We start from the raw sequence: 115,343 nt of genomic DNA, 5'->3' as shown, positions 1-115,343 counted from the left end.
CGTCCCAGATGTTATAAGTGACAGAAGTACCGAAACCGTCGCCGTTTTGTTTGCTCCAGCCACGGCCGTTGTTGGTCGCGCCTTCGCCGCTGACGCTGCCGTTTTTACCCTGGTACTGCAGAGCAAAGTTCAGGCCGTCAACCAGACCGAAGAAGTCAGAGTTACGGTAGGTTGCAACACCGTTAGCACGGGACTGCAGGAAGTTGTCGGAACCGTAGGTGTCGCCGCCGAATTCCGGCAGAACGTCGGTCCAGGAAGTGACGTCGTAAACAACGCCGTAGTTACGACCGTAGTCGAAAGAGCCCGCGTCGCCGAATTTCAGACCTGCGAATGCCAGACGAGTCCATGCCTGATTGCTGGAGCTTTCAGTGTTGTTCGCCTGAACGTTGTATTCCCACTGGCCGTAGCCGGTCAGCTGGTTATTGATCTGAGTTTCGCCTTTAACGCCTAAACGCATGTAGGTCTGGTCGCCGTCAACGCTCTTGTCGTCAGAGAAATAGTGCAGACCGTCGATTTTGCCGTACAGATCTAATTTGTTGCCATCTTTGTTATAAATTTCAGCCGCATTTGCTGCGCCTGCTACCAGCAGAGCCGGTACCAGGAGGGACAGTACTTTAACTTTCATGTTATTAACCCTCTGTTTGTTATATGCCTTTTATTATTGCCACTGCTTACTGATTACCCTTCTAATCAGTCGGCTATATTCATTGTGCTGTAAAATGCAGAATAATCCAACAAGAATATGATACGAAAACTTCTAAGGTGTTTCAAAATGCGCACAAGATGTTTCAAATTGTAAACAGGCGGGAACTTTTCTTCATCCCTAAAAAGCAAAAAAATAAGCACTAATAATCAAGAAAATAAATTTTATTTATTAAGTTCATGCAGTTACACGTTGACTCATGTATAGCACTGAATGACAAAACAAAATCACCCCCGGCGACTAGAATAACTTACGCTATCATCATTAACTTTATTTATTACCGTCATTCAGTTCTGAATGTCTGTTTACCCCTATTTCAACCGGATGCCTCGCATTCGGTTTTTTTTTACCCTTCTTTACATAACCTTAATTATCCTGTGATATTCACGAAAAAAAATAACGTTTATTAATCAATCACCTTACGGGTGAGTAAAGTCTTATCCAGATAATTTCTTGTTATTTAGTGCTATTTATTGCCCACGACAGGTAAGTAATTGTACAAATCTCGCCGGGCTGTACATCTTCTGGCGTCAGATCTTTTTGAGATAATTCTTACGCTTAAAAAAAACTGGCGAGCCGCAATCTGTAGTATGGATTTGATAAATTAGCCTTTATACTGAGTAGCGTATTCACTCTGCTAGCAGCTACCTGGGGCGATGCCCTGCTTACAAACCTTGATGAGTCGCTCTCTCACACGATGACCCAGAAAAAATTCTCTCTGATGCCAGGCAGCATCACCCGCTTCTTCATTTTAATGGTCATCGTCCTGCTGGCGACGATGGGGGTTATGATCCAAAGCGCGGTCAATACCTGGCTAAAAGATAAAAGCTATCAGGTCATTGATGTCAGCCACGCGCTGCATAAACGCATCGATACCTGGCGCTACGCAACCTGGCAGATTTACGACAATATCGCCGCCACCCCTTCCAGCAACGCCGGCGATGGCCTGCAAGAAACGCGTTTGAAGCAGGATGTTTACTACCTGGAAAAACCGCGGCGGAAAACCGAAGCGCTGATCTTTGGTTCGCACGACAGCGCGACCCTCGAGATGACGCAGAAAATGTCCAGCTACCTCGACATCTTGTGGGGGGCGGAAACCATCCCCTGGTCGATGTACTATCTGAATGGTCTGGATAACAGCCTGATCCTGGTGTCGACGCTGCCGCTGAAAGACCTGTCATCCAGCTTTAAAGAGTCAACGATTACCAGCGTGGTCGAATCCCGCCGCGCGGAGATGCTGCTGCAGGCCAACACCCTGGACGAGCGGGAAACCTTTTCCTCTCTGCGCCGCCTCTCCTGGCAGAATGGCCACTATTTCACCCTGCGCACCACCTTTAACCAGCCGGGCCATCTGGCGACCGTTGTTGCCTTTGACCTGCCGATAAATGACCTGATTCCGCCCGGCATGCCGCTGGATAATTTCCGTATTGAACCCGACCCGGCGCAAAACACGGTCACTAACCCGGAAAAAGAGACCGCCGATAGCGTCAATATCGACTTTAACGGGGCACGGATTGAGATCATCACCAGCATCAGCACCACTGGGATGCGTCTGATCTGGGTGGTTCCCTTCGGTTCTATGCTGCTGGAATCCCTGCAGAATGTTCTCCTGCCGCTGCTGCTGATCATCGGTCTGCTGGCTTTAACGCTGTTCGGCTTCACGACGTTTCGCCATTACAATGGCCGCAGCCGTCAGAGCGGCACCGCCGTCTCTTCCGCGGCCAATAGCGAATTGCGCACCCTGCGCGCCATTAACGAAGAGATAGTCTCGCTGCTGCCGCTGGGGCTGCTGGTCCACGATCAGGAAGCCAACCGCACGATTATCAGCAACCCGATTGCCGATCATCTCCTGCCGCATCTGAATCTGCAAAACATCACCAACATGGCCGATCAGCATCAGGGAGTGATTCAGGCGACTATCAACAACGAACTGTATGAAATCCGTCAGTATCGCAGCCAGGTTGCGCCGCGCACGCAGATCTTCATTATTCGCGATCAGGACCGGGAAGTGCTGGTCAATAAAAAACTGAAACAGGCCCAGCGTCTGTATGAGAAAAACCAGCAGGGGCGCATGGCATTTATGCAGCATATCGGCAGCGCCTTAAAACAGCCGGCGCAGAGCCTGGCCGAAGAAGCGGCAGCCATGGGTATTGCCCAAAGCCTCCAGCTTGCGCAGCATGCGGACCAGCTGGTACAGCTGATTGATGAAATTCAGCTGGCGAACCTGCTGGAGAGCGATAGCTGGAAAAGCAATCCAGTGCGGTTCTCCATTCAGGAGCTGATCGATGAAGTGGTGCCTGAAGTATTGCCGAGCATTAAACGTAAAGGTCTGCAGCTGCTGATGAACAATGCGCTGCCGGCCAATGAACAGCGCTATGGCGATCGCGATGCGCTGCGCCGTACGCTGCTGTTGCTCATTCAATACTCGGTGACCACGACGCAAATGGGCAAAATCACGCTCGAAGTGAGTAAAGACGAGCCCGCAGACGACCGGCTGACTTTCCGTATTCTCGATACCGGCAACGGCGTTTCCGGCAACGAAATCGACAATATGCACTTCCCGTTCCTTAACGAGACCCAGTCCGATCGGTATGGGAAAGCCAACGCCCTCACCTTCTGGCTCTGCGATCGCCTGACGCGCAGGCTTGGCGGTCAGATGAATATCAAGGCGCGCGAGTCGCTGGGAACCCGCTATTCGCTGCATCTCAAAATGCCGGCCAGCGAAGAAGAGAGCAACTCCGGCGAACATCTGCTGGATGATGTCGTGGTGATGCTGGATATTACCGCCAATGAGGTCCGGCGGATTGTGGTGCGCCAGCTCGAAAGCTGGGGAGCAACCTGCATCACGCCGGATGAAAGGCTGACAAGTCAACAATACGATCTCTTTTTAACGGATAATCCGTCTAATCTTACTGCTTCGGGCTTGCTTTTAAGCGATGATGAGGTCGGGATACGCAAAATTGGCCCAGGCCAGCTGCGTGTCAATTTTAATATCAGCACAGCGATGCAGGAAGCGATTCTGCAACTGATTGAACAGCAACTGGCGCAGGAAGAGGGGCAAGCCACCTCTGCGGGAAGCGAAAGTAACGCCGAACTCCATGCCAACGGCTATTACGCACTGTTTGCCGACACAGTTCCGGATGATGTTAAGAGGCTGTATACTGAACTGGCAACGAGCGACTTAGCTGCGCTGGCCCAGACAGCGCACCGCCTCAAAGGGGCGTTTGCTATGCTTAATCTGATACCCGGCAAACAGTTATGTGAAACGCTTGAGCATCTGATTCGCGAGAAAGATGCGCAAGGCATAGAAAAATATATCAGCGACATTGACGTTTACGTCAAGAGCTTGCTGTAGCAAGGTAGCCTAATACATGAACACTATGAACGTAATTATTGCCGATGACCACCCGATCGTACTGTTCGGTATTCGTAAATCCCTTGAGCAAATCGAATGGGTCAACGTGGTCGGCGAATTTGAAGATTCAACGGCACTTATCAATAATCTTCCTAAGTTAGACGCACACGTTTTGATTACCGACCTGTCGATGCCGGGCGATAAATACGGCGACGGGATCACGTTGATCAAATACATCAAACGCCATTTCCCGGATCTGTCTATCATCGTTCTGACGATGAACAACAATCCGGCTATCCTGAGCGCAGTGCTGGATCTGGATATCGAAGGGATCGTGCTGAAACAAGGCGCCCCGACCGATCTGCCCAAAGCGCTGGCGGCACTGCAGAAAGGCAAAAAATTCACTCCGGAAAGCGTTTCGCGCCTGCTGGAAAAAATCAGCGCCAGCGGTTACGGCGACAAGCGCCTGTCGCCGAAAGAGAGCGAAGTGCTGCGCCTGTTCGCCGAAGGTTTTCTCGTGACCGAGATTGCCAAAAAACTGAACCGCAGCATTAAAACCATCAGTAGCCAGAAGAAATCGGCGATGATGAAACTGGGCGTGGAAAACGATATCGCGCTGCTGAACTACCTGTCTTCCGTTTCTCTGAGCGCCACTGACAAAGAGTAACGCTTCCAGCCCGGATAACGGCGCCGCGCCTTATCCGGGCAAGTCCACAGCGGTTTCCTGCCCTATTCCTGTTCCTGACGTTCTTTACGCACCCGCGCGGCGTAGATTGCCAGCGTCTGCTTGATAATATCGAGCGTTACCGGTTTAGACAGACAGTTATCCATCCCCGACTCCAGACAGCGCTGTTTCTCCTCAGCCAGCGCGTTGGCGGTCACCCCGATGACCGGCAGGGTCATTCCCAGCTCGCGGATACGTTGCGTCAGGCGATAGCCATCCATATTCGGCATGTTGACATCGCTCAGCACAATGTCGATATGCTGTTTACTCAGCACGCCCAGCGCATCGACCCCATCGTTCGCCGTCACGCACTGATATCCGAGCGAGCCAAGCTGGTCGGCCAGTAGCCGGCGATTAATCGGGTGGTCGTCCACCACCAGGATCATCATATCGTCATTGCTGGCGACCTGGGTTTCCGGCGCGCTGAGCGCCGGGCCGTGTTCGGTGGTCGTCACCGCAATGCGCAAGATACGTCCCAGTAGCGGCAGCAGTTCGTGCGGTGTCGTCACGCTGTGTACCCACTCGCCAGGCGCGCGTTCCAGCGGAATACCGATATGGCGGCGACAGAAAATCACCGCCGCACTCCCCTGCCAGCGCATGTCCTGCTGATCCTCATCATCGGTCAGCAAAATATCATCAGCCCCTGGCTGTTGCCCGTCATAGATTTGGCTCTGCAGACCGTGATGCTTGAGCAGCGACTCGACAAACAGTGCCAAGGAGGTATTGCGGATAGCCAGCCAGCAGCATTTACCCGCCAGACCTTCAATCACCAGCGGCGGGCGGTTTTGCACACCGTACAGCGGAATACGAATGGTAAAGCGGCTGCCCATTCCCGGTTCGGTTTCAACGGCAATATCGCCGTCCATCATGCTGATCAGCTTTTCACAGATCGCCAGCCCCAGTCCGGTGCCCTGGAAGTTGCGCTGTACGCCGGTCCCCACCTGGAAGAACGGATCAAACAGGCGCACCACCTCTTTTGCCGGGATCCCCTCGCCTGTATCGCGCACGCTAATTTGCAGGTAATCCCCGGCGCACTGCACGTGCAGGACGATACAGCCGGTATCGGTAAACTTAATGGCGTTGCTCAGCAGGTTAGAAATGACCTGCTGCAAACGCATCGGATCGCCGGACATCAGCTGCGGAACGTCAGGCTCGATAAAGCAGTACAGCCCCAGCTGTTTACGCACCACCAGCGGTAAATAGTTAGCGGAGATATGGTTCATCACCTCACGCGGCGAAAACTCACCGGGTTCGATTTTCAGCTGCTCGGATTCGATTTTTGAGAAATCGAGGATATCGCTGATAATTTTCAGCAGCAGGCTCGAAGAGTTATTCATCGCCGTGACCAGCCTGTCTACCCCTTTAGGCAGCTCTTTGGTTTGCAGCAGGTCGAGGTTACCGATAATCCCGTACAGCGGCGTTCGCAGCTCATGGCTGACGGTGGCGAGGAACATGGATTTCGACTGGCTGGCCTGCTCCGCGGCCTGCGCCATCTCCTGCAACGACTCTTCCATCTTGACGCGGGCGCTGACGTCGACCAGCACGCAAATCGCGACGTTTTCATTGCGATAGCGCGAATGCACGAAGCTAATCTGCAGGTTGGTGTTGTTGCTGGTCAGCACATCCACGAAGTTGACCTGCTGGCCGCAAATAATCTGCGTTAACCGCTGTCGGTCCTCATGGGTCAGCATATTGAGGTAGTTGTGCGCCAGTTCGTTGCTCAGAATATTGGTGCCATCGAGGGTGCGCAGGATACAAATCCCCACCGGCGCCGAGGCGACGATTTTACGGTTGAACTGCTCATGCTCTTCCAGACGCTGGGCATCATTTTCCGCCGGGATAAAGATTCGCCGCTCATACATCCGCGCCAGGGCAAACAGGATAACCCCGGTCAGGATATTCAGGATAATCGCGTTGATAATCAGCATCCGGATACGTTCGAGCACCTGATCGACCGACACGGAATAGACAATGCTTAACGACGACGGCGGCAGGCTCTTCTTCAGCGCCAGCTCGCGGAAACCCGCGGTGTAGCCAAACCAGATCCGCTCCTGCATCCAGCGGGCGTCGCCCTTGATTTTGTTCTCCTGCCCGGCAAGAGAAATAAGCGGCTGTCCGTTGTCATCAAGAATCGTGACGCTCATTGGCAGGCTGCCCGGCGTAAAGAAGCTCTCCATACGAATGGTCTGCTCAACGCCCAGCAGCGCCTGCAGGCGGTTTGCCATATACACCGGCGTCAGCGCGTAAAAATAGCCCACGCCCGGACGCATGCCCTGACTTATCCAGAACAGGTTGTTGCCGCGCTCGTTTTGCGGCGCATCGCGGTACTGCTCAATCCGCTGGTGCAGCACTTTCAGCGCCTGATCGCGCTCCAGCGGCATTTCCCGCAGGCCAAAGTTGGCCATACACAAATTATCGCTGCCAATGAGGAAGATGCGGTTGAGATCATAGGTCGCGGAAAAGTTATCGCGCCAGTAGCGCATAAACCACGCCAGCGACTGCAGGGAGTTACGCCAGGTGGCCCCCATCGCCCCGCAATCAGAATCGGCGTACAGCGGCTCGAAATCTGGAACGGCGATGTTGCCGTTCGGAACCGCAGTGGCCCCTCCCTCGCCGCCGCTCGGACGGTTGCCCGCCACGTATTTCAGCTCTTTAATCACATCCGCGGTCCGCTGGATATAACGCTGCGCCTGATCGGCATTGAGGTTAAATTCCTGGCGGATTTCCGACTCCCGGTCATGCAGGGCGTTGACGATATAGAACACGGAAACGAAAGCGATCAGCATCCAGAGCAGTACCGCCAGCGCCCTGAACAGGTAGCGTGAAACCTTTAGCGTGGTATGAAAAGAGGCAAGATATTTCAATGTGGCGATACTCGGCCGTCAAGGACTCAACAGAATGGGGTTAAGGTAGCGGTAAACACGTTTCGTCGCAACGTTATACTCTCTGGATTTCGCCTCGGATAAAGCACTGCGTAGCAATAAAAAGGGCCGGGGTATCTCCCGGCCCTTTTCGCACCACTAGCGCAGATTATTCTTCATCTTCGCCAGCGTCATCATCCGCGTCAGCGTCAGTTTCCGGCGCGATCTCGTCGTCGCCTTCCGCTACGCTGCCGTCGATGGCATCCAGCTCTTCATCATCAACCGGTTCGGCTACGCGCTGCAGGCCCACGACGTTTTCATCTTCCGCGGTACGGATCAGAATAACGCCCTGCGTGTTACGACCGACGATGCTGACTTCCGAAACGCGCGTACGCACCAGCGTGCCCGCATCGGTGATCATCATTATCTGATCGCAATCATCAACCTGCACGGCGCCGACCACGGAACCGTTACGCTCGGTGACCTTAATCGAGATAACGCCCTGCGTGGCACGGGACTTCGTCGGATACTCTGCCGCCGCGGTACGTTTACCGTAACCATTCTGCGTGACGGTCAGGATAGCGCCTTCGCCGCGTGGGATGATAAGCGAAACCACTTTATCGTCACCCGCCAGCTTGATGCCGCGAACGCCGGTTGCGGTACGGCCCATGGCACGGACCGCGCTCTCTTTAAAGCGCACCACTTTACCGGCGGCTGAGAACAGCATCGCTTCATCATTCCCGTTCGTCAGGTCAACGCCAATCAGCTCGTCGCCTTCGTTCAGGTTCACCGCGATGATCCCGGCAGAACGCGGACGGCTGAACTCGGTCAGCGCGGTTTTCTTCACGGTACCGCTGGCGGTCGCCATAAAGACGTTCACGCCTTCTTCGTATTCGCGTACCGGCAGAATGGCGGTGATACGTTCGTTGGCTTCCAGCGGCAGCAGGTTGACGATTGGACGCCCGCGCGCGCCACGGCTGGCTTCCGGCAGCTGATAGACCTTCATCCAGTACAGACGACCACGGCTGGAGAAGCAGAGGATCGTGTCATGGGTATTAGCCACCAGCAGGCGGTCGATAAAGTCTTCTTCTTTAATACGTGCAGCCGATTTACCTTTGCCGCCGCGACGCTGCGCCTCATAGTCGGTCAGCGGCTGATACTTCACATAGCCCTGGTGAGACAGGGTGACCACCACATCTTCCTGGTTGATCAGATCTTCGATGTTGATATCCGCGGTGTTGGTGGTGATTTCGGTACGACGCGGGTCGCCGAACTGTTCGCGCATGGCTTCCAGCTCTTCACGAATCACTTCCATCAGACGATCGGCGCTGCCCAGAATATGCAGCAGTTCAGCGATCTGTTCCAGCAGCTCTTTGTATTCATCAAGCAGTTTTTCATGCTCAAGGCCGGTCAGTTTCTGCAGACGCAGATCCAGGATAGCCTGTGCCTGCTGTTCGGTCAGATAGTATTGACCGTCGCGCACGCCGAACTCTGGCTCCAGCCACTCCGGACGCGCGGCATCATCACCGGCACGTTCCAGCATCGCCGCCACGTTGCCCAGATCCCAGGATCGCGCAATCAGACCCGCTTTCGCTTCCGCAGGCGTTGGCGCGCGGCGGATAAGCTCGATGATCGGGTCGATGTTGGCCAGCGCAATCGCCAGCGCTTCGAGGATATGCGCACGATCGCGGGCTTTACGCAGTTCGAAAATGGTACGACGCGTCACCACTTCACGGCGGTGGCGCACGAACGCAGAAAGAATATCTTTCAGGTTCATGATCTTCGGCTGACCATGGTGCAGCGCAACCATGTTGATACCGAAGGAGACCTGCAGTTGCGTCTGGGAGTAGAGGTTGTTGAGAACCACTTCGCCCACCGCATCGCGTTTCACTTCAATCACGATGCGCATCCCGTCTTTATCAGACTCGTCACGCAGCGCGCTGATGCCTTCAACGCGTTTGTCTTTCACCAGCTCGGCAATTTTCTCGATCAGACGCGCTTTGTTCACCTGATACGGAATTTCGTGCACGATGATGGTTTCACGACCCGTTTTCGCATCGGTTTCCACCTCTGCGCGGGCGCGAATATAAATTTTGCCACGACCGGTGCGGTACGCTTCCTCAATACCACGACGACCATTAATAATGGCGGCGGTCGGGAAGTCCGGCCCCGGGATATGCTCCATCAGCCCTTCAACGGAGATATTTTCATCGTCGATATAAGCCAGGCAGCCGTTGATCACTTCCGTCAGGTTGTGCGGCGGAATGTTGGTTGCCATCCCGACGGCGATACCGGACGAACCGTTCACCAGCAGGTTAGGGATTTTCGTCGGCATGACGTCAGGGATACGTTCCGTGCCGTCATAGTTGTCGACAAAATCAACCGTCTCTTTTTCCAGGTCGGCCATCAGCTCGTGGGCGATTTTCGACATACGGATTTCCGTATAACGCATCGCTGCGGCGGAGTCGCCATCGACAGAACCGAAGTTACCCTGGCCATCGACCAGCATATAACGCAAGGAGAATGGCTGCGCCATACGTACAATGGTGTCATAAACGGCGGTATCACCATGAGGGTGGTATTTACCGATTACGTCACCCACGACACGGGCGGATTTTTTATAGGCTTTGTTCCAGTCATTGCCCAATACGTTCATGGCGTAAAGTACGCGACGGTGTACCGGTTTCAGGCCATCTCGGACATCCGGCAGCGCACGGCCAACAATGACCGACATCGCATAATCCAGATACGAGCTCTTAAGCTCTTCCTCAATGTTGACCGGTGTAATTTCTCTCGCAAGGTCGCTCATCTAACCGCTATCCCTCTACTGTATCCCGGATTCAAAGGTCGCAAATTATAACACAGCCGCGGTGATACGGGTAAATCTATACCCAATGAATTTCGCGCCGCCTCGTGGCGGCAAACACAGGCGCTCCGATTCGCGTCATCCGGTCGCGGCAAAAGGCGATGGGGATAGACGTTTATTCACGCCAGTCACCTGATATACTCGCCGGTCTGAACAGAAAAGGAGTCGAAGCGCCCATGAATGCCGAAAAACAGCCGGTGGCCCACAACGTTGATCATCATGAAATTGCTAAATTCGAAGCCGTCGCCTCGCGCTGGTGGGACTTAGAGGGCGAGTTCAAGCCCTTACATCGCATCAACCCGCTGCGCCTTGGCTATATTGCGGAGCGCTCTGGCGGCCTGTTTGGCAAAAAGGTCCTTGATGTTGGCTGCGGCGGCGGCATCCTTGCCGAGAGCATGGCGCGTGAAGGCGCAACGGTAACCGGGCTCGACATGGGTTTTGAACCGCTACAGGTGGCGAAGCTGCACGCGCTGGAAAGCGGCGTTCAGGTCGACTATGTCCAGGAGACGGTAGAAGAGCACGCGGCGAAGCACGCCGGCCAGTACGATGTGGTGACCTGCATGGAGATGCTGGAGCACGTTCCGGACCCGCAATCGGTGGTTCACGCCTGCGCACGGCTGGTGAAGCCCGGCGGCCAGGTCTTCTTCTCGACCATTAACCGCAACGGTAAAGCGTGGCTGATGGCGGTGGTCGGCGCGGAGTACGTGATGAAAATGGTGCCTAAAGGCACTCATGACGTGAAAAAATTCATTAAGCCGGCGGAGCTGATCGGCTGGGTGGATCAGACTACTCTGAAAGAGCAGCATATTATCGGCCTGCACTACAATCCGCTGACCAACACCTTCAAGCTGGCGCCGGGCGTAGATGTTAACTATATGTTGCATACAACCGCGAAAAGCGCATAACCAGCGCAGTTTTTCATATAATGATGATCTGATGATTGCGCGGCATCAAGCCGCGTAATTTTTATATCCGTCGAAGAAATCAGCACTCGATCAAATTTTCATTTTTATTTTCCAGTTTATTGACATCTCCGCCAGGCCTTATACGACGTGGACTTCACGATTATTACGCTTACGCAACCTCAAATTAACGTCAAAATCAACCCTTGTACTCAAAAGAATCCTTACTAAAATACTCACCATATAGCGTTTCTTTTATCTACAACCCCCTACATATAGTATTTATCCACAGAGTTAGTCACAACGGCGTTCTGTGGATAAGCGGGGGATATTTTCTCTCACGGACAGGTATAATCCACATGAATCAGAGTCTGCTGGTGACAAAGCGTGACGGTAGCACCGAGCGCATTAATCTCGATAAAATCCATCGTGTACTGGATTGGGCGGCAGAAGGACTGAATAACGTTTCGATTTCTCAGGTAGAACTGCGCTCTCACATTCAGTTTTACGACGGCATCAAAACCGCCGATATCCACGAAACCATCATTAAGGCAGCCGCGGACCTGATCTCCCGCGATGCGCCGGATTATCAGTATCTCGCCGCGCGCCTGGCTATCTTCCATCTGCGTAAAAAAGCCTACGGTCAGTTTGAGCCGCCTGCGCTGTACGACCACGTCACGAAGATGGTGAAAAAAGGCAAATACGATACTCATCTGCTGGAAGACTACACGGAAGAAGAGTTCAAGCAGATGGATTCGTTCATTGTTCACGATCGCGATATGAGCTTCTCCTACGCTGCCGTTAAGCAGCTGGAAGGCAAATATCTGGTGCAGAACCGTGTGACCGGTGAAATTTATGAGAGCGCTCAGTTCCTCTACATTCTGGTTGCTGCCTGTCTGTTCTCCAACTATCCGCGCGAGACGCGTCTGGACTACATCAAGCGTTTCTATGACGCGGTGTCGACGTTCAAAATCTCGCTGCCGACGCCGATTATGTCCGGCGTGCGTACCCCGACCCGTCAGTTCAGCTCCTGCGTGCTGATCGAGTGCGGCGACAGCCTGGATTCTATTAACGCCACCTCCAGCGCCATTGTGAAATACGTCTCTCAGCGCGCCGGTATCGGCATCAACGCCGGCCGCATTCGTGCGCTGGGCAGCCCGATCCGCGGCGGCGAAGCGTTCCACACCGGCTGTATCCCGTTCTATAAGCACTTCCAGACGGCGGTGAAATCCTGCTCCCAGGGCGGCGTCCGCGGCGGTGCGGCGACCCTCTTCTACCCGATGTGGCATCTGGAAGTCGAAAGCCTGCTGGTGCTGAAAAACAACCGTGGTACCGACGCCAACCGCGTTCGCCACATGGACTACGGCGTACAGATCAACAAACTGATGTACACCCGTCTGCTGAAAGGTGAAGACATAACCCTGTTCAGCCCGTCCGACGTCCCGGGCCTGTACGATGCCTTCTTCGCCGATCAGGACGAATTCGAACGTCTGTACACCCTGTACGAAAAAGACGACAGCATTCGCAAGCAGCGCATCAAAGCGGTTGAGCTGTTCTCACTGATGATGCAGGAGCGTGCTTCCACCGGCCGTATCTACATCCAGAACGTTGACCACTGCAACACCCACAGCCCGTTTGACCCGGTTGTCGCGCCGGTTCGCCAGTCCAACCTGTGTCTGGAAATCGCGCTGCCGACCAAACCGCTGGATGACGTTAACGACGAAAACGGTGAAATCGCGCTGTGTACGCTGTCGGCCTTTAACCTGGGCGCCATTGAGAGCCTCGACGAGCTGGAAGAGCTGGCGGTACTGGCGGTACGTGCGCTGGATGCGCTGCTGGATTATCAGGACTACCCGATTCTGGCGGCGAAACGCGGCGCAATGGGCCGCCGTACCCTGGGTATCGGCGTGATCAACTTCGCCTACTACCTGGCGAAGCACGGTAAACGCTACTCCGACGGCAGCGCCAACAACCTGACGCATAAAACCTTTGAAGCGATTCAGTATTACCTGCTGAAAGCCTCAAATGAGCTGGCCATTGAACAGGGCGCGTGCCCGTGGTTCAACGAGACCACCTATGCTCAGGGCGTGCTGCCGATCGATACCTATAAAAAGGATCTCGATGCGATTGTTAGCGAGTCGCTGCATTACGACTGGGAAGCGCTGCGCGAATCCATTAAAGAGCACGGCCTGCGTAACTCCACGCTCTCCGCGCTGATGCCGTCTGAGACCTCTTCGCAGATCTCCAACGCCACCAATGGCATTGAGCCGCCGCGGGGACATGTCAGCATTAAAGCCTCGAAAGACGGCATTCTGCGTCAGGTGGTGCCGGACTACGAAAAACTGCAGGGCAGCTACGAGCTGCTGTGGGAAATGCCGAACAATGACGGCTACCTGCAGCTGGTGGGCATCATGCAGAAGTTTATCGACCAGTCGATTTCGGCCAACACCAACTATGACCCGACGCGTTTCCAGTCTGGAAAAGTGCCGATGCAGCAGTTGCTGAAAGACTTGCTCAATGCCTATAAATTCGGCGTAAAAACTCTGTACTATCACAACACCCGTGATGGCGCGGAAGATGCCCAGGACGATCTGGCGCCGTCCATCCAGGACGATGGCTGCGAAAGCGGCGCATGTAAGATTTGATAATATTGCCCGGCGGCGCGTTGCTCGCCGGGCCTACGGTCTATTGTAGGCCGGGTTAGCGAAGCGCCACCCGGCATATAATTCCAGGACAGGATCCCCACTCATGGCATACACCACTTTTTCACAGACGAAAAACGATCAACTGCTTGAGCCGATGTTTTTTGGCCAGCCGGTTAACGTCGCCCGTTACGATCAGCAAAAATATGACATCTTCGAAAAGCTGATCGAAAAACAGCTCTCCTTCTTCTGGCGCCCGGAAGAAGTTGACGTCTCCCGCGATCGTATCGACTACCAGGCGCTGCCGGACCACGAAAAACATATCTTCATCAGCAACCTGAAGTATCAGACGCTGCTGGACTCTATTCAGGGCCGTAGCCCGAACGTCGCCCTGCTGCCGCTGATTTCGATTCCGGAACTGGAAACCTGGGTGGAAACCTGGGCATTCTCCGAGACGATTCACTCGCGCTCCTATACCCATATCATCCGGAATATCGTGAACGACCCGGCGATGGTCTTCGACGATATCGTCACCAACGAGCAAATCCAGAAACGTGCGGAAGGTATCTCCCACTACTACGACACGCTGATCGAGCTGACCAGCTACTGGCACCTGCTGGGTGAAGGCACGCACACCGTCAACGGGAAAACCATCACCGTTAACCTGCGCGAGCTGAAAAAGAAACTCTACCTGTGCCTGATGAGCGTCAACGCGCTGGAAGCGATTCGCTTCTACGTGAGCTTCGCCTGCTCCTTTGCTTTCGCCGAGCGTAAGCTGATGGAAGGCAACGCCAAAATCATCCGCCTGATCGCCCGCGACGAAGCGCTGCACCTGACCGGCACCCAGCACATGCTGAATCTGCTGCGCTCCGGCGTCGACGACCCGGAAATGGCGGAAATTGCCGAAGAGTGTAAGCAGGAGTGCTACGATCTGTTCGTGCTGGCGGCACAGCAGGAAAAAGAGTGGGCGGATTACCTGTTCCGTGACGGTTCGATGATCGGCCTGAACAAAGATATTCTCTGCCAGTACGTGGAATACATCACCAATATCCGCATGCAGGCGGTGGGTCTCGATCTGCCCTTCCAGACCCGCTCCAACCCGATTCCGTGGATCAACACCTGGCTGGTGTCCGATAACGTGCAGGTTGCGCCGCAGGAAGTGGAAGTCAGCTCCTACCTGGTTGGCCAGATCGACGCCGAAGTCGATGCCGACGATCTGAGCAACTTCCAGCTCTGATGAAACGCATTTTTCTGAAGATTTCTGACACTCGCCTTGAGTGTCAGGATGAACACCCTTCCCTGCTGGCTGCCCTGGAATCACATAATATCGACGTGGAGTATCAGTGCCGCGCCGGCTATTGTGGTTCCTGTCGCACGCGGCTGGTTTCCGGCCAGGTTGACTGGCTGACCGAGCCGCTGGCATTCATCCAGCCGGGAGAGATTTTGCCCTGCTGCTGCCGGGCGAAAGGCGATATAGAAATCGAGATGTAGTTTTGTCGGGTGGCGCTTCGCTTACCCGACCTACCAAACCGCAGTTCGTAGTTTGTAGGCCAGGTAAGCCACAGTAGCTTATAGGCCGGGTAAGTCACACTAGTTCGTCGGCCGGGTAGTCGCAGTCGGCTGTAGGCCGGGTAAGGCGTAGCCGCCACCCGGCGATTTCAACGTTTATCCTGCAAAAAACTCACCGCTTTATCCGGGATATACGGGTACACCACCAGTTCGTCGGCCGGGTAGTCGCAGTCGCCTGTAGGCCAGGTAAGGCGTAGCCGCCACCCGGCGATTTCAGCGTTTATCCTGCAAAAAACTCACCGCTTTATCCGGGAAATCGGTAAACAGCCCATCGACGTTGGCCTTGTTGTACAGCAGGTCAAACAGCTGATTCACATCGGTGACATAATCAGGCAGCTTGTCTGCACGCACGGTATACGGGTGCACCACCAGACGCTGGCGATGCGCCTCCTTTACCATCGCCGTTAACGTCACGTGGCCCTGCGTTGAACCTCCCGCCACCAGCATAGGGTAGTCCGGACCAATCCCGTCGGCATATTGCGCAATCTGCTTCATCGCGCCGGGCTTAAACATCCAGTCATAGCTGTAGTTAACCCATTGACCGTCCGCCTGGCGTTGCCGGGTTTCGTGCCAGTCGGTGTAAGCGATCAGCTGCACCAGCTTCAGGTCCATCCCCATCTTCGGCTCCAGCTCATACTTAATCCGCTTGAGCTCGTTAGCATCAAAGCACTGCAGATAGACCTTATCCTGCTTGCGGGTGTACCCGTATTTCTTCAGCACCTGCAGGACGCTGACGGCGATGTCCTTGCCTTCCTGATGGTGGAACCACGGCGCCTTAATTTCCGGGTAGATACCGATATTTTTCCCCGTTGAGTGGTTCAGCCCCTGAACGAACTCGATCTCCTCTTCAAAAGTATGAATACGGAAGTCCGATTTCCCCATCGGGAAGCGACCGGGGAAGGTCTGTATATTCTTGCCGTCCTTCGGCTCGAAGCCTTCGCTGAACCGCAGCGATTTTATCTCCGCCAGCGTAAAATCGATGGCGTAGAAGCGGCCATCCGGCCGCGCGCGCTGCGGGAAACGTTCCGCGACGTCGGTCACCCGATCGAGATAGTGGTCATGGAGCACCACCAGCCGATCGTCTTTAGTCATCACCAGATCCTGCTCAAGATAGTCGGCGCCCTGCGCGTAGGCCATCGCCTTTGCCGGCAGCGTATGCTCCGGCAGATAGCCGCTGGCGCCGCGGTGGGCGATGACCAGTTTATCCGCGGCGGAGGCGGAAAAGCTCAGAGTCGAACCGGCCAGTAAAATCCCCGTCATTAGCGTCGTGACTACCGTTTTCATGCGCATTCCTTAAGACCGTTTCAGTTGTTGGTGATGGCGTCGCTCACCCAGCATCACGATAACCAGCAACACAACCGCCAGCACGCTGCCGCCGATCATCACCATGAAGCCGCCGTCCCAGCCGAAAAAGTCAACGGTATAGCCGACGATCGCGCTGGCGGCAACGGAACCGCCGAGATAGCCAAACAGACCGGTAAAGCCCGCGGCGGTGCCCGCCGCTTTTTTCGGTGCCAGCTCCAGGGCATGCAGACCAATCAGCATCACCGGGCCATAGATCAGAAAGCCAATCACAATCATGCAGGCCATATCGATCCCCGGGTTACCCGGCGGGTTAAGCCAGTAGACCACGGTTGCCACCGTCACCAGCGTCATAAAGAAGACGCCGGTGGCCCCGCGATTGCCCTTAAACACCTTGTCGGACATCCAGCCGCAAATCAGCGTGCCAGGAATCCCCGCATACTCATATAAGAAGTAGGCCCAGGAGGATTTATCCAGCGCAAAGTGCTTCACTTCTTTCAGGTAGGTTGGCGACCAGTCGAGAATGCCGTAGCGCAGCAGATAGACAAAAACGTTCGCCACGGCGATATACCACAGCAGCTTATTCGGCAGGATATACTGCTTAAAGATCTGGCTGGCGGTCAGCTCCTGTTCATGCTTTTCGCTGTAATCATCAGGATAGTCATTTTTGTACTCTTCGATCGGCGGCAGGCCGCAGGACTGTGGCGTATCGCGCATCATCGCGAAGGCGAACACCGCCAGCAGAATCGCGCCGAACGCCGGCATATACAGCGCCGCGTGCCAGTCGTTAAACCACGCCATCCCCAGCAGGAACAGCAGCGGAGGGATCCCGCCCCCGACGTTATGCGCGCAGTTCCATACCGAGACAATGCCGCCGCGTTCTTTCTGCGACCACCAGTGCACCATCGTCCGCCCGCACGGCGGCCAGCCCATCCCCTGGAACCAGCCGCAGAGGAACAGCAGCACGAACATCACCATAATGCTGGAGGTCGCCCAGGGGACAAACCCCATCACCAGCATCACCAGCGCGGCCAGGATCAACCCCGCGGGCAGAAAAATGCGCGGATTCGAGCGATCCGAAACTGACCCCATGATGAATTTCGAAAACCCATAGGCAATCGAAATACCGGAGAGGGCAAAACCCAGATCGCCGCGGGAAAATCCTTGCTCCACCAGATAGGGCATAGCCAGAGCAAAGTTCTTACGCACCAGATAGTAAGCGGCGTATCCAAAGAAAATACCGATAAAAATTTGCCAGCGCAGTCGACGATACAGCGGATCGATTTCCGCCGCGGGCAAACGCGCTTTGTGCGGCGCAGGTTTAAAAATAGTTAACATAGCAGCCTCCGTGGCCATCTCTTCTCTACTGACAGCGATAAGAAAAATCTAATCTAATCACCCACTTCTGATGAAACGGGATGGTAGGCAAAGCTGGCCCTGGATACTGTGAAACATCGCACGCTTTGTTACAAAAATATGACAAAACATTCCATTATGAGCATGAAATCACATAACCCGCTCGAATAACGCGCGAATATGCTCGAAATCAAACAATACGTACTATTTGTATGGCTAAATGGCGTAAAACGAAAGCAGAAGGACAGGAAGATGGCCGAAACCCGTGAATGCGATGTGATTATCATCGGCGGCGGCGCGACCGGCGCAGGGATCGCGCGAGACTGCGCGCTCCGCGGACTGCAGGTAACGCTGCTGGAGCGTCACGATATTGCGACCGGAGCAACCGGGCGTAATCACGGTCTGCTGCACAGCGGCGCCCGCTATGCCGTCACCGACGGCGAATCGGCCCGCGAGTGCATCAATGAGAACCGGATTCTGCGCCGCATCGCCCGTCACTGCGTTGAAGCGACCAACGGACTCTTTATTACCCTTCCCGAGGACGATCTGGCCTGGCAACGGACCTTCATCAACGCCTGTCAACAGGCGGGGATCGAAACTCAGTCGCTGTCGCCGGCAGAGGCACTGCGTATTGAACCCACCGTCAATCCGGCCCTGCTTGGCGCCGTACAGGTCCCCGATGGCACCATCGATCCGTTTCGCCTCACGGCAGCCAACATGCTCGATGCCCGGGAGCATGGTGCGACCATTCTGACCGGTTGCGAAATTACCGGTCTCATCCGCCGGGGAGATCGCGTTTGTGGGGTCGAATTTTATGATCATCAACATCGCGAGAAAGGTACGCTGTACGCCGGTGTGGTGGTGAATGCCGCCGGGATCTGGGGGCAGCGGATCGCAGAATATGCCGATCTGCGCATCGCCATGTTCCCGGCTAAGGGATCGCTGCTGATCCTCGACCATCGTATCAACCGGCAGGTCATCAACCGCTGCCGCAAACCCGCCGATGCCGATATTCTGGTGCCCGGTGATACCATTTCGCTGATTGGCACGACGTCGGAACATATCCCTTACGCCGAAATTGATGACAACCGGGTCACAACAGCCGAAGTCGACACGCTGCTGCGGGAAGGAGAAAAACTGGCTCCGGTACTTGGGCGCACTCGCGTGCTGCGCGCCTATTCCGGCGTGCGTCCGCTGGTGGCCAGCGATGATGACCCCAGCGGACGCAGCGTCAGCCGCGGTATCGTTCTGCTCGACCACGCCGAGCGTGATGGCATGGAGGGGTTTATCACCATTACCGGCGGCAAGCTGATGACCTATCGCCTGATGGCGGAGTGGGCCACGGATGCAGTGTGCCGTAAGCTCGACAACCGCGTCCCCTGCTCTACCGCCGATATCCCGCTGCCGGGCTCTACGGAGCCCCCCGAAGCCACGGTAAAAAAAATCATCTCGCTACCCGCGCCGCTGCGCGGTTCCGCCCTCTATCGTCACGGCGACCGCACGCCAGCCTGGCTGGGCAATACCCGCCAGCATCGCAGCTTAATCTGCGAATGCGAGATGGTGACCGCCGGAGAGGTACAGTACGCGGTGGAAAACTTAGCGGTTAACAGCCTGCTCGATCTACGCCGCCGCACGCGCATCGGCATGGGCACCTGCCAGGGAGAGCTGTGCGCCTGCCGGGCGGCCGGGCTCCTGCAACGGTTTAACATCACCACTCCCGCCCAGTCGCTGGCCCAGCTTTCTGATTTTTTAAACGAGCGCTGGAAAGGCGTGCAGCCCATTGCCTGGGGCGATGCGCTCAGGGAAAGTGAATTCACCCGCTGGGTCTACCTCGGACTGTGCGGCCTGCAACAGGAGTCTCAGGATGAAATTTGATAGCGTGATTATCGGCGGTGGCCTCGCGGGCCTGCTCTGCGGGCTAACGCTTAATCAGCTGGGCCTGCACTGCGTCATCGTCAGTCGGGGTCAAAGCGCGCTGCACTTTTCCTCCGCTTCGCTGGATCTGCTCTGCGCCCTTCCCGATGGCGAGCGAGTCAGCGATGTGGCCCACGGAATCGCCCGCCTGGCGCAACAGCTTCCCGCGCATCCCTACGCGCTGCTGGGCGCCGATCGGGTGATGGCGTACGCCGTGCAAACCGAGGCGCTGCTGGCCGCCAGCGGAATCGCGATGCGCGGCGAGGCCCGCCAGCCGCATGAACGCGTTACGCCGCTGGGCACCCTGCGCCCGACATGGCTTTCGCCGCCGGAGGTTCCCGTGGCGCCACTGTCCGCACGCAGCGTTGGCGTGGTGGGTATCGGCGGCTTCGCCGACTTCCAGCCGCATCTGGCCGCCGCCTCGCTCACCCGGCAGGGGGTGAAGGCGACGGCAACAGAGATAGACTTACCGATACTGGACGTTCTGCGGGATAATCCGAGCGAATTTCGCGCGGTGAATATCGCCAGAATGCTCGACGAAGAGTGCCATTGGCCCGCGCTCCTCGCCGCGTTGCGTCCGCTGGCACAGGCGCACGATCTGCTGATCATGCCCGCCTGTTTCGGTCTGAATGACGCCGGGCTGTATAGCTGGCTACAGGAACAGCTGCCCTGCCCACTACGCCTGCTGCCGACGCTGCCGCCTTCGGTTCCCGGCATGCGCCTGCATAACCAGCTTCAGCGTCGTTTTATCCGGACCGGCGGCACCTGGCTGGCTGGCGATGAAGTCACGCGGATCGACCATCAGGAGGGCAACGTCAGCGCAGTCTGGACCCGGCAGCACGGCGATGTTGCGCTACGCCCCCGGTTTACGGTCCTGGCCAGCGGCAGTTTCTTCAGCAATGGATTGATCGCCGATAAAGCGCGCGTTCGGGAGCCGATTCTCGGCCTCGACCTGCAGCAGACCATCCCGCGCGAGAACTGGTATCAGCGCGATTTCTTTGCTTCGCAACCCTGGCAGCGCTTCGGCCTGAAAACCGATGCGATGCTGCGCCCGCTGCTCGACGGCCAGCCGCTGGGCAACCTGTTCGCCATCGGTTCGCTACTGGGCGGTTTTGACGCCATCCAGCTTGGATGCGGCGGAGGCGTTTGCGCGGTCACCGCACTGCACGTCGCGAAACAGATTCATGACCTTGCCGGAGGCACGCGATGAACGATACCCGCTTTGAGAGCTGCATTAAATGTACCGTGTGTACCACCAGCTGCCCGGTCAGCCGGGTGAATCCGCGCTATCCGGGCCCGAAACAAGCGGGTCCCGACGGTGAGCGCCTGCGTCTGAAGGACGGGGCGCTGTACGACGAAGCCTTAAAATATTGTATTAACTGCAAGCGCTGTGAAGTCGCCTGTCCCTCTGATGTAAAAATTGGCGATATTATCCAAAGGGCACGGGCGCAGTACAGCCAGCAAAAACCAACGCTACGCGATGCTATCCTCAGCCATACCGACCTGATGGGCACCCTCTCCACGCCGTTTGCCCCGTTGGTCAACGCCGCGACGGGGCTCAAACCGGTACGCCGGCTGCTCGATGCGACGCTAAAAATTGACCACCGCCGAACGCTGCCGAAATACGGTTTCGGCACTTTTCGCCGGGCGTACCGTCAGCAGGCGGCCCGCCAGGCGCAGTTCAGCGAGCAGGTGGCGTTCTTTCACGGCTGTTACGTCAACTACAACCATCCGCAGCTCGGCCACGACCTCATCCGCGTGCTGAATGCGATGGGCACCGGCGTCCAGCTGTTAAGCAAAGAAAAATGCTGCGGCGTGTCGCTTATCGCCAACGGCTTTTTTGCCAAAGCCCGCCGCCAGGCGCAGAGCAACGTCGCTGCCATGCGGGAAACCCCGCTGCCGGTGATTGCCACCTCATCAACCTGCACGTTTACCCTGCGCGACGAATACCCGCATCTGCTGGATGTCGATAATCAGGACCTTCGCGACCGGATTGAACTGGCCACCCGCTGGATCTGGCGCCAGCTTGATGCCGGGCGTACCCTGCCGTTACGGCCGCTGCCGCTGAAGGTGGTCTATCACACGCCGTGTCATATGGAGAAGATGGGCTGGTCGCTGTATACCCTTGAACTGCTGCGGCTGATCCCGGGGTTACAGCTGGAGGTGCTGGATTCGCAGTGCTGCGGCATCGCCGGTACCTACGGGTTTAAATCGGAAAACTACCCCGCTTCTCAGGCCATCGGCGCTCCGCTGTTCCGGCAAATTGAGGAGAGCGGCGCCGACCTGGTTATCACTGATTGCGAAACCTGCAAATGGCAAATCGAGATGTCCACCAGCAAACGCTGTGAACATCCCATCACTCTACTGGCGCAGGCGCTGGGCGCGCCTGACTGAGGAACATCACTCGATGAACACGCTGTCCACGACGTTAATCCAGCCATGCTCCCCGGCGACCGGCTGACCGTTCAACCAGCGACGCAGCATATTCAGCGCCATCATGGCACAGACTTGCTGGCGAACCGTCAGGCTGTAGCGAGTGGCGCTAAATTTGACCCGCAGCGCATGGGTGCCTTCCGGCGTCGAGAGGACAAAATTCAGGTGATCGGCCTCCTGGCCGCTCACCGCCAGCGCCAGACCCGCGAAATGATTGACCCGCCGTTCTGCGGCCCAGCGGGCGGACTGCGCCAGCGACTCTTCCTGGCAAGGGACCACTTCGCTTGCCAGCAGCGGCACGCTTGCCCGCGAAAGCTGAAGCGCCAGCAAACCGCCGGTAAACTGCTCACTCAGCGTCAGACTCAGCTGGCGCGCCTGTAAACAACGCGCGATCTGCGCGGGCAGCCCCTCGGTGCCCTCGAAAATCATGCTCTCCCCCGCTACTTTTTTCACTTCCGGCCATATCGCCAGCATCGCTTCGCGCTGCTCTGCCGGACCGGTGAGCTTCAGCTCAATAATCGGCATTGAAGAGCGGTAGCCCATGACCACGCCCGGCGGCAGCGCCAGCGGATCGAGGCTTTGCGCCAGATCGCTTTCCGAGCGGCCAAAAGTCGTCAGACGCAGGCACAGCGGCGGGGCTGGCAGCGGGAAACGCTCACGCAGGCGGGGTAAAATCTCCTGCTCGACCATCACTTTGAATTCCGACGGAACGCCGGGGGTGAAAAACATCAGACAGCGGTTGAGCTGAACGGCAAAACCGCAGGCCGTCCCCACCGGATTGTTGATCATCTCCGCGCTGGCGGGGATCTCCGCCTGCTTACGGTTACTTGCGGCCATCGGGCGACCGCGCTCGGCAAAGAAGCGAGTCATCGTTTCCAGCCACGCTTCGTGCAGAATCAGTCCTTCGCCCTTGGCGGTCGCAGCGGCCAGCGCACTCAGATCGTCACTGGTCGGCCCCAGGCCGCCGTTGACGATCAGCACATCCGCCTGTTCACTGCGTTCGCGTAACACCGCGACCAGGGAATCAAGGTCGTCGCCCACGGTGTTGCGGCGCGTTAACGGTAATCCCTGATTGAAAAAGAAATCGGCCAGCCACGCGGCATTGGTATCGACGATTTGCCCGTGCAACACTTCATCGCCGGTGGACAGCATTTCCACATTTATCATTATTCACTTCACTCCTTGCCTGCCAGATGGCAATACTATAACGCAAGGCGCAGGCGGAGTAGACAGGAATACGGCGCGGGAGACGTTCGCGCCGTGGGGGATTAGAAGCTGGCGCTGACGCCGACGTACGGGCCATCGGCAATCGTGCTGTCTTTGTTGCCGTCTTTCCCTTCGAGGTTCAGATAGCGATAGCCGGCTTCAATGCTCAGAGGCCGCATAATCGTCCAGCTCGCGCCGGCGTTAGCTTCCTGATAGCTCTGAATGCCGCTGGAGAGTGAATCCGGGGAATAGTAGTATTCGCCGAACAGACGGAAGCTGTCGCCGATTTTCCACTGCAGGCCGCCGCCGACGGCCGCCGCGTAGCCTTCATTGCCGCTCTTCGGATTGGTGTACACGCCCTTACCGCCAACCGTCGCGAGGAATGGCCCCAGCGGAAGATTCAGCCCAAGACCCAAACCCGCCGCGTCGCCGTCATTGTCGCTGTGCATCCAGTTGCCGGTTACTGCCAGACCGGATGACTCAGTCCCGAGACCGACGCCAAGATTGGTGTAGTGCTCGCCAACCTGGCCGGTCACGCTGATGGCATTTGCCGCCGTAGAGACCAACATCATGCCGGCAAGGCCGAATAAAATGCGCTTTTTCATTTTTACTCTATCCACAAAACAAGAATCAAAAAAGTCCCAAAAACCGCAGAATTGTACTGCCGAATGTTGAGGAATCAATGTATTAAAACGACCTTTACTTTGGTGATTGTAACCAGTTGCTACCGGTAGTATGGTGAAAACAGAGACAATGCAGCTTGCGGTTTAGCGAGACGGCTCGCAAACTTCTCCTCCACACCTTTTTCCTACCGTTTAGTCAAGGAGATCACCATGCGTCAAAGGACCATCGTCTGCCCGCTGATTCAGAATGAAGGGCACTATCTGCTCTGCAAAATGGCTGACGATCGCGGCGTTTTTCCCGGGCAGTGGGCACTTTCCGGCGGCGGCGTAGAACCGGGCGAACGGATTGAAGAGGCGCTACGTCGGGAGATTGGTGAGGAGCTCGGCGAGGCATTGCGGCTGACGCAGATTACGCCGTGGACCTTCCGCGATGATATTCGGGTCAAAACCTATGCCGACGGCCGTCAGGAAGAAATTTATATGATTTACCTGATTTTTGATTGCTTCAGCGCCAACCGCGAAGTCACCCTTAACGATGAATTTCAGGAGTATGCCTGGGTGAAACCGCAGGATTTGCACCGCTACGACCTGAATGTGGCGACCCGCAAAACGTTAACTCAGAAGGGCCTGCTCTGAACGCCGCGTCGAAGCCAACCCCGGTTAACAGGTCTGGCGGCCTGGCGCCGCATTAACCCAGTCACGTAATGCCCGGCGGGAGATTTTAATCCCGCCGGTTTTCAACGAATCAGGTAACGCCAGCCAGCGTACCGGCTGCTGAAAACGGGCCAGCTTATCCTGGGCCCAGACCGCCAGCGCGGTGACATCGCACTGCGCATCGCACTCCACCACCGCCACCGGACGCTGACCAAACTCCGCATCGTCTAACGGCACGATAAACGCCTGCTGAATCTGCGGATGCGCCAGCAGCACCCGCTCCACCTCTTCAGGCTGGATACTTTCCCCACCGCTGAAAAAGAGGTTATCCATCCGCCCAAGCAGCGTCAGTTTGCCCTCCCTGAGCTCGCCGCGATCGCGAGTGGCAAACCAGCCCTGTTCGTTGACCAGCGGCAGCACCCCGCCATCGCGCCAGTAGCCAGCGGCCATGCTGTCGGCACGTAGCCAGACCTCGCCCTCAACGATTTTCAGCGCGCGCCCCGGCAGCGGCTGGCCGACATCCGGCGCGCCATCCGCCTCTTTACCGCATACCGTCGAGGCGAACTCCGTCAGACCATAGCCACACCAGCAGCGAATGCCCCGGGCGCGCGCCTGTTCGGTCAGCGCGACGGGAATCGCCGCACCGCCCAGCAACACCGCCTTCAACGACACATCGGCCTCGCTATTGAGCAACCGCCAGAGCTGAGTGGGCACCAGCGAAGCATGCGTACAGCCTTGCAATGCCTGTTCCAGCGGTTGCCTTTCCCCTACCGTCAGGCGAGCGCCCGCCAGCAGCCAGCGCCAGAGAATACCCTGGCCGGAAACATGAAACAGCGGCAGCGACAGCAGCCAGTCATCATCCGACGCCAGCGGGATCATCGCCAGCACACCTTCGGCGCTGGCAAGATGCGCCCGACAGCTGTGTACAGCGGCCTTCGGCAACCCCGTAGAACCGGAGGTGAGCGTCATTGACGCCAGACGTTCTTCGCGCCAGAGCAGCGGCGAATCACCCGCCGTCCGTTGCAGCGCCAGCGGTACAAAGTCGAGGGCGAGCGGATCGCCGTTCAGCACCAGCGCATAACGCAGATCGAGGGAGGGTAACAATGCCGCCAGCAGCGAAGGCGGTAGCTGCGGATTGAGGGGAAGCACCCGGGCGCCGCACTGCAGCAGCGCCAGCCATGCCAGCAATGCCGACGGCTGGTTATAGGCTCGCAGCAGCACGCCCTCTCCTTCATTAACCCCCTGGGCGCGGAATCCGCCGGCCAGCGCGTCAACCTCGGCGCACAGCTGCCGCCAGTTCAGGACAACGTCGTTCAGGCGTACCGCCGGGGCCTCGCCACGCAGCTGACGCCAGTGGCGCCATGGCCAGTCGCTAAAGGTCACAGCAGCGGCTCCAGCTCATCACTGTTCAGACAGGGTAACGGGCTGTCAGGCCAGGGGCGAACCAGCTGCGCGCGCATCAATGCCAGCGTATCCAGGCCGGGAAGGGTCTGCGGCGTCAGCCAGGCGGCAATCCGCGCCAGCTGCGTCAGTCCAAGGCTTGATTCGATCGATGAGCTGATCACCGCCGTCAGCCCCAGCGCATGAGCCGTGGCAACCTGCTCCCGCACTTTACGCAGGCTACCGGTGAGCGTCGGCTTGATCACCAGCGCACGCAAACCCGGCTCTGCCTGAAAACGAAAATCCGCCTCACGCAGGCTTTCATCCCAGGCAATCGCGATGCCGGTTTCCCGGGCAAAAGCCCGCGAGTCGTCGCGGGTTTTGCACGGTTCTTCAAGGAAGGCGATACGGTGGCGGTACTGCGGATGGACATATTTCGCAAACTGCTGCGCTTTGAGCGGCGTCCAGGCGCGGTTGGCGTCCAGACGTAGCTGCAGGTCGGGAATCGCTTCCAGCAGCAGGTTAACCACCATGCCGTCACGCACCGCTTCATACAGGCCGATCTTGACCTTCGCGACCTTTTCACCGGGCAGTGCCGCCAGCCGGGCAAACAGTTCGTCCGGGTCGCCGGTGCACAGCGGCACCGCGCGATACTCCGCCTCCTGCGGCAGGTCATCGTTCAGCTCCGCCAGCGCACAGCTGACGCCGAAGGCCACGGAAGGCAGAGACGGCTCGGGCAGGTTCTCGCCCTGCCGCCAGGCTCTCGCCCATGCCACCAGCGCGGACTGCGCCTCCTCCAGCGTTTCCGCGCTAAAGCCCGGCAGAGGCGCAATTTCGCCCCATCCCTGGCGTTCCCCCTCCTGCAGGTGAATGAACAGTCCATCGCGAGTTTTTAACCGCCGTTCGCGCAGCACCACGCCCGCGTCCATCGGTACCTGCCAGCGGTAAACCTGCGCCTGACGCATTATGGATTCCGTTTAAATTTGCTGAAGTCCGGCTGACGTTTCTGGTTGAAGGCGTTGCGCCCTTCCTGCCCCTCTTCAGTCATGTAGAACAGCATGGTGGCGTTCCCCGCCAGCTCCTGCAGCCCCGCCTGACCATCGCAATCGGCATTCAGCGCCGCCTTCAGGCAGCGCAGCGCCATCGGGCTGTTTTGCAGCATTTCGCGACACCAGCGGACGGTCTCTTTTTCCAGATCCGCCAGCGGGACCACGGTGTTGACCAGCCCCATGTCCAGCGCCTGCTGCGCATCGTACTGGCGGCACAGGAACCAGATTTCGCGCGCCTTTTTCTGTCCGACGATCCGCGCCATGTAGGATGCGCCCCAGCCGCCGTCAAATGAGCCGACTTTCGGGCCGGTCTGGCCGAAGATGGCATTTTCCGCGGCAATCGTCAGATCGCACATCATATGCAGAACGTGACCGCCGCCGATGGAATACCCCGCCACCATCGCCACAATCGGTTTCGGGCAGGTGCGGATCTGGCGCTGGAAATCCAGCACGTTCAGGTGGTGGACGCCGGAATCATCCTGGTAGCCGCCGTAATCGCCGCGTACCTTCTGGTCGCCGCCGGCGCAGAATGCTTTGTCGCCTTCGCCGGTGAGGATAATGACGCCGATATTGTCGTCATATCGGGCATCGGACAGCGCCTGAATCATCTCTTTCACGGTCAGCGGGCGGAACGCATTGCGCACCTGCGGGCGGTTAATGGTGATTTTAGCCATCCCGTCCGTCGACTTCTGATAACGAATGTCGGTGTAGCCTTCGGAGCAATCGTGCCATTCCACAGGGGCGTAGAGCATTGCTTCATCAAGAGAGATCATAGAATGTCCTTTGGTTAACTCGCTAAAAACTGGGCCAGACATGACACCACCGCCGCAGGATTTTCCCGATGCGCGTTATGCCCGGCATGATGAATAATATGTGTCGTGGCGGCGACGTCGCGCGCAATGGCGCGAAACTTCGCATCGCGCTCGCCGCAAAGATAATGAACAGGGTAGCGCCGGGCGCGGAGTTGCGCGCGCAGGTCGGGCTGTACGGCAAGGGAGGTCGCCTCCAGCATCGCGGCAAGACTGGCGCCGCTGTTGTGGCTGCGCAGCGCCACAAGCGCTTCCCGCTGTGGCGTACTTAAGCTGGCGAAAACCGGCTGCTGGTACCAGTCGGCAAAAACCTGCGCCAGCGGCTCGCGGCGAAAACGCTCCGCCCAGGCGGCGTCGCGACAAGCACGCTGGCGGCGTTGGCGCGCATCCTGCAGGCCGGGATGCCCCCCCTCGACAACCAGCCCACACAGCCCGCGCCGCGGCTGACCGGCAAAAAACAGCGCAATACGCCCGCCCAGCGAGTAGCCAATCAACCAGTAGTCCCGGACATGATAGTGCGCCAGCGTTTCCGCCAGCCGCAGGCTGACCTCAGCAAAACCGCTGACCCTGACCTCGCGCGAACCACCGTGACCCGGCAGATCAATATACAACCGCGGATAAGCGCTGAACGCGGCGCCCACCGTTTGCCACTCCCGGCTGTCGCCGGAAAAACCGTGTAAAAACACCAGCCAGGGATAGCCCGACTGCCCCTTTTCGCACCGGGCGTGCAGACTCATAGCCGACTGACCTGCGCCAGCAGCTGTTGCAAAGTATGGGTGCCTTCCGTCTCATTCACCACCAGCTCAATCAGCGTGGCGCCAGGAAGCTGCCAGGCGCCAGCCAGCGCCGCTTCCAGAGCCTCCCAGCTGTCCGGACGGTGATAATGAAGGCCAAACATCGCCGCCGCATGGCCGAAATTAACATCCTGCGGCATCAGATAAAACTGCCGCCGTTGATCCTGCGGCGTCGGCAGTAAAGAGAAGATCTGTCCGCCGTTGTTGTTTACCACCATCAGCACCAGCGGCGCAGAGGCCTGACGCAGCAACGCCAGCGAGTTCAGATCGTAGAGCGCGGAAAGATCGCCGACGATCGCCAGGGTCGGGCGGGCGCTGGCTCGCTGGACCCCTGCCGCCGTCGCCAGCAGGCCATCAATACCGCTGGCGCCGCGGTTGCTGTAAACCGGGTATCCCGCCGGCAACTGCGCCAGGGCATCAATTAACCGAACCACCAGGCTGTTACCGACAAACAGCTGCCCCTGATCCGGAAGATAGCGGCGAATCCGGTGAGCCAGCTGGGCTTCGCCAAACGCCTCACTGCGCTCGGCCGCCGCCTGCCAGGCCTGTCGCGACAGCACAGGGATCGTCGTCGCCCACGGCTGGCGGCTTTCCGCCGGATGCAGATCCAGCCACTGTTCCACCGGGCAAATCAGCCGACGACCGCGGTGATGGGCCGGGTCGAGGCGACCGGGGAGATCGTCCACGACCCAGTATTCTTCCGGTTCACAGGTGGCCTGCCACTGCAGCACGCGTTTACCGGTGAGGCTGCTGCCCAGCTGCACAACGATTTGCGCCTGCTGCAGTTCGCTCACCGCTTTGCCGTTCGCCAGCCACAGGTCGGCGCACGGCAGCGGCTGCCCGGTCTGGGAAAGGACATCGCCAATCAGCGGCCAGCCGAGCGTTTTTGCCCACCCGGCAACTTTTTTACCTTCAGCGGCGCTCATGCGGCCCGCGACGACAACGCCCCGCTTTTGCCGCCAGAAAAACCAGTCGCGCTGCTTTTCGCTTTCCAGCTGCAGGGAGTGCCGCAGCCAGGGTTTATCGCTTTGCCACCACGCGCCGAGCTGCTGCTGCCACTCCACGCCGGTATCATCCATCTCGCCATACAGCGGTTCGGCGAACGGACAGTTGATATGGATACCGCCGGAATGCAGGGCGCCCAGCGCCTGATCAATCGTCGACACCAGCCAGCGCGCGGGCACATCCTGCGACGGGCGCGGCAACGACAGCGTCTGCGAGGGATGAGAGGCAAACATCCCCGGCTGGCGGATAGCCTGATTCGCGCCGCAGTCAATCAGCTCCGGGGGACGATCGGCGGTAAGCAGGATCAGCTTTTCACCGGTCAGGCCCGCCTCAATTAAGGCCGGATAGAGGTTAGCCGTCGCCGTTCCGGACGTGACAATCACCGCCACCGGCTGCCGGCTGGCTTTTGCCAGCCCCAGCGCCAGATGGCCAAGACCGCGCTCATCGAAATGAGTGTGGGGAATAAACGCGCGGTTTTCCGCCGCAGCCAGGGTAAGAGGTGTCGAGCGCGAGCCCGGCGCAATACAAATATGCTGCACGCCGTGGCGAGTCAATGCTTCGAGGATCACCGCCGCCCAGCGTCGGTTAAATGCGCTTACTGACATGAAATTGTCCGGTATCAAATATTGAGGCTAAGTATAGGTAATACAAAGTAATGGAGTATTGATATGAGTCGTTTATCTACGCTTTTGTCAGTAATAATGAACGCAGCCCCGCCGCCTTATTTTCTATCTCCTGCCACTCCTGCTCAGGATCGGAACCGCTGACAATCCCGGCGCCGGCATACAGCCTGAGCGTGGCATTTTCGACGAGCGCCGAACGCAGGGCCACGCAAAATTCGCTTTGCGCCAGCGCCAGGTAGCCAGCGGAACCGGCGTACCATTCCCGGATGAAAGGTTCATGGCGGGTAATAAAGGCCAGCGCCGCCCGACGCGGTAATCCTGCGACCGCGGCGGTCGGCTGCAGCTGATGCAGGCAGCGGGTATCGTCAGGCCGGTAGAGTTCAGCCCAGATGCAACGGCGCAGATGCTGTACTTTACGCAGCCGCACCACCTGCGGCGGCAGGACGTCCAGCGAACGGACGTCATCCTGCAGACGCTGGCAGATATCCTCCACCACCAGCATATTCTCGCGCTGGTTTTTATCATCTTTCATCAGCCAGTCGGCCAACAACTGCGCCTGGCGATCGTCGGGATGGCTGGCAACGGTCCCGGCCAGCGCTTCGGTGCGCAGCAGCGTCCCGCGCCGACGCCACAGCCGCTCCGGCGTTGAACCAAAGAATGTCCGCTGCGCGTTAAAGGCCATCATGAAATGAAAACAGCGGTGATTGCTACGTCGGCTGGCGGCCACGATCGCCAGCGGATCCGGCGGCAGAGCAAACCGGACATCGGTGGCCCGCGCGAGCACCACTTTATCCATCTCCCCTGCGGCAATCGCCTGAGTTGCCTGCTCAATCAACGCATACCATTGCGGATAGTCCGGGGAGTGCTGCTCGCTGAGCACCGGCGGCAGAGCGGCGGGCTGCGCCTGCTCAGGGGTGAGCGCCTGGAGAAATTCCCGGGCCGCGCTGGCCTCTTCGCGCAGTGACGTCTCGCTACTCAGCAGCAGACGCAGGGTGGCTTTTCCCCCGACCCGACGCCACTCCAGCCGCGGCAAAAATAGCGTCCCTTCCTGCGGGTTAAACGCGTTCAGGCCGCAAATACGTAAATCCGCCAGCCCCTGACGCTGCAAGAAGCCATGAGCCTCGGCCAAAGAGGGGAAGATTTTGACCGCGCCAAGCGCGGCAAGCTCTTCATCGCCATTGCGCTGCTGCCAGTAAAACTGCGGCCACTGCGCTTGATGACCGCACCACAGAAGGGGGTCAAAAGCGTCATGAAGCGGGAAAGGGATATCGAAAATTCGCGTACCGGACGACGGCGGAAAATCGTCAGACAGGCAGTCACGTAAGCGTTCCAGCGCAGTGGAAACAGACAGCACGCAAACCTCCACAGAATAAAAACCACAGATTATACGGGGTACTGGCGTGAAATTGCAGTACCCATAATGAGGGAGCGGACTTTCCGCATACGGCGGCGGCCAGACCGGACAGGCTGAAGGGAAAAAAGTATAGATTCTTTAGTCGGTTACGTTAACGACGCTTAACCGGCGACCGCTTCGCAGGCCATGCCGATATGCGCAATACCGTCCTCATCATAAATGTCGGTCACCGGCTGAAAACCGAAGCTGGCGTAAAAACGTTGCAGGTGCGCCTGGGCGCCGAGATAGATAGCCTTGTGCGGCCAATGACGACGACAGCTGGCCAGCGCCTGCTCCATCAGCTGATACCCCAGTTTCTCGCCGCGCACCGCCGGGCTGACAATGACCCGACCAATCACCACCGGTTCAATATCCTCGTCGCTTTTCAAAATGCGCGCGCAGGCGACCAGCTCATCGCCTCGCCAGCCGAGCAGATGGCGGTTATCACCAATCAGGTCGTCGCCGTCAATATCCTGATAAGGGCAGTTTTGTTCGACGATAAATACCGCGCAACGTAGTTGCAGCAAAGCGTACAGCTGCGGAACGGTCAGCTCTGCGTGGTGAAGATCCTGCCATGTAATCATTGACTGCTCCTGTATACTTGAGTTTTTTCACCCACGCCCTGAGGACACTGGACGATGGAATTGACATTTTTGGGGACATCCGCAGGCGTGCCGACCCGTGCACGTAATATGACGTCTATCGTGCTGAATTTGCAACAGCCGACGGCAGCGGAGATGTGGTTGTTCGACTGCGGAGAAGGGACCCAGCATCAGTTTCTGCATACCCCGTACCACCCAGGAAAGCTGAATAAGATATTTATTACTCACCTCCACGGCGATCATCTGTTCGGCCTCCCCGGACTGCTGTGCAGTCGCTCGATGCAGGGTAACTCTCTGCCGCTGACGCTGTACGGTCCGACGGGGCTCAGGGAGTTTGTTGAGACCGCGCTGCGCTTAAGCGGTTCCTGGACCGATTATCCGCTCACCATTATCGAAGTGGGCCCCGGTCTGGTCTTTGATGAAAGGGGCTATCGGGTCAGCGCATATCCGCTGAATCATCCGGTTGAATGCTACGGCTATCGTATCGAAGAGCACCCTCGCCCCGGCACCCTCGATGCCGCGCGGCTGATTGCCGACGGCGTCAGCCCGGGCCCGCTGTTTCAGCGCCTGAAACAGGGAGAAATGGTGGAGCTGGAGGACGGGCGGCGGATCGATGGTCGGCACTATCTCGGTCCGGCGACACCGGGTAAAACGCTGGCGATTTTTGGCGATACGGCCCCCTGCGAGGCGGCGCTTGAGCTGGCGCGCGGCGTTGATCTGATGGTTCATGAAACGACGCTGGAGCAGGCGATGGCGGAAAAAGCCAACAGCCGCGGTCATTCGTCGAGCCAGCAAGCAGCGGCGCTGGCCCGCGATGCCGGCGTCAGGATGTTTATCGCTACCCACTTTAGTTCGCGCTATGACGCCGAAGGCTGTCTGCGCCTGCTGACGGAGTGTCGGGAGGTTTTTCCCCGCACGCTGCTGGCCGAAGACTTTATGGTCTACAGCCTGAGCTAGCCGGGGCGGAAGGCATAAAACAGCACAGCGAGGCAAAAAAATGCCTGCCCGTATCGCTACGGGCAGGCAGGATTGCAGGACCGGCGGTGTGACCCCCGGACCTGGCGATTACATCAGCGGTTTTGCCAGTTGCACAATGCTAATCAGCGGCTGCGGCCAGACGCCGAGCACGAGAACCAGCAGCGCGGAGATCAGCACCACGATACCGCCCGCGCTATACTGCCAGTTCGACGGCGCATCGCGATTCAGTTTATCCGGCGCGCTCAGGTACAGACTCACCGCCACGCGCAGGTAGTAGTACAGACCAATCGCCGAACCGATCACCACGGCAGCAACCAGCCACCACAGGTGCGCATGCACACCGACGGCCAGCACGTAGAATTTACCGATAAAGCCCAGCGTCATCGGGATACCCGCCAGCGACAGCATCATCACCGTCATCACCGCTGACAGAATCGGACGGTGCCAGAACAGGCCGCGATAGGAGTACAGCGAGTCGGCATCCGGACCACGGTATGGGCTGGACATCAGGCTGACTACGCCGAACGCGCCGAGGCTGCTGAACAGATAGCCAGCCAGATAGACACCCACGGCTTCCATCGACATGTCACCGCTCTGCAGGGCAATCAGCGCTACCAGCAGATAGCCAAGGTGCGAGATGGAGGAGTAGCCGAGCAGACGCTTGATATTGGTCTGGCTCAGCGCCATCAGGTTACCGAAGATGATAGAGGCGAAGGCAATCAGGCCCAGCACCACGCGTACCGCTTCGCTGTTGCCCACCGGCATGTACAGGAACAGACGCATCACCACGCCGAAGATAGCAATCTTGCTGGCGGTTGCCAGGAAGGTTGATACCGGCGCCGGCGCGCCCTGATAAACGTCCGGCGTCCACAGGTGAAACGGAACCAGAGACAGCTTAAAGCCCAGGCCGACAATCATCAGGCCCAGACCCGCCAGCAGCAGCGGTTCGTGCAGCGCGCTGTCTGCCAGGCTTTTACCCAGCGCCAGGAAGGACAGGTTGCCCGAGTTCGCATACACCAGCGCCATACCGAACAGCAGGAATGAAGAGGCTGCGGCGGACAAAATGGTGTATTTGATACTCGCTTCCAGCGAACGCTTCTGGCGGAAGGCATAACCAACGAGACCGAACAGCGGCAGCGAAATCAATTCGATACCGAGGAACAGCGCCGCCAGATGGTTCGCACCCGCCAGCAGAATGCCACCCAGCGCGGCGATAAGCACCAGCAGGTAGAACTCTTCTTTATTGTCCTTGTATCCCTCAAGCCACGGGTACGCAAAGGTACAGGTGGCCAGGCTCGCCAGCAGCACCAGCCCGGTGTAGAGCATCGCGTAGCCGTCAACGCGAATCAGCGGCGTGACGTCCATCGCCCCGTTCTGACCCACGAACCAGAGTGAGACCAGCGCGGCATTAAGCCCGAGAACCGACAGCGTGGCATTAAGGAAATGATTGCGTCGCCACGCAATGGAGAGCATCACAACCACCACCGTCAAGCCGACGATCAGCAGCGGTAGCAGTGCGATCAGTTGTTGTGGAGTTATTGTCATGGCGAATTACGGCCTTGTAGTAGAAACAGAATTAACAAACCACTGCTGAATGTTGCTCATCGCAGCATGCGAGGTGTCGAGAATCGGCTGCGGGAAGAAGCCCAACAGCACCAGCAGCACCACCAGCAGCAGGATGATAGACAGTTCACGCAGGGACATCCCCGGCAGATCTTTCGCCGCGACTTCGCTTTTCGCTTTACCGAAGTAGGCGCGATGCAGCATCGACAGCGAGTAAACGGAAGCGAATACCAGACCAAAGGTCGAGATCACGGTAATCAGCGGCACCACTTTATAGCTGCCGAACAGAATCATAAATTCGCCGACGAAGTTACCGGTGCCCGGCATCCCCAGGGTTGCCACGGCGAAGAACATCGACATCGCCGGCAGCCATTTAATTTTGCTCCACAGACCGCCCATCTGGCGCATATCACGGGTATGCAGACGCTCGTACAGCTGACCGCAGAGAATAAACAGACCCGCAGCGGACAGACCGTGCGCAATCATCTGAATCACCGCGCCCTGATAAGCCAGCTGGCTGCCGGTGTAGATAGCAATCAGCACGAAGCCCATGTGGGAAACGGAGGTGTAAGCAATCAGACGTTTGATATCGGTCTGGGCGAAAGCCATCCACGCGCCGTAGAAGATACCGATAACGCCCAGCCACATGGCGATTGGCGCAAACTCGGCGGAGGCGTTCGGGAACAGCGGCAGCGCAAAGCGCAGCAGACCGTAGGCCGCCGTTTTCAGCAAGATCCCCGCCAGGTCAACGGAACCGGCGGTCGGTGCCTGGGAGTGGGCATCCGGCAGCCAGCCATGCAGCGGAACCACCGGCATTTTCACCGCAAAGGCGATGAAGAAGCCGAGCATCAGCAGATATTCCACGCCGTGGGACATCGGCGTTTTCAGCAGATCTTCGTAGTTGAAGGTCCAGACGCCGGTCGCGTTGAAGTGGACAAATGCCAGCGCCAGGATGGCAATCAGCATCACCAGACCACTCGCCTGGGTATAGATGAAGAACTTGGTTGCCGCCGTGATACGCGTTTTACCGTCAGACGCCTTATGGCCCCACAACGCGATCAGGAAGTACATCGGCACCAGCATCATCTCCCAGAAGAAGAAGAACAGGAACATGTCGATGGCAAGGAACACGCCGATAACGCCGCCCAGGATCCACATCAGGTTGAGGTGGAAAAAGCCCTGGTATTTCTCGATTTCGCGCCACGAACACAGCACCGCCAGCACGCCAAGCAGACCGGTCAGCACCACCATCAGCAGCGACAGGCCGTCGATAGCAAGATGAATGCTAATACCGAAGCGTGGGATCCACGGCATCACGAATTCAGACTGCCACTGCGGAATGCCCGCAGATTGCGTCAGAGAATAGCCGCCCTGCAGCCACAACTGCAGCGAGAGCACCAGCGTCAGCCCCATGGTAATCAGCGCAATCCAGCGCGGCACCTTCACGCCAAAGCGTTCAGTCTGCCAGCACAGAAACCCGCCGATAAAGGGGATTAGTATTAACCAGGGTAATAACATAGCTAAGTATGTCCCTTATATTTATCCTGCTCAGGCGACCTTGCTTGCCCGCCCGAATCCTGCCAGTGTCCACACAAAACGCCTCGCGTTTTGAACGTCCTGAGGACGGCCCCGAAGGGATGAACGTTGCGAAACATCCTCACGTACTCAGTACGCTCCGGCTGCTGCGCGCTGGCGGTATCCGGCCTGACTTCGCCGATGACGCCTGTACTTCAGGAACAGATTTCAACGAATTCTAAAAATTTTTTTGGGTTCATTATGTCGGATGGCGCTTCGCTTATCCGACCTACGGTGCCGTAGGCCCGGCTAGCGCAACACCGCCGGGCAAAACAACCCAACCCACAAACTCAGCGCAGTACCATCAGCAGCGCCAGCACGACAACCGCGCCGATGCTCATGGATGCCACATACCAGCGTAAATATCCGTTCTCGCTGAACAGCAGACCTTTGCCTGCAAAGCGGGAGAGAATAGCCGGAATGTTCATCATTGAGTTCAGCGGATCGCTCTTCAGCAGCCACGCGATGCCGAGGAATGGTTTCACGAACACTTTGTCGTACAACCAGTCGAAGCCCCATGCGTTGTACCACCAGGTACCCAGCAGACGGCCCGGAGCGCTGTTGGCAACCGCAGTCACCAGCGTGCGTTGACCCAGCCACAGCCAGGCGGCGATCAGAATACCGGCAATGGCGATAATCCCGGAGGCAATCTCCAGCGTCATCACGCGGCCGTGCTCAAGTTCGGTTGTCTGCGGCAATACGCCCTGCAGCGGCGGAACAATCAGCGCGCCAACGAAGGTCGACAGAATCAGCAGCACAATCAGCGGCAGGTGGTGGGTAATCCCCTTCCCTGCATGCGCATGGATTTGCTCTTTGCCGTGGAAGACGATGAAGATCATCCGGAAGGTATAGAGCGAGGTCATAAATGCGCCGACCAGACCCGCAACCATCAGATTGATATGGCCATTCGCCATCGCGCCAGCGAGGATTTCGTCCTTACTGAAGAAGCCTGCGGTGATGAGCGGCAGTGCGGACAGCGCCGCGCCCCCCACCAGGAAGCAGACATACACCAGCGGGATCGACTTACGCAGGCCGCCCATTTTGAAGATGTTCTGCTCGTGGTGGCAGGCCAGAATGACCGAACCGGACGAGAGGAACAGCAGCGCTTTAAAGAACGCGTGGGTCATCAGGTGGAAAATCGCCGCATCCCATGCCTGTACGCCGAGCGCCAGGAACATGTAGCCAATCTGGCTCATGGTGGAATAAGCGAGAACGCGTTTGATATCGGTCTGAACCAGCGCAGCAAAGCCTGCCAGCACCAGCGTCACCGCCCCGACGATACCGACCAGATGGAGAATTTCCGGGGTCATCAGGAACAGGCCATGGGTACGGGCGATCAGGTAGACGCCCGCGGTTACCATGGTCGCGGCGTGGATCAAGGCAGAAACCGGCGTCGGACCGGCCATGGCGTCCGCAAGCCAGGTCTGCAACGGCAGCTGCGCCGATTTACCGACCGCGCCGCCCAGCAGCATCAGCGTTGCCCACCACAGCATATTGTTGCCGGCTGCAAAGTGCGCAGGCGCCAGTTCGACCATTTCGCGGAAGTTCAGGGTGCCCAGCTCGTTGTAGAGAATGAACAGCGCGAACGCGAGGAACACGTCACCGACGCGGGTGACCACGAAGGCTTTCATCGCCGCGGCGCCGTTCTTCGGATCGGTGTAGTAGAAACCGATCAGCAGATAGGAGCACAGGCCCACGCCTTCCCAGCCGAGGTACATCAGCAGCAGGTTATCGGCCAGTACCAGCACCACCATACTCGCGATAAACAGGTTGGTGTAGGCGAAAAAGCGGGAGTATCCCTCTTCACCGCGCATATACCAGGAGGCGAACATGTGGATCAGGAAGCCAACGCCGGTCACCACGGAAAGCATGGTCAGCGAGAGACCATCCAGCACCAGGTTAAAACCAATGTTGAAATCCCCCACCGACATCCAGGTCCACAGCGGTACGCTGACCGCCTGTTTGCCGTTAGCGAAGAAGTCGACGCCGACAAACGCGGTCACCAGCGCCGCCAGGCCGACTGACCCCATTCCCACGGTGGCGGACAGGTTTTCCGACCAGCGTCCGCGGGAAAAGGCCAGCAGCACAAAGCCAATCAATGGCAAAAGAATGGTTAAGGCAAGCATGTTCATCCACGCAACTCACTTACTGAATCGATGTTCAGGTTCTGGCGGCGACGATGGAGCTGCAGCAGCAGCGCCAGGCCGATACTCGCTTCCGCAGCCGCGAGGCTGATGGCGAGGATATACATTATCTGACCGTCGGTCTGACCCCAGTAGCTGCCTGCCACCACGAAAGCCAGCGCGGCGGCGTTGATCATGATTTCCAGGCTAATCAGCATAAACAGCAGATTGCGGCGGATAACCAGACCCGTCAGGCCGAGCACAAACAGGACAGCGGCGAGGATCAGCCCATGTGTTAAGGGAATCATGCGTGTTCCTCCGTTTTTCTTTTGTCGCTATCGCCCTGACGGTTGCTCAGCACTTCGCCGGCGCGCTCTTCGCGGCCAATGTGGAAGGCAACAACCAGACCGGCCAGCAGCAGCATGGAGGCCAGCTCCACCACCAGTACGTACGGCCCAAACAGCGCAATACCCACTTCTTTCGCGCTTATCGCGTTGCCTTCAATGCCCTGATCGTTAAGACCGAGGATGGCATACACCATAACCACCAGCAGCACCGCAGAGAGGATGGCCGGACCAATCCAGATCCCCGGCTGCAGCCACTTGCGTTCCTGCTCGATTTCGCTGCCGCCCAGGTTGAGCATCATCACCACGAACACGAACAGCACCATGATGGCCCCGGCGTAGACGATAATTTCCAGCGCACCGGCAAAGTAGGCCCCCAGAGAGAAGAACACTCCGGCAATCGCCAACAGCGAAATAATCAGGTACAGCAACGCATGCACCGGATTGGTGTGGGTGATGACCCGCAGCGTCGCGAGGATGGCGATGAGGCCACAGATATAAAAAGCGAATTCCATTGCCCTCTCCTTACGGTAACAGGCTCTTGACGTCGATAGGCTTAGCTTCGTTCTCTGCTTCGCCCTTATCTTTGCCGTCGATTGCCATACCCGCCATCCGGTAGAAGTTATATTCCGGGTATTTGCCCGGACCGGAAATCAGCAGATCCTCTTTTTCGTACACCAGATCCTGACGCTTGTATTCACCCAGTTCGAAGTCCGGGGTCAACTGAATCGCCGTGGTCGGGCACGCTTCTTCACACAGACCGCAGAAAATGCAGCGTGAGAAGTTGATACGGAAAAACTCCGGGTACCAGCGGCCGTCTTTGGTCTCTGCTTTCTGCAAAGAGATACAGCCTACCGGACACGCTACCGCACACAGGTTACAGGCAACGCAGCGCTCCTCACCGTCCGGGTCGCGCGTCAGCACGATACGGCCACGGTAGCGCGGCGGCAGATATACCGGCTCTTCCGGGTACATCTGGGTCTCACGTTTGGCGAAGGCATGCATCCCGATCATCCAGATACTGCGGACCTGGGTGCCGAACCCCACCAATAATTCTTTTAAGGTCATGGTCAATTCACCCCTTATTGCGCCTGCCAGAGAATGACAGCCGCCGTTACCAACAAGTTGATCAGCGTTAACGGCAGGCATACCTTCCAGCCAAAGGACATTACCTGGTCATAGCGCGGACGCGGTAATGATGCGCGGATCAAAATGAACATCATCATAAAGAACGCGGTTTTCAGCGCGAACCAGATGAACGGAGGTAACCATGGGCCATTCCAGCCGCCGAAGAACAGCGTGACGATCAGCGCTGAGACGGTGACAATCCCGATGTATTCACCAACAAAGAACAGACCGAACTTCATGCCGGAATATTCGATGTGATAACCATCGGCCAGTTCCTGCTCGGCTTCCGGCTGGTCAAACGGGTGACGGTGACAAACCGCAACGCCGGCGATAGCAAAGGTGACAAAGCCGAAGAACTGCGGAATCACGTTCCACAGATGCGCCTGGTTATTGACGATATCGCTCATGTTGAACGATCCCGCCTGTGCCACCACGCCCATCAGCGACAGACCGAGGAACACTTCGTAGCTCAGGGTCTGCGCGGAAGCACGCATCGCCCCCAGCAGCGAGTATTTGTTGTTACTCGACCAACCGGCGAACAGCACGGCGTAAACCGCGAGGCCTGCCATCATCAGGAAGAACAGGATGCCGATGTTCAGGTCGGCGACCACCCACGTCGGGCTGACCGGCACGATAGCAAACGCCAGCAGCAGGGAGGTAAAGGCGATAACCGGCGCCAGAGTAAAGATCACGCGGTCTGTAAAGCGCGGAACCCAGTCCTCTTTAAAGAACATCTTGATCATGTCGGCGACGAGCTGCAGCGAGCCGCCCCAGCCGACACGGTTTGGTCCGTAGCGGTTCTGGAACAGACCCAGCAGACGACGTTCGCCAAAGCTCATGAACGCGCCGCAGGTCACCACCACCAGCAGAATCACCACTGCCTTGAGGATGCTTAACAGAATGTCGATGAGATCCGGTGTTAACCAACTCATGCTTTCGCCTCCTGCAGAGTGTCAATACGTGCTCCGGTCAGTACCGGCGCAATACCCGGCATGCCCATCGGTAAACCCACCTGCCCTGCCGTCAGTCCCGCAGAAATCACCAGCGGGAGACTGAGCGTCTGACCGTCAATGCGGAACGAAATCATCGCGCCCTCATTGACGCCAAGCTTCGCGGCATCGGCCGGGTTCAGCTTGATGTACGGCTGCGGCATGCGGCTCTGGAAGACCGGAGAACGCTGCGACAGCTCATCGCTGCCGAACAGATGGTAGTACGGCGCAATCCGCCATTTTCCTGCTTCAGCCTGGAAGCCTGTCGGCACTGCGGTAAAGTACTCAAGACCGCTGGCGGAAGCTTCAATCAGGCGTACGCCCGGATCGCCGTGGCGCAGTTTACCGCCCACTTCATCCTGGAACTTGTTCCACGCCTGCGGTGAGTTCCAGCCTGGGGCCCAGGCGAACGGAATTTGCGAGCGCGGCGCAGACGGCTGGTTGTTCCCTTCCATCGAGAAGGCGAACATGGTGTCTTTATCCTGCGGCTGGCGCGGTTCATGCACGCTGATATTGGCGCGCATTGCCGTGCGGCCGCTATAACGATGCGGTTCGCGAGCCAGTTTCTGCCCGCGGATACGGAAGGTCGCGTCCGGCGCGGCATCTTTAATACCCGCCAGCTGCGGCAGCTTAGCAATAGCGGCATCAATCACATGATCCAGCTGCGTCCAGTCAACCTGACGGTTGTCGACGGTGCTGTGCAGCGAGTGCAGCCAACGCCAGCTTTCCAGCATCACGGTATTCGCATCGTAGTAAGACGGGTCGTAGACCTGGAAGAAACGCTGCGCGCGCCCTTCGTTATTGACCACGGTTCCGTCGCTTTCGGCGAAACTCGCCGCCGAAAGCACCAGGTGCGCTTTGTCCATAATCGCCGTGCGCTGATGGTCAACCACCATCACCAGCGGCGCTTTGGCCAGCGCGGCGTCAACGCGCGCGGCGGAAGCGTGACGATGCAGATCGTTTTCCAGCACCACAACCGCATCGGCGGCGCCGGTTTCCAGCTCGCTCAGCGCCTCTTCCAGAGAGCCGCCGCCAATCATGCCGAGACCGACGCTGTTCACCGCACGCGCGACCATCGTCACACCGACATCGGCGCCACGGCCTTTCAGCGCTTTCGCCACGTTGGCCGCTGCCTGGATAATCTCAATGCTGCCAGCGTTAGTCCCGGAGACAATCAGCGGTTTCTTCGCCCCGGCCAGCGCCTGAACGATCACGTCAATTTTGCCTTTCAGATCGCTGCTCAGTCCGTCCACCGCCGGAGCGGTTTCGTCCAGCGCATGGGCAATGGCAAAGCCCAGACGCGCCTGATCTTCCACCGGCGCGCGATAGGTCCACGCAGCGACATCGTCAAGACGGGTGTCGTCAATATTGGTGACAAACAGCGGATGCTTCGCGCGTTGACCGATGTTGAGGATTGCGGCTATCTGCCAGTCGGCGACTTTCTGCGCCGCCGCCATTTCACGCGCTTTCCCTTTCACCGCCTGACGTACGGCGAGCGCGACGCGGGCGCCGGTCTGGGTAATATCTTCCCCGAGTACCAGAACCGCATCGTAGGACTCAATGTCGCGCAGCGTCGGGGTATGAATACCGCCATCGCGCAGCACGGTCAGCATCATCTGCAGACGTTCCTGCTCAGCCTTCGCAATGCCGGTATAGAAGTTCTCAACGCCCACCAGCTCGCGCAACGCAAAGTTGCTTTCAATGCTGGCGCGCGGCGAGCCGATACCAATCACCTTTTTCGACTGACGCAGAATATCCGCCGCGCCCTGCATCGCCTGCTCGGCGTTGAGAGTGATGAAGTCATCGCCACGGCGCTGAACCGGCTGACGCGGACGGTCTTTCAGGTTCACATAGCCATAGCCAAAACGGCCGCGGTCGCAGAGGAAGTAACGGTTAACGGTACCGTTGTAACGGTTTTCGATACGACGCAGCTCGCCATAGCGCTCGCCCGGGCTGATGTTACAGCCGATGGAACACTGCTGGCAGATGCTCGGCGCAAACTGCATATCCCATTTACGGTTATAGCGCTCGGAGTGCGTTTTATCGGTAAAGACGCCGGTCGGGCAGACTTCAACCAGGTTGCCGGAGAATTCGCTCTCCAGCGTGCCATCTTCCGGACGACCGAAATAGACGTTGTCATGCGCACCGTAAACGCCCAGGTCGGTACCGTCAGCGTAATCTTTGTAGTAACGCACGCAGCGATAGCAGGCGATGCAGCGGTTCATTTCGTGAGAGATGAACGGCCCCAGGTCCTGGTTGCGGTGAGTACGCTTGGTGAAACGGTAGCGGCGGAAGCTGTGACCGGTCATCACGGTCATATCCTGCAGGTGGCAGTTGCCCCCCTCCTCACAGACCGGGCAGTCGTGCGGGTGGTTGGTCATCAGCCACTCCACCACGCTTTCGCGGAACTGCTTCGCTTCGCCGTCGTCGATAGAAATAAAGGTGCCGTCAGACGCCGGTGTCATACAGGACATCACCAGGCGACCACGCGTGTCTTCCGCGTTTTGATATTGCTTCACCGCACACTGGCGGCAAGCACCGACGCTCCCGAGCGCCGGGTGCCAGCAAAAGTATGGAATATCAAGACCAAGAGAGAGACAGGCCTCTAACAGGTTGTCCGCTCCGTTGACCTCGTATTCTTTGCCGTCTACATGAATCGTAGCCATTAGCATGCTTCCAAATTAAAAAATCGTTACCACTTTGTCGTTCAGGCCGCCGCGTTGGCGCCGCCTGAACGAGCTTGTGGAGACATTACCAGCGCGTCTTAAGCAGGTTCGGCTGAATCCCGTTGATAGCATGGGTATTACTGAACTGCTGCTTAATGCCTGCTTCGAATTCGTCGCGGAAATATTTAATGGCGCTCTGCAGCGGTTCTACCGCACCTGGCGCATGCGCACAGAAGGTTTTGCCCGGACCAAGGAACCGACACAGTTGCTCAAGTGTCTCGATATCACCCGGCTGGCCTTCACCGCGCTCCAGAGCGCGCAGAATTTTCACGCTCCACGGCAGACCGTCACGGCACGGTGTGCACCAACCGCAGGACTCGCGGGCAAAGAACTCTTCCAGGTTGCGCACCAGCGATACCATGCCAATCTCATGGTCAACGGCCATCGCCAGCGCGGTACCCAGACGGCTTCCCGCTTTACCAATACTTTCGAATTCCATCGGCAGGTCAAGATGCGCTTCGGTCAGGAAGTCGGTCCCCGCGCCGCCCGGCTGCCAGGCCTTAAACTTCAGGCCATCACGCATGCCGCCGGCATAATCTTCCAGAATCTCGCGCGCGGTGGTGCCGAACGGCAGTTCCCAGACGCCCGGATTTTTCACCCGGCCAGAGAAGCCCATCAGCTTGGTACCGGCATCTTTGCTGGTAGAAATGTTCTGATACCACTCGACGCCGTTGGCCAGAATCGCCGGGACGTTACACAGGGTTTCCACGTTGTTGACGCAGGTCGGTTTCCCCCACACGCCGGAGCTCGCCGGGAACGGCGGCTTGGAGCGCGGGTTGGCGCGACGGCCTTCGAGGGAGTTAATCAGCGCGGTTTCTTCACCGCAGATATAACGCCCTGCCCCGGTGTGGACGAACAGTTCGAAATCAAAACCGGTGCCGAGAATGTTTTTGCCCAGCAGACCGGCTTCGGTCGCTTCGGCGATCGCGCGGCGTAAATGCGCCGCCGCTTCAATATATTCGCCGCGCAGGAAGATGTAGCCGCGGTACGCTTTCAGCGCAAACGCGGAAATCAGCATGCCTTCCACCAGCAGGTGCGGCAGTTGCTCCATCAGCAGACGGTCTTTATAGGTGCCCGGCTCCATCTCATCGGCGTTACACAGCAGGTAACGAATGTTCATGGATTCGTCTTTCGGCATCAGGCTCCACTTCAGACCGGTGGAAAAGCCCGCGCCGCCGCGTCCTTTCAGACCGGCGTCTTTCACCTGATTGACTATCTCATCCGGCGCCAGGCCCAGCAGCGCCTTACGCGCGCCGGCATAGCCGTTTTTGCTCTGATACTCTTCCAGCCATACCGGCTGTTTATCATCGCGCAGTCGCCAGGTCAGCGGATGCGTTTCGGGAGTGCGGATCACTGTCTTCATTTATACCGCTCCAACAGGTCAGGAATCGCCTCCGGCGTCAGATAACTATGAGTATCCTCATCAATCATCATCGTCGGTCCCTTGTCGCAGTTGCCCAGACAGCAGGTCGGCAGCAGAGTGAAGCGGCCATCAAAGGTAGTTTGACCCGGTTTGATGTCGAGCTTTTTCTCGATAGCCGACTGAATGCCCTGGAAGCCGGTGATATGGCAAACCACGCTATCGCAATAGCGGATCACGTGACGGCCAACCGGCTGGCGGAAGATCTGGCTGTAGAAAGTGGCTACCCCTTCCACGTCGCTTGCCGGGATACCCAGTACGTCGGCGATCGCGTAGATCGCGCCATCCGGCACCCAGCCGCGCTGTTTCTGAACGATCTTCAGCGCTTCGATGGACGCCGCACGCGGGTCTTCATAGTGGTGCTTCTCGTGCTCAATGGCCTCACGCTCTGCCGCACTCAGCTCAAAAGCCTCGGTTTGTGGTTGTTGATTCTCGTGCATAATTAGCGGTCCACGTCTGACATAACAAAATCGATACTACCCAGATAAACGATCAGGTCGGATACCAGGCTGCCGCGAATCGCCGACGGGATCTGCTGCAGGTGCGCATAGCTCGGCGTGCGGATACGGGTACGATAGCTCATGGTGCTGCCGTCGCTGGTCAGGTAGTAACTGTTGATACCCTTCGTCGCTTCTATCATCTGGAAGGATTCGTTGGCCGGCATGACCGGGCCCCAGGAAACCTGCAGGAAGTGCGTAATCAGGGTTTCGATATGCTGCAGCGTGCGCTCTTTCGGCGGCGGCGTCGTCAGCGGGTGATCCGCTTTGAACGGGCCTTCCGGCATGTTATCGAGACACTGCTGAAGAATGCGCAGGCTCTGGCGCAGTTCTTCGACTTTCAGCATCACGCGGGTATAGCAGTCAGAGATACCGCCACCGGTTGGCACTTCAAAGTCAAAGTTTTCATAGCCAGAATAGGGGCGCCATTTACGCACGTCGAAGCCGATCCCCGTTGCGCGCAGGCCGGCACCGGTGGTGCCCCACTCCAGCGCTTCTTTGGCGTTATAGGCGGCAACGCCTTTCGAACGGCCAATCAGAATGGTGTTGCGCAGCGCGGCTTTCTCGTAAGAATCCAGACGTTTTGGCATCCACTCAAGGAATTCGCGCAGCAGGCGATCCCAGCCGCGCGGCAGGTCGTGCGCGACGCCGCCGATGCGGAACCACGCCGGGTGCATACGGAAACCGGTAATCGCTTCCACCAGATCGTAGATCTTCTGCCGGTCGGTAAAGGCAAAGAACACCGGCGTCATCGCGCCGACGTCCTGAATAAAGGTGGAGATGTACAGCAGGTGGCTGTTAATGCGGAACAGCTCAGAGAGCATCACGCGAATCACATTCACGCGATCCGGTACGGTGATCCCCGCCAGCTTTTCCACCGCCAGCACGTACGGCATCTCATTGACACAGCCGCCAAGGTATTCGATACGGTCGGTATACGGAATGTAGCTGTGCCAGGACTGACGTTCGCCCATCTTCTCCGCACCACGGTGGTGGTAGCCGATGTCCGGTACGCAGTCGACAATCTCTTCGCCATCAAGCTGCAGGATAATACGGAAAGCACCGTGGGCAGACGGGTGGTTCGGGCCGAGGTTGAGGAACATGAAGTCCTCGTTTTCGGTCCCGCGCTTCATGCCCCACGCTTCCGGCTTAAAGGTCAGCGCTTCCATTTCCAGATCCTGCTTGGCTTTAGTCAGCTCAAACGGATCGAACTCGGTGGCGCGTGCCGGGTAGTCTTTACGCAGCGGATGGCCTTCCCAGGTCGGCGGCATCATGATGCGCGTCAGGTGCGGGTGGCCTTCGATATCAATACCGAACATTTCCCACGTTTCGCGCTCATACCAGTTGGCATTCGGGAACAGTTTGGTAAAAGTCGGCACGCGCAGATCGTTTTCGGACAATGCTACCTTGAGCATAATGTCACGATTGCGTTCAATGGAGATCAGATGATAGAAAACGGAAAAATCCGCGGCGGGGAGCCCGTCACGGTGGGTACGCAGACGTTCGTCCATCCCATGCAGATCGAACAGCATGACGTAAGGTTTCGGCAATTTCTTCAGGAAATCACCCACCTCCAGCAGCTGTTCGCGCTTGACCCAGACCACCGGAACGCCGGTGCGGGTAGGTTGAACGGTAAAGGCATCCGGCCCAAAACGATTGCGCAGTTCGCCGATCACCGGGTCATCAAGGTGATCGCGGGTTTGCCAGGCTGGTGCGGCGTCATGCGCATGTAAATCGGTCATATTGTTCACCATTGCAAAAGGTCCGTGGTGACTGCCGGGCGAGGCTTCGCTGCTTTAGTAGATTGATTTGCGAAGTGTTATTCCGCCGCCCGCAGGCGCAAGTTAAATCTCGTCCGGTGTCCGCAGATTGGTCACTGCAATGCGTTCACCACGTTTACGCTCGCGTTCCGACTGCATGTTGGCGCGGTATACGCCCTGATCGCCAACCACCCACGAGAGCGGGCGACGTTCTTTACCAATAGACTCCTGCAGCAGCATCAGCGCCTGCATATACGCTTCCGGACGCGGCGGACAGCCCGGGATGTAAACATCAACCGGAATAAACTTGTCCACACCCTGGACGACAGAATAAATATCGTACATCCCGCCGGAGTTGGCGCAGGCGCCCATGGAGATAACCCACTTAGGCTCCAGCATCTGGTCATACAAACGCTGAATGACCGGCGCCATTTTGGTGAAGCAGGTACCAGCGACAACCATCAGGTCCGCCTGACGAGGAGAAGCACGCAGTACCTCGGCGCCAAAACGCGCAACGTCATGCACCGCAGTGAATGACGTTACCATTTCAACGTAGCAGCATGACAGGCCGAAGTTGTAGGGCCAGATTGAGTTCTTGCGGCCCCAGTTCACCATGTCATGCAGCGCATGTTCGAGTTTCCCCATATACACGCTTTTATTGACTTCTTGCTCCAGGGGGTCAGTTACGATCTCCTGTTTCTGCAGGGGGTAACGGTCGTTCTCACCGTTAGGATCTATGCGGGTGAGCGTATAATCCATCTTATTGCCTCGCTTTTACTGCATATGACGGTTAGTGGGACTGTCTGTTTCTGAATTAACCAGCGTGCGACGGGAACGCGCAGGCGTCCAGTCCAGTGCGCCGATACGAACGAGGTAAACCAGACCTGCCAGTAGCACTAAAATGAAAATTGCGGCTTCCACAAAGCCGACCCAGCCGCTTTCGCGGATAGAAGTCGACCATGCGTAGAGATACAGAGCTTCCACGTCGAAGATAACGAAGAACATGGCAACCAGATAAAACTTCGCAGAAAGACGTAAGCGAGCCGAACCAACGGAGTCGATCCCCGATTCAAACGGCGTATTCTTGCTACGCGCGCGCGCGCGACCGCCGAGGTACCAGCCCCCGACAAGCATCAGGCAGCACAGGCCGATGGCAATGATGAGAAATATAGCGAATGCCCAATGATGAGCGATGACTTCAGTGGATGTTGACATACGCATTGCTTAACCAAAAAAGTGTAGCGCTAAACCCTCTGCTCTTGCTGGCAGATGAACGCCACAGCGTTTCACGGGGAGGAATAAAAAAATAACCTTGCAAAAAAGCGTCCCTACTTAGCGTAGAAGGCTGTATGCGGTGGCTTTTTACCCCTTTCTTTAACCTTTTGTCAACTTCAACAAAAGTTTTAACAACATTAATTTACATTAGATTTTTTTCATTAACATTAAATGCCCTTTTATGCGAAATAACCTTGCATACAAACCGGATTTAGTGTTGTTGAATCGTGTCCGTTTCTGTTGTAAATCAAAATTACCCGTCTATTTTGACAGGATTTAGCCTCGATTCCTCCCCCTAAGGAGGGGTATTTTTTTGATCTGTGACACGATTTTGTTAATTAAACCTATAAAACGGCAACAATCTAGACGGTTTTTTAACATTAGCATGAAGTATTGAAAGTGCTGGGAAAAGTCGGGGAGCAAGCGCCGCATCAAATGCAACTTATTGATAAGTATGCAAATAAAACGAAAAAATATTAAAAACCCCTGTAAAATAAGAAAAAAAAGAACCGCACGGCATAATTCAAACCTTAGCGGCTCTTTTTTGCACTTACAATTTGTTACCAGCTTTTTGTGATCTGTGTAACTAACTCCACTCAGGAAATGAGGGAATTATCTCCCCCTTCAGGGGTAAACGCAGGCTCAGACGACCAGGGGCGATAATCCTGGCTCAGCGACTGGAAAATAGCCTGCGCCGACTCGCTTATCTTGTACGCATTGCAGCTCAGCACATATTGCGTATCCGCCAGAGCAGGAAGCCCCTCATTCTTACCGACAACCCGCAGCTCGGGGCTCATCATTTCTACCGGACGGGCGGTAACCCCCAGCCCCGCCTTTACCGCCGCTTTAACGCCCGCAAGCGTCGAGGCGGAATGGGCCAGATGCCACGGTGCGCCGGCGGCATTCAGCGCGGCAATGATCTCCTCACGAAACGGACCCGGTTCTTCCAGCAGGATCAGCGGGATCGTCTCCTGCCGCGGCACCACATAATCGGCAGCGCAGTACCATAGGGTTGGCGAAGTGCGCAGTATCAGCGTATCGAATTCCGCCGTCTGGTGAGTCGTCAGCGCGAGATCAATTGCGCCGCTCGCCAGCATAGCCACCGCCTCAGCATGCTTAAGAACCTTAATTTCCAGCGTCAGTTTCGGGTAGAAGCTGCCGATCCGGTTCAACAAAAACGGTAAAATAGTCTCGGCTGTTTCATCAGATGCGCCAATCGTTAAGATCCCTTGCAGGCTGCTGAACATCAGCGACATGCAGGCTTCATCATTAAAACGCAGGATTTTGCGGGCGTAGCCCAGCAGTTGAATACCCTGCTCGGTCAGCAATTTATTGCGCCCATGACGGGCAAAGAGCTCTTTGCCGACCAGTTGTTCCAGACGTTGCATCTGTTGGCTTACGGCAGACTGAGTCCGGCATACCGCCGCTGCAGCGGCGGCAAAAGTATTCAGATCGGCGACAGCAACGAAGGTTCTCAGCAGATCCAGGTCGAGATTCAGTATCGGACGATTTGCATTTATCATATTTGTTCACTTACAGGTGGCGAATGCGAACCTGCCTTGTTGACGCTGTGCTCCAGGTTTCCGGCTATTCCTTGAGCCTTGTGCCATTCACAAACGGAATGTGCATCTGGACGAACGTTATTGCATGTGAAAGTACTCGCCCGCAGCAAGTGCGCGAAACGTCTGAGTCATATATTGTCCGTAGTTCTACGCTTTCTATTACACCGTTCTGATACACCGTTCTGATTTCTGTGATGTTCTTCAAAAAAGTTCTCTACGGCAAGGATGAGGTCATCGCCCCTCATCACAGCCATTGTAAAAAGCGAAAAAACAAACAAAAAAAATCCTGCAATAACAATATATTAATAGCTTAACCTGCGAAAAAACAGGCTCTTAATCGATATTAACGCAGGTATCGTAACCGAAAACCGAATTATTTATAAGGTCTAATCATTATTATTAAAGCCAATTTTAAATTTTTTTTCATGACTTTAATTTAATTAACAAAAAGAAAATCCCGAATTGTGAAAAATAAAATCTTTTTAATTAATTAAATATTCTTATTAAGCATATTTAACATTACCGTTACAGCCACCGCGCTTTACCTGTTATACGCCTTTTCATCCCCCCTGAGCATCCTGCGAAAAAAATAATCTCTGGCGCCACGCCCAGGAGAATAAACCATATAAATGTTCACGAAATAGCGAAAACAACACCATTATTGACCATTAAAGCAGCCATTAAAGGCATATTCTATAAAAGACAAAGGCAATCACCAGCCAAATCAATTAAACCAAAAAAATCACATAAGCAAAATCTTCTCCTGTTAACCCTTCAAAACCTCGGGGATGAAGAGTACATTGTTCCGTGCTGACTTCCACGGCAGGGAGTGGCGATAACAGCTAAAAGGTCAAAGATTCATGTCCCCTATCGAAAAATCCAGCAAGTTAGATAACGTCTGTTACGACATCCGTGGCCCGGTTCTGAAAGAGGCAAAACGCCTTGAAGAAGAAGGCAATAAAGTCCTGAAACTGAACATCGGCAACCCGGCGCCGTTTGGCTTTGACGCCCCCGACGAAATCCTTGTTGATGTTATTCGCAATCTGCCTACCGCTCAGGGTTATTGTGACTCTAAAGGCCTCTACTCGGCGCGGAAGGCTATCATGCAGCACTATCAGGCGCGCGGTATGCGCGATGTGACGGTCGAAGATATTTATATCGGTAACGGCGTCTCAGAACTGATCGTTCAGGCCATGCAGGCGCTGCTGAACAGCGGCGATGAAATGCTGGTTCCGGCACCGGATTATCCGCTGTGGACTGCCGCCGTCTCGCTCTCCAGCGGGAAAGCAGTGCACTATCTGTGCGATGAATCCGCCGACTGGTTTCCGGACCTTGACGACATTCGCGCAAAAATCACCCCGCGCACGCGCGGCATCGTGATTATCAACCCGAACAACCCTACCGGTGCGGTGTACTCGAAAGAGCTGCTGATGGAGATCGTTGAGCTTGCCCGCCAGCACAACCTGATCATTTTCGCCGATGAAATCTACGACAAGATCCTCTACGACGAAGCCCAGCACCATTCGATCGCCGCGCTGGCTCCCGACCTGCTGACAGTGACCTTTAACGGCCTGTCCAAGACCTACCGCGTTGCAGGTTTTCGCCAGGGCTGGATGGTACTGAACGGGCCGAAAAAGCACGCAAAAGGCTATATCGAAGGTCTGGAGATGCTGGCGTCTATGCGTCTGTGCGCTAACGTACCGGCGCAGCACGCAATTCAAACCGCCTTAGGCGGCTATCAGAGCATCAGCGAGTTTATCGTTCCCGGTGGCAGACTGTACGAACAGCGCAACCGCGCATGGGAGTTGATCAACGAGATCCCCGGCGTTTCCTGCGTGAAGCCGCAAGGCGCGCTGTACATGTTCCCGAAAATCGATGCGAAGCGCTTTAATATTCACGATGACCAGAAAATGGTGCTCGACTTCCTGCTGCAGGAAAAAGTCCTGTTGGTTCAGGGAAGCGCCTTTAACTGGCCATGGCCGGATCACGTGCGTATTGTCACCCTCCCGCGTGAGGACGATCTGGAAATGGCGATTTCTCGCTTTGGTCGCTTCCTCTCCGGCTATCACCAGCACGGATAAGTGTTACCCGGCCGCCGGTATTTGCATCCGGCGGCAATCCCTGCGCACAATAGGGCCCGATGTTGTCACTGATTAAGGGTTGCTATGAGTCAGAGTCATTTCTTTGCCCACCTCTCTCGCCTGAAGTTAATTAACCGCTGGCCGCTGATGCGTAATGTACGGACCGAAAACGTCTCCGAGCACAGTCTGCAGGTGGCGATGGTTGCTCACGCGCTGGCCACTATCAAAAACCGGATGTTTGGCGGCAAGGTTAACGCCGAGCGCATCGCCCTGCTGGCGATGTATCACGATGCATCGGAAGTGTTAACCGGCGATCTGCCGACTCCAGTCAAATATTTCAACTCGCAGATTGCGCAAGAATATAAAGCGATCGAGAAGATTGCCCAGCAGAAGCTTATCGACATGGTTCCTGACGAACTGCGCGATGTCTTTGCACCGCTGATCGACGAGCATCGCTATAGCGCAGATGAGCAATCGATCGTCAAACAGGCCGACGCGCTCTGCGCCTACTTAAAATGCCTTGAGGAACTCTCTGCCGGCAACAATGAGTTTTTACTGGCCAAGGGCCGGCTTGAGAAAACGCTGGAGTCCCGGCGTAGCGAGGAGATGGACTACTTTATGCAGGTCTTCGTCCCGAGCTTCCAGCTGTCGCTGGATGAGATAAGCCAGGATTCACCGTTGTGATTTTGTCGGGCGGCTCCGCCTTACCCGACCTCCGGTTTCTGTAGCCCCGGTGTAGCGCCACCGGGGGGCAGTTAAAACGGAAACAGCATCGGCACAAGCAGCACGCAGACCACCATCACGAGGACGGTGAACGGCACGCCAATCTTCACAAAATCGCTGAAGGCGTATTTTCCTGGCCCCAGCACCAGCGTGTTAACCGGCGAAGAGACTGGCGTCATAAAGGCGGCCGAAGCCGCCATCGCCACCACCATGGCAAAAGGATAAGGCGAGACGTCCATGGATTTCGCCGCCGCCAGGGCGATCGGCGCCATCAGTACCGCCGTGGCGGTGTTGGAAATAAACAGACCGATAGTGGCGCACATCACGAACAAACAGCCCAGCATCACGTAAGGCCCTTTGCTGCCGGCAACATCCATCAGCCCCTCCACCACCAAATCGACGCCGCCGGTTTTTTGCAACGCCAGCGCAAAGGGCATCATCCCGACGATTAATATAATGCTTGGCCAGTGAATCGCTTTATAAGCGCTTTCGGCATTAATACAGCGGAATTTGCCCATCAGCAGGCAGGCGATAATCGCCGCTATCGGGTTGGGGATCTCGTCGGTGAGCATCAGGGCGACCATCAGCACCAGGCAAAAGATGGCGTGCGGCGCCTGACTGTGCGCGGGCGAGGCATCGTTCACCTCCACGGGCATATTCAATACGACAAAGTCGCGACCGCGTTTCGCCAGCAGGGCTATCTGGCGCCAGTTTCCGACCACCAGCACGATATCACCAAGCTGCAAAGACTCGTCGACGACCGAACCATCCATCGCTTTACCATCGCGCTTAAGGCCGACAATATTGAGCCCGAAGCGAGTGCGAAAACCTATCTCACGGACCGTTTTCCCGATCAGTTCTGAATCCGGAATCAGCGCGACTTCGGCCATCCCCACATCCAGCGCCTGATCGGAAAAGTATTCGCCGCGCAGCACCATCGGTTCAAGCATTTGCTCGCCGCAGAACTGGCGCAAATCAATATCTGATGCGGACATATCGATCAGCAGCACGTCACGGGCGCGAAACTCGGACACTCCGTTCACATTGACGATAACCCGGCGGAAACGGCGCCAGCGCTCTACGCCGATCACGTTGGCGCAGTAGCGTTCACGCAGCTTAAGATCGTCCAGGCGCTGACCAATCATCGGAGACCCCGGACGAATGGCCAGACGACGGGCGCGGCCGGTCAGGTGGTACTCTTTGATTAAATCGCGAAAGGTGCTTCTTTTACGTCCGTCCCGCGGATGGTCATTCTCCCCGCCTCTGAGCATAAAGCGCGCCGCCAGCATATAGAGGATACCCAGCAACAGCACCACAAGGCCAATCGGCGTGACGCTAAAAAAGCCGAATCCCTGCAGACCTTCACGCAACAGTTCGCTGTTCACGACCAGGTTCGGTGGCGTGGCAACCAGTGTCATCATCCCGCTGATTAGGCCAGCAAAGCTAAGCGGCATCATCAGGCGCGATGGCGACGTATTCATCCGCATAGAAACGCTGAGCACCACCGGAATAAAGATAGCGACCACGCCTGTTGAACTCATAAACGCACCAAGCCCGGCGACAGTCAGCATCAGAAAGACCAGCATTTTCGTTTCGCTGTTGCCGGCCACCTTCACCAGCCAGCTGCCGACTTTGGTGGCCACCCCGGTACGGACCAGGCCATCGCCGATAATAAACAGCGCCGCAATCAGAATGACGTTCGGATCGCTAAAACCCGAGAACGCTTCGCTGAGGGTCAGCGTATCGCTGAGGACAAAGGCGACAATCACCAGCAGCGCAACTGCGTCCATGCGCACTTTCCCGCTGGCAAAGAGCACGACCGCAACGGCAAGAAGAGACAACACCCAAATCAGTTCACCGTTCACAACTTATCCTTGTCTGAAGATCGAGCTGGAATTTTTGCATAAAAAAGCCCCGACCATACGGGGCGACGTCATGGGATTAGTCTTTAAGCGAAACATTCACGTTCCCGTCCGGAAGGCGAGCGACCGCGAGGTTTGCGAGGGACGTTAAGATCAAATCCGCCTCGTTCAGACGCGGCGCATCTGCCGGTACGTTGACGGCGATAGTCCGGCAGCCCGCCGCCAGACCGGAAAGCAAACCGGCAGGCGCATCCTCGACCACGACGCACTCCTGCGGCGCCAGCGCTAAACGTTGTGCCCCGAGCAGATAGGCATCCGGTGCCGGTTTCCCCTGCTTGACCTGCTCAGCAGTCACGAAAACGTGGGCATCAGGCAGACCTGCCGCGCGATGACGCGCATGGGCAACAGGCACCGAACCTGAAGTGACGATAGCCCATGGGATCCCGGCTTCATCCAGAGTGGTCAGCAGCGCCACCGCCCCCGGCAGTGCAGTAATGCCATCAGTATCCGTCGCTTCGACCGCTTCAAGCCAGCGGAACTCCGTCTGTAATTCCTCTTCGCTGCGCCCCGGCAGAAAATGGCGTAAAGAGGTTATCGCCTGCTTGCCATGAATGAAGTTCAACACCTCATCGTGCGGGATGCCGAAACGATCCGCCCATTTGCACCACGAGCGCTCCACTACGGGTAATGAATCGACTAACGTCCCGTCAAGATCAAACAGGAAACCTTTACAGTGCACGCAAACCTCCATCAGGCATTAATAATTTGATTAATTTCGTTGCTGCTTAAGTGGTACTGACGCGGGCAAACGTGCCAGGCGCTGAGCATACGCTGGTATTTATCCCACATCGGCGTCTGCGAATTAAAGCCATGGGTGCCGGCATCGAAGTGGCTGTAGCGCCCCTCTACGTTGACGATAAAGCGAACATAGCCAAGGAAGCGCGCTTCGGTTGCGACATCAAATCCGAGGAAGGTGACGCGACGTTCGTCGATTTCACCTGCATCCTTCAGGTTCGTCCAGGAGACATGCAGCGCATGATACATTTCCATAATATCAATGATGGTACGGCAGGTTTCTTCCGTCAGTTGGCCAAACTCGCGATCCAGTTCGCGCATTTGCAATCCGTATCCACGCTCGATGATGGTCTGTAGACGGCGATAACGTTCAGCGTTGTCCGGGTCGAGCATCGTCATCATCTTGTACTGATTAGATAAAATCAGACGCTGCGCATTGGTCATTTCCATGTTTTGACTCCTGTAGCACTTTACGGCGTGAAAAAAGAAGGCGCATTAATTATGCGCCTTCTTTTATATGCGTTTTCCTTAGTGAATTACAAATCATCAAGGAAAGTTTTATCCAGTTGTTTGAAGGCGCGCTTAAGCGTGTCAGCTAAGGCCTGATAATCCGGCTTGCCATCGACCGGCGCCAGCGCCTGTCCCGCCTCCTGCAATTTGCCGCGCACTTCATAAAACCAGTTCAGTATCGACGGCGGCAGTGGCGTCACCGAACGCTTACCCAGCCACCATAATCCCTGCATCGGCAAACTCAAGGCAAACAGCGCGGTCGCCACCGCCGGCCCCAGTTGCCCACCCAGCGCGATTTGCCAGCACAGCGTAAAGACCGCGATCGGCGGCATGATGCGGATAGCGTAACGGGTTGCGCGAATAATGCGGTTTTCAATAAATACCGGAGCGAGGCGTTTGTCCAAAGGCCAGGTCTTTGCGTAGTGCTGCCCGCGACGGAACAAGCTAAAGAAGCTGACGGGACGATTATCGGGGGTCGACATGGCTTTACCTCAACTTTAAATATAAAACTTAAAAAATTCGTGCAAAACACCAACTGTGCATGACAACGTTCAAAACATTTTGGCAATGGCTGCGGCAATCAGGTATCCTGTGCCCGCCTGAAAGGGCGATAGACCCTTTGACCAGGTGAGTCAAATTATCGCACATTCTGCCATTGGCTGAAAATTATGCAAAATGGCATAAAATCAAATGTACTTCTCCCATCGTGCCCGAAAACAGAACAAGGCATGATGTTAATCATAAATGTCGGCGTCATCCTGCGCTACGCTTTGTGACACACTGACGTTTTTTTAGCCACGTATCATAAAAGGTACTTCCATGTCGAGTAAGTTAGTACTGGTTCTGAACTGCGGTAGCTCCTCACTGAAATTTGCTATCCTTGATGCCGTCAACGGTGACGAATATCTGTCTGGTTTAGCTGAATGTTTCCATCTTCCTGAAGCGCGTATTAAGTGGAAAATGGACGGCAGCAAACACGAAGCAGATTTAGGCGCTGGCGCCGCTCACAGTGAAGCGCTTAACTTTATCGTTAACACTATTCTGGCACAAAAACCAGAACTGTCTGCTCAGCTGACCGCAATCGGCCACCGTATCGTTCACGGCGGTGAAAAATACACCAGTTCCGTGGTCATTGATGATTCCGTTATCCAGGGCATCAAAGATTCCGCCTCTTTCGCTCCGCTGCACAACCCGGCTCACCTGATCGGTATTGCTGAAGCGCTGAAATCATTCCCGCATCTGAAAGAGAAGAACGTAGCCGTGTTCGACACCGCGTTCCATCAGACTATGCCGGAAGAATCCTATCTGTATGCCCTGCCGTACAGCCTGTACAAAGAGCACGGCGTACGTCGCTACGGCGCGCACGGCACCAGCCACTTCTACGTGACTCAGGAAGCGGCTAAGGTCCTGAACAAACCGGTTGAAGAGCTGAACATCATCACCTGCCATCTGGGCAACGGTGGTTCTGTTTCCGCTATCCGCAACGGTAAATGCGTTGACACCTCAATGGGGCTGACCCCGCTGGAAGGTCTGGTCATGGGGACTCGCTCTGGCGACATCGACCCGGCTATCATCTTCCACCTGCACGACTCCCTGGGCATGAGCGTTGATGCTATCAACAAAATGCTGACCAAAGAGTCTGGCCTGCTGGGCCTGACCGAAGTCACCAGCGACTGTCGTTATGTTGAAGACAACTACACCGATAAAGCCGATGCTAAACGTGCAATGGACGTTTACTGCCATCGTCTGGCCAAGTACATCGGTTCCTACACCGCGCTGATGGACGGTCGTCTGGATGCCGTTATCTTCACCGGCGGTATCGGTGAAAACGCCGCCATGGTTCGTGAACTGTCTCTGGGCAAACTGGGCGTGCTGGGCTTCGAAGTTGATCACGAGCGTAACCTGGCTGCCCGTTTCGGCAAGTCTGGCTTCATCAACAAAGAAGGCACCCGCCCGGCTCTGGTCATCCCGACCAACGAAGAGCTGGTTATCGCGCAAGACGCCAATCGTCTGACTGCCTGATTCCACACCGCCAGCGAAACCCTAAATAATTCGAGTGGCAGGAAGGCGGCGACGCAGAGAATCCCCAGTCACGTACAGGTAGTACGTGACTGGGGTGAACCAGGAAAACCAACGCACATGCAACTTGAAATATGACGGGCAGCTGGTGGTGCAGTTTTGTCTCCCGCCTGATACTGGCGGTAACGAAAGAGGATATATCGTGTCCCGTATAATCATGCTGATCCCTACCGGAACCAGCGTTGGCCTGACCAGCGTCAGCCTCGGTGTTATCCGTGCAATGGAACGCAAAGGCGTTCGTCTGAGCGTCTTTAAACCTATCGCCCAACCGCGTGCAGGCGGCGATGCGCCGGACCAGACGACCACCATCGTTCGTGCTAATTCAAGCCTTCCGGCCGCTGAGCCGCTGAAGATGAGCCACGTCGAGTCGCTGCTGTCTGGCGACCAGAAAGACGTGCTGATGGAAGAGATTATCGCCAACTATCACGCCGCGACTCAGGATGCTGAAGTGGTGCTGGTAGAAGGTCTGGTCCCGACCCGTAAACACCAGTTTGCTCAGTCTCTGAACTTCGAAATCGCTAAAACGCTGAACGCGGAAATCGTCTTCGTGATGTCTCAGGGTACCGACACCCAGGAACAGCTGAACGAACGTATCGAGCTGACCCGCAACAGCTTCGGCGGCGCGAAAAACACCAACATTACCGGTGTTATCGTCAACAAACTGAACGCACCGGTCGACGAACAGGGGCGTACCCGTCCCGATCTGTCGGAAATCTTCGATGACTCTTCCAAAGCGAAAGTCGTGAAGATCGATCCGGCTCAGCTGCAGAATGGCAGCACTCTGCCGGTTCTGGGCGCGGTGCCGTGGAGCTTCGATCTGATTGCAACGCGTGCTATCGATATGGCACGCCACCTGAATGCTACCATCATCAATGAAGGTGACATCAACACCCGCCGCGTGAAGTCTGTCACCTTCTGCGCGCGCAGCATCCCGCACATGCTGGAGCATTTCCGTGCAGGTTCCCTGCTGGTGACTTCCGCAGACCGTCCTGATGTTCTGGTCGCTGCCTGCCTCGCCGCCATGAACGGCGTTGAAATCGGCGCGCTACTGCTGACCGGAGCTTACGAAATGGACCCGCGCGTCAGCAAGCTGTGCGAACGTGCATTCGCGACCGGCCTGCCGGTCTTTATGGTGAACACCAACACCTGGCAGACCTCCCTGAGCCTGCAGAGCTTCAACCTGGAAGTTCCGGTTGACGATCACGAGCGCATTGAGAAAGTTCAGGAATACGTCGCCAGCTACATCAACGCTGACTGGATCGAGTCTCTGACCGCGACCTCCGAACGTAGCCGCCGTCTGTCTCCACCAGCCTTCCGCTACCAGTTGACCGAGCTGGCGCGCAAAGCCGGTAAACGCGTTGTTCTGCCGGAAGGTGACGAGCCGCGTACCGTTAAAGCCGCGGCGATCTGCGCAGAGCGTGGTATTGCGACCTGTGTCCTGCTGGGTAACCCGGATGAGATCAACCGCGTTGCTGCCGCGCAAGGCGTCGAGCTGGGTGCGGGTATCGAAATTGTCGATCCGGAAGTGGTGCGCGAAAGCTATGTCGCTCGTCTGGTCGAACTGCGTAAGAGCAAAGGGATGACCGAAGCGGTTGCCCGTGAGCAGCTGGAAGACAACGTGGTTCTCGGTACGCTGATGCTGGAACAAGACGAAGTCGACGGCCTGGTTTCCGGCGCGGTTCACACCACCGCCAACACCATCCGTCCGCCGCTGCAGTTGATCAAAACGGCACCGGGTAGCTCTCTGGTTTCTTCCGTGTTCTTCATGCTGTTGCCGGAACAGGTTTACGTTTACGGCGACTGCGCAATCAACCCGGATCCGACCGCAGAACAGCTGGCTGAAATCGCGATTCAGTCCGCCGATTCCGCCATTGCTTTCGGTATTGAGCCGCGCGTAGCGATGCTCTCCTACTCCACCGGTAATTCTGGTGCCGGTAGCGACGTCGAGAAAGTTCGTGAAGCGACTCGTCTGGCGCAGGAAAAACGTCCTGACCTGATGATCGACGGCCCGCTGCAGTACGACGCAGCGGTTATGGCTGACGTAGCGAAATCCAAAGCGCCAAACTCGCCGGTTGCAGGTCGCGCTACCGTGTTCATCTTCCCGGATCTGAACACCGGTAACACCACTTACAAAGCCGTACAGCGTTCTGCTGACCTGATCTCCATCGGGCCAATGCTGCAGGGTATGCGTAAGCCGGTCAACGACCTGTCTCGTGGCGCGCTGGTAGACGATATCGTCTACACCATCGCTCTGACCGCGATTCAGTCTTCACAGCAGCAGTAAGTAAAAAGCCCGGTGGCGCTAGCGCTTACCGGGCCTACGGTTTTGTAGGCCGGATAAGCGAAGCGCCACCGGGCCTACGGTTTTATAGGCCGGATAAGCGAAGCGCCACCGGGCCTACGGTTTTATAGGCCGGATAAGCGAAGCACCACCGGGCCTACGGTTTTGTAGGCCGGATAAGCGAAGCGCCACCGGGCCTACGGTTTTGTAGGCCGGATAAGCGAAGCGCCACCGGGCCTACGGTTTTGTAGGCCGGATAAGCGAAGCGCCATCCGGCAAGAAAGGCGACCACACGGTCGCCTTTTTTATTTACAGCAACTCGCGCGCCGCTGACACAATGTCATGCGCAGTCAGGCCATACTCCTTCTGCAGATAATCCTGCGTCCCAACCTGACCATAACGCTCCTTCACCCCCACACGACGCATCGGTACCGGGCAGGTCTCGGCCAGCACCTCCGCCACCGCCGATCCAAGTCCGTTATGGATACTGTGGTTTTCACAGGTCACAATGCGTCTGGTTTTCTCGGCATAGTTTTTCACCAGCATTCTGTCGATTGGCTTGAGGGTAAACATATCAATGACCGCCGCGCTCCCCCCCTCCTGCTCAAGCTGTCGCGCCGCTTCCAGCGCCTCTGCCACCATAATACCGTTGGCAATCAGGGTGATATCTGTGCCTTCACGCAACACGTTGCCCTTGCCGATGGTAAAGGTTGAGCCAGGGGCATAAACGCTCTGTGCCTGTTTGCGGATGGTGCGTACCCAATAAAAGCCGTCGAGATCGACAAGCTGGCGCAGTATATCTTCAAACATCACCGCATCAGTCACTTCCAGCACCACCGAATGCGCCAGGCCACGTACGATCCCCATATCCTCAAACGACATATGCGTCCCGCCGTTATGACAGGCCGTGACCCCCGCATCGGAAGCGATCACCTTCACGTTGTTACGCTGGTAGTCCAGAGACATAAACAGCTGGTCAAAACAGCGACGGCTGGCAAAAGCGGTAAAGGTGTGGACGAATGGCTTGCGCCCGGTGAGCGACAGCCCCGCCGCCGTGCCGATGACGTTCGCCTCCATGATGCCGCAGTTAATAACATGCTGTGGGTAATCCCGCGCCACGCCGTCCATCGCCATAGAGCTCATCAGATCCGCTTCGAGCGCAATAATCGGACTTCCCGCTTCAATCTGTTTAGCAACAAACCCGGCGTATACCTTACGCATCTCTATCGCATCTTTTTGCCCTGCCGGTATAACCTTAATCATGTGAGGCCTCCAGTTGACGAATCGTCTCGTTGAGCGCGGCTTTGCTCTCCTCCGTCAGTCGCAGATGGTGCGAATTGCTGAGCTGCTCAAGATACGGCACACCCTGACCTTTAATGCTGTCAAGAATCACCACCCGTGGGCGGGCATCGCTAGCCAGAACCGGCTGTACCACCGCCAGCAGCCCAGGAACATCGTCCCCTTTCACGGTAACGACATCAAAACCAAAGGCGCGGAACTTCTCTTCCAGGTTGAAGGCACAGATGATGTCGTCCAGTGTGCCGTCCAGCTGTTGCTTATTCCAGTCAACAAAGACCGTCAGGTTATTCAGGCGATGGTGGGCAATAAACTGAAAGGCTTCCCAGCACTGCCCTTCGTTCAGCTCGCCATCGCCGACAATGCAGAAAACCCGGTTGGGTCGACCTGCCAGCTTATGCGACAGCGCCATTCCGCCTGCAATTGAGATCCCCTGTCCCAGCGAACCCGTGGTGGCATCCACGCCACGCGTTTTCAGACGATCCGGATGACTTGGCAAGCGTGTACCGTTCTGATTCAGCGTGCTCAACTCTTCCATCGGGAAGTAACCTTTGATCGCGAGCGTACTGTACAGCGCCGGGCCAGCGTGCCCTTTTGACAGGACAAAGTAGTCTCGCTCCGGCCAGTCCGGATCGGCGGGGTCAATTTTCATTACCGCACCGTATAAAACCGCCAGCGTTTCAACGACCGACATACTGCCACCGTAGTGACCAAAACCCAGCCGGGTCAGTGACTTCAGGGTCTCGACGCGGATCTCACGCGCCAGATGGGTTATCTCATTCACATTCATGATTTGGCTCCGGTGTTTTCCTGTGAATTACCGCCCGCAGATTTGTTTTTAGCGAACACGTTGTACGCCACCAGCAGCGCGAACAACGCCACAACAAGCCCGGTGATGGCCAGTGGCGACAGGAAGCGCGCCAGGTTGCCCAACACAATCCCGACCGCGCCGAAATCGGTGTCGGAGAAGGTGGTGTTAGCAAAGCCAATGGCGCCCAGCACCGGCAACAGCAGCACCGGCAGGAAAGTGATCAGCAAACCATTGGCAAACGCGCCAATCATCGCGCCGCGGCGTCCGCCGGTAGCGTTTCCAAACACGCCCGCCGTCGCGCCGGTAAAGAAGTGCGGCACCACGCCCGGCAGGATCAGCACCCAGCTAAACTGACCGCAGATGAACAGCCCCACCAGGCCGCCCAGGAAGCTGAACAGGAAGCCAATCAACACCGCGTTTGGCGCATAGGGGTAGACCACCGGGCAGTCCAGCGCAGGACGCGCATTAGGCACCAGTTTTTCTGAAAAGCCGGTAAAGGCCGGAACGATCTCCGCCAGAATCAGGCGCACGCCCTGCAGGATAATAAACACCCCTGCCGCGAAGGTAATCGCCATGATAATGGCGTACACGAGGTAGTTCTGGCCGCCGCTAAAGGTCGCCTCTACATACTCACGTCCGGCGCTAACCGCCATGATCAGGTAGATAATCATCATGGTCAGCGAGATTGAGATAGAACTGTCGCGCAGGAAGCTTAAATTCTTCGGCAGGTTCATCTCTTCGGTAGAGCGGGAGCCTTTTCCGAACTTGCTGCCAATCCAGCCCGAGATCACGTAACCTAAAGTACCGAAATGCCCGAAAGCGATGTCATCATTGCCGGTAATACGTTTCATATAACGCTGCGCAATGGCCGGGAAAAAGGCCATAATCAGACCGAGGATCAGCGAGCCGGTAAAGACCAGGCCAATGCCCTCAAAACCGGCTACCGTCAGGATCACGCCAATCATGCATGCCATGTAGAACGTATGATGCCCCGTCAGGAAGATGTATTTCAGACGGGTAAAACGGGCAACAATAATATTCGCCACCATCCCGAACGCCATAATCAGTGCAGTAGATGCACCATATTTCTCCAGCGCAATCGAGACAATCGCTTCATTATTTGGAATGATGCCCTGAATATTAAATGCATGTTCAAACATTCCACCTAACGGATTTAATGACCCCACCAGTACCGTGGCGCCACCGCCCAGCACAATAAAACCGAGAATGGTTTTAATCGTGCCTTTAACAACATCCGAAAAAGCCTTTTTCTGCGCCACCAGACCGATTAAGGCAATTAAACCCACGAGTATTGATGGGACTTTTAAAATATCAACAACGAAATTCAGCGTTTCAAGGATAAACATATCCACCTCGCCTTATCAGGGTTATTTTCTGTCGAACCAGGTACGCAGTTGCGTTTCAAGTTCGTTGATATCAATGATGTTGTTGATCACCACCAGCTGGTTTTCCGGCACGCTGGCGCTGGCCGCAATATCTTTCGCCATGACAAAAAGATCGGCCGCACCGGGCGTGGCGGATGAGAGATCGGAGTGTTCAACTTCGGCCTCGATACCCAGTTTTTTGAGCACTTTTTTAATATTCATCTCGACCATGAAACTGCTCCCCAGGCCGGAACCGCAAATAGCCATAATTTTCATTGTTATCACCTTTTTAGAGTAGAGTTCGTCCCCATCACGCCTGAGCGTAATGTTGAGAAAAATCGGATCAGGAAATTAAATCAGTAGCGGTCGATAATCTTTTTTATCTCCTCCAGGGTATTTGCCTGATGTAATTCAGCCATATCCTCATCACTGGAAAATAATTCAGCCAGTGTGGCGAGCATGTCGATATGACTATGTTTGTCCGGAGCCGCGAGCATAATAATGACATCCACGGGATCGAATTCTCCGGCAGCAAAAGAGACTCCCTTCTTCAGTTTTAATAACGATAGCCCCAGCCCTTTGGCCCCCTCTTCCGGCCGAGCGTGCGGCATTGCCAGCCCTGGTGCCAGCACATAATAAGGTCCCAATGTGCGGTGTTGTTCAACGATTGCCGTAACGTATTCCGGCGAAATCACCTGCAGATCCAGCAGCGGTTTCGCACACAGCTCCAGCGCCTGCGGCCAGTTCTCAACGCTATCCTTAAGGGTGATGGTCGTATCATATATCCAGTTTTTGAGCACTTTTTACTCCCGCTTCAACGCAAAAGATGAGCAAACTCTATTCAACACCTTCGTTCCTGGCTGCGATCAGGCTCACAAAGATAGCGCTACCAATGTTTAACATTCAGAATTGTGATAGCGCTATCAAATTATAATCATGGGATGAAATCACAGCAAAAAAAGGGATTTAAGGCGTATACTGCCTGTCACGTGCAGCAAGGGATCATAATAAAACGCGTCTGGTCAGCAGGAAGGTGTATGTCTCTAACCCGAAAACGGCGTAGTACCGGTAAAGTAACACTTGCCGATGTCGCACAGCTTGCCGGCGTGGGCACGATGACCGTGTCCCGGGCACTCCGCACGCCGGAGCAGGTTTCCGATAAACTGCGTGAAAAAATTGAAGCCGCGGTGCAAGAGCTGGGATATATGCCCAACCTCGCCGCCAGCGCGCTGGCCTCGGCCTCCTCATGGACGATTGCCATGGTCGTCCCCAATCTTTCCGAAGCGGGTTGCTCGGAAATGTTTGCCGGACTTCAGCAGGTGCTTCAACCTGCCGGATACCAGATCATGCTGGCGGAATCGCAGCATCGTCTTGAACAAGAAGAAAAATTACTCGAAACGCTGCTGGCATCAAACATTGCGGCGGCGATTTTGCTCAGCGTCGAACACTCTGATACCGTCCGTCACTGGTTGAAGAATGCCTCTATTCCGGTGATGGAGATGGGTGCGATGCGTGCCGATCCTATTGATATGAATATCGGAATAGATAATGTCGCCGCCATGTATGAGCTAACGGAAATGTTAATCAAGCGTGGCTACCAGAACATCGGCCTGCTGTGCGCTAACCAGGAACAGTGGATTTTTCAGCAACACCTGCAGGGCTGGTATAAAGCGATGCTACGCCATCATCTCTCACCGAATCGGGTGATTAATGCCGCCCTGCCGCCCAGTTTCTCTACCGGTGCTTCGCAATTGCCGGAGTTTTTACTCGCCTGGCCTGAGCTGGACGCTCTGGTCTGTGTTTCAGATGAGCTGGCCTGCGGAGTATTGTATGAATGCCAGCGTCGGCGTATCAAAGTACCTGACGATCTGGCCGTTGTTGGATTTGGCAACCATGATGTGAGCCGGGTTTGCCAGCCCCCATTAACAACAATGACGGTGCCACACCATAAGATCGGCATTGAGGCCGGGAGAGCTCTGCTTGCGCGCCTTAATGACGGAAACTGGAGCGATCAAAAAACGATCGTCTCCAGTTTGTGCCTGCGGGATAGCTGCTAAAATCTATTCAGCTTCGTCCTGCTTTTCGGTTTTCACCTGATCGTTGTTGGCGTTGCGGGTCATCCACAGCGCCAGCGCTTTTAATGAATCCGGGGTGAATTCATCGCAGCGGGCGGTAATCTCTTCCGGCGTCAGCCAGCACACTTCGCTCACTTCCTCTTCCTGCAAGGCAAAGGGGCCGTGCGACACACAGCTAAACAGGCTTCCCCAGACGCGACAGTGTTTATCTTCATAATAAAACTGACCATGGTCAGCAAACGGCACCCCGGCAATCCCCAGCTCTTCTTCCGCTTCGCGGCGCGCTGAGTCCAGCAGTTGCTCATCGGCCTGCACCACACCACCCGCTGTGGCGTCGAGCATACCGGGCTGGAAATCTTTTATCTCGGTACGGCGCTGCACCAGGATTTTGCCCATCCCATCATGAACAACAATATAGGTTGCCCGATGACGCAGGCACTGCGCACGCATTTGCCCGCGGCTGGACTGCGCTATCACCTCATTGTTTTCATTAACAATGTCTACCCATTCTGTGCTTGCCAAATCGTTCTGTTCCGCCATCAGGAAACCTTACTTTTGAAAGCGCTCTCGCGGCGCGTCTTTACGGTTGGGGGTAAATTACGGGTTAATTGCCACCTCTGCAATAACCTGATGATCATCAAGTGCTAAAACCTGTAATCGGTCCCCTTCCAGGAGGCCATAGCTGGCGGGAAATCCCCCTTTGGGAATACTGACCGAGCCAGGGTTGAAGAGGAAAATATCGCCGCGCTTCTCGGCTACCGGAATATGAGTATGACCATAAACCAGCACATCGCCAGCGGCGAGAGGCGGCATTTTTTCGGGGCTGTACAGATGCCCGTGGGTCAGAAACAGGCGGGTGCGTTCGCTCAGCACCTGCTGCCAGGGCGCAGTCATGGGGAACTCCAGCAGCATCTGATCGACTTCGCTGTCACAGTTGCCGCGAACGGCAATCACGCGCTGCGCGACGCCGTTGAGCTTCACGGCGACATCCGCTGGCGCATACCCTTCGGGTAACGCATTACGCGGCCCATGGTTCAACACATCGCCAAGAATAATCAGCCACTGCGCCCCACTTTGCGCGAACCGTTCCAGAACGCGTTCAGTAGCGGGCAGGGAACCATGAATATCCGATGCAAACATCAGCTTCATTTCTTCCGTCTCCACGCATTTCGGTGCGCCTATGATAGCGGAACCGCTGCTGCGAATCAGCCCGTGCGTTTAGCTGACAGTGCGACAAAACGCTGAACCGACGCCCGCTGCCACTGGAATGTCGCATAGTCCGCCAGCGACTCCGGGACCGCATCGCCATTGAGCACCAGCCGGTTGATCATCAGAGCAAGGTCAGTATCGGCAATCGACCATTCACCAAACAGATTATTGCCGCCGTGGGCCAACAGCTCCGCAGCGGTTTCGAATAATTTTTCCGCGCTTTTGCGGCCCGCGGCGCTAAGCTCCGGTTTCTTTTGCCCGGCGAAAACCACGTCGGTAGAGCGCTCCTCGCGAATGGGCATCAGATCGCTGCGCAGCCAGGCCTGCACCTGGCGCGCCCGGGCCCGCTTTTGCAGATCGTGGGGATAGAGCCGCTCCCACTCCGGCGGCGCGAAGCGTTCATCAAGATACTCGCTAATCGCAGACGATTCGCTAAGCGCGAAATCCTCCACCTCTAACAACGGCACGCGACGGGTCACGGTGTAACCTTTCCAGCCAGGCTGCTGGTTTTCACCGCTATTGAGATCGATGGTTTTAAGAGCAAATGGCAGGCTTTTTTCCTGCAGGGCAACGTAGACGGACATCACGTACGGCGAGAAAAAACTCGAATCGGACCACAGGGTAATGACAGGCTGGCTCATGGTATCCTCAATAAATTATGGGGCGATAAGTCAACATATCCTGTCTTTTATGGGATGTCACTTACCGCACCATGAGGATTTTGCATCCCCTGACGGCTAGCCGACCATCACCGTTTTTGGCTCCAGATAAGCCTGCATACCCCATTTCCCCATTTCACGTCCCAGACCGGATTGCCTGAAGCCGCCGAACGGCGCCTGCGGTTCATGTTCAAGGGTATTGACCAGCACGCGCCCGGACTCTATCGCCAACGCAACCGCCTGCTGCGCATCGGCATCATCCAGAATGAGGGTCGGTGATTTACCGCCAGGTTTCAGCGTGTGCGCGCCGCTGGCGATAATATGTTTCCCTACGGCGGTAGAGCCGGTGAAAGAAATTTTAGCGATATCGGGGTGATGGTTAATGATATCCCCCACCACGGCGTAATCAACCCCGCCACGCCGACCGGCGTCATCACAACCTGCGCACGCCCCGCCGGTTCAATAAATTCGAAGCGCGCCAGTGTCTCCATCGCCTGTTTAATGGTTTGCGCTGGCCATGCCGCCATCCATTTGTGTGGCACTTGCCGGACTTGGCCTGGCCTTCATCCCGGACTGGTTTATCCAGCAAGATCTGGCCTGCGGCAGGCTCGTCAGCGTGATGGATGAATGGTGTTCGTCATTTGCCGGGCTACACCTGTATTACCCCGGCAGCCGCGTTCCGCCTGGGCTGAAGGCCTTTGCTGGCGCGTGAATTGCGCGACTGTCCCGGTCCCGCAGGCAAAATTTAGCGCCCCCTCCTCCCGGATGGCGACAGGTCGCCTATACTCGAACAAGTGCGACCTACGACGGCGGGAGTCACCATGATCGACCTTTACTACGCCCCCACCCCTAACGGCCAAAAAATCATTCTCTTTCTCGAAGAGGCGCAGCTAGCCTGGCGGCTGATTCGGGTCGATATCAGCAAAGGGGAACAGTTTCGCCCACAGTTTCTCGCTCTCTCGCCGAATAACAAAATTCCGGCCATCGTCGACCACGTCCCCGTCGACGGCGGGGCGCCGCTCGGCCTGTTTGAATCCGGGGAGATTCTTCTTTATCTGGCTGAAAAGTCGGGGAAATTGTTGAGTAGCGAGCTGCGTGAGCGTCACACCACGCTACAGTGGCTGTTCTGGCAAGTCAGCGGATTAGGCCCTATGCTGGGACAGAATCACCATTTCAACCATCGCGCGCCGCAGGCGGTGCCCTATGCCATAGAGCGTTATCAGGTCGAGACCCAGCGGCTGTATAGCGTACTGAACCGTCGTCTGGAGGTCAGTCCATGGCTTGGCGGCGAACATTACAGTATTGCCGACATTGCCTGCTGGCCGTGGGTGCGCGCCCACCCTCGCCAGCGTATTGATCTCGCACATTTTCCGGCAATTCATAACTGGTTTGAACGCATTCGTCAGCGCCCGGCCACCGTTCAGGCGCTGATAAAAATACAACACCAATAACCCCCCTGCTCGCATGGCTTGCTTTCATGTATGATTGCGGAAATGACAACACGGAGGAAGCCTGCAATGTCTCAGCCAGACGCCATTATTCGTATAAAGAACCTACGTTTACGTACTTTTATCGGAATCAAAGAAGAAGAAATCGCTAACCGCCAGGATGTGGTGGTCAACGTTGCGATTCACTACCCGGCGGAGCGTTCCCGCAACAGTGAAGATATTAACGATGCGCTGAATTACCGCACGATTACCAAACGTATCATCAGCCACATTGAGAATAACCGCTTCTCACTGCTGGAAAAATTAACTCAGGATGTGCTCGACATCGCATGCGAACATCACTGGGTCACTTATGCTGAAGTTGAGATCGATAAACTTTATGCACTGCGCTACGCCGACTCCGTCTCCATGACCATGAGCTGGCGGCGCTAAGCTTCTTAGGGAGGCGCTATGAGGATTCTGCTTACTGGCGGTACCGGCCTGATTGGCCGGCATCTGATCCCCCGGCTGCTTGAGCTTGGGCATCACGTAACGGTTTCAACGCGCAGCCCGGAAAAAGCGCAATCCCGACTGGATGCCCGTGTCACCTTGTGGCGCGGCTTCGAGGGACATCATCACCTCAATGATATTGATGCCGTCATCAACCTGGCGGGCGAACCTATCGCCGACAAACGCTGGACGGCGGAACAAAAGCAGCGCCTGTGTCACAGCCGCTGGGATATCACTCAAAAGCTGGTGAACCTGTTCAACGCCAGCGATACGCCCCCCGCCGTACTGATCAGCGGTTCTGCCGTCGGCTTTTATGGCGATCTCGGGGAAGTTGTGGTGACCGAGGATGAGCCGCCGCACAATGAATTCACCCACAAACTCTGCGCCCGCTGGGAGCAACTGGCCTGCGAGGCGCAAAGCGATCGCACCCGTGTCTGCCTGCTGCGCACCGGCGTGGTGCTGGCGCCGACGGGCGGGATACTGGCCAAAATGATGCCGCTCTTCCGGCTTGGTCTCGGCGGCCCTATCGGTAACGGCAGACAGTATCTGGCCTGGATTCATATCGACGATATGGTTAACGGCATTCTGTGGCTGCTGGACAACGATCTCAGCGGGCCTTTCAATATGGTTTCCCCTTATCCGGCCCGCAATGAACAGTTTGCTCATTCTCTCGGGCATGTACTGAATCGTCCGGCAATTTTCCGCGTACCGGCCACGGCCATTCGTCTGCTGATGGGAGAGTCGTCGGTACTGGTGCTCGGCGGGCAGCGAGCGCTGCCCCGGCGCCTGGAGGATGCCGGTTTTGGCTTCCGCTGGTACGATCTGGAAGAAGCGCTAAGAAATATCGTCGGCTAAACACGCCGTATAGTCATCCCGGGAGAATGGTCTTTCTCCCGGGAGCTCCCCTGATTTCACCTGTGGAAGCTGTCTCGCAGTCACTCGCTCTCCTGCCGCCGTTTCGCTATCGCTGTGAAGCCTGTTCCAGCCTCCTCTTCTGCTCTCTGTCATAAGGTCCTGATGTCGATTTTATCGACAGCGCCTTGTTGACATCCGTCAACGAGAGGTTCAGTATCAGAGGACGCATTGATGAAGGAACATCCGGATAAACACATCAGAGCAGCCATTGCCTATGCTCGATCGCGAGGGGAGATTTTTCGCTGGCGGGAATAGCGCGCACTGCTTCGGACGGCTCAGGTGCGTTACAACCGCGCATCGTGAACATATGATGAGCGTCTGGTCTACACCGAGCGCTCCCGAGAATCACGCCAGGCAAATTATCAGAATGGTCGAGCGCTGCCGCTAAACACCGGCGACCCGACTTCATTACAAGGGTAGCAAATGATGGCCCTCTACAACTTCACGCTCACGCTGTCAGGCGTTAGCGCCCGGACGCCAGGTCTTGAGGATGCATTGCATCACGCCGGTTGTACTGATGCCCTGGTTTGTTTTTACGGGACGGCGGTATATCTGGAATTCGATCGTGAGAGTGAGTCGCTTGAACGGGCAATTCTGTCGGCGATCGATAACATCGAATCTTCATCAGGACTCAATGCCCGGGTTGAGTCCGTTGACGCGACGCTGGTAGGCTTAAGCGATATCGCCGAACTCACCGGCCTTTCCCGACAGGCCATCGCCCTGCTGAAAGATGGGGCTCGAGGCTCAGGAAAATTCCCAGGCCCCGTGCAGCGCGTACAAGGCAACTCGCCGCTGTGGCGCTGGAAAACCATCGTCCACTGGCTGGTCACGGAAAAAAGAATTGCCGCAGACTCTCCGCTGGTCGAGCATGCAGAGATCCTCGATAGCCTGAACCTGGCCCTGCAGCTGCGCGCTTCCCGGCGCAGCGAAACCGTGCTGCACTATTTTCACGGGCTCGACAAACCGCTACCGACTTCACCCGCCGCCGGGTAATTCACCGCAACGGAACGGTATAAGATCATGCAATCCGATCCTTTCTGGTGTTAAGGTTAGCGGACGAACTACCGAAATGGCCCGTTTATCATGACGCTAACCACTCCCCGACTCCTGCTTTCCCCGTTTACTGAATCTGACTGGCCTTTTTTCCTCCGCCTGCGTCGCGACCGCGAGGTGATGCGCTTTATGGGCGAAATACTCGATGAACCCGCGCTGCGCACCCTGTTTGCTGCGCGCTGCGCTGACCCCGGCGTATTTGTGCTGCGCGATAAACAGGGCGAGGCCATCGGTGATATCGGTCTGCGCATTAGCAGTAAAAATCCGCACGAAGCCGATGTCGGGTATGCTCTCATCCCGCAGGCGCAGAGTCAGGGATATGCCCGTGAAGCGCTGCGGGCGATATGTGATTACGGCTTTAGCCAGCTCGGCGTCAATGCCATTAACGCCTGGGTACTGGGTGACAACATCGGGTCGGCGCGTCTGCTGGAAAAACAGGGTTTTGTGCGGATTCAGGTGCTGGAAAAAGCCTGTCACCTGAACGGCGTCGATTACGATGACTGGATATATCGGCTGGAGCGGTAATCCACTCCCGGCGAACGGTATCGCCGGGAGAGACGGCAAGGCTTATTTCAAGGAGCCTTTCAGGAACTGCTGCAGGCGTGGGCTTCGCGGATTGCCGAACAGCTCATCCGGATGACCTTCCTCTTCAATCTTACCCTGATGCAGGAAAATGACGTGCGAGGAGACATGGCGCGCAAAGCCCATTTCATGGGTCACTACCACCATGGTTTTCCCCTCTTCCGCCAGCTTCTGCATGATCCGCAGCACTTCCCCGACCAGTTCGGGGTCAAGCGCGGAAGTGGGTTCGTCAAACAGCAGTACATCGGGCTCCATCGCCAGCGCACGCGCAATGGAGACACGCTGCTGCTGACCGCCGGAGAGATGCACCGGGTATTTGATCTGCTGACGCTCGTCGATACCCACTTTCGCCAGATATTTCACCGCCCGCTCGCGCGCTTCCTGTTTGCTCAGCCCGAGAACCTGAATCGGCGCCTCCATGACGTTTTCCAGCACCGTCATGTGGCTCCACAGGTTGAAATGCTGGAACACCATCGTCAGGCGCGTACGCAGCAGACGCAGCTGGTTTTTATCTGCGACCTTCAGCTGGCCGTCTTTGTCGCGGACCAGGCCGATATTCTGTCCATTAACCACTATCGTGCCTTCGCTGGGCTTTTCCAGGAAGTTAATGCAGCGCAAAAAGGTACTTTTACCGGAACCCGATGAACCGATAATGCTGATAACGTCCCCGGCTTGCGCCTGTAACGAGACGCCTTTCAGCACCTCATGCTCGCCGTAACGTTTATGGAGATCGATAACATTTAATTTATTGTCGGACATGGCGGTCTCAATGCGTCGAAGAAGGTTTGATATGCTGCAACCAGCGCTTTTCCGCCTTGCGGAACAAGCTAATCAGCACATACGAAATCATTAAATAGAGCACCGCGGCAATCCCGAAAGCGGTAAACGGCTGATAGGTCGCCGAGTTAATATCTCTGGCGATTTTCAGCAGATCCGGCACGGTGGCGGTAAAGGCCAGCGCGGTGGAGTGCAGCATCAGAATCACTTCGTTGCTGTACGCAGGCAGCGCGATACGCAGCGCAGACGGCAAAATAATGCAGCGATACATTTTGACCGATGAGAAACCATAGGCCCGCGCCGCTTCAATTTCCCCGGGAGGAACGGATCGGATAGCCCCGGCAAAAATCTCCGTGGTATAAGCGCAGGTATTGAGCGTTAACGCCAGCACCGTACAGTTGAGGCCGCTGCGGAAAAAGGCGTTCAGCAGCTCGGTGCCTTTGACGATTTCCAGGGTATACATCCCGGAGTAAAACACCAGCAGCTGCACGTACAGCGGCGTACCGCGGAACACATAGGTAAACAGCCAGATTGGGAACTGAATGTATTTATTCGCAGAGACGCGTCCGATAGCGAGAAATACCGCCAGTATGCCGCCCATCACCACCGAGGAGATCAGCAGCCACAGCGTGATAGCCACCCCGGTAAAGCGATAGCCGTCGGTCCACAGCAGGGATTTCCAGTACTCCTGAATAATCTCAATCACAGGTCAGCCCTCTTCACGCCCACGGAGTAACGGCGTTCAAGCAGCAGCAGTACACCATTGGAAACGGTTGTAAACACGAGATAAACCAGACCGCAGACGATCGCAAAGTAGAACGGCTGCCAGGTGCTTTTCCCTGCCAGCTGGGTGGCTTTGACCACATCTTCCAGTCCCAGCAGAGACACCAGCGCCGTTGCCTTGAGGATAACCTGCCAGTTGTTGCCAATCCCCGGTAACGCATAGCGCATCATTGCCGGAAAGAGGATCCGCCGGAAGGTCTGCCCGTTGCTGAAGCCAAAAGCGGTTGCGGCTTCGATATGTCCTTTCGGAACCGCCATAAAAGCGCCGCGAAAGGTTTCCGTAAAATAGGCGCCGTAGATAAAGCCCAGCGTAATAATCCCCGCGATCATCGGGTCGATATCAAACTGCGATAGTCCCAGCGCATCGGTGAGCGTATTCAGCGCAATCTGCAGACCGTAGAAAATCAGCAGCATCAGCACCAGATCGGGCACGCCGCGAATTAACGTGGTGTAGCCTTCAAATACCAGCGCCAGCGGTCGATTGCTCGATAGCTTTGCTCCGGCACCCGCCAGACCAATGAGGACCGCCAGCACGACCGAACTAAGAGCCAGCTCCAGTGTGACAAGAGCGCCCTGTAAAATAACCTGTGAAAACCCGTACAGCATGCTGTCTGCCCTGTCTGTCATCGACCATCGCGCGCCAACATGCGCGCGATGGGGTACGTATGATGCTTAGTCACCGTACACGTTAAAATCGAAATATTTTTTTGCCAGCTTGTCGTAGGTGCCATCTTTGCGCATTTCCGCGAAGGCTTTATTTAGCGCCTCACGCAGCTCGTTGTCCTCTTTACGCAGGCCCATGCCGGTGCCGACGCCAAACAGTTTTTCATCCTTAATCGACGGACCGCCAAACTGGTAATCTTTGCCCACTGGCTGCTTGAGGAAGCCTTCGCTCGCGGCCACTTCATCCTGGAACGCTGCGTCGATACGCCCGGCGGTCAGGTCGGCATAGATATTGTCCTGGCCCTGGTAGGAGACAATTTCAATGCCTTTCGGCGCCCAGTGCTCATTACCGTAGGTCTCCTGGGTTGTCCCCTGGAGCACACCGACACGCTTGCCTTTCAGCCTGGCGAGATCCGGCGTGATATCACTACCTTTTTTCACGACCAGACGGGAATCCGCAGCGTAAAGTTTGTCGGTGAAAGCAATTTCCTGCTGACGTTTTTCGGTAATGGATAACGAAGACATAATCGCATCGATTTTCTTCGCTTTTAAAGAGGGGATCAGCGCATCCAGCGGGTTTTCAACGAAGGTACATTGCGTATTGATACGCTTACACAGCTCTTTTGCCAAATCGATGTCAAAACCAATCAACTGACCCTGTGCATTTTTCGATTCGAACGGGGCATAAGTTGGATCGGTACCGATACGGAGTTTTTGCGGAATGGCTGCGAATACCGAGCTAACGCTGGAAAGGGCCAGCGCTAAAGAAAGAGACAACGCCAGTTTTTTCATAACTATCCTCAACAGACTGTCATTCTAACGAGTTTTTTAGAAGTACTTACAGCAGTTATCGTGCCATTATTCGCCCCGGTAAGGCAAAGCATTCTGCGCCGGGAGGCCAATTATTTCGCAGCATAAACGCTTAACTATGCATTAAGCGCCCGACAAAATCGCCTTTTATGCACCAAAGCAGGACATTGCTGGCGGGGTTGCACCGATATAGTGCAGATACGGACGTGCGAAATCCATCAGGCCCGGTTTCCCGGGCCAGCGGCATGCTTAGTCGCCGTAGATGTTAAAGTCGAAGTATTTCTTCGCCATTTTGTCGTAGGTCCCGTCTTTACGCATTTCAGCCAACGCTTTGTCGAAAGCGGCTTTCAGCTCGCTGTCGGTTTTACGCAGGCCGATGCCGGTACCATCGCCGAAGAATTTTTTATCTTTAACAGAGGGACCGGCAAAGGCGAAATCTTTACCGGCAGGTTGTTTGAGGAAGCCTTCGCTGGCGGCGACTTCATCCTGCAGGGCAGCGTCAAGACGGCCGGCAGTAAGGTCGGAATAGATCAGATCCTGGTTCTGGTAGGCTATGACATCCACGCCATGGCTACGCCAGCGCTCATTGCCGTACGCTTCCTGAGTTGACCCCTGCAGCACCCCGACGTGTTTGCCCTTCAGGGATTCCAGCGTTGGCTGGATTGATGAGCCTTTCGCTGCAATCAGACGGGAGTCAGCGGCATACAGCTTGTCAGAGAAGGCAATCTCCTGCTGACGTTTTTCGGTAATCGATAATGAAGAGATAATGGCGTCAATTTTCTTCGCCTTCAGCGAGGGAATCAGTGAATCAAAGTCACTCCCCACCCAGGTACATTTCACCTTGATGCGCGAACACAGTTCATTGCCCAAATCAATATCAAAGCCGATGAAGTCACCTTTCGCATCCTTCGATGAAAAAGGCGCGTAGGTAGGGTCGGTGCCGATACGGATACTTTGCGGCAGCGCGGCAAAAACGCTGGAAGCGCTGCTGATTCCCATGATTAAAGAGAGGGCCAGGATCGTCTTCTTCATACAATACCCTTAAGTGTCGTGATGTTGTTATATGGTGCGTTGTTTCGTTATGTGTGTAGCCGACTCATCCTGCAGGTTTTATGCCATCTTCTCAGTGCGTGCTGGAAACAGCGTTAAATTTGTTAATATAAAGTTGCAAGATTGTCTTGAGAGGGAAGATAGCAGCATTGATGGGCAAACCGCAGTGGCCTGACGCAAAAAAACCAATTAAATGTCGAGGATTTGATCGGGGCGACAAAATTGCACTGCGGAGACGCAAAAGTTCACGGCACGCACTACTTTAGTGCGTCAGAAGGCCCCTGCCAGCGGGTAAAGAGATCCTGGGGAAGGGTAATATCGAACTGATCGATGACCCGGTTGACCGTCTGATTAATCACATCATCGAGGGTTTGCGGGCGATGGTAGAAGGCCGGGACCGGCGGCATGATCACCGCGCCCATCTCCGCGGCCTGAACCAGCAGGCGCAGATGCCCGAGATGGAACGGCGTTTCCCGCACGCACAGAACCAGCGGGCGGCGCTCTTTGAGGATAACGTCCGCCGCGCGGGTCAGCAGACCATCGGTATAGCTGTGCACAATTCCTGAAAGCGTTTTCACGGAACAAGGCAGGATCGCCATACCGGCCGTCTTAAACGACCCCGACGAGATGCTGGCGGCGATATCGCGCGCATCATGGACCACATCCGCCAGCGCCTGCACCTCCCGCAGGGAATACTCGGTCTCCAGCGCCAGCGTCTGCCGCGCTGCCTGACTCATGATCAGATGCGTCTCGACGGCAGGCACATCGCGTAAAATCTGAAGCAATCGCACACCGTAAATGGCGCCGCTGGCGCCGGAGATACCAATAATAAGTCGTTTCACGATGATTGCCTCTTCCACATAATGGGGCAGACTTTGCCGGATTATAGCACCGGACGCAAGCCTTGCGGCCCGCTAAGCGTCAAGCCGGGCCATCGGGCCCGCAAAGCAAAAAGCCCGCAGTCTGGCGACGGCGGGCTTTGACAACAAAGGTGTGGCTTAGCCTTCGTTATGCATCTCTAAGTTTTCCACTTCGTTCTGACGCTGCACCGCTTTCGCATCGTCATTACGTAAGGAATCGAGATAATCGAGGTACTGCTGGTCTACGTCCCTGGTGACGTACACGCCGTTAAATACCGAACATTCAAACTGTTGAATATCCGGGTTTTCCGCACGCACGGCATCAATCAGATCGTTCAGATCCTGGAAGATAAGGCCATCAGCTCCGATGAGCTGGCGGATTTCGTCCACTTCGCGACCGTGGGCGATAAGCTCGGTTGCCGTCGGCATATCAATGCCGTAAACGTTCGGGAAACGAATCTCCGGCGCAGCGGAAGCCAGATAGACTTTTTTCGCACCGGCTTCGCGCGCCATCTCGATGATCTGCTCCGAGGTGGTGCCACGCACGATGGAGTCATCCACCAGCAGCACGTTTTTATCCCGGAACTCAGCGCGGTTGGCATTGAGCTTACGACGCACCGACTTCCGGCGCAGCTGCTGACCGGGCATGATGAACGTCCGGCCAACGTAACGGTTTTTTACGAAACCCTGGCGATAAGGTTTATCGAGAATACGGGCAATTTCCAGCGCGATATCGCAGGAGGTTTCCGGAATCGGAATGACCACGTCGATGTCCAGATCTTCCCATTCGCGGGCGATCTTCTCACCCAGTTTAGTGCCCATATTAACGCGCGCACTGTAGACGGAAATCTTATCGATAAACGAGTCCGGGCGAGCAAAATAGACGTACTCAAAGAGGCACGGGTTGCTGACCGGGTTCTCAGCGCACTGGCGGGTAAACAGCTGGCCCTTCTCGGTAATATAGACCGCTTCACCTGGCGCCACATCGCGCAGGAATTCGAAGCCCAGGGTATCCAGCGCCACGCTTTCGGAGGCGACCATATACTCGGTACGGCCATCGCCGACATCGCGTTTCCCCAGCACCAGAGGACGGATGCCGTTTGGATCGCGGAAGGCAACCATCCCGTGACCAATGATCATCGCCACGCAGGCGTAAGCGCCGCGAATCTGCCGATTGGTCGCCGCAATTGCCGCAAAGATATTGTCGGCTTCCAGCGGGTAATGGCGGAAGTTATCCAGTTCGCTGGCGAAAATATTGAGCAGAATTTCGGAATCGGAGGTGGTGTTGATATGGCGGCGTTTTTCTTCAAACAGCTTCTTACGCAGCTCGTGCGCATTGGTCAGGTTGCCATTATGCGCCAACGTAATACCATACGGTGAGTTGACATAGAAAGGCTGCGCCTCGGAGGCGCTTGAGCTGCCCGCCGTAGGATAGCGAACATGGCCAATACCCATATTGCCCTGCATACGCTGCATATGACGAGCTTCAAAAACGTCGCTCACCAGCCCGTTCGCCTTACGCAAACGGAAACAGTTATTTGCATCAATAGTGATGATGCCTGCGGCATCCTGGCCACGATGCTGAAGCACCGTTAACGCGTCATAAATCGACTGGTTTACCGGCATAACACCGGCGATACCGACAATACCGCACATACGTCTTTTCCTCGTTCAGCCACATCCCAACGCTTATGCTTTGGGCAAGAAACTTGACGAGCTTTGCAGATAGTCAAAAAACCATCTGATAACGAAACTGAACTGCGGGATAAGCTCTGACTTTTGCCAGTCTTCGCTTTTCGCCATACCGGTAAAGCTATCGAGAAAGAACAGAATCGCAGAGACAATCAGCACGCCACGCAGGGCGCCAAAACAGATCCCTAACACCCTGTCGGTACCCGACAGGCCCGTTTTCTCCACCAGTGCGCCAATCACATAGTTAACGATGGCGCCAACGATAAGCGTTACGATAAACAGTATCGCGATAGCAATCCCATTGCGGACCATTTCGTCTTCAAAGCCCGTGAACCAGACAGCCAGGTAAGTGTAGTAATGACTGGCGACAAAGAAAGCGCATCCCCAGGTTACCAGCGATAACGCTTCACGAACAAAGCCGCGGATCAGGCTTACCAGACAGGAAAAACCAATCACCGCTATAATGACGTAATCAATCCAGACCATAAACATCCCACGATTTACGCCCTGTCGTCCGGTTCGGGGCGCATTCTAACAGAAAAAGAAAACGTTTGCGTAGGGATTTCCGTGCCCTACAGAAATAAAAATAGCGCTGAAAAAACATTCAACGCCATGCTGTCTTTCGCCTCCTGAAAGCGCGTCAGACAGGAGCTTTAGCTCTCACCAGCGCGGAGCGGGGCAAGATTAGTTGGGGCTATATCCCATGACCACACCGCTCAGACCGGAGATCTGTTTCAGGTCGCCAAGCTGCCCTTTCAGTTTATCTTTTGACGCGTCCGGGCCGACCAGAATACGGGTAATTTTACCCTGAACCGGCGTCGAAGGCGACGTGTAGACCTTAAAGCCGGAGGAACGCAGCTTACCGACGATTTCATTGACCTTATCCGCATTCTTCAGCGCGCCGAGCTGCACCACATAGGCTTTGCCGGTCGGAGCAGGTATCTCTGCCGGTTTCGCCGGCGGCGTCTGAGCAACGGTTTGTTGCTGCGGCTTCTCAACCGGCTTCGGCGACTGGGGCTGTGCTTTAGGCTGAGTCTGAGGTTGGGCCTGTGGTTTGGGCTGCGGCTGCGGCTTCGGCGCGACAACCGGCTCCTGCGCATCATCGAAACTGTTGCTGTTAACCGGGATGCGCGACGGATCCAATGACGGCGCAGCGGCATCCCCCGCTCTGACCTCTTCAGCCGCTCCCTCCGGCGGTTGAGCCGGAAGTGCCTGCGTCGCCGCCGGAAGCATATCCGGCTCATCGCGATCGCCCGGTTTTGGCACCAGTGGAATTGCCGCGAACTCGTCCTGATAATGCTTTTTCTGACCGTCAAGCAGACCCGGGAGGATAATCACCCCCAGCGCGACCAGCACAATCGTCCCGACTAAACGGTTCTGAAACTTACTCGCCACCGATTCTCCCCGCCTCTATTTCTTCCATTACATGCGCCACCGTATGGAATGAACCACACACCAGCACCGTATCTTGCGGTCTGGCATCGGCCATCGCCGCATGCCAGGCCTGAGCCACATTGGCGTAAGCTTTTCCTGCGCGCAAATGCGCCTGCAGCTGTTGCGCCGTTGCGCCGCGCGGCCCTTCCAGAGGCGCGCAGTACCAGCTATCCACTTCCGCCGTCAGATTTGCCAGCGTGCCGGCAATATCCTTATCATGCAGCATACCAACAACCGCCAGCACGCGCCCCGTTTTCGACAGGCTTTTGAGACGTCCGGCAAGCCAGGCGGCCGCGTGAGGGTTATGCGCCACGTCGAGAATAACACGCGGCGCTTCGCTGATTATCTGAAAACGCCCCGGCAACATGGCCTGTTTAATGCCGTCGCGAATCGCCGGCTCGCTCACCTGAAGTCGGCTGGCCCGCAGCGCCGCCAGCGCGGTTGCCGCATTCGGCAACGGGATCTGCGGCAACGGTAAATCCGTCAGCGTTCCCTCCCCGTCGCTGAACGACCACGTCTGCGCATCGGCGCCATAGCGCCAGTCGACGTCGCGTCGCAGAAGCATCGCGCCTTTCCCGGCGGCCACTTCAGCAATGGAATGAGGCATCTCCGGCTCGCCAACAACGGCCGGTTTGCCGGCACGGAAGATACCGGCCTTCTCGCGACCAATGCTTTCCCGATCCGGCCCCAGCCAGTCAGTATGATCCAGGGCGATACTGGTCACCACCGCCACATCCGCATCGACGATGTTGGTGGCATCAAGACGCCCGCCGAGACCGACCTCGAGGATCACCACATCGAGCTGCGCCTGCTTAAACAGCCACAGCGCGGAGAGCGTGCCAAATTCGAAATAGCTCAGGGAAATCTCACCGCGCGCCGCTTCAATTTCCGCAAAAGAGGCGGTATGCGCCGCTTCCGGCAGCTCCGCGCCCTGTACTCGCACGCGCTCGGTATAGCGCACCAGGTGCGGCGAACTGTAAACCCCGACCTTGTAGCCTGCCGCCATCAGCACAGACTCCAGCGTACGGCAGGTGGTTCCTTTACCATTGGTTCCCGCCACCGTAAAGACGAACGGCGCTGGTTTTAACACCGCCATCCGTTCGGCGACTTCGCTCACGCGGGTCAGTCCCAGATCGATGGTTTTACTGTGCAGGTGTTCCAGATAGGAAAGCCACGTAGCCAGGGGCGACGTGGCCTGAGGAATAGGTTCTTTTTCCATGATGTCCGCGAGTATTAACGGTAAATACGCTTCATCCTTCAAACTGCCTCTTGCCGGCAGCGCTCGTCACCCGCGCAGTCCATTGGGCCGGGCCTGACGGGGCTTTAGCCTTGCCGCCGCGCCGCAGTTTGAATGATGGCGCATAGAATTAAAAAAGGGCAGCGCCGTCAGGCCTGCCCTCCGAATTATCAGGCCTCTGGTTCCTGATCCGGTGCCGGTGGCACCACCTCACCTTCGTGAGAGACGTCCTGACTGGGCGCCGGAAGATTCATCAGCTTCGCCAGAATGCTGGCCAGCTTCAGACGCATTTCCGGGCGACGAACGATCATATCGATCGCCCCTTTTTCAATCAGGAACTCACTGCGCTGGAATCCCGGCGGCAGTTTCTCACGTACGGTCTGCTCGATAACGCGAGGACCCGCAAAGCCGATCAGGGCTTTCGGCTCTGCAATGTTGAGATCGCCCAGCATCGCGAAGCTCGCCGATACGCCGCCCATGGTCGGGTCGGTCAGCACGGAGATATACGGCAGGCCACGCTCCTGCATTTTTGCCAGCGCGGCTGACGTTTTCGCCATCTGCATCAGCGACATCAGCGCTTCCTGCATACGCGCGCCGCCGGAAGCGGAGAAGCAAACCAGCGGGCAATTATCTTCCAGCGCCTGTTCTACCGCGCGCACGAAGCGCGCGCCAACAACCGAACCCATCGAACCGCCCATAAAGGAGAATTCGAATGCTGCTGCGACAACCGGCATCTCGTGCAGAGTGCCCTTCATGACCACCAGCGCATCTTTTTCACCGGTCTCTTTTTGAGCCGACGCCAGACGGTCTTTGTATTTTTTCGAATCGCGGAACTTCAGCACATCTTTCGGCTCGAGCTCGCTTCCCAGCTCCACCAGGGAACCTTCGTCCAACAGGCTATGCAGGCGATTACGCGCCGACATACGCATGTGGTGATCGCACTTAGGGCAAACCTCCAGGTTGCGCTCCAGCTCCGCGCGGTACAGAACCTGCCCGCAGCTGTCGCACTTAGTCCATACACCCTCAGGAATGCTCGCCTTGCGGGTGGGAGTGATATTGCTTTTAATTCGTTCAATCCAGCTCATTGATAACCTTTCTGCCTGAACCTGGTCAATGCCAGTTTTGTCGTAAGGGGCGCATAATGCCATTTTTGACCCTTACAGACCATGAATGTTGCACATTAAATCATAACATCCCGTAACATGGGATAAAAAAGTGGTCGTACCGCTCACACTTCCCTCTTCGGGCAACGACGCGCCGCCCGAAGAAGATAAAGGCTGGAGGCTTATTTCGTCTGCTTCGCCGCTGCGCGTTTGTGGCGAATAATTTCAATGACTCCTGGCAGCACCGACAGAACAATAATAGCGACAATCAGCAGCTTCAGGTTTTGCTGAACGATCGGCAAATCGCCGAACAGGTAGCCTGCGTAGGTAAACAGCAGAACCCACAGCAGCGCGCCAACCACGTTATACGCGGCAAAATGACGATAGGACATATGGCCCATTCCCGCCACAAACGGCGCGAAGGTTCTGACGATCGGCACAAAACGCGCAAGGATAATCGTTTTGCCGCCGTGGCGCTCATAGAACGAATGGGTTTTATCCAGGTAGCTGCGACGGAAAATCTTCGAGTTGGGGTTACTGAAGAGCTTTTCGCCAAACAGCCGTCCGATAGTGTAGTTCAGCGCATCGCCGACAATGGCCGCAATGACCATCAATACTACCATCAGATGCACGTTCAGATCGTTCGTCGGCAGCGCCGACAGCGCACCGGCCACGAACAGCAGCGAATCACCGGGCAGGAATGGCGTCACCACCAGACCCGTTTCGCAAAACAGAATCAAGAACAAAATAGCGTAAACCCAGATACCGTAATCGGCAACCAGCTCAGCCAGATGCACATCAATATGCAGGATGAAATCAATTAAAAAGCGAATCAGGTCCATATTGTATGAGTCCTTAATGACACGACACAAAATCGGCCAGGATGCCGTGCGGCGACAAACTGGTCGTTTCCGGCCGCAGAAAAAAATCGCCGACCGGAACGCTCAGATGCAGCCAACAAACAGGCAGCCTGAAGGATAAAGCGTTAATGTTAGTCCGCCAGGAACAGCGGGCCCATCGGCATCACCGGCAGATCGTAGCGGGCCGGATAGTCCACCGACACCAGATACAACCCTTCTGCTTTTGCCGTCGCGGCGGCCAGCTTCCTGTCTTTCGCCGCCAGAAGTTCTGCAATCCAGCTCTCCGGCTGGTTACCGGCCCCCACTTCCATCAGGCTGCCGACAATGTTTCTTACCATATGATGTACAAAGGCATTCGCTTTGATATCCACCACCACATACGCGCCATACCGCGTGACGCTAATATGGTTAATATTCCGCCACGGCGTGCGCGACTGGCACTGCACCGCGCGAAATGAGGTGAAATCATTTTCCCCCAGCAAACACTGGGCGGCGCGCTGCATCCGCTCCGCATCCAGAGGCTGATGATAATGCGTTACGCCCTGGCTTAACACCGCCGGACGCAGACGGTGATTATAGATGACGTAACGGTAGCGGCGCGCCGTAGCGCTGAAGCGGGCGTGAAAATCGTCCGGGACATGTTTCACCCAGCGGACGGCGATATCACCCGGCAAATTCGCATTGACGCCCAGCGTCCAGGCCGCGTCTTTGCGCAGCGCGTGGGTCTCAAAATGCACCACCTGGCCGGTGCCATGAACACCGGCGTCGGTGCGACCGGCGCAGAATACGTTAATCGCTTCATTTGCCACCTGCGAGAGCGCCTTTTCCAGCTTCTCCTGCACGCTGCGAACTTCATTTTGCCGCTGCCAGCCGTAATATTTGCTGCCGTCGTACTCGATGCCCAGCGCGATTTTATAGACCGGCTGCTGCTCCATCTCTGACATCAGTACAAATACTCCTGCACCAGTTTCTCAGCGATTTTCACCGCCATCAGCGCGCCGCCAAAGCGCACGTTATCGGCAACGGACCAGAACTGAATCTGTTCCGGCATCCCGTAATCATTGCGCACACAGCCAACGGAGAGCTGCGCGGTACCTGAAGCATCGCCGACCTGAGTCGGGAACTCGCGCTCAGCGGACAGCTCAATATCTTCGCCGCGAGCGAAGGCATCGCGGGCCTCTTCTGCCGCCAGCGGACGCATCGCTTCGAAGTTCACCATCTGCGCATGACCGTAGAATACCGGCGACTGCACGATGCTGGCTGAAACCATCAATCCTTCATCCTGGAGGATCTTGCGAACTTCATCGACAATACGGCGCTCTTCGCGCACGCTGCCTTCGCGATCCGGCAGCAGCGGCAGCATGTTAAACGCCAGCTGACGGCCAAAGAAATCTTCCTCATCGATGGGGATACCGTTGAGCAGCTTCGCGCTCTGCCCTGCCAGCGCATCCACGGCTTTTTTGCCGTATGCGGAAGCGGAAATCAGGCTGGTCACGCTAATACGCGACAGGCCGCCCTCATCGATCAGCGGTTTCAGCGCCGTCAGCAGCTGACTGGTCAGACTGTTGGGAACGGCGATGACGTTGCGATTGCGGTAATCGGCCAGCACAAACGGGTTCACTTCCGGCACCACCAGCGGCACGTCCGGCTCCAGCGCGAACAGACCGCTGAGATCGATAACCAGACAACCGGCATTGGTCGCATCGTCAACATAGGCCGCGCTCGCTTCAACGCCGGCGGCAAAAAAGGCCAGCTGTACCTGGGTCCAGTCAAATACGGCAGCATCCTGCACGATCACTGACTTACCGCTAAAACGCAGGTGCTCTCCCGCGCTCTCAGTGCGCGCCAGCGCATAGATCTCCCCCACCGGGAACTGACGTTCAGCAAGGGTGTCGAGCAGGGCTTCGCCGACGGCGCCCGTTGCGCCCAGTACGGCAATATTCCAGCCTTCAGACATGGTGGTTTACTCCAGAGAAAAGCGACCCTGCAGGAGTATCCAACAGGGTCATTAAGAAGATATTAACGAATGGGGTGATGGACGGCATTAAAACCGAGCTGTCGCAGCAGCGTCGCCGCCTGCACATCGCTGCACTGCACGTACAGTGATGACCATTCACGGCGTTCCTGATAATTTTTGCGCAGCTTGTCAAATTCACCCGGTACGCCGGCCACTTTTCGCAGCGGCGCATCATCGCGGCGCACATCATACACCAAATGCACCAATCGTTTCAGCGTTGACTGATCGAGCGCACCGTGCAGGGTGATACGGCCAAATTCCGGGGCAGGCAGCAGCGTATCCAGCGCCACCTGCTGCGGATGACCGATAAAGGCGCTGTAGGCTTCAAAAACCTGCGTCGTCCCGCGCGCTTTGCCTTCGAGGGTGTAGCCCGCAATGTGCGGGGTGCCAATATCTACGCGATCCAGCAGCGCAAGGTTCAAATCCGGCTCAGGTTCCCAGACATCGAGCACCACGCTCAACGCTTGCCCGCTTTGCAGGCAGGCCAGCAGCGCGCCGTTATCCACCACCGGCCCGCGGCAGGCGTTAATCAGCACGCTTCCCGGTTTCAGACGGCGAATCAGCGCCTCATCCGCCAGGTGCAGGGTTTTATAGCGGCCTTCTTTATATAAAGGCGTGTGGAACGTCAGAACGTCCGCTTCCTCTACCAGCTCATCCAGAGTGCGGAAGTCGCCTTCATCTCCCTGTTCGGCACGCGGCGGATCGCATAACAGCGTTTTGATCCCCAGCGCTTCCAGACGCTTTTGCAGGCGCCCACCAACGTTGCCGACGCCAACGATCCCGACGGTACGATCGGTCAGCGCGAAACCGTCGCGCTCGGCCAGCATCAGCAGCGCCGAGAAAACATATTCCACGACCGCAATCGCGTTGCAACCCGGCGCGGCAGAGAAGCCAATTCCGGCCTGCTGCAGCCACGCCCGATCGACATGGTCGGTACCGGCTGTCGCGGTGCCAACGAATTGAATTGCCTTGCCGGCGAGCAGCGCTTCATTGACTTTCGTGACCGAGCGCACCATCAACGCATCGGCGCCGGTCAGCGCATCGACGGGGACGGGACGGCCGGGGACCGCCTCGACTTCGCCCAGGCGACTAAAAAGCTCGCGGGCATAGGGCATATTTTCATCAACGAGGATTTTCACGGTTCAGTACCTGTCTGAGAACGAGAGTAAACCGGGGAAGTGTGCCATAATCTCGCCGCCAGGAACATCATCACCGGGCCTCTGTACAGCAATACGGAAAGGATTAATATGACGCAACCCGTTTCAGGTATGTCCGATCGTCCCCCGGGGACCGGCGCTTCCGTCGCCGGAGAGCCCGCGCTGACCATGCAACAACGTACCGTTCTCGAGCGACTGATTACGCGCCTGGTGGCGTTAACCTCGCAACAGAGCGCGGAAGTGTGGGCGGGAATCAAGCACGATCTGGGGCTCAAAGGCGATGAAGCGCTGCTGGCGTGCCACTTTAGCGCCGCCGAAAACAACCTGAATCAACGCTTAACCGTAGCGCAGCAAAACCACCATCAGCGCCAGGTTCTGGCGCAGTTAAGCGAGTTGCTGAGCCAGGGAAACAACCGCCAGGCAGTGAGCGATTATATTCGCCAGCATTATGGGCAAACGACGCTGCACGCGCTGACTCAGGAGCAGCTGCAAAATGTGCTGCAGCTCCTGCAAAACGGCCAGCTGTCGATCCCGCAACCGCTGCAGCGACCGCCGACTCTGCGCCCGCTGCTGCCCGCGGAGCACAATACGCTTAACCAGCAGGTAAGCCGCCTTGCCGCCGCAACCGGCGAACCCGGGAAACTTATCTGGCAGTCAATGCTGGAGCTGTGCGGTGTGAAAACCGGTGAGCTGATTCCGGCGACCCACTTCACTCCCCTCTCTTACTGGCTACACGCGCGCCAGACGCTGAGCACGCAGTCAGCCCCGACCCTGACCTCCCTGCAGGCGGCGCTGAAGCAGCCGCTGGAAGTTCAGGAGTGGCAAAAGATCGTCGATTTTGCCGAGCATAACTGGCACGTCACGCCGCAAACGGCATTGAGCGCAACGCAGATTCTGACGCTACTGAATAAGATCTTTGTGCTTCGTGTCGCCCGGGCGCAAGACACGCTGGCCATCCCCGCGCTGCCTCCGGAACCCTCTTCGCTCACCAGGCGGCTCAAAAAGCCGGGAGTGATTGTTCTGGTGCTGATGCTGCTACTCGCTCTGCTCTGGCTGGTGATGTAATTTCGCGTTGCTCGCCGCCTGACAGGGTTATCGCGGACGGTATTCTTTAAACTCAAACGCCCGCGCGATGCGGGCGTTTGAGTCTCGACAAGGCCATGACGCCCCCACCCCGGTCCGCACGCCTGGCATAAATTCATCCTTGCGCTCCAGGTCATAGCGGCGCCAGCATGGTTGACCGCACTCCCTCGCCGAAGTGCGGGAAGCGGGTTATTTACGCAGGGAGAACAGCGTCATGAGAATGCCCAGAACCGCGCATATCGCCCCCGCCAGAAAGACGGAAGAGTAGCCCAGCGACGTGGCGAGCAGCCCGGCAAGCGGGCCGGTGACACCGCATGAAATATCCTGAAAAGCCGCATAGCCGCCGAGCGCGGTCCCCCGCACCTGAGCCGGTACGCGTTTGACGACTTCCACGCCGAGAGACGGGAAGATGAGCGAGCAGCCGCAGCCGGTCAACGCCGCCCCGGCCAGGGCAACCCAGGCATCCGGCGCCAGCCACAGCAGCGTCAGGCCAATGGCCTCGATCAGCAGCGACGCCATCGCCACTTTTATGCCGCCGAAGCGGTCCGGCATCCAGCCGAACAGAATACGCATCAGCACAAAGGCACCGCCGAACGCGGTCAGCGTGAAGCCCGCCATCGCCCAGCCGCGGCTGGCGAAATAGAGTGAAACGAAGGTGCCAATCACGGCAAATCCCACCCCTTGCAACCCCAGGCCGATGCCTGGACGCCAGATCATACCGACGACGCTCCACAACGAGGGTCGCTCTCCCCCGTGCGCCGGCACTTTACTGACCGTGCCGTTGATTGCCAGCGCCAGCAGCGGTAGTCCCATCGTGACGCAGGCGAGAACCGCAACGCCAAAGTGCGAGTAGATAATCAACCCCAGCGGCGCGCCCACCGCCAATGAGCCATACATCGCCATCCCGTTCCAGGACATGACCTTGCCTGAACGCGCAGGGCCAACCAGCCCCAGCCCCCAGCTCAGATTTCCGGTCAACAGCTGGCTTTCGCCAAATCCGAGGATCAAACGCCCGAGCACCAGCAGCGCAAATTTCGCCAGCGCGGAAACCGGCAGTAACGCGGCCAGCAGCCACGCCGCCCCGGCTAATGCGCAGGCGAACATGCCCTGCAACACCGAGCGTTTGGCGCCATGCTGATCGGCCAGACGACCCGCGTAGCCCCGGGTCAGCACCGTCGCCAGAAACTGAATGCCCACCGCAAGGCCCACCATCGTGTTACCGAAACCCAGCTCATGGTGGACAAAAAGCGGGATCACGGGTAGCGGCAGGCCCACTGTCATGTAGGTCAGAAAAACGGCAAAGGTAATACGAAATAAGGGAATATTCGCTGCAGAGGTATGTGTTGTTTCAGTCGCTGCGGACATGCTTTACTCCAGTTCGCAGAGTAAGGCGAGGTCATAGCCACGCCCCCTCCACCTGATTATCAGGGTTAAGGCGCGTTGGATGACGTTAAACGCTTACGCATTATCGGGGTGATAATGTTTTGCAGCAGTTTGCCTGCAGAGGTCCGGCCCTGTCAAGACGACAAAAAGGGAGCCAGCAGGCTCCCTTTGAACATATCGCTTGAAAAACCAGCCGCTTACGCTGTGAGTTTACGCATCACCAGCGTGGCGTTGGTGCCGCCGAAACCGAAGCTGTTGGACATCACGGTCGTCAGCGCTTGCTCGGTCGGTTTGGTGACGATGTTCAGACCCGCTGCCTGCTCATCCATCTCTTCGATGTTAATGCTTGGCGCAATAAAGCCGTGTTCCAGCATCAGCAGAGAGTAGATCGCTTCCTGTACGCCCGCGGCGCCCAGGGAGTGGCCGGTCATCGCTTTGGTCGCGGAGATAGCCGGGCTGTGGTCGCCGAAGACTTCGCGAATGGCACCCAGTTCTTTCACGTCGCCGACCGGAGTCGAAGTCCCGTGGGAGTTCAGGTAGTCAATCGGCGTGTCGACACCGGCCATCGCCTGTTTCATGCAACGCACTGCGCCTTCACCAGACGGAGCAACCATGTCCGCGCCGTCAGAAGTCGCGCCGTAGCCGACCACTTCCGCATAAATGTGCGCGCCGCGCGCCAGAGCATGCTCCAGCTCTTCAACCACAACCATACCGCCGCCGCCGGCGATAATAAAGCCATCGCGGTGCGCATCATAAGTACGGGACGCTTTATCCGGCGTTTCGTTGTATTTGGTGGACAGTGCGCCCATGGCGTCGAATTCACAGGCCATTTCCCAGCACAGCTCTTCGCCGCCGCCCGCAAAAACGATGTCCTGTTTGCCAAGCTGAATTTGTTCAACCGCGCTGCCGATACAGTGTGCTGAGGTCGCGCAAGCGGAGCTGATGGAATAGTTCACACCGTGGATTTTGAACGGAGTGGCGAGGCAAGCGGATACCGCAGAAGCCATCGCTTTGGTTACAACGTAAGGACCGACGGCTTTCAGGCCGCGCGGGCTACGCATCGCATCTGCGCCGAACACCTGAGATTTAGAAGAACCGCCGGAACCCGCAATCAGGCCCACGCGAGGGTTGTTTTGATAAACTTCTTCTGTCAGCCCAGCATCGGCGACAGCCTGCTGCATAGAGAGATAAGCATAGATAGAGGCATCGTTCATGAAACGTACCACTTTGCGGTCGATAAGACCTGTGGTATCCAGTTTAACGTTACCCCATACGTGGCTGCGCATACCAGAATCTTTGAATTCTTGAGAGAAAGTGATCCCCGAGCGCCCTTCACGCAGAGATTCCAGGACTTCCTGCTGGTTGTTACCGATGCTGGAAACGATGCCCAGGCCAGTAATCACTGCACGTTTCATTCAATACCTCTGTAAGTCACACTATTTTAAGTTTCGAGTCGCACAATAGCGTACACTTGTACGCCGAACAAGTCCGATCAGCCATTTTGTGTATAAATTTGCGCCCCCAGGCACACATCGTTAAGATCGTTCTACGCCTTGAGATTCGAGTAACTTACGTGAAACAAAACGCCATACAACCTGCCAACCTGGAATTCAACGCTGAGGGTACACCTGTTTCCCGAGATTTTGATGACGTGTACTTTTCCAATGACAATGGTCTGGAAGAGACGCGCTACGTATTCCTCGGCGGCAACCGCCTTGATGCACGCTTCCCGGCCCATCCACACCCGCTGTTTGTGGTCGCCGAGAGCGGGTTCGGCACCGGTCTCAACTTCCTGACACTTTGGCAGGCGTTTGATGTTTTTCGCCGTGATAATCCTGAAGCTACCCTGCAAAGATTACATTTCATCAGTTTTGAAAAATTTCCGCTGACCTCCGCCGATTTGCGCCGGGCCCATCAGCACTGGCCGGAACTGGCACCGTGGGCAGAACAGTTGCAGGCGCAGTGGCCGCCGGCGATCGCTGGCTGCCATCGCCTGCTGCTGGATGACGGGCGCATCACGCTGGATTTGTGGTTCGGGGATATTAATACGCTGACCCACGAGCTTGATGACTCGCTGAATCAGCAGGTCGACGCCTGGTTTCTTGATGGTTTCGCGCCGGCGAAAAATCCGGATATGTGGACGCCTGAGCTGTTCGGGGCAATGGCCCGCCTCGCCAGGCCGGGCGGCACGCTGGCCACCTTTACCTCCGCCGGTTTTGTCCGTCGCGGCCTGCAGGAAGCGGGCTTTACCATGCACAAACACAAAGGGTTCGGCCGTAAACGCGAAATGCTGACTGGTGAAATGACCCGGACCCTGAATATTCCCGCCCGCACGCCCTGGTTTGCACGAACCGGTAGCCAGCAACGCGATGCGGCGATTGTCGGCGGCGGTATCGCCAGCGCCCTGCTCGCACTCGCGCTGCTCCGCCGCGGCTGGCAAGTTACCTTATACTGCGCGGATAATGCCCCGGCTGAAGGCGCATCCGGTAACCGCCAGGGAGCGCTCTACCCTCTGCTTAGCCAGCACGATCCGGCGCTGGCTCGCTTCTTCCCGGCGGCATTTACCTTCGCCCGTCGTCTGTATGATGCCCTGCCGATCATGTTCGACCATCAGTGGTGCGGCGTCACCCAGCTTGCCTGGGACGAGAAGAGCGAACAGAAAATCGCGCAGATGCTGGCCCTCGACCTGCCGACAGAAATTGCCGCTGCCGTCAGCGCGCAAACCGTCGCACAGCTCGCTGGCGTGGAAACCGGCTGCGCGGGAATCACCTATCCTTCCGGGGGCTGGCTCTGTCCGCAGCAGCTGACGGCAGAACTTTTAGCGCTGGCGGCGACACGGGGTTTGCGCACCCGATATAACGTGAAGGTCACAACGCTGACTGCTGACCATGACGGCTGGCGGCTCAATGAGCAGCTGCGTCATGACGTGGTGGTGCTGGCAAACGGCCATCATCTGACCGACTTTCCTCAGACTGCACGGCTGCCGGCGTATCCGGTGGGGGGACAGGTGAGCCATATTCCGACCACGCCTGCGCTGTCAGCTTTGCGCCAGGTCTTGTGCTACGACGGCTACCTGACGCCACAGAATCCACGTCATCAGCAGCACTGCATCGGCGCCAGCTACCATCGTGGGCAGACAGAGCCGACCTTTAGCGTCGATGATCAACAGCAAAACCGCCAGCGGCTGATCGACTGCTTCCCGCAGGCGACATGGGCGCGAGAGGTGGATACCAGCGGAAATGACGCCCGCTGCGGCGTGCGTTGCGCCACCCGCGATCACTTACCGATGGTGGGCAATGTACCGGATTATGACGCCACGTTAACGCAGTCCGCGACGCTGGCCGAACACAAAACGCTGGCGCCGACGGCCCCGGTTTATCGCAATCTGTTCGTGCTGGGGGCGCTGGGTTCGCGCGGGCTATGCTCCGCCCCGCTGACGGCGGAAATACTGGCGGCGCAGATGAGCCACGAACCGCTGCCGCTGGACAGAGAGACGCTGGCGGCGCTGAATCCAAATCGATTATGGGTGCGGAAACTGCTGAAGGGAAAAGCGGTAAAATAAGCCGGGCGGCAGTGATAGCGGTCGGTTGAGTCAACAGCAGCGCGACATCAGGGGAGACCCGGCGTCGCGCTACCTGGCCGGATTTTCAGGCCCGGCGCTCAGAGGTTTATTGCTTTGCCCGCTGATATAAATTATTCCACATTCCCTGCACCAGAATCTGGTCCGGCGGCGACAGTTCGCCTGCGCCGATCGCTTTCTCCAGGCTATGCATCACCCGCTCGTTGATCGCTTTCGCAGAGTGATCGTCCCCCCCTTCCAGCTCGGCTACCGCCAGCGTCAGGTGGCCGCGCAGATAGCCGCTGGCAAACAGTTCATCATCACTGGCGTGGTCTACCATTTCATCAATCAACGCCAGAATGCGTGATTCAAACTCCGCGAGCATTGTCTTTCCTCTTCTAGTGTCAAACGTGGCGTTATTGCAGGTCTTCCGGCCACGGGAATTGTTCTGCCGTCAGTGGCGGCGTCTGATAATATTCTTGTAACGCGCGGATAAAGCGCGCCGGACGTTCAGGGATCCCTTGCTCCAGCAAGGTCATAACCTGTGCGTGAACCCGCCGCTGAAAGGCAATGCGGTCAGGTTCAAAGTCGCCTTCCAGATTGTCGCAGCTGACGTTAAACGGAAAACCTGCCGCCACGCAAAACAGCCAGTCCAGCGCCTGCGGTTTCACCTCAACATCTTCAAACTGACACTGGGTCATGGCATCACGGCCATCCGGGCAGTACCAATAGCCGAAATCAACCTGCTCGCGACGCGCTTTACCCGCGATGCACCAGTGAGAAATCTCATGCAGACCGCTGGCGTAAAAGCCATGGGCAAACACAATGCGGTTATACGGCACGTCGCTATCTGCCGGAAGATAGATCGGTTCGTCATCGCCTTTAATCAGACGGGTATTAAAATCATCGGCAAAGCAGCCGTCAAAAATAGCGATCAGCTGCTGATAATGGTGTTGCTGTTGCATTAATGAATTCCCAACCACTGAAGAATTTCAGCACCGTGGCTGTCATAAAGAAGTTTCGCGCTCATCACCGCGGAGACAACCACAATCATCGGACGAATCAACGATTGTCCTTTACTCAGAACCAGCCGCGAACCGGCACGGGCACCAATAAACTGCCCCGCCATCATCACGAATCCGGTCGCCCAAATCACTTTCCCACCGATGATAAACAGCAGCAGCCCGCCGATGTTCGATGTCGCGTTGAGCACCTTGGCGTGAGCGGTGGATTTGGCAAGGTTGAACCCGGCAAGGGTGACGAAAGCCAGCGCATAGAAAGAGCCGGCGCCTGGGCCGAAGAAACCGTCATAAAAACCTACGCAGCCGCCGGCTACCAGGGCAAACGGCAGACCGTACAGACGACGCTGACGGTCTGCTTCACCTAATTTTGGCATCAGCAGGAAGTACAGGCCAATGCCGATCACCAGCACCGGCAGGATCTGGCGCAGAATATCGGACTGGACGTGCTGCACCAGCAGCGCACCGGCGGTTGAGCCGATAAAGGTCATCAGGATATTGAGCTTCTGATCCGCCAGGCTCACCACCTTGCGGCGGATAAAATAGAGCGAAGCAGAAAGCGATCCCCCGCAGGCCTGCAGTTTGTTTGTCGCCAGCGCCTGCGCCGGAGGCAGCCCTGCCGCCATCAGCGCCGGAACCGTCAGCAGTCCGCCGCCGCCCGCCAGAGAATCAATAAATCCCGCCAGAACGGCCACAAAAAACAGCGCCACCAGTACCGTCGGCGACACCATAAACAGCTCAATAAAGCTTTCCATTACAGCACATGCTCATCCAGTAGCGCCTGACAGGAAGGCGGCAGCGGAGGCGGCGTCTTCTTCACAGGAGAGGTTGTTCCAGGTTTCGGTGGTTCAAACCAGCTTTGTAGCTCAGCGCCGCAGCCATCGCCTGGCGGCGGTGGCGCCTGTTCTTCGCACTCCAGGCTACCCGCCGGGCAACGCAGACGAACGTGCATATGCGCACGATGCTGGAACCACGGTCGGACTTTCTGTAACCAGGCGCGATCGTTGCCGGCATCCAGGCACAGCTGCTGCTTGATTGCCGGGTTCACAAAAATGCGCGTTACATCCCTGTCTTCTGCCGCCAGTTTAATCAGATGGCTGATTTGCGGGCTCCACAGTGACGGCACGACGCTCTTGCCGTCGCGAGACACCAGATCCAGCGCCTGGGGTTTCAGGAGCTGCGCTGAACTCCAGCGCGTCTGCGGGAGCTGAAGGAAGATATCAACATCCAGCCCGCTCTGGTGACTGGCATGTCCGCCGTTAAAGCGCCCGCCTGCCGGCATCCCCATATCGCCAATCAGCAGCGTCCCCATTCCCTGACTCTGCACCTGATTACCCAGGCGCTGTATAAACTGGATCAGGTCCGGATGGCCGAAGTAACGGCGCTGGTCGGTGCGCATGACCTGGTAACTGGTCGCACTCAGCGGCAGTGCCTGCGCGCCGACAATGCAGCCGTTCGCAAATGCGCCAATTGACTGCGCGCTGCCGCTAATCGGCTGGGTGATTTTTTGCCACGGCGTCGCCGCAAGGCAGGCAGAGCTGGCCAGGAGCGCCAGCAGAGCGATAACGGTTTTTTTCATCGATTACCAGCGTGGAATTGATGTCGTCACGTCGCCATTTTGCGCGCGTTGACGCATAAAGTGATCCATTAGCACGATCGCCAGCATGGCTTCCGCGATCGGCACCGCGCGGATGCCCACGCAAGGATCGTGGCGCCCTTTGGTGATCATCTCAACTTCTTCACCGTGACGATTAATCGTATGGCCCGGCACGGTGATGCTGGAAGTCGGCTTCAACGCGATATTCGCGACGATCTGCTGGCCGCTGCTGATACCGCCAAGAATGCCGCCCGCATGGTTGCTCTGGAAACCATTTTTAGTGATTTCATCGCGGTTTTGGCTGCCGCGCAGTTTCACCACCTCAAAACCATCGCCAATTTCCACGCCCTTCACCGCATTGATGCTCATCAGCGCATGGGCAATGTCGGCATCCAGACGGTCGAATACCGGCTCACCGAGTCCCGGAGGCACGCCGTCGGCGACCACGGTCACTTTTGCTCCGATGGAGTCGCCCTCTTTTTTCAGGCCACGCATCAGTTCATCAAGCGCTTCAATTTTATCCGGGTCCGGGCAGAAGAACGGGTTTTGTTCAACCAGTTCCCAGTCTTTGATCGCCAGAGGAATATCGCCCATCTGGGTCAAACAGCCGCGAATCACCATGCCGAATTTTTCCGCAAGGTATTTCTTGGCAATCGCGCCAGCCGCCACCCGCATCGCGGTTTCACGCGCAGAGGAACGACCGCCGCCGCGATAATCGCGCAGGCCGTATTTCTGCTCGTAGGTATAGTCAGCGTGCCCAGGACGGAAAACGTCTTTAATCGCGCCATAGTCCTGAGAACGCTGATCGGTATTCTCAATCAGCAGACCAATGCTGGTCCCGGTCGTCACGCCTTCGAATACGCCGGAGAGGATCTTCACCTGATCCGGTTCACGGCGCTGGGTGGTGTAGCGCGACGTCCCCGGACGACGACGGTCCAGATCGTGCTGCAGGTCAGCTTCAGTCAGCGGAATGCCCGGCGGCACTCCGTCAACAATGCAGCCCAGCGCCAGACCGTGCGACTCGCCGAAGGTGGTGACGCGAAAGAGTTGTCCAATTGTGTTTCCTGCCATCACGGCTCCGTCATGTTTGCGTGTTGTTTTAGTCTTTATAAATGCCGAAATGCGCGCGGGCGGCGATCAGCTGCGCTTTGGTCAGCATGAAGACGCCGTCCCCGCCGTTTTCAAACTCAAGCCAGGTAAACGGCACGTCCGGATACTGCTCAATCAGATGTACCATGCTGTTACCGACTTCACAAATCAGAATACCGTCATCGCTGAGATAATCCGGCGCATTACCGAGGATACGGCGCGTCAGCTTCAGGCCATCGCTACCGGAAGCCAGGCCCAGCACCGGCTCATGACGATACTCGCCTGGCAGATCGGACATATCTTCTTCATCAACATACGGCGGGTTGGTGACGATCAGGTCGTACTGCACTTTCGGCAGGTCGCGGAACAGATCGGAACGAATCGGCGTGACCTGATGGATCAAACCGTGCGCTTCCACGTTCTGCTCGGCAACGGCCAGCGCATCAACGGAGATATCCACCGCGTCCACTTCCGCTTCCGGGAAAGAGTAAGCGCAGGCGATAGCAATACAGCCGCTGCCGGTGCACATATCCAGAATGTGCTGCGGTTGGTAGTCAATCAGGCCAGCGAAGTGATTATTGATAAGCTCGCCGATCGGCGAACGCGGCACCAGCACACGTTCGTCCACGAAAAATTCATGGCCGCAGAACCAGGCTTTATTGGTCAAATAGGCAACCGGAATACGTTCGTTGATCCGGCGAATCACGCGCTCAACGATGCGGTGTTTCTCGCTGGAAGTCAGGCGTGCGGAGTGCATATCCTCCGGGATATCCAGTGGCAGGTAGAGCGATGGCATAACCAGCTGTACCGCCTCATCCCACGGGTTGTCCGTGCCATGGCCGTACCAGATATTCGCCGCGCTGAAACGACTGACCGCCCAACGCAGCATGTCCTGAATGGTATGCAGCTCATTGACCGCTTCATCAACAAAAATTTTATCCACGCCATCCTCCAGGACACGCTCTACTGTAAATTCGGCGGCTAGTTTGCCACGAAGACGGCGATAAATCAGCATTCTTACGTCGGGCGGACGGGGAAAAATACGTTTTGCTTGCCTGAACAGAGGCCGAGTCGGGTAAACTAGCGAAAAGAAATGATGAGAGTGGGCAATGAAAAAGAAAACATCGCTAAGCGACGAGGATCAGGCGTTGTTCCGTCAGTTAATGACCGGCACGCGTCAGATTAAACAAGACACCATCGTGCACCGCCCGCTGCGCAAGAAAATCACCGAGGTACCGCCAAAGCGCTTACTTCAGGAGCAGGCCGATAACAGCCACTATTTTTCCGATGAGTTTCAGCCGCTGCTGAATACCGAAGGGGCGGTCAAATATGTTCGCCCGGACGTGAGCCATTTTGAACTGAAAAAACTGCGCCGCGGGGATTATTCGCCGGAGCTGTTTCTCGATCTGCACGGGTTGACCCAGCAGCAGGCGAAGCAGGAGCTGGGGGCGCTGATCGCCGCCTGCCGTCGCGAGCATGTCTTTTGCGCCTGCGTGATGCACGGACACGGGAAACACATCCTCAAGCAGCAAACGCCGCTCTGGCTTGCGCAACACCCGCACATCATGGCTTTTCATCAGGCGCCAAAAGAGTACGGCGGAGACGCCGCACTGCTGGTGCTGATTGAAGTTGAAGAGTGGCAGCCGCCGGAGCTTCCGTAATACGGATGCTCCGGGGGAAGTCAGATAGCCTTCGCCATCTTCAGATTGCAGGGGCTCATCTGCCAGTTGAACTCGCCCTTACCATCGGCATCAAGGGTGACACAGGCAATAGCCGAAGTGGTGAACATCGGGGGAGTCTCCCCCGGGCACAGCTCTGAGACGAGGTACCCCACCAGCGGCAGGTGCGAAACAACCAGCACCGTTGAAACACCTTCATTGTTCAGCGTCTGAAGCCAGGCGCTGACCATGCCAACATCGCCACACGGCGTGAGCTCCGGCATCACGTCGACATTCTCGGGCAGGTCCATGCACTCTCTTACCACATCCAGCGTCTGTTCAGCACGCAGGTAAGGACTGACAAGAACCCGTTCAATATCCACTTTTTGACCTTTCAGCCAGGTTGCCATCTGACGGGACTCATCACAACCACAAACAGTTAAGGGACGAACCGAGTCACTGGCTGCATCGAGGGCAGCGTCGCCGTGACGCATGATAAAAACTTGCATATTGCACCGCTTTTGTTAACCAGAAGCACCGCAGTCTTACCTGCGTAGATAGCACGCAGTCGACCCGGTGGCCGGGCATTGTGCCTGATTCATCCAACGAATGAAACGCTGTTTTTTACCTCAATGGCGTAAGTATAGTCAATGATTGTTTACAAAACAGCCAGCCAACAGCGTCATTCATCGCCGGATTTATCTTCTTTGACCAGAACTTAGGTCATCCGTTCAGCAGCGGGCCAAAAGGTTGCCCCCTGCCCGGCCATGCGCAATAAATTTTCGCATGGGGTAAACCGTGAGCCGTACTGAGCGGCCAGACGTTGCAAGATGGCAACAACTTCACCCGCCCCGAGTTTATCCATATAACGGAACGGGCCGCCAAGAAACGGCGGGAAGCCAATACCAAACACCGCGCCAATGTCGCCATCGCGGGCACCGCGGATGACCTGTTCATCGAAGCAATGCGCGGCTTCGTTAAGCATCATCATGACACAACGCTCGGCTATCTGCTGCGCGGACAAGCGCGCCTGAGGCGCAGAAATGCCCAGCAGCGAATAGACCGCAGCATCAGGCCGTTTTTTGCTTGTACGCCCTTTTGTCTCATAAAGATAGAAACCGCGGCTATTTTTTCTACCTTTGCGATCGTCATTCAAGATCGCATCAATGATGTTTGCAGGCGGGCTAAAACGTTCTCCCCACGCGGCTTCCAGTACCGGCAGAATTTTGGTTCCGGTATCAATCCCGACTTCATCCAGCAGTTGAACAGGCCCGACGGGAAAACCAAATTTCACCAGTGACTTATCAATATGCTCAATGGGTTCACCTTCCATGAGCAGGCGCATCGCTTCGTTGATATAGGGCGCCAGGATACGGTTAACGTAGAAACCCGCTTTATCCGCCACGACGATCGGCGTTTTCCCCTGCATTTTGGCCAGCTTCACTACCGTCGCAATCGTCTGCGGATCGGTATGCTGATGGGGGATCACTTCAACCAGCGGCATTTTCTCGACCGGGCTGAAGAAATGCAGGCCAATCACCTGCCCCGGTCGACTGGCCTGCGCCGCAATGTCGCCGATGGGTAGCGAAGAGGTATTGGAGGCAAAGATCGTCTGCGGGCCGCAGTGTGCCTCGATCTCGGCCACCATCCGCTGTTTAAGGGCTAAATCCTCGAAGACCGCCTCGATCACCACATCGCGATGGGCAAATCCCTGATAATCCGTGGTGCCGGAAATCAGCGCCAGCTGGCGATCCCGCTCGCTGGCCCGCAGATAGCGGCGGCGAACCTGCTTATCCAGCAGATCCCAGCTGTATTTCAGCGCATGGTTAATTCCCCGGGGCTGAATATCTTTGATGCGCACCGCAAGCCCGCCTTTACAGGCGGTAACATAAGCAATTCCGCCGCCCATCAGACCACCGCCGAGAACGCCGATTCGAGTCAGCGGCCCGGCCTGCGCATCGGCGCCGCGATCTTTCTTCAGATCGGTGCTGGCAAAAAATATCGATCGTAATGCCTGGGATTGCGGCGTCATCGCCAGCTCACCGAAGGCGCGCGCTTCCTCGGCGTAGCCGCTGCTACAGCCGTGGGCCAATCCATTTTCAATCACCTGCAGAATACGCCCGGCGGCCGGATAGTTGCCCTGGGTTTTCTGCCGGGTCTTTTTCGCCACCAGCCGAAACAACAGGCTGCGACCCAGCGGTCCGGCCAACACCCGCTCGCGGATCGGCATACTGCGGCTCGCCGGCCGCCCTTTCAGCGCCAGTTCCACCGCCGTCTGCAGCAGAATAGATTGCGCAACCACCTCATCCACCAGACCCGCCTTTAACGCCTGACGCGGGCGAAGCTGTTTGCCGGTCAGAATCATCTCGAGGGCGCCGCTGACACCGATCAGTCGGGGGAGTCTCTGGGTGCCGCCAGAGCCCGGCAGCAGCCCCAGCTGGACCTCAGGCAGCCCCAGACGTGTTTTCTCGTCATCGCTGCACACCCGCCCATGGCAGGCCAGCGCCAGCTCAAGACCGCCGCCCAGGCAGGCGCCGTGGATGGCGGCAATCACCGGAATCGCCAGCCCATGGATCTCCGCCATAATTTGTTGCCCCTGGCGGGCGAGCGCTTGCGCTTCCTGAGCGGTGGCGCAGCGGGCAATCATATTAATATCCGCGCCGGCGATAAAATTGTCCGGCTTTGCGGAAATCAGCACCGCGCCGCGTAGGGATTTATTGTCACGAATCTGGCGAACGATCGCCCGCACCTGCTGACCAAATTCGGCCTTCAGGGTATTCATCTTTTCACCGGGCGCATCGATGGTGATGACGGCGACGTTGTCCGGACGAATATCAAGAGTAAATGCCGATGTCATGTCCATTATTCCGCCTCCAGAATCATCGCCGCGCCGAGGCCACCGGCCGCGCAGGCGGTAACCAGGCCAAATCCGCCTCCCCTGCGCCGCAGTTCATGCAGCGTCTGGGTTATCATCCTCGCGCCGGTGGCAGCAAAAGGATGCCCGTATGCAATGGAGCCACCGAGAACATTGAATTTACTTTCATCGACTTCCCCGGTCGCCTGCGAGCGTCCGAGAACGTCACGGGCAAAGCGGTCGCTGGCCAGGCACTGAAGATTCGCCAGCGTCTGCGCGGCAAAAGCCTCATGCATATCGATAAGCGTTAAATCAGCCAGCGTCAGTCCCGCCCTTTCCAGCGCCAGCGGCGTTGACCACGCCGGCCCTAACAGCATATCCTGGCGCACATCGATGGCGGTAAAGGCGTAGCTGCGCAGGTAGCCCAGCGGGGTTAAGCCCAGCGCTTTGGCCTGAGACTCGGTCATCATGATCACCGCCGCGGCACCGTCGGTTAGCGGCGTACTGTTTGCCGCAGTGACCGTGCCATGCCGGCGGTCAAAAGCCGGACGTAATTTTTGGTAATCCGCCAGCGTCGAATTTTTACGAATATTGTTGTCGTTTTCCAGCGGCTCACGGAACGGCGGCACGTACGCGGTCATCACCTCAGAGGCCAGCTTCCCCTCTTCCCAGGCTTTCGCCGCCAGCTGGTGCGAACGGTGCGCCAGCGCGTCCTGCTGCTCGCGGGTAATCCCCCATGTTTTTGCCATTTGCTCTGCGGTATCGCCCATCCGCAGCCCGGTCGAATATTCGGCCACCGCAGGCGGTACCGGTAAAAGATCGCGAAGCCGTAAACGGGAGAAGAGCTTCAGACGCTGCCCGAGAGTGCGCGCTTTATTGGCATCCACCAGCGTGCGGGCCAGCTTTTTACTGACGCCGATAGGCAGAACGGATGAAGAGTCGGCCCCGCCGGCAATGCCGACGCGGATCGTTCCGGCCATCAGGCTCTCTGCGACGTTGGCGACGGCCTGAAAACTGGTGGCGCAGGCCCGACTTACGCTGTAGGCATCGGTATGTACGCTCATGCCGGTGCCAAGGACAATTTCGCGCGCAATATTCGGCGCTTCCGGCATCTGCACCACCTGGCCAAATACCAGCTGTTCAATCATTTCCGGGGGAATATCGCTACGAGCCAGCATTTCGCTGATCACCATTTTCCCCAAATCAACGGCGGGAACACCGTGAAATGCCGTGGCCTGACGGGCAAACGGCGTACGTAAACCGCTGACAATGGCAATGCGATCGCCTTGACGGGTGACAAGCGGTAATACCTGACTCATGACTTTCCCCTGTTAACCGATAAAACCAAGTGGTCTGACCTGATACCAGTTTTAACTAATTTTTTACATTAAGCCAATCGGCGAAGAGAAAAAGTGAGAGCCAAAACACAGGAGGGAGAAGATAACGCCCCTGGCGGGAGGGGCGTTGAGGAGAAATTAACGCAGACCGAGCTGGAAAATGAGCGTTTCGGCTTCGCAGCAGAAAACAAAATCGATATCCAGCTGTACACCGCCTGCAGCATCGCTAAAGGTCGGGGTAATTTTGCACGGTTCAGATTCCACGCCGCGTGCTCTCTCAGTCAATGCGGCGAGAGTTTGTTCCGCTTCGGCGCGATGGGCGAAAACCCGGCTGTAAGAGGCGGTGCAATCGGTGTTGTCCATAATGGTGCCAACATCCATACAGCAGCAAACCGGGGTTTCATCAGCACTACATTTACTCATCGTAGATTTCCTCTGTATATGCACTCAAGGTGCCAGACAAATAATGAGGTTATTTTACGCGCGGCGTCCCCCGGCCTCCAGTCGTTAATGGCGACAACGGTCCTGAGTGACCGAAATCACACTTAAAAATGATCCAAAACAAAAAATGCCTTGTTTAGATAAGGCGGACGAGGGCAATTTTGCCAACTGGATCGCTTTTTTCGTATCACAAATGAAAAAACTTATAAACAAACTTGCAACATCTTATCTGGTCAGACCTATACTCAGCGCACTGGTCTGATTTCTCTGTCGTAAAGCAGACCCTACACTTCGCGCTTCTGTTACGGCATGTAACATAGTTTATATAAAAATAACTCAATGAGGTTATGGGCATGAGCCAGAAAACCCGCTTTACCCAATCTGCCCTCGCAGTGGCTGTAGCACTTGTTTCAACACAGGCCTGGTCAGCAGGCTTCCAGTTAAATGAATTCTCTTCATCAGGTCTGGGCCGCGCCTATTCCGGTGAAGGTGCAATTGCTGACGATGCGGGCAATGCCAGCCGTAACCCAGCATTGATCATGATGTTCGATCGCCCGACGATGTCTGCGGGCGCAGTCTTCGTCGACCCTAACGTCAATGTTTCCGGTCGCTCTCCGACAGGCAAAAGCCTGAACGCCGATAACATTGCGCCAACCGCGTGGGTGCCTAACTTCCACTTTGTTTCGCCGATTAACGATCGGTTTGGTTGGGGGGCGTCTATCACCTCTAACTATGGTCTGGCGACCGAATACGCCGATGACTATGCCGCCGGTAGCATGGGCGGAAAAACAGACCTGACCACCGCCAACTTCAACCTGAGCGGCGCCTATCGTCTGGATAGCCACTGGAGCTTTGGCTTAGGGTTTGATGCGGTATATGCGAAAGCGAAGATTGAACGCTTTGCGGGCGATTTGGGGCAAATCGTGGCGGGCTCTGGCGCACTGCCGCCGCAGTTGGCCGGCCCGGTATCGAAAATTCCTGCCGATACGCAAATTGCTCACCTCAACGGTAACGCGTGGGGCTTTGGCTGGAACGCCGGTATTCTTTATGAACTGGATAAGAATAACCGCTATGGCTTCACCTATCGTTCCGAAGTGAAAATCGACTTTGACGGTAATTACAAAAGCAGCTTACCTTCCGCGTACAACCAGATCCTCGGTAACTTCGGGCTTCCGGCGGGCACCAACGGTCAAACGACCAATGGTTCTTTGACTCTGAACCTGCCTGAAATGTGGGAGCTGTCCGGTTATAACCGCGTGGCGCCAAAATGGGCCGTGCACTATAGCCTTGCTTATACCAGTTGGAGCCAGTTCCAGGAGCTGAAAGCGACCGGCAGCAACGGCCAAACGCTGTTCTATAAAGATGAAAGCTTTAAGGACGCCTACCGCATCGCGCTGGGTACCACCTATTACTACGACGATAACTGGACCTTCCGTACCGGTATCGCCTTCGATGATAGCCCGGTACCTGCCGCCACTCGTTCTATCTCCATCCCGGATCAGGATCGTCTGTGGCTGAGCGCGGGTACCACCTATGCCTTCAACAAAGATGCTTCGGTTGACGTGGGTGTTTCATACATGCATGGTCAGCACGTAGAAATTAAAGAAGGTCCTTACACCTTCCGTTCTGAAGGCAAAGCCTGGCTGTACGGCGCGAACTTCAACTACCGCTTCTGATAGGTCTGGCAGCATAAAAAAAGGGTGAACTCACGTTCACCCTTTTTTGTTGTCATCTTTAATTCTGTTTACTGCGAGTCGATATCTTTCAGATCGCCCTGAATCGCCTGAGCGTTAGGGTTCTCAGCCGGCGTGAGTTTACCGCCGCTGGCAATAAAGTCATGACGCTGGAAGTAGGCTTCGCGAACCATAATATACGGGTCGGAAGACTGGCGCAGCAGACCGTCGGAATCGAGCAACTGAGCACGGGTCTCAACCCCTTCAACCGCCCACTTACCGATGGACATCGGCCAGGTCAGCCAGGAAAGCACCGGGTAAAGGCCATCAGCCATATCACCGCCTTCATCACGCAGCGTAAAGCTGCCATAGAACGGCAGCTGCATATAAGGGCCGTAACCCACGCCATAGTGGCCCAGGGTGCTACCAAAGCGATGCGGTTCAACACGCTGCAGTTTCGGGTTCGCCATTCCTGCGACATCAATCAGGCCGCCCATCCCCAGAAGGGTGTTAAGGAAGAAGCGGGTAAAGTGCACCATACCTTTATAGGGATCGCCCTGCAGGAAGTAGTTTGCCATCACCGCCGGTTCTTCAAGGTTGCTGGTAAAGTTACTCAGCCCGTTGCGCGCTGGCTGCGGGACATAATCACGCCAGGCAACGGCAACCGGACGCAGCACGTACGGATCCACCACGTTAAAGTTGAAGTTGAACATCGTACGGTTAAACCCTTCAAGCGGGTCTGAACGCCCCTGCGGCAGATCGCCAGAGCTGGAACTGGCACATCCCACCAGCAATGTGGCGCCAAGCGCAAGCGCCGACAGGCGAAAATTCATAGGTGTCTCCCTGTTAATTTTGGCTATTGCTGTGGGTAATCCGGGGACTACGCCTCCATTACGATACCGCCTGAAGCAGATGCATCTGCTGCCTGCTTTCAGCATAGCCTTCTTTGGCATAATTGTTGCGCCCTGATTCTATACATATTTTGCAATATCCGTATTGCTAATCTTGCCATTAGTAAAAATTCAGGAGGTTATCCCGGGCCAGCCGGATGAAATATCGCTACGCTTATGAGAACAAAAAAACGCAGGAGGAAATGCCATGACGACAGATCCCAAACCTTACGCCAGCCATCATAACGAAGATGTGGAGGTTGAAAGCGATGAAAAACAGGATGGCGAACCGATTGAGGTTAACGAGGAGCGCCTGCCCTCGCGGGCGATGGCTACCCATGAAGAGATCCGTCAGGAAGGGGAAAAAGAGCTGGAGCGCGATGCCCTTGCTCTTCTGTGGTCAGCGGTAGCCGCCGGTCTGTCGATGGGGGCATCGATGGTGGCAAAAGGGATTTTCCATGTCCACCTGGGCGAGCTCCCCGGCGGTTTTTTACTGGAGAATCTGGGTTATACCTTCGGGTTTGTTATTGTCATCATGGCTCGCCAGCAGCTGTTTACCGAGAATACCGTCACCGCGGTATTACCCATCATGCATAAACCGACGCCCGGAAATATTGGCCTCCTGTTACGGCTCTGGGGCGTGGTGCTCATCGGTAACCTGGTCGGTACGGCAATTGCGGCCTGGGCCTTTAATATGATGCCGATTTTTGACGATGCCACTCGCGGCGCGTTTCAGGAGATCAGTTTAAAGGTCATGGAAAATACGCCGTCTGAAATGTTCGCCAATGCGATTATTTCCGGCTGGCTGGTGGCGACCATGGTCTGGATGTTTCCCGCCGCCGGCGCGGCAAAAATTGTGGTGATCATCATGATGACCTGGCTGATTGCGCTCGCTGATACCACCCATATTGTGGTCGGCAGCGTCGAGATTTTCTACCTGGTCTTCAACGGCTCGCTACCGTGGCAGGACTTCATCTGGCCCTTCGCGCTGCCGACGCTGGCTGGCAACATTTGCGGCGGGACGTTTATTTTTGCGCTACTTAGTCATGCGCAGATTCGTAACGACATGAGCAACGCCAAAAAAGAGCGGCTCAAGGCCAAAAAACACCCTTAAGTGGCGACAGTTTAAGCAGTCAATCCATAGATGCTTAACGGGCAAGGAAAAAAACGCTATACTCCCGCCGCTTCGTCCCCTTAGTTAAATGGATATAACGAGCCCCTCCTAAGGGCTAGTTGCAGGTTCGATTCCTGCAGGGGACACTTCTTAGCCGTTCGCCGCAACCCGACACCGTTCGCTAACTCCCTTGAATAATATAATTTTTATTTCGACGCCTGCTGTTTTATTTCAGCATAACGGGCAGCCAGTTGCTTGAGATGCATCTCCAGTTGCGTCCTGTCAGCAACCGGTAAAGGTTTGCCAGCGGGTGTTTGTGATAATGCCCGCAATTGCTCTTCAGCGGGTATGGATTGATTAAAGGACTGCATGGCGGAAAAGACCACCGATTTCAGCTCACTGACCGTCATGTATTTGCCTTTCTGCTCATCAAGCCCGTTCAGCCTGTCGCTCAGTTTGTGTAGCGTTGTCATCCCCTGATACCAGCCATTGAGATTTTCTGCCGGCATTGAGGCAGCAGTAAGTTGTTGCTGCCACTGTTGCGCCAGAGGTTTAGCCTGCTCCGGCCAAAGCGTCTGAGCCTGTTCCAGAAGCTGCCTGCTCCAGACGATATTCCAGTCAGGGGGGAGCTTGTCCAGTCGGGCAAGCTGCTGCTGCGTTTGTGTGATTATCGCGGGTGATAACGAGGATCGCTGGCGCAACGCATCCAGCTGTGCAGGTGTGAGTGTTGCGGGTAACGGCGCCAGTGAGGCTGCGAGCTGAGTTTGCAGTGGATCAGGCCGCAGCAGGGTATGCCAACCCCACACCGTCGCTACGCTTACCACCAGCATGGTGCACATCCCGGCGGCGAAGGATTGCGATTTTTTTACCGGCGCGGGCATTGCCGCCTGTACTTCGATATTCGCCTGCTGTTCTGCTTGCGCGACATACACCCACTTCGCGGTACTATCCGGCGCGCGACGCCCTTCAGGCGGACGACCGACAAGGTCGCTCGTTGCGCCCCCTGAACCATTCATTACCGTAGCAGGCAGCACGATACCCGGCTCGATGGTCGCCCCGGCACAACCGGAGGTGTTATCACTGTTTTCCAGCCGGGCGGCATTGTTGTGCATCAGCGTACGCAAGGCAGCAAACTGACTCAGATGTTTAAGTTCCAGGCGCTGTAGCACGACGCAGAGACCGGTAAGCAACTGCTCCGCGCGATATAGCTGGCAGAGGTCACTGTCATTCAGCAGGAGCGTGCGCATCCGTTGCTGCAGACGCTGACTCAGGCCACTGAGAATTTCCATACGGGCATGTACAGGCTGAGGCCAGAGCGCGCCCCACTGATGGCCGATCAGGGCCTCCAGTATGGCCAGTCCTTCATTCAAACCAGACAATCCGGCCAGATGCGTCCGCGCAAGCGTATACCAGGCTGCCGTCTGCAGTTCAACACCGTTTTGTTCAAATAATGAAAGGCAGAGCCTTTCGGCATACTGCCAGTTGACGTCCGGGCGCGCCGGATGGGTCAGCTTACTCAGCTCATCACGTAGGGCTGCATAATCCGGCAGGGTACGCGGATCGCCGCCGGTTTTAATTTTATGTGGGGTAATGTCATTCATGACCAGATATCCATCTGACGAGTCTGAAGCTATGGAAGATTTTTGAGGCACGGTAATTTTACTGACATGGTGCTACCCGGCCTTACATACGGATTGTCGTGTCGAGATACTGCTGTTGCTTCAGGTGCCGCAACAGGACCCGCCCTTCGGGCATAAATTCGGTGCCATAACGCACCAGACCAATACCTTTGAGTTCAGCATCAATGGCATAGCGCAGTTCACCGGGGACATTCTGTTCCAGCAGGACAACGGCTATTTTTTTCAGGCGAGGTTCATATTTGAGCAGGACGGCAGACAATGTCCCCATCAGTTCATGGGCAGTGCCCGGCATCCCCTGGAGGATTTTGGTCATATCCGGCAGGCCATAGTCCGGCAGATGCGCCAGCGTCCCGGCACGGCAGTTGAGGATGCGCTGCATATTGTCGAGCACGGACAGGATGACCTGGTTCTGCTCACTGACCTGCTGCAGGGCAAGCCCGCCGGTAAAATTACCCAAGAGGGTCTCATACAACGATGGACGGGAAGTCTCATTCATTTTTCAGCGCCTTAAGGATCAGCTGGTTGTTCCCTGCTTCGATGATACGGGCTTTATCCGGATCGAGGTCATCACGGCTCAGTACCACCCGCCAGGTATTATTCACCTGGTCCGGCGACATAAACATGCCGGCCACCGCCACATACTGCGCACTTTCCTCCAGCGGCATATCGACCATCACCGCCCCACCCGGCTGCAGGCGGATATCTTTCTCCGTCAGCAGGTCTGCTTTGATAGCCTGACTGTCAGCCTTGAACAGCGACGGATAGTCCGTGCTGTCAAAGGTATTGCGGTCTTTGAGCTGGTAGATACGTATCACGGTGGACAGCGCTACTCCGCCAGCATTATGGTTTACGGCCTCGCGGGCGCGAATATCGAGGTGAAGCGTTTTCACCTGTTTATAAAAAATCGATTTGGTGACGGCGACAGTGCCGTCCGTGACGCTCTGGGTCAGCCCACAGCCCGCCAGTATCAGTGTGATACTGGCGACCAGCGCAGCCAGAGGAAATTTACCAGCGATAATCGCCATCTTCATCGGTCTCCCTGCGGTGAATATTTTCCTGTACCCGTTCATAGCGGCCAAGATTGATGGTTATGGTTTTGGGATGTGTGGCGGTGTTCGCCGCATTCAGCGGGCGCATCACGGCAGTGCGGCCCAACTGCACGGCGCCGACTTTGGCTTTACTGCTCATCGTCGCGTCCGGCAGCAGGCTGCGGTCGACACACAACTGCAGGCGGACATCGAGGCGCGAGCCCAGATAAACATGCAGCAACGCCATCAGGTCTGTGTGCAGCTCTCCTCCGGGCAGCCAGCCCTGCACTTCTTCCGGATTAGTGGAGGTCAGGCGCATCAGCACCTGGCTGTTCACATCGGTGGCATAATTGCCCATCACCGGGCGGCTGGTCAGGGTGACGGGCTGACTGACGCTCATGGTCAGTGGCTTTTTCAGTGGCTCGCGGCGTTTGTCGTGGTGCCAGATTTTCGCCTGTGTGTCAGGTGCCAGCAGGCGCACCAGCGAGGCCATACCTTCTGCAGTCCGTCCCGGCAGCAGCATCACCGGCAGCAGCGCCAGAAAGCGTGAGGCCGGGGCGGCGATACTGTCTGTGCAACCGTCAATCCCGAGCCCTGCCAGCCCCAGAAGATACTGCGAGGTTTTATCCTTCCCCCCTTCCTCAAAGGTCGCCGGATATGAGTATTTACGCCAGATGCGGTAGTACTGGGTAATCAGCCGGTGGTTGAAGATATCAAGGAAATCCGCAGCCGCCTCGTACCCTTCCCGCCGCTGAGTAATGTCATCGATATAGTGCGTCGGCAGCGGCGACTCCACGCCGTAGAGCCCCATAAAGGTGATGCGTACCGTGGGTGGCAGGTGCGGATGCTCCGGCAATTCTACGCCTTTGATTTCGGCGGCCGGGAAGCCCATTCCCGGATGTGGCCGGAAGCGCACCGGCTCATGACGCACCTGCCAGTTGCTGCCGGCGACCGGTTTATCTGGCTGACTCCGCTCCAGCAGCTGACAGAAACGGTAAAAATTCATGTACGGTAGCCGGTCACCCAGCTGCGCTATCAGCCGGGCAGGCGCGGACTGTGGTTCTCTTTCCACCGGATGCATTTTCCTTCTGGCTGAATGAAAAGGGTGAGCTGGTTAAACTGGTTCATGTCGGCATAGAGCGCGAAGAAGCGGTTGAGCATTTCGCCGAACAGGTGAATATCGCCCTCGCCGATAAACCCGCCGCTGTCGAGGGTGACCTCAATATCAAGCCCCCGCAGCAGGTAGCCCTGCTCGAACCGCTGCAGGCGGTGGTGTTTCACATGCTGAATCGCCTCCAGCCGCCGGGTGTTGAGTTCATCTTCCGGCCAGTTGTACAGCGCAAGCGTCCCGCGCAGCACTTCGGCCGTGCTCATCATGTTCAGAAACCCGGAGCCCAGGTGACTCAATATCCGCCAGTGGAAACGGTCTTCCGCAGGGGGATAGACCGGCAGCGTGGGCTTGCAGAGATTGCGTACCGAGAGCGGCGTATCGACTATCTGCTCACAGCGGTCAAGGAGCGTACTCTGTAGCGCCCGGCGCGGTAGCTGGCCGTTGGTGCCGGTGATTTGCAGCGATACGGCTTCGCGGTCGACAAGCCGGTCATTTTCCCACTGATGGCCGCCCAGGATAAGCCAGGTGTCATACAGCCCGGTCACACTGCGCTTTACACGGGTGTGGTAATACCGGGGCGGCGCATGACGACGCATCATCCCGCCTTTGTGGCGGAAGCTGCTGAACGGGACATACTCCGCGTCAATGGTCCGGTTGGAGCCGGTAACCGAATCCACGGCGTAAATCTCGGTGTGTCCGTCCTGCAACCGTTTGGGCCGCAACAGATATTCACTTTCAAGTCCGGTGATGGTGAGCGGGTCGGCTTCCAGGGTGAACAGGTTAATCACCGGCACGCAGTGAAGACGAACCGCGTCATCGGTGACCGGCAGGTCAGATGGCCACGGCGAGCTGAAAACCACTTCAATATCGAAGTACTCTACCCCGGCAGGCGGCGTCATACCGTCAAGACCATTGAGGTGGACAAACATAAACTTGTCGCGGAAGGTGAAGTACTCCAGCAGCAGTTGGTAGCCGCTGAACGCGGTATCGCCTTTCGGCCACAGACCGTCCTCTTCAGCAAAACCGCCCGGTGAAAAATACCCGTCGAGGTGGATACGATCGGTCTGCCCGGGCAGACGCATATAGAGTGCCGCCTGACGTTTCGTCAACATCAGATGCAGATGGCTGCTGACGGGCGCATCCGCGCCGAGATACAGGCTCAGACGACGGAGATCGGCATGTGACCAGTCGGCCTGACTGCTGCAGGCAAAGCGCATCCGCATCAGCGAGCGCCCGTCAGGCTCAGTCGCCATCGTGACGTCTGAAACACTCAAAGGATTAAGCATCACATCCTGAGTAGTGCGGTAGCGACAAACCGTGTTCTTCGGCTCTACCGGGCGGGAGTACACTTCAAGGCCCGCAGGTACAACCTCCGCCATTTTCATGGCATGCAGCGCCGGGGTCAGAGCCACCAGCGAGAGCGACGGAATAGTGCGCAGATAATGTGGCCAGAGCATGCTGACCAGTCCTTCGGTCAGTTCCGGCAGGTCGTCGTCAATCTTCTCCCGCAGCCGTCCCATCGAAAAAGCAAAGCCTTCAAACAGCCGTTCGACATACGGATCGGGTGTGCCAGCCTTATCCAGGTCCAGCATTGCCGCTCGGTCGGGGTGAGTCTGGGCGAATTCTTTCGCTGCTTCGCGCAGGTAGCGCATTTCCGCGTCGTAATAGCGTAGGGTTAGATCTTCCATTGCGCATTTGCCCCAGAATAATTCCAGACGATATCCAGCATATTTACAGTTACCATCAATTTATTCACCATGTTGTATTTCATCTGGAAAAGTAATTTCCAATCCACATGGCTTTTCCGTTGCGAACAAAATCGTTCTTCCTTGATTATCGCTGACCCCCGTATAGGTGTCACTTGGGTCACATTTATTAGTAATTTTGTAAGTAACATAAGGATTTATCTTGCCGTCATCAGCAGTGGTCGTAAAACTCCCGGAATAATCATAAAAATGCCACATTGGCTCAATCGTGTAGTCTTTTTCATTAACACGCCCGGAAACGACAAATTCACCGGTATCACCATTACTATCCAAAACACCTATTGCAGCATCCTTTTGCCCCTTCACCAATCGGGCACCTTGAGGCAGTTTTTTAATTTCATGCCCAGAAAAATCAATGCGATAATATTTGAACTCACTCCATTCTTTGTGAACATTTACGGAAGAAGTACATCCTGATAAAAACAAGAGAAAAAAAACAAGAGAAAAATACTTCATAACTCTATTTACCTTTTAATAATCACTAACTGTTTTATTTCAATCAAAAAGATATTAAATTGGCTATTTCTGTTCATTAACCACACAACACCGCCGCCCGTACCGGATCAACCGCAATCAGCCCGGCAAGTAACTGGTCCATTACCGGTGTAAGGCGGGTCTTATCAGCCTCACTGCGACCAGCTTTCAGACGCAGGAGTTTCAGATGGCGGGCCTGGACCTCAAACAGCAGCTCAGGCTCCCAGTTGCTGAGGGTCACTTCACGGGCCCGTTCACCCAGTTCTGCAAACAGGTGCACCGCCAGGTCATTTTTACCGTACTGCTCAGCAATACGTCCCATCAGCAGGCGTAGCAGCCACTGTTGCCGCGCAGTCGTGACGCCCGGACGGTTCTGTAACCAGGCCAGCGCCGCATCCGGACCTTCACTGTCCGCCAGCACCACGGCTTCCGGCTCCAGAGCCAGAATGTCATCGTTACCGGAGGTTACCGGGGCTGATGGTGTGTCATTGCCCCACCCGCCGACGGTGTCCAGCACAGTTTGCTGGATCCAGTTCAGCGTCACTTCATCCGCAAACGGGGTACCGTCACTGAACGCCAGCGTCTCCAGCCCGGACAGTCGTGATAACAGCCCTTTCAGATCGGCGGTGACAATGTCAGCCAACGTCTGCTGGCTGGATTTAGTCAGCGCCTGATGGATGTACCACTGCAAATCCAGCCACAGATGATTGGCGCCACGGGAAAAGGTGCTGTCTGCCGTTTCCAGCATCTCGGCCCAGTTCTGCTGCAGATACAGGCGCTTAAGCAGCGCACGCTGGTCCGCCCTTGGCGGTTCGATGCGTGTACGACCCTGGGCATCAGGAGCCGGGATAGCCCGCAGGGTATCGTGACGCAGGCTCTTCATCAGATGGTGTGCTGACAACCAGCCGTCCGGCTGTTCGCGCAGGTATTCGGTGAGCGTGCGGGCCTGCGCCAGTAAATCCTGGCCGGAGGTGATACGCCCGATGGCCGGGGCATCACTGTGGCTGGTTGTGAAATACGCTTCGCTGGTACTGGCGTTTTGCGGCACCACCGCATCCACGCCGCCCGCTTTCTGCAGACGATTTTCCAGCGCACCATACAGCGCATTGAGTTCCGGCCGTGTTTCATCCGGCTCATTTTCACTAAGCCCGGCTATCAGCAACAGCGCCCCGGTGGTACGTATAGCATCGCTCTTGACCACTTCCGGATACAGAGAAAGAGAGTCGGTCATGCGCGATCCCGCCAGCCATTCCAGTGCCGCCTTACGGCTACGGTCACGCTGTGGATGAAGTTGCGCGCCGAAACGTTCTATCAACCCGGCCAACAGTTCAAGGCCTTCAGCCAGACCCCGCTCGCCTTCGCGGTGCAGCTTTGCCCAGCAGTAGTAGGTGGCTACACGAATGTCTTTGGCGGTGGTGGTCAGTTGCTTCTCCGCCAGACGGCAGATAAGCTCTGTGTCTGCCCCGGAGAGTTTGTTGACCTCCTCACGCATCTGCTGGAAGTCATCATCATATCCCGGATCTTCGCCAACAGGCGATGAACCGGACAGCGGCTGCAGCCAGCTATCCCACTGCGCCACACGTTCACGGGTAGCAGTAAGCAGTGGCACCTGCTCAGCCTGGCAGGCGCTCAGTAAAGCATTCAGCGTGCTCATCAGTAGACCTCCTCCGTATCACTGGCCGCGCTGGCGACCGTGTCTGGCGCTACCGTTGTGCTGAAGATAGTCTCCGGCAAGCGGAAATTACGCAGTTTCAGCAGCGCCAGCGGCCCCTCACCCGCTTCGGTACGCAGGGTGTAATTGAGCGTGCGACCGTCCTGTGCTTTCCAGCTCAGGCTGTAACTGCTGCCGACTCCCGGGTAAGCATTGACGGTGGCGTGATCCAGCAGGCGTATCCAGCCCCAGCTACCCGGAATATCAGCGTACTGGCGAGTGCCCGCCTGAGTGCTTATCCAGCTCAGGTTGGCACCCGGCGCTTCAGTATCCGCAGGCCAGGTAAAGCGTTTCCATGCAGGCATCTGATTGACGTAAGTCAGCTTCTGGCTGTCGATAATCATGTCGGTCTGCATTACGCCATCGGCGGTACCAGGACGCAGCTCGAAATTCATCCCGGCATTGCCTTCGGTGAAGGCGACATCCGAGATGTGACTCAGGGTGTTTATGGCATTAAGAAACGCCGGGTTAAAAGCGAGCCCCTGCGAATTGATGCTGTCCGGTACCCAGCGGTT

The 115,343-nt window shown here is 56.5% G+C and carries 105 protein-coding genes, 1 tRNA gene and 1 pseudogene (2 of these 107 cut by a window edge); 30 read left to right on the top strand and 77 right to left on the bottom strand.

Translation table 11 applies throughout. The features are described from left to right. Positions 1–625 carry the 5' portion of a porin OmpC gene (locus Electrica_RS07465; RefSeq protein ID WP_141964122.1) on the bottom strand. Its footprint begins 470 nt before the window's first position, so 625 of the gene's 1,095 nt are visible here — the first part of the coding sequence; its start codon is at positions 623–625; its stop codon lies off the left edge, out of view. Between the two features lie 775 nt (positions 626–1,400). Between Electrica_RS07465 and rcsD the strand changes: the two genes are divergently transcribed. Both rcsD and rcsB read left to right on the top strand, forming a co-directional pair. Next, entirely contained in the window at positions 1,401–4,058 is a 2,658-nt protein-coding gene (gene rcsD, locus Electrica_RS07460) for a phosphotransferase RcsD (RefSeq protein ID WP_141964120.1), read from the top strand. 16 nt (positions 4,059–4,074) lie between these two features. After that, entirely contained in the window at positions 4,075–4,725 is a 651-nt protein-coding gene (rcsB, locus tag Electrica_RS07455) for a response regulator transcription factor RcsB (RefSeq protein ID WP_002913007.1), read from the top strand. Positions 4,726–4,787: 62 nt separating this feature from the next. On the opposite strand, the gene rcsC is transcribed toward rcsB, so the two are convergent. Continuing rightward, on the bottom strand, positions 4,788–7,646 hold the full coding sequence (rcsC, locus tag Electrica_RS07450) for a two-component system sensor histidine kinase RcsC (RefSeq protein WP_141964118.1): 2,859 nt from the start codon (positions 7,644–7,646) through the stop codon (positions 4,788–4,790). A gap of 166 nt (positions 7,647–7,812) precedes the next feature. Beyond that, positions 7,813–10,452 (bottom strand): DNA topoisomerase (ATP-hydrolyzing) subunit A, encoded by a 2,640-nt coding sequence (gene gyrA / locus Electrica_RS07445; protein ID WP_100682751.1) that lies wholly within the window; start codon positions 10,450–10,452, stop codon positions 7,813–7,815. Between the two features lie 233 nt (positions 10,453–10,685). Here gyrA and ubiG point away from each other — a divergent pair, with 233 nt between their 5' ends. From ubiG to yfaE, 4 genes are all read left to right on the top strand, one after another. Then, positions 10,686–11,414, top strand: a complete 729-nt coding sequence (ubiG, locus tag Electrica_RS07440) for a bifunctional 2-polyprenyl-6-hydroxyphenol methylase/3-demethylubiquinol 3-O-methyltransferase UbiG (protein WP_100682752.1) — start codon at positions 10,686–10,688, stop codon at positions 11,412–11,414. A 356-nt stretch (positions 11,415–11,770) separates the two neighbouring features. Then, positions 11,771–14,056 carry a class 1a ribonucleoside-diphosphate reductase subunit alpha gene (gene nrdA, locus Electrica_RS07435; RefSeq protein ID WP_131048198.1) on the top strand — a complete coding sequence of 762 codons (2,286 nt, stop codon included), beginning with the start codon at positions 11,771–11,773 and terminating at the stop codon, positions 14,054–14,056. 103 nt (positions 14,057–14,159) lie between these two features. Beyond that, positions 14,160–15,290 (top strand): class Ia ribonucleoside-diphosphate reductase subunit beta, encoded by a 1,131-nt coding sequence (gene nrdB / locus Electrica_RS07430; RefSeq protein WP_131048199.1) that lies wholly within the window; start codon positions 14,160–14,162, stop codon positions 15,288–15,290. Continuing rightward, on the top strand, positions 15,290–15,544 hold the full coding sequence (yfaE, locus tag Electrica_RS07425) for a class I ribonucleotide reductase maintenance protein YfaE (protein WP_004201692.1): 255 nt from the start codon (positions 15,290–15,292) through the stop codon (positions 15,542–15,544). Before nrdB ends, yfaE begins: the two co-directional genes overlap by 1 nt. A gap of 291 nt (positions 15,545–15,835) precedes the next feature. Here yfaE and glpQ read toward each other — a convergent pair whose 3' ends face one another. After that, positions 15,836–16,906: a glycerophosphodiester phosphodiesterase gene (gene glpQ / locus Electrica_RS07420; RefSeq protein WP_141964116.1), complete on the bottom strand. Its 1,071-nt coding sequence runs from the start codon at positions 16,904–16,906 to the stop codon at positions 15,836–15,838. Between the two features lie 9 nt (positions 16,907–16,915). Then, positions 16,916–18,262 (bottom strand): glycerol-3-phosphate transporter, encoded by a 1,347-nt coding sequence (gene glpT / locus Electrica_RS07415; RefSeq protein WP_131048201.1) that lies wholly within the window; start codon positions 18,260–18,262, stop codon positions 16,916–16,918. Between the two features lie 270 nt (positions 18,263–18,532). Here glpT and glpA point away from each other — a divergent pair, with 270 nt between their 5' ends. The 3 genes from glpA to glpC are packed head-to-tail and all read left to right on the top strand — an operon-like array spanning position 18,533 to position 22,588. Next, entirely contained in the window at positions 18,533–20,155 is a 1,623-nt protein-coding gene (glpA, locus tag Electrica_RS07410) for an anaerobic glycerol-3-phosphate dehydrogenase subunit A (RefSeq protein WP_141964114.1), read from the top strand. Beyond that, complete coding sequence (gene glpB / locus Electrica_RS07405; protein ID WP_141964112.1) at positions 20,145–21,404, top strand: glycerol-3-phosphate dehydrogenase subunit GlpB; 1,260 nt, start codon at positions 20,145–20,147, stop codon at positions 21,402–21,404. Before glpA ends, glpB begins: the two co-directional genes overlap by 11 nt. Then, positions 21,401–22,588: an anaerobic glycerol-3-phosphate dehydrogenase subunit GlpC gene (glpC, locus tag Electrica_RS07400; protein WP_100682760.1), complete on the top strand. Its 1,188-nt coding sequence runs from the start codon at positions 21,401–21,403 to the stop codon at positions 22,586–22,588. Before glpB ends, glpC begins: the two co-directional genes overlap by 4 nt. Positions 22,589–22,594: 6 nt before the next feature. Here the strand turns inward: glpC and Electrica_RS07395 are convergent, their stop codons facing one another. Both Electrica_RS07395 and Electrica_RS07390 read right to left on the bottom strand, forming a co-directional pair. Beyond that, the gene (locus tag Electrica_RS07395) at positions 22,595–23,794 is read right to left on the bottom strand and encodes a nicotinamide mononucleotide deamidase-related protein YfaY (protein WP_131048205.1); all 1,200 of its coding nucleotides are present in this window, start codon (positions 23,792–23,794) and stop codon (positions 22,595–22,597) included. Positions 23,795–23,895: 101 nt separating this feature from the next. Continuing rightward, on the bottom strand, positions 23,896–24,438 hold the full coding sequence (locus Electrica_RS07390) for a YfaZ family outer membrane protein (protein WP_141964110.1): 543 nt from the start codon (positions 24,436–24,438) through the stop codon (positions 23,896–23,898). Positions 24,439–24,666: 228 nt separating this feature from the next. Between Electrica_RS07390 and nudI the strand changes: the two genes are divergently transcribed. Then, positions 24,667–25,092: a nucleoside triphosphatase NudI gene (nudI, locus tag Electrica_RS07385; protein ID WP_141964108.1), complete on the top strand. Its 426-nt coding sequence runs from the start codon at positions 24,667–24,669 to the stop codon at positions 25,090–25,092. A gap of 24 nt (positions 25,093–25,116) precedes the next feature. Here nudI and menE read toward each other — a convergent pair whose 3' ends face one another. From menE to Electrica_RS07350, 7 genes are all read right to left on the bottom strand, one after another. After that, positions 25,117–26,493, bottom strand: a complete 1,377-nt coding sequence (gene menE, locus Electrica_RS07380; RefSeq protein ID WP_141964106.1) for an o-succinylbenzoate--CoA ligase — start codon at positions 26,491–26,493, stop codon at positions 25,117–25,119. Then, positions 26,490–27,455, bottom strand: a complete 966-nt coding sequence (gene menC, locus Electrica_RS07375) for an o-succinylbenzoate synthase (RefSeq protein WP_141964104.1) — start codon at positions 27,453–27,455, stop codon at positions 26,490–26,492. Before menC ends, menE begins: the two co-directional genes overlap by 4 nt. After that, the gene (gene menB, locus Electrica_RS07370) at positions 27,455–28,312 is read right to left on the bottom strand and encodes a 1,4-dihydroxy-2-naphthoyl-CoA synthase (protein WP_100682766.1); all 858 of its coding nucleotides are present in this window, start codon (positions 28,310–28,312) and stop codon (positions 27,455–27,457) included. Before menB ends, menC begins: the two co-directional genes overlap by 1 nt. A gap of 14 nt (positions 28,313–28,326) precedes the next feature. Next, complete coding sequence (gene menH, locus Electrica_RS07365) at positions 28,327–29,085, bottom strand: 2-succinyl-6-hydroxy-2,4-cyclohexadiene-1-carboxylate synthase (protein ID WP_141964102.1); 759 nt, start codon at positions 29,083–29,085, stop codon at positions 28,327–28,329. Next, positions 29,082–30,752 carry a 2-succinyl-5-enolpyruvyl-6-hydroxy-3-cyclohexene-1-carboxylic-acid synthase gene (menD, locus tag Electrica_RS07360; protein WP_141964100.1) on the bottom strand — a complete coding sequence of 557 codons (1,671 nt, stop codon included), beginning with the start codon at positions 30,750–30,752 and terminating at the stop codon, positions 29,082–29,084. Before menD ends, menH begins: the two co-directional genes overlap by 4 nt. 76 nt (positions 30,753–30,828) lie before the next feature. Then, a complete protein-coding gene (gene menF, locus Electrica_RS07355; protein WP_141964098.1) occupies positions 30,829–32,124 on the bottom strand; it encodes an isochorismate synthase MenF in 1,296 nt (431 codons plus the stop codon). Positions 32,125–32,285: 161 nt separating this feature from the next. Beyond that, entirely contained in the window at positions 32,286–32,747 is a 462-nt protein-coding gene (locus Electrica_RS07350) for a GNAT family N-acetyltransferase (protein ID WP_141964096.1), read from the bottom strand. Positions 32,748–32,801: 54 nt separating this feature from the next. Between Electrica_RS07350 and rnz the strand changes: the two genes are divergently transcribed. Beyond that, positions 32,802–33,722, top strand: coding sequence for a ribonuclease Z (gene rnz / locus Electrica_RS07345; protein ID WP_141964093.1), 921 nt, complete (start codon positions 32,802–32,804; stop codon positions 33,720–33,722). Between the two features lie 108 nt (positions 33,723–33,830). Here the strand turns inward: rnz and nuoN are convergent, their stop codons facing one another. Further along, positions 33,831–35,288 (bottom strand): NADH-quinone oxidoreductase subunit NuoN, encoded by a 1,458-nt coding sequence (gene nuoN, locus Electrica_RS07340; protein WP_100682772.1) that lies wholly within the window; start codon positions 35,286–35,288, stop codon positions 33,831–33,833. A 6-nt stretch (positions 35,289–35,294) separates the two neighbouring features. Continuing rightward, on the bottom strand, positions 35,295–36,824 hold the full coding sequence (nuoM, locus tag Electrica_RS07335) for an NADH-quinone oxidoreductase subunit M (protein WP_100682773.1): 1,530 nt from the start codon (positions 36,822–36,824) through the stop codon (positions 35,295–35,297). Positions 36,825–36,889: 65 nt separating this feature from the next. On the opposite strand from nuoM, the gene Electrica_RS28390 reads away from it, so the two are divergent. After that, positions 36,890–37,063: a hypothetical protein gene (locus Electrica_RS28390; RefSeq protein WP_160702884.1), complete on the top strand. Its 174-nt coding sequence runs from the start codon at positions 36,890–36,892 to the stop codon at positions 37,061–37,063. A gap of 108 nt (positions 37,064–37,171) precedes the next feature. Here the strand turns inward: Electrica_RS28390 and nuoL are convergent, their stop codons facing one another. From nuoL to Electrica_RS07270, 12 genes are all read right to left on the bottom strand, one after another. Continuing rightward, the gene (gene nuoL, locus Electrica_RS07330) at positions 37,172–39,013 is read right to left on the bottom strand and encodes an NADH-quinone oxidoreductase subunit L (RefSeq protein WP_131048216.1); all 1,842 of its coding nucleotides are present in this window, start codon (positions 39,011–39,013) and stop codon (positions 37,172–37,174) included. Next, the gene (gene nuoK / locus Electrica_RS07325) at positions 39,010–39,312 is read right to left on the bottom strand and encodes an NADH-quinone oxidoreductase subunit NuoK (protein WP_100682775.1); all 303 of its coding nucleotides are present in this window, start codon (positions 39,310–39,312) and stop codon (positions 39,010–39,012) included. Before nuoK ends, nuoL begins: the two co-directional genes overlap by 4 nt. Then, positions 39,309–39,863: an NADH-quinone oxidoreductase subunit J gene (gene nuoJ, locus Electrica_RS07320; protein ID WP_100682776.1), complete on the bottom strand. Its 555-nt coding sequence runs from the start codon at positions 39,861–39,863 to the stop codon at positions 39,309–39,311. Before nuoJ ends, nuoK begins: the two co-directional genes overlap by 4 nt. A gap of 10 nt (positions 39,864–39,873) precedes the next feature. Next, the gene (gene nuoI, locus Electrica_RS07315; protein WP_004865092.1) at positions 39,874–40,416 is read right to left on the bottom strand and encodes an NADH-quinone oxidoreductase subunit NuoI; all 543 of its coding nucleotides are present in this window, start codon (positions 40,414–40,416) and stop codon (positions 39,874–39,876) included. A 14-nt stretch (positions 40,417–40,430) separates the two neighbouring features. After that, positions 40,431–41,408 (bottom strand): NADH-quinone oxidoreductase subunit NuoH, encoded by a 978-nt coding sequence (nuoH, locus tag Electrica_RS07310; protein WP_004865093.1) that lies wholly within the window; start codon positions 41,406–41,408, stop codon positions 40,431–40,433. Continuing rightward, a complete protein-coding gene (nuoG, locus tag Electrica_RS07305; protein ID WP_141964091.1) occupies positions 41,405–44,131 on the bottom strand; it encodes an NADH-quinone oxidoreductase subunit NuoG in 2,727 nt (908 codons plus the stop codon). The genes nuoH and nuoG overlap by 4 nt, the downstream gene beginning before the upstream one ends. An 85-nt stretch (positions 44,132–44,216) precedes the next feature. Continuing rightward, positions 44,217–45,554: an NADH-quinone oxidoreductase subunit NuoF gene (gene nuoF, locus Electrica_RS07300; protein WP_100682778.1), complete on the bottom strand. Its 1,338-nt coding sequence runs from the start codon at positions 45,552–45,554 to the stop codon at positions 44,217–44,219. Then, on the bottom strand, positions 45,551–46,051 hold the full coding sequence (nuoE, locus tag Electrica_RS07295; protein WP_004104075.1) for an NADH-quinone oxidoreductase subunit NuoE: 501 nt from the start codon (positions 46,049–46,051) through the stop codon (positions 45,551–45,553). The genes nuoF and nuoE overlap by 4 nt, the downstream gene beginning before the upstream one ends. Before the next feature lie 2 nt (positions 46,052–46,053). Next, a complete protein-coding gene (nuoC, locus tag Electrica_RS07290; RefSeq protein WP_100682779.1) occupies positions 46,054–47,862 on the bottom strand; it encodes an NADH-quinone oxidoreductase subunit C/D in 1,809 nt (602 codons plus the stop codon). 90 nt (positions 47,863–47,952) lie between these two features. Further along, a complete protein-coding gene (nuoB, locus tag Electrica_RS07285) occupies positions 47,953–48,627 on the bottom strand; it encodes an NADH-quinone oxidoreductase subunit NuoB (protein WP_002913178.1) in 675 nt (224 codons plus the stop codon). Between the two features lie 15 nt (positions 48,628–48,642). Beyond that, positions 48,643–49,089, bottom strand: coding sequence for an NADH-quinone oxidoreductase subunit NuoA (gene nuoA / locus Electrica_RS07280; RefSeq protein ID WP_004865103.1), 447 nt, complete (start codon positions 49,087–49,089; stop codon positions 48,643–48,645). Between the two features lie 650 nt (positions 49,090–49,739). Next, entirely contained in the window at positions 49,740–50,666 is a 927-nt protein-coding gene (locus Electrica_RS07270; RefSeq protein WP_131048218.1) for a LysR family transcriptional regulator, read from the bottom strand. 899 nt (positions 50,667–51,565) lie between these two features. Between Electrica_RS07270 and alaA the strand changes: the two genes are divergently transcribed. Both alaA and yfbR read left to right on the top strand, forming a co-directional pair. Further along, on the top strand, positions 51,566–52,786 hold the full coding sequence (alaA, locus tag Electrica_RS07265) for an alanine transaminase AlaA (protein ID WP_100682781.1): 1,221 nt from the start codon (positions 51,566–51,568) through the stop codon (positions 52,784–52,786). Between the two features lie 84 nt (positions 52,787–52,870). Continuing rightward, on the top strand, positions 52,871–53,470 hold the full coding sequence (gene yfbR / locus Electrica_RS07260) for a 5'-deoxynucleotidase (protein ID WP_131048219.1): 600 nt from the start codon (positions 52,871–52,873) through the stop codon (positions 53,468–53,470). 71 nt (positions 53,471–53,541) lie between these two features. On the opposite strand, the gene Electrica_RS07255 is transcribed toward yfbR, so the two are convergent. The 4 genes from Electrica_RS07255 to yfbV form a co-directional block, all read right to left on the bottom strand. Beyond that, positions 53,542–55,374: an SLC13 family permease gene (locus Electrica_RS07255; protein WP_131048220.1), complete on the bottom strand. Its 1,833-nt coding sequence runs from the start codon at positions 55,372–55,374 to the stop codon at positions 53,542–53,544. Between the two features lie 76 nt (positions 55,375–55,450). Beyond that, positions 55,451–56,110, bottom strand: coding sequence for a sugar phosphatase (locus tag Electrica_RS07250; protein ID WP_131048221.1), 660 nt, complete (start codon positions 56,108–56,110; stop codon positions 55,451–55,453). 11 nt (positions 56,111–56,121) lie between these two features. Continuing rightward, positions 56,122–56,616, bottom strand: coding sequence for a YfbU family protein (locus Electrica_RS07245; RefSeq protein WP_100682785.1), 495 nt, complete (start codon positions 56,614–56,616; stop codon positions 56,122–56,124). 86 nt (positions 56,617–56,702) lie between these two features. After that, on the bottom strand, positions 56,703–57,158 hold the full coding sequence (gene yfbV, locus Electrica_RS07240; RefSeq protein WP_131048222.1) for a terminus macrodomain insulation protein YfbV: 456 nt from the start codon (positions 57,156–57,158) through the stop codon (positions 56,703–56,705). Between the two features lie 337 nt (positions 57,159–57,495). Between yfbV and ackA the strand changes: the two genes are divergently transcribed. Next, the gene (gene ackA, locus Electrica_RS07235; RefSeq protein WP_004865128.1) at positions 57,496–58,698 is read left to right on the top strand and encodes an acetate kinase; all 1,203 of its coding nucleotides are present in this window, start codon (positions 57,496–57,498) and stop codon (positions 58,696–58,698) included. A gap of 199 nt (positions 58,699–58,897) precedes the next feature. Continuing rightward, a complete protein-coding gene (gene pta, locus Electrica_RS07230; RefSeq protein ID WP_100682850.1) occupies positions 58,898–61,039 on the top strand; it encodes a phosphate acetyltransferase in 2,142 nt (713 codons plus the stop codon). Between the two features lie 306 nt (positions 61,040–61,345). Here pta and Electrica_RS07225 read toward each other — a convergent pair whose 3' ends face one another. The 5 genes from Electrica_RS07225 to Electrica_RS07205 form a co-directional block, all read right to left on the bottom strand. After that, the gene (locus Electrica_RS07225) at positions 61,346–62,299 is read right to left on the bottom strand and encodes a transketolase family protein (RefSeq protein ID WP_100682787.1); all 954 of its coding nucleotides are present in this window, start codon (positions 62,297–62,299) and stop codon (positions 61,346–61,348) included. Continuing rightward, positions 62,292–63,122, bottom strand: coding sequence for a transketolase (locus Electrica_RS07220; RefSeq protein WP_100682788.1), 831 nt, complete (start codon positions 63,120–63,122; stop codon positions 62,292–62,294). The genes Electrica_RS07225 and Electrica_RS07220 overlap by 8 nt, the downstream gene beginning before the upstream one ends. Beyond that, a complete protein-coding gene (locus Electrica_RS07215; protein WP_141964089.1) occupies positions 63,119–64,510 on the bottom strand; it encodes a PTS ascorbate transporter subunit IIC in 1,392 nt (463 codons plus the stop codon). The genes Electrica_RS07220 and Electrica_RS07215 overlap by 4 nt, the downstream gene beginning before the upstream one ends. Before the next feature lie 21 nt (positions 64,511–64,531). Continuing rightward, a complete protein-coding gene (locus tag Electrica_RS07210; protein WP_100682790.1) occupies positions 64,532–64,804 on the bottom strand; it encodes a PTS sugar transporter subunit IIB in 273 nt (90 codons plus the stop codon). An 80-nt stretch (positions 64,805–64,884) separates the two neighbouring features. Further along, positions 64,885–65,328, bottom strand: a complete 444-nt coding sequence (locus tag Electrica_RS07205; protein ID WP_131048227.1) for a PTS sugar transporter subunit IIA — start codon at positions 65,326–65,328, stop codon at positions 64,885–64,887. Between the two features lie 237 nt (positions 65,329–65,565). Between Electrica_RS07205 and Electrica_RS07200 the strand changes: the two genes are divergently transcribed. Continuing rightward, complete coding sequence (locus tag Electrica_RS07200; protein WP_131048228.1) at positions 65,566–66,585, top strand: LacI family DNA-binding transcriptional regulator; 1,020 nt, start codon at positions 65,566–65,568, stop codon at positions 66,583–66,585. Positions 66,586–66,588: 3 nt separating this feature from the next. Here the strand turns inward: Electrica_RS07200 and yfcD are convergent, their stop codons facing one another. The 4 genes from yfcD to Electrica_RS07180 all read right to left on the bottom strand — a co-directional run bounded on the left by yfcD (position 66,589) and on the right by Electrica_RS07180 (position 68,870). Further along, a complete protein-coding gene (gene yfcD, locus Electrica_RS07195) occupies positions 66,589–67,143 on the bottom strand; it encodes an NUDIX hydrolase YfcD (RefSeq protein ID WP_100682793.1) in 555 nt (184 codons plus the stop codon). Between the two features lie 57 nt (positions 67,144–67,200). Beyond that, on the bottom strand, positions 67,201–67,752 hold the full coding sequence (gene yfcE / locus Electrica_RS07190; RefSeq protein WP_100682794.1) for a phosphodiesterase: 552 nt from the start codon (positions 67,750–67,752) through the stop codon (positions 67,201–67,203). A gap of 56 nt (positions 67,753–67,808) precedes the next feature. Then, the gene (gene yfcF / locus Electrica_RS07185; protein ID WP_141964087.1) at positions 67,809–68,453 is read right to left on the bottom strand and encodes a glutathione transferase; all 645 of its coding nucleotides are present in this window, start codon (positions 68,451–68,453) and stop codon (positions 67,809–67,811) included. A gap of 96 nt (positions 68,454–68,549) precedes the next feature. After that, a complete protein-coding gene (locus tag Electrica_RS07180) occupies positions 68,550–68,870 on the bottom strand; it encodes an aldehyde dehydrogenase family protein (protein ID WP_407081246.1) in 321 nt (106 codons plus the stop codon). A gap of 118 nt (positions 68,871–68,988) precedes the next feature. Here Electrica_RS07180 and Electrica_RS07175 point away from each other — a divergent pair, with 118 nt between their 5' ends. The 7 genes and pseudogenes from Electrica_RS07175 to Electrica_RS07145 all read left to right on the top strand — a co-directional run bounded on the left by Electrica_RS07175 (position 68,989) and on the right by Electrica_RS07145 (position 72,901). Continuing rightward, a complete protein-coding gene (locus Electrica_RS07175; protein ID WP_407081245.1) occupies positions 68,989–69,183 on the top strand; it encodes a LysR substrate-binding domain-containing protein in 195 nt (64 codons plus the stop codon). Positions 69,184–69,292: 109 nt separating this feature from the next. Next, positions 69,293–69,922: a GSH-dependent disulfide bond oxidoreductase gene (gene yfcG / locus Electrica_RS07170; RefSeq protein ID WP_141964085.1), complete on the top strand. Its 630-nt coding sequence runs from the start codon at positions 69,293–69,295 to the stop codon at positions 69,920–69,922. Between the two features lie 66 nt (positions 69,923–69,988). Continuing rightward, positions 69,989–70,351, top strand: coding sequence for a dihydroneopterin triphosphate 2'-epimerase (gene folX, locus Electrica_RS07165; RefSeq protein WP_015583781.1), 363 nt, complete (start codon positions 69,989–69,991; stop codon positions 70,349–70,351). Between the two features lie 18 nt (positions 70,352–70,369). Beyond that, positions 70,370–71,263, top strand: a complete 894-nt coding sequence (locus tag Electrica_RS07160; RefSeq protein WP_141964083.1) for a TIGR01777 family oxidoreductase — start codon at positions 70,370–70,372, stop codon at positions 71,261–71,263. A 231-nt stretch (positions 71,264–71,494) separates the two neighbouring features. Next, positions 71,495–71,711, top strand: a pseudogene (locus tag Electrica_RS28790) (hypothetical protein). A 38-nt stretch (positions 71,712–71,749) separates the two neighbouring features. Further along, positions 71,750–72,316 carry a helix-turn-helix transcriptional regulator gene (locus Electrica_RS07150; protein ID WP_131048275.1) on the top strand — a complete coding sequence of 189 codons (567 nt, stop codon included), beginning with the start codon at positions 71,750–71,752 and terminating at the stop codon, positions 72,314–72,316. Positions 72,317–72,403: 87 nt separating this feature from the next. Then, positions 72,404–72,901, top strand: a complete 498-nt coding sequence (locus tag Electrica_RS07145; RefSeq protein WP_131048233.1) for a GNAT family N-acetyltransferase — start codon at positions 72,404–72,406, stop codon at positions 72,899–72,901. A 42-nt stretch (positions 72,902–72,943) separates the two neighbouring features. Here Electrica_RS07145 and hisP read toward each other — a convergent pair whose 3' ends face one another. From hisP to pdxB, 15 genes are all read right to left on the bottom strand, one after another. Further along, complete coding sequence (gene hisP, locus Electrica_RS07140; RefSeq protein WP_131048234.1) at positions 72,944–73,717, bottom strand: histidine ABC transporter ATP-binding protein HisP; 774 nt, start codon at positions 73,715–73,717, stop codon at positions 72,944–72,946. A gap of 7 nt (positions 73,718–73,724) precedes the next feature. Next, entirely contained in the window at positions 73,725–74,441 is a 717-nt protein-coding gene (locus Electrica_RS07135) for an ABC transporter permease (RefSeq protein WP_131048235.1), read from the bottom strand. Then, a complete protein-coding gene (locus Electrica_RS07130; protein ID WP_004865186.1) occupies positions 74,438–75,124 on the bottom strand; it encodes a histidine ABC transporter permease HisQ in 687 nt (228 codons plus the stop codon). Before Electrica_RS07130 ends, Electrica_RS07135 begins: the two co-directional genes overlap by 4 nt. 66 nt (positions 75,125–75,190) lie before the next feature. Next, positions 75,191–75,973 (bottom strand): histidine ABC transporter substrate-binding protein HisJ, encoded by a 783-nt coding sequence (gene hisJ / locus Electrica_RS07125; RefSeq protein ID WP_131048236.1) that lies wholly within the window; start codon positions 75,971–75,973, stop codon positions 75,191–75,193. 267 nt (positions 75,974–76,240) lie between these two features. Beyond that, positions 76,241–77,023, bottom strand: coding sequence for a lysine/arginine/ornithine ABC transporter substrate-binding protein ArgT (gene argT / locus Electrica_RS07120; RefSeq protein ID WP_131048237.1), 783 nt, complete (start codon positions 77,021–77,023; stop codon positions 76,241–76,243). A 275-nt stretch (positions 77,024–77,298) separates the two neighbouring features. Next, a complete protein-coding gene (locus Electrica_RS07115) occupies positions 77,299–77,883 on the bottom strand; it encodes a UbiX family flavin prenyltransferase (protein ID WP_100682805.1) in 585 nt (194 codons plus the stop codon). A gap of 156 nt (positions 77,884–78,039) precedes the next feature. Beyond that, complete coding sequence (gene purF / locus Electrica_RS07110) at positions 78,040–79,557, bottom strand: amidophosphoribosyltransferase (protein ID WP_100682806.1); 1,518 nt, start codon at positions 79,555–79,557, stop codon at positions 78,040–78,042. Between the two features lie 33 nt (positions 79,558–79,590). Beyond that, positions 79,591–80,079 carry a colicin V production protein gene (cvpA, locus tag Electrica_RS07105; protein WP_100682852.1) on the bottom strand — a complete coding sequence of 163 codons (489 nt, stop codon included), beginning with the start codon at positions 80,077–80,079 and terminating at the stop codon, positions 79,591–79,593. Between the two features lie 198 nt (positions 80,080–80,277). Further along, positions 80,278–80,988 carry a cell division protein DedD gene (dedD, locus tag Electrica_RS07100; RefSeq protein ID WP_141964081.1) on the bottom strand — a complete coding sequence of 237 codons (711 nt, stop codon included), beginning with the start codon at positions 80,986–80,988 and terminating at the stop codon, positions 80,278–80,280. Next, the gene (gene folC / locus Electrica_RS07095) at positions 80,978–82,246 is read right to left on the bottom strand and encodes a bifunctional tetrahydrofolate synthase/dihydrofolate synthase (RefSeq protein WP_131048239.1); all 1,269 of its coding nucleotides are present in this window, start codon (positions 82,244–82,246) and stop codon (positions 80,978–80,980) included. Before folC ends, dedD begins: the two co-directional genes overlap by 11 nt. A 188-nt stretch (positions 82,247–82,434) precedes the next feature. Then, a complete protein-coding gene (gene accD, locus Electrica_RS07090; protein ID WP_202395313.1) occupies positions 82,435–83,349 on the bottom strand; it encodes an acetyl-CoA carboxylase, carboxyltransferase subunit beta in 915 nt (304 codons plus the stop codon). A gap of 200 nt (positions 83,350–83,549) precedes the next feature. Next, positions 83,550–84,209, bottom strand: a complete 660-nt coding sequence (locus tag Electrica_RS07085) for a DedA family protein (protein WP_100682810.1) — start codon at positions 84,207–84,209, stop codon at positions 83,550–83,552. Between the two features lie 149 nt (positions 84,210–84,358). Further along, positions 84,359–85,171, bottom strand: a complete 813-nt coding sequence (truA, locus tag Electrica_RS07080; RefSeq protein WP_100682811.1) for a tRNA pseudouridine(38-40) synthase TruA — start codon at positions 85,169–85,171, stop codon at positions 84,359–84,361. Next, a complete protein-coding gene (locus Electrica_RS07075) occupies positions 85,171–86,184 on the bottom strand; it encodes an aspartate-semialdehyde dehydrogenase (protein WP_131048242.1) in 1,014 nt (337 codons plus the stop codon). Before Electrica_RS07075 ends, truA begins: the two co-directional genes overlap by 1 nt. A gap of 62 nt (positions 86,185–86,246) precedes the next feature. Next, positions 86,247–87,383, bottom strand: a complete 1,137-nt coding sequence (gene pdxB, locus Electrica_RS07070; RefSeq protein WP_141964079.1) for a 4-phosphoerythronate dehydrogenase PdxB — start codon at positions 87,381–87,383, stop codon at positions 86,247–86,249. 108 nt (positions 87,384–87,491) lie between these two features. On the opposite strand from pdxB, the gene flk reads away from it, so the two are divergent. Next, the gene (gene flk, locus Electrica_RS07065; RefSeq protein ID WP_141964077.1) at positions 87,492–88,466 is read left to right on the top strand and encodes a flagella biosynthesis regulator Flk; all 975 of its coding nucleotides are present in this window, start codon (positions 87,492–87,494) and stop codon (positions 88,464–88,466) included. 207 nt (positions 88,467–88,673) lie between these two features. Here flk and Electrica_RS07060 read toward each other — a convergent pair whose 3' ends face one another. Continuing rightward, positions 88,674–89,849, bottom strand: coding sequence for an MFS transporter (locus Electrica_RS07060; RefSeq protein WP_141964075.1), 1,176 nt, complete (start codon positions 89,847–89,849; stop codon positions 88,674–88,676). A gap of 215 nt (positions 89,850–90,064) precedes the next feature. Beyond that, positions 90,065–91,282, bottom strand: coding sequence for a beta-ketoacyl-ACP synthase I (fabB, locus tag Electrica_RS07055; RefSeq protein WP_100682815.1), 1,218 nt, complete (start codon positions 91,280–91,282; stop codon positions 90,065–90,067). A 158-nt stretch (positions 91,283–91,440) separates the two neighbouring features. Between fabB and mnmC the strand changes: the two genes are divergently transcribed. After that, positions 91,441–93,429, top strand: coding sequence for a bifunctional tRNA (5-methylaminomethyl-2-thiouridine)(34)-methyltransferase MnmD/FAD-dependent 5-carboxymethylaminomethyl-2-thiouridine(34) oxidoreductase MnmC (mnmC, locus tag Electrica_RS07050; protein WP_141964073.1), 1,989 nt, complete (start codon positions 91,441–91,443; stop codon positions 93,427–93,429). A gap of 106 nt (positions 93,430–93,535) precedes the next feature. Here the strand turns inward: mnmC and Electrica_RS07045 are convergent, their stop codons facing one another. The 6 genes from Electrica_RS07045 to prmB are packed head-to-tail and all read right to left on the bottom strand — an operon-like array spanning position 93,536 to position 98,074. Next, positions 93,536–93,811, bottom strand: a complete 276-nt coding sequence (locus Electrica_RS07045) for a YfcL family protein (RefSeq protein ID WP_100682817.1) — start codon at positions 93,809–93,811, stop codon at positions 93,536–93,538. A 31-nt stretch (positions 93,812–93,842) separates the two neighbouring features. Beyond that, entirely contained in the window at positions 93,843–94,391 is a 549-nt protein-coding gene (locus tag Electrica_RS07040; RefSeq protein WP_004865249.1) for an elongation factor P hydroxylase, read from the bottom strand. After that, a complete protein-coding gene (locus Electrica_RS07035; protein ID WP_141964071.1) occupies positions 94,391–95,200 on the bottom strand; it encodes a sulfite exporter TauE/SafE family protein in 810 nt (269 codons plus the stop codon). Before Electrica_RS07035 ends, Electrica_RS07040 begins: the two co-directional genes overlap by 1 nt. Then, complete coding sequence (mepA, locus tag Electrica_RS07030) at positions 95,200–96,024, bottom strand: penicillin-insensitive murein endopeptidase (RefSeq protein WP_141964069.1); 825 nt, start codon at positions 96,022–96,024, stop codon at positions 95,200–95,202. Before mepA ends, Electrica_RS07035 begins: the two co-directional genes overlap by 1 nt. A 3-nt stretch (positions 96,025–96,027) precedes the next feature. Further along, positions 96,028–97,113 carry a chorismate synthase gene (aroC, locus tag Electrica_RS07025; protein ID WP_141964067.1) on the bottom strand — a complete coding sequence of 362 codons (1,086 nt, stop codon included), beginning with the start codon at positions 97,111–97,113 and terminating at the stop codon, positions 96,028–96,030. Between the two features lie 28 nt (positions 97,114–97,141). Further along, positions 97,142–98,074 carry a 50S ribosomal protein L3 N(5)-glutamine methyltransferase gene (gene prmB / locus Electrica_RS07020; protein ID WP_100682854.1) on the bottom strand — a complete coding sequence of 311 codons (933 nt, stop codon included), beginning with the start codon at positions 98,072–98,074 and terminating at the stop codon, positions 97,142–97,144. Between the two features lie 166 nt (positions 98,075–98,240). On the opposite strand from prmB, the gene smrB reads away from it, so the two are divergent. Then, a complete protein-coding gene (smrB, locus tag Electrica_RS07015; protein WP_015583758.1) occupies positions 98,241–98,792 on the top strand; it encodes an endonuclease SmrB in 552 nt (183 codons plus the stop codon). A 20-nt stretch (positions 98,793–98,812) separates the two neighbouring features. Here the strand turns inward: smrB and sixA are convergent, their stop codons facing one another. From sixA to Electrica_RS06995, 4 genes are all read right to left on the bottom strand, one after another. Then, positions 98,813–99,298 carry a phosphohistidine phosphatase SixA gene (gene sixA, locus Electrica_RS07010; RefSeq protein ID WP_015583757.1) on the bottom strand — a complete coding sequence of 162 codons (486 nt, stop codon included), beginning with the start codon at positions 99,296–99,298 and terminating at the stop codon, positions 98,813–98,815. Positions 99,299–99,507: 209 nt separating this feature from the next. Then, positions 99,508–101,652, bottom strand: coding sequence for a fatty acid oxidation complex subunit alpha FadJ (fadJ, locus tag Electrica_RS07005; RefSeq protein WP_141964065.1), 2,145 nt, complete (start codon positions 101,650–101,652; stop codon positions 99,508–99,510). Further along, positions 101,652–102,962, bottom strand: coding sequence for an acetyl-CoA C-acyltransferase FadI (gene fadI / locus Electrica_RS07000; protein WP_141964063.1), 1,311 nt, complete (start codon positions 102,960–102,962; stop codon positions 101,652–101,654). Before fadI ends, fadJ begins: the two co-directional genes overlap by 1 nt. 156 nt (positions 102,963–103,118) lie before the next feature. Then, positions 103,119–103,403 carry a YfcZ/YiiS family protein gene (locus tag Electrica_RS06995; protein WP_131048252.1) on the bottom strand — a complete coding sequence of 95 codons (285 nt, stop codon included), beginning with the start codon at positions 103,401–103,403 and terminating at the stop codon, positions 103,119–103,121. A gap of 371 nt (positions 103,404–103,774) precedes the next feature. On the opposite strand from Electrica_RS06995, the gene fadL reads away from it, so the two are divergent. Continuing rightward, entirely contained in the window at positions 103,775–105,097 is a 1,323-nt protein-coding gene (gene fadL / locus Electrica_RS06990; protein WP_167686224.1) for a long-chain fatty acid transporter FadL, read from the top strand. 68 nt (positions 105,098–105,165) lie between these two features. Here fadL and mlaA read toward each other — a convergent pair whose 3' ends face one another. Beyond that, positions 105,166–105,927 carry a phospholipid-binding lipoprotein MlaA gene (gene mlaA / locus Electrica_RS06985; RefSeq protein WP_131048254.1) on the bottom strand — a complete coding sequence of 254 codons (762 nt, stop codon included), beginning with the start codon at positions 105,925–105,927 and terminating at the stop codon, positions 105,166–105,168. Positions 105,928–106,192: 265 nt separating this feature from the next. Between mlaA and Electrica_RS06980 the strand changes: the two genes are divergently transcribed. Together Electrica_RS06980 and Electrica_RS06975 are read left to right on the top strand one after the other, a co-directional pair. Continuing rightward, on the top strand, positions 106,193–107,098 hold the full coding sequence (locus Electrica_RS06980; RefSeq protein WP_131048255.1) for a formate/nitrite transporter family protein: 906 nt from the start codon (positions 106,193–106,195) through the stop codon (positions 107,096–107,098). A 74-nt stretch (positions 107,099–107,172) separates the two neighbouring features. Further along, a tRNA-Arg gene (locus Electrica_RS06975) sits at positions 107,173–107,244 on the top strand. Between the two features lie 60 nt (positions 107,245–107,304). Here the strand turns inward: Electrica_RS06975 and Electrica_RS06970 are convergent. The 8 genes from Electrica_RS06970 to Electrica_RS06935 all read right to left on the bottom strand — a co-directional run. Continuing rightward, on the bottom strand, positions 107,305–108,699 hold the full coding sequence (locus Electrica_RS06970) for a VasL domain-containing protein (protein WP_141964059.1): 1,395 nt from the start codon (positions 108,697–108,699) through the stop codon (positions 107,305–107,307). Positions 108,700–108,781: 82 nt separating this feature from the next. After that, on the bottom strand, positions 108,782–109,234 hold the full coding sequence (gene tssE, locus Electrica_RS06965; RefSeq protein ID WP_141964057.1) for a type VI secretion system baseplate subunit TssE: 453 nt from the start codon (positions 109,232–109,234) through the stop codon (positions 108,782–108,784). After that, complete coding sequence (gene tssJ / locus Electrica_RS06960) at positions 109,227–109,763, bottom strand: type VI secretion system lipoprotein TssJ (protein WP_165457137.1); 537 nt, start codon at positions 109,761–109,763, stop codon at positions 109,227–109,229. Before tssJ ends, tssE begins: the two co-directional genes overlap by 8 nt. Continuing rightward, positions 109,744–110,847 (bottom strand): type VI secretion system baseplate subunit TssG, encoded by a 1,104-nt coding sequence (tssG, locus tag Electrica_RS06955; RefSeq protein ID WP_141964055.1) that lies wholly within the window; start codon positions 110,845–110,847, stop codon positions 109,744–109,746. Before tssG ends, tssJ begins: the two co-directional genes overlap by 20 nt. Beyond that, entirely contained in the window at positions 110,802–112,565 is a 1,764-nt protein-coding gene (gene tssF, locus Electrica_RS06950) for a type VI secretion system baseplate subunit TssF (RefSeq protein ID WP_141964054.1), read from the bottom strand. Before tssF ends, tssG begins: the two co-directional genes overlap by 46 nt. 60 nt (positions 112,566–112,625) lie before the next feature. Further along, positions 112,626–113,099 (bottom strand): hypothetical protein, encoded by a 474-nt coding sequence (locus tag Electrica_RS06945; RefSeq protein WP_141964052.1) that lies wholly within the window; start codon positions 113,097–113,099, stop codon positions 112,626–112,628. A 76-nt stretch (positions 113,100–113,175) separates the two neighbouring features. Then, the gene (gene tssA / locus Electrica_RS06940) at positions 113,176–114,771 is read right to left on the bottom strand and encodes a type VI secretion system protein TssA (RefSeq protein ID WP_141964050.1); all 1,596 of its coding nucleotides are present in this window, start codon (positions 114,769–114,771) and stop codon (positions 113,176–113,178) included. After that, positions 114,771–115,343, bottom strand: partial view of an ImcF-related family protein gene (locus Electrica_RS06935; RefSeq protein ID WP_141964047.1) — the end only. 2,841 nt of this gene lie beyond the right edge of the window; the window shows 573 of its 3,414 coding nt (coding positions 2,842–3,414); its start codon lies beyond the right edge, outside the window — the gene reads right to left on this strand; its stop codon occupies positions 114,771–114,773. Before Electrica_RS06935 ends, tssA begins: the two co-directional genes overlap by 1 nt.

The sequence above is a fragment of the Klebsiella electrica genome, assembly GCF_006711645.1.
GTDB classification, from domain to species: Bacteria; Pseudomonadota; Gammaproteobacteria; order Enterobacterales; family Enterobacteriaceae; genus Klebsiella; species Klebsiella electrica.
This window is presented reverse-complemented; position numbering and strand designations above follow the sequence as displayed.

What these genes read in the sequence shown, in the direction of transcription:
- glpC (WP_100682760.1), top strand. Translation starts at nt 21,401, where the DNA reads ATGAACGATACCCGCTTTGAGAGCTGCATTAAATGTACCGTGTGTACC.
- tssE (WP_141964057.1), bottom strand. Translation starts at nt 109,234, where the DNA reads ATGAATGAGACTTCCCGTCCATCGTTGTATGAGACCCTCTTGGGTAAT.
- yfaE (WP_004201692.1), top strand. Translation starts at nt 15,290, where the DNA reads ATGAAACGCATTTTTCTGAAGATTTCTGACACTCGCCTTGAGTGTCAG.
- Electrica_RS07045 (WP_100682817.1), bottom strand. Translation starts at nt 93,811, where the DNA reads ATGCTCGCGGAGTTTGAATCACGCATTCTGGCGTTGATTGATGAAATG.
- Electrica_RS07085 (WP_100682810.1), bottom strand. Translation starts at nt 84,209, where the DNA reads ATGGACCTGATTCGCTTTTTAATTGATTTCATCCTGCATATTGATGTG.
- nrdA (WP_131048198.1), top strand. Translation starts at nt 11,771, where the DNA reads ATGAATCAGAGTCTGCTGGTGACAAAGCGTGACGGTAGCACCGAGCGC.
- Electrica_RS06945 (WP_141964052.1), bottom strand. Translation starts at nt 113,099, where the DNA reads ATGAAGTATTTTTCTCTTGTTTTTTTTCTCTTGTTTTTATCAGGATGT.
- yfbR (WP_131048219.1), top strand. Translation starts at nt 52,871, where the DNA reads ATGAGTCAGAGTCATTTCTTTGCCCACCTCTCTCGCCTGAAGTTAATT.
- Electrica_RS07210 (WP_100682790.1), bottom strand. Translation starts at nt 64,804, where the DNA reads ATGAAAATTATGGCTATTTGCGGTTCCGGCCTGGGGAGCAGTTTCATG.
- mepA (WP_141964069.1), bottom strand. Translation starts at nt 96,024, where the DNA reads ATGAAAAAAACCGTTATCGCTCTGCTGGCGCTCCTGGCCAGCTCTGCC.
- nuoC (WP_100682779.1), bottom strand. Translation starts at nt 47,862, where the DNA reads ATGGTGAACAATATGACCGATTTACATGCGCATGACGCCGCACCAGCC.
- Electrica_RS07350 (WP_141964096.1), bottom strand. Translation starts at nt 32,747, where the DNA reads ATGATTACATGGCAGGATCTTCACCACGCAGAGCTGACCGTTCCGCAG.
- Electrica_RS07390 (WP_141964110.1), bottom strand. Translation starts at nt 24,438, where the DNA reads ATGAAAAAGCGCATTTTATTCGGCCTTGCCGGCATGATGTTGGTCTCT.
- Electrica_RS07060 (WP_141964075.1), bottom strand. Translation starts at nt 89,849, where the DNA reads ATGTCCGCAGCGACTGAAACAACACATACCTCTGCAGCGAATATTCCC.
- nuoN (WP_100682772.1), bottom strand. Translation starts at nt 35,288, where the DNA reads ATGACAATAACTCCACAACAACTGATCGCACTGCTACCGCTGCTGATC.
- Electrica_RS07160 (WP_141964083.1), top strand. Translation starts at nt 70,370, where the DNA reads ATGAGGATTCTGCTTACTGGCGGTACCGGCCTGATTGGCCGGCATCTG.
- Electrica_RS07130 (WP_004865186.1), bottom strand. Translation starts at nt 75,124, where the DNA reads ATGCTGTACGGGTTTTCACAGGTTATTTTACAGGGCGCTCTTGTCACA.
- menB (WP_100682766.1), bottom strand. Translation starts at nt 28,312, where the DNA reads ATGATCTCTCTTGATGAAGCAATGCTCTACGCCCCTGTGGAATGGCAC.
- tssA (WP_141964050.1), bottom strand. Translation starts at nt 114,771, where the DNA reads ATGAGCACGCTGAATGCTTTACTGAGCGCCTGCCAGGCTGAGCAGGTG.
- fadI (WP_141964063.1), bottom strand. Translation starts at nt 102,962, where the DNA reads ATGAGTCAGGTATTACCGCTTGTCACCCGTCAAGGCGATCGCATTGCC.
- hisJ (WP_131048236.1), bottom strand. Translation starts at nt 75,973, where the DNA reads ATGAAAAAACTGGCGTTGTCTCTTTCTTTAGCGCTGGCCCTTTCCAGC.
- nrdB (WP_131048199.1), top strand. Translation starts at nt 14,160, where the DNA reads ATGGCATACACCACTTTTTCACAGACGAAAAACGATCAACTGCTTGAG.
- argT (WP_131048237.1), bottom strand. Translation starts at nt 77,023, where the DNA reads ATGAAGAAGACGATCCTGGCCCTCTCTTTAATCATGGGAATCAGCAGC.
- mlaA (WP_131048254.1), bottom strand. Translation starts at nt 105,927, where the DNA reads ATGAATTTTCGCCTGTCGGCGCTTGCGCTTGGCGCCACATTGCTGGTG.
- sixA (WP_015583757.1), bottom strand. Translation starts at nt 99,298, where the DNA reads ATGCAAGTTTTTATCATGCGTCACGGCGACGCTGCCCTCGATGCAGCC.
- gyrA (WP_100682751.1), bottom strand. Translation starts at nt 10,452, where the DNA reads ATGAGCGACCTTGCGAGAGAAATTACACCGGTCAACATTGAGGAAGAG.
- fadJ (WP_141964065.1), bottom strand. Translation starts at nt 101,652, where the DNA reads ATGGACATGACATCGGCATTTACTCTTGATATTCGTCCGGACAACGTC.
- glpA (WP_141964114.1), top strand. Translation starts at nt 18,533, where the DNA reads ATGGCCGAAACCCGTGAATGCGATGTGATTATCATCGGCGGCGGCGCG.
- Electrica_RS07270 (WP_131048218.1), bottom strand. Translation starts at nt 50,666, where the DNA reads ATGATAAATGCAAATCGTCCGATACTGAATCTCGACCTGGATCTGCTG.
- Electrica_RS07200 (WP_131048228.1), top strand. Translation starts at nt 65,566, where the DNA reads ATGTCTCTAACCCGAAAACGGCGTAGTACCGGTAAAGTAACACTTGCC.
- nuoF (WP_100682778.1), bottom strand. Translation starts at nt 45,554, where the DNA reads ATGAAGACAGTGATCCGCACTCCCGAAACGCATCCGCTGACCTGGCGA.
- rnz (WP_141964093.1), top strand. Translation starts at nt 32,802, where the DNA reads ATGGAATTGACATTTTTGGGGACATCCGCAGGCGTGCCGACCCGTGCA.
- nuoJ (WP_100682776.1), bottom strand. Translation starts at nt 39,863, where the DNA reads ATGGAATTCGCTTTTTATATCTGTGGCCTCATCGCCATCCTCGCGACG.
- menD (WP_141964100.1), bottom strand. Translation starts at nt 30,752, where the DNA reads ATGTCAGTAAGCGCATTTAACCGACGCTGGGCGGCGGTGATCCTCGAA.
- rcsD (WP_141964120.1), top strand. Translation starts at nt 1,401, where the DNA reads ATGACCCAGAAAAAATTCTCTCTGATGCCAGGCAGCATCACCCGCTTC.
- flk (WP_141964077.1), top strand. Translation starts at nt 87,492, where the DNA reads ATGACGCAACCCGTTTCAGGTATGTCCGATCGTCCCCCGGGGACCGGC.
- Electrica_RS07175 (WP_407081245.1), top strand. Translation starts at nt 68,989, where the DNA reads ATGCCGCCATCCATTTGTGTGGCACTTGCCGGACTTGGCCTGGCCTTC.
- nuoA (WP_004865103.1), bottom strand. Translation starts at nt 49,089, where the DNA reads ATGCGTATGTCAACATCCACTGAAGTCATCGCTCATCATTGGGCATTC.
- menC (WP_141964104.1), bottom strand. Translation starts at nt 27,455, where the DNA reads ATGCGTCAGGCGCAGGTTTACCGCTGGCAGGTACCGATGGACGCGGGC.
- Electrica_RS07150 (WP_131048275.1), top strand. Translation starts at nt 71,750, where the DNA reads ATGGCCCTCTACAACTTCACGCTCACGCTGTCAGGCGTTAGCGCCCGG.
- tssJ (WP_165457137.1), bottom strand. Translation starts at nt 109,763, where the DNA reads ATGGCGATTATCGCTGGTAAATTTCCTCTGGCTGCGCTGGTCGCCAGT.
- truA (WP_100682811.1), bottom strand. Translation starts at nt 85,171, where the DNA reads ATGTCAGAGATGGAGCAGCAGCCGGTCTATAAAATCGCGCTGGGCATC.
- nuoE (WP_004104075.1), bottom strand. Translation starts at nt 46,051, where the DNA reads ATGCACGAGAATCAACAACCACAAACCGAGGCTTTTGAGCTGAGTGCG.
- folC (WP_131048239.1), bottom strand. Translation starts at nt 82,246, where the DNA reads ATGGAAAAAGAACCTATTCCTCAGGCCACGTCGCCCCTGGCTACGTGG.
- Electrica_RS07225 (WP_100682787.1), bottom strand. Translation starts at nt 62,299, where the DNA reads ATGATTAAGGTTATACCGGCAGGGCAAAAAGATGCGATAGAGATGCGT.
- nuoM (WP_100682773.1), bottom strand. Translation starts at nt 36,824, where the DNA reads ATGTTATTACCCTGGTTAATACTAATCCCCTTTATCGGCGGGTTTCTG.
- yfcF (WP_141964087.1), bottom strand. Translation starts at nt 68,453, where the DNA reads ATGAGCCAGCCTGTCATTACCCTGTGGTCCGATTCGAGTTTTTTCTCG.
- glpQ (WP_141964116.1), bottom strand. Translation starts at nt 16,906, where the DNA reads ATGAAAACGGTAGTCACGACGCTAATGACGGGGATTTTACTGGCCGGT.
- nuoL (WP_131048216.1), bottom strand. Translation starts at nt 39,013, where the DNA reads ATGAACATGCTTGCCTTAACCATTCTTTTGCCATTGATTGGCTTTGTG.
- glpT (WP_131048201.1), bottom strand. Translation starts at nt 18,262, where the DNA reads ATGTTAACTATTTTTAAACCTGCGCCGCACAAAGCGCGTTTGCCCGCG.
- Electrica_RS06970 (WP_141964059.1), bottom strand. Translation starts at nt 108,699, where the DNA reads ATGAATGACATTACCCCACATAAAATTAAAACCGGCGGCGATCCGCGT.
- nuoG (WP_141964091.1), bottom strand. Translation starts at nt 44,131, where the DNA reads ATGGCTACGATTCATGTAGACGGCAAAGAATACGAGGTCAACGGAGCG.
- accD (WP_202395313.1), bottom strand. Translation starts at nt 83,349, where the DNA reads ATGAGCTGGATTGAACGAATTAAAAGCAATATCACTCCCACCCGCAAG.
- nuoI (WP_004865092.1), bottom strand. Translation starts at nt 40,416, where the DNA reads ATGACCTTAAAAGAATTATTGGTGGGGTTCGGCACCCAGGTCCGCAGT.
- nuoB (WP_002913178.1), bottom strand. Translation starts at nt 48,627, where the DNA reads ATGGATTATACGCTCACCCGCATAGATCCTAACGGTGAGAACGACCGT.
- fabB (WP_100682815.1), bottom strand. Translation starts at nt 91,282, where the DNA reads ATGAAACGTGCAGTGATTACTGGCCTGGGCATCGTTTCCAGCATCGGT.
- nuoK (WP_100682775.1), bottom strand. Translation starts at nt 39,312, where the DNA reads ATGATTCCCTTAACACATGGGCTGATCCTCGCCGCTGTCCTGTTTGTG.
- nuoH (WP_004865093.1), bottom strand. Translation starts at nt 41,408, where the DNA reads ATGAGTTGGTTAACACCGGATCTCATCGACATTCTGTTAAGCATCCTC.
- yfcD (WP_100682793.1), bottom strand. Translation starts at nt 67,143, where the DNA reads ATGGCGGAACAGAACGATTTGGCAAGCACAGAATGGGTAGACATTGTT.
- purF (WP_100682806.1), bottom strand. Translation starts at nt 79,557, where the DNA reads ATGTGCGGTATTGTCGGTATCGCCGGTGTTATGCCGGTAAACCAGTCG.
- smrB (WP_015583758.1), top strand. Translation starts at nt 98,241, where the DNA reads ATGAAAAAGAAAACATCGCTAAGCGACGAGGATCAGGCGTTGTTCCGT.
- cvpA (WP_100682852.1), bottom strand. Translation starts at nt 80,079, where the DNA reads ATGGTCTGGATTGATTACGTCATTATAGCGGTGATTGGTTTTTCCTGT.
- yfcG (WP_141964085.1), top strand. Translation starts at nt 69,293, where the DNA reads ATGATCGACCTTTACTACGCCCCCACCCCTAACGGCCAAAAAATCATT.
- Electrica_RS06995 (WP_131048252.1), bottom strand. Translation starts at nt 103,403, where the DNA reads ATGAGTAAATGTAGTGCTGATGAAACCCCGGTTTGCTGCTGTATGGAT.
- Electrica_RS07075 (WP_131048242.1), bottom strand. Translation starts at nt 86,184, where the DNA reads ATGTCTGAAGGCTGGAATATTGCCGTACTGGGCGCAACGGGCGCCGTC.
- Electrica_RS07245 (WP_100682785.1), bottom strand. Translation starts at nt 56,616, where the DNA reads ATGGAAATGACCAATGCGCAGCGTCTGATTTTATCTAATCAGTACAAG.
- rcsB (WP_002913007.1), top strand. Translation starts at nt 4,075, where the DNA reads ATGAACACTATGAACGTAATTATTGCCGATGACCACCCGATCGTACTG.
- ubiG (WP_100682752.1), top strand. Translation starts at nt 10,686, where the DNA reads ATGAATGCCGAAAAACAGCCGGTGGCCCACAACGTTGATCATCATGAA.
- yfcE (WP_100682794.1), bottom strand. Translation starts at nt 67,752, where the DNA reads ATGAAGCTGATGTTTGCATCGGATATTCATGGTTCCCTGCCCGCTACT.
- Electrica_RS07395 (WP_131048205.1), bottom strand. Translation starts at nt 23,794, where the DNA reads ATGATAAATGTGGAAATGCTGTCCACCGGCGATGAAGTGTTGCACGGG.
- hisP (WP_131048234.1), bottom strand. Translation starts at nt 73,717, where the DNA reads ATGTCCGACAATAAATTAAATGTTATCGATCTCCATAAACGTTACGGC.
- Electrica_RS07220 (WP_100682788.1), bottom strand. Translation starts at nt 63,122, where the DNA reads ATGAATGTGAATGAGATAACCCATCTGGCGCGTGAGATCCGCGTCGAG.
- Electrica_RS07035 (WP_141964071.1), bottom strand. Translation starts at nt 95,200, where the DNA reads ATGGAAAGCTTTATTGAGCTGTTTATGGTGTCGCCGACGGTACTGGTG.
- Electrica_RS07040 (WP_004865249.1), bottom strand. Translation starts at nt 94,391, where the DNA reads ATGCAACAGCAACACCATTATCAGCAGCTGATCGCTATTTTTGACGGC.
- tssF (WP_141964054.1), bottom strand. Translation starts at nt 112,565, where the DNA reads ATGGAAGATCTAACCCTACGCTATTACGACGCGGAAATGCGCTACCTG.
- glpB (WP_141964112.1), top strand. Translation starts at nt 20,145, where the DNA reads ATGAAATTTGATAGCGTGATTATCGGCGGTGGCCTCGCGGGCCTGCTC.
- menH (WP_141964102.1), bottom strand. Translation starts at nt 29,085, where the DNA reads ATGAGTCTGCACGCCCGGTGCGAAAAGGGGCAGTCGGGCTATCCCTGG.
- Electrica_RS07215 (WP_141964089.1), bottom strand. Translation starts at nt 64,510, where the DNA reads ATGTTTATCCTTGAAACGCTGAATTTCGTTGTTGATATTTTAAAAGTC.
- folX (WP_015583781.1), top strand. Translation starts at nt 69,989, where the DNA reads ATGTCTCAGCCAGACGCCATTATTCGTATAAAGAACCTACGTTTACGT.
- tssG (WP_141964055.1), bottom strand. Translation starts at nt 110,847, where the DNA reads ATGCATCCGGTGGAAAGAGAACCACAGTCCGCGCCTGCCCGGCTGATA.
- aroC (WP_141964067.1), bottom strand. Translation starts at nt 97,113, where the DNA reads ATGGCAGGAAACACAATTGGACAACTCTTTCGCGTCACCACCTTCGGC.
- Electrica_RS06980 (WP_131048255.1), top strand. Translation starts at nt 106,193, where the DNA reads ATGACGACAGATCCCAAACCTTACGCCAGCCATCATAACGAAGATGTG.
- alaA (WP_100682781.1), top strand. Translation starts at nt 51,566, where the DNA reads ATGTCCCCTATCGAAAAATCCAGCAAGTTAGATAACGTCTGTTACGAC.
- fadL (WP_167686224.1), top strand. Translation starts at nt 103,775, where the DNA reads ATGAGCCAGAAAACCCGCTTTACCCAATCTGCCCTCGCAGTGGCTGTA.
- yfbV (WP_131048222.1), bottom strand. Translation starts at nt 57,158, where the DNA reads ATGTCGACCCCCGATAATCGTCCCGTCAGCTTCTTTAGCTTGTTCCGT.
- ackA (WP_004865128.1), top strand. Translation starts at nt 57,496, where the DNA reads ATGTCGAGTAAGTTAGTACTGGTTCTGAACTGCGGTAGCTCCTCACTG.
- nudI (WP_141964108.1), top strand. Translation starts at nt 24,667, where the DNA reads ATGCGTCAAAGGACCATCGTCTGCCCGCTGATTCAGAATGAAGGGCAC.